The sequence below is a fragment of the Geobacillus stearothermophilus ATCC 12980 genome (genome assembly GCF_030369615.1).
GTDB lineage: Bacteria > Bacillota > Bacilli > Bacillales > Anoxybacillaceae > Geobacillus > Geobacillus stearothermophilus.
Genome location: NZ_CP128494.1, coordinates 2,334,487 through 2,443,472 on the forward strand (window position 1 = coordinate 2,334,487; position 108,986 = coordinate 2,443,472).

At 52.5% G+C, this 108,986-nt stretch carries 120 protein-coding genes, 16 tRNA genes, 2 rRNA genes, 17 pseudogenes and 1 riboswitch (1 of these 156 running past the window's edge); of the genes and pseudogenes, 31 read left to right on the plus strand and 124 right to left on the minus strand.

From position 1 onward, the window contains the following. The 10 genes from QSJ10_RS12615 to QSJ10_RS12660 form a co-directional block, all read right to left on the minus strand. Positions 1-51, minus strand: partial view of a replicative helicase loader/inhibitor gene (locus tag QSJ10_RS12615; RefSeq protein WP_053532647.1) — the 5' end (the start) only. Its footprint begins 213 nt before the window's first position; the window shows 51 of its 264 coding nt (coding positions 1-51); its start codon is at positions 49-51; its stop codon lies beyond the left edge, outside the window. A gap of 18 nt (positions 52-69) precedes the next feature. Continuing rightward, complete coding sequence (locus tag QSJ10_RS12620; protein ID WP_053532646.1) at positions 70-915, minus strand: DnaD domain protein; 846 nt, start codon at positions 913-915, stop codon at positions 70-72. Then, positions 912-1,145, minus strand: a complete 234-nt coding sequence (locus QSJ10_RS12625) for a hypothetical protein (RefSeq protein WP_044743747.1) — start codon at positions 1,143-1,145, stop codon at positions 912-914. The genes QSJ10_RS12620 and QSJ10_RS12625 overlap by 4 nt, the downstream gene beginning before the upstream one ends. Before the next feature lie 19 nt (positions 1,146-1,164). Beyond that, positions 1,165-1,320: a hypothetical protein gene (locus QSJ10_RS12630; protein WP_162839620.1), complete on the minus strand. Its 156-nt coding sequence runs from the start codon at positions 1,318-1,320 to the stop codon at positions 1,165-1,167. Then, a complete protein-coding gene (locus QSJ10_RS12635; protein ID WP_044743748.1) occupies positions 1,317-2,015 on the minus strand; it encodes an ERF family protein in 699 nt (232 codons plus the stop codon). The genes QSJ10_RS12630 and QSJ10_RS12635 overlap by 4 nt, the downstream gene beginning before the upstream one ends. Continuing rightward, a complete protein-coding gene (locus tag QSJ10_RS12640) occupies positions 2,012-2,488 on the minus strand; it encodes a siphovirus Gp157 family protein (protein WP_044743749.1) in 477 nt (158 codons plus the stop codon). Before QSJ10_RS12640 ends, QSJ10_RS12635 begins: the two co-directional genes overlap by 4 nt. Positions 2,489-2,501: 13 nt before the next feature. Beyond that, positions 2,502-2,702 (minus strand): hypothetical protein, encoded by a 201-nt coding sequence (locus QSJ10_RS12645; protein ID WP_053532645.1) that lies wholly within the window; start codon positions 2,700-2,702, stop codon positions 2,502-2,504. 514 nt (positions 2,703-3,216) lie between these two features. After that, a complete protein-coding gene (locus QSJ10_RS12650; RefSeq protein ID WP_053532693.1) occupies positions 3,217-3,492 on the minus strand; it encodes a hypothetical protein in 276 nt (91 codons plus the stop codon). Beyond that, positions 3,464-3,730, minus strand: a complete 267-nt coding sequence (locus tag QSJ10_RS12655) for a DUF771 domain-containing protein (RefSeq protein WP_053532643.1) — start codon at positions 3,728-3,730, stop codon at positions 3,464-3,466. The genes QSJ10_RS12650 and QSJ10_RS12655 overlap by 29 nt, the downstream gene beginning before the upstream one ends. Next, on the minus strand, positions 3,727-3,978 hold the full coding sequence (locus QSJ10_RS12660) for a helix-turn-helix transcriptional regulator (RefSeq protein ID WP_230847135.1): 252 nt from the start codon (positions 3,976-3,978) through the stop codon (positions 3,727-3,729). The genes QSJ10_RS12655 and QSJ10_RS12660 overlap by 4 nt, the downstream gene beginning before the upstream one ends. Before the next feature lie 152 nt (positions 3,979-4,130). Here QSJ10_RS12660 and QSJ10_RS12665 point away from each other — a divergent pair, with 152 nt between their 5' ends. From QSJ10_RS12665 to QSJ10_RS12675, 3 genes are read left to right on the plus strand one after another with little or no spacing between them, the layout of a single operon-like run. Then, positions 4,131-4,598 carry a helix-turn-helix domain-containing protein gene (locus tag QSJ10_RS12665; RefSeq protein ID WP_053532641.1) on the plus strand — a complete coding sequence of 156 codons (468 nt, stop codon included), beginning with the start codon at positions 4,131-4,133 and terminating at the stop codon, positions 4,596-4,598. A gap of 22 nt (positions 4,599-4,620) precedes the next feature. Then, positions 4,621-5,058, plus strand: coding sequence for an ImmA/IrrE family metallo-endopeptidase (locus QSJ10_RS12670; protein WP_053532639.1), 438 nt, complete (start codon positions 4,621-4,623; stop codon positions 5,056-5,058). 34 nt (positions 5,059-5,092) lie between these two features. Further along, positions 5,093-6,229 (plus strand): tyrosine-type recombinase/integrase, encoded by a 1,137-nt coding sequence (locus QSJ10_RS12675; protein ID WP_053532637.1) that lies wholly within the window; start codon positions 5,093-5,095, stop codon positions 6,227-6,229. Positions 6,230-6,364: 135 nt separating this feature from the next. Here the strand turns inward: QSJ10_RS12675 and QSJ10_RS12680 are convergent. The 18 genes from QSJ10_RS12680 to QSJ10_RS12765 form a co-directional block, all read right to left on the minus strand. After that, positions 6,365-6,447 (minus strand) — tRNA-Leu (locus tag QSJ10_RS12680). 61 nt (positions 6,448-6,508) lie between these two features. Continuing rightward, positions 6,509-6,582 (minus strand) — tRNA-Cys (locus QSJ10_RS12685). Between the two features lie 9 nt (positions 6,583-6,591). Beyond that, a tRNA-Gly gene (locus QSJ10_RS12690) sits at positions 6,592-6,663 on the minus strand. 5 nt (positions 6,664-6,668) lie between these two features. Then, positions 6,669-6,743, minus strand: a tRNA-Gln gene (locus QSJ10_RS12695). Positions 6,744-6,759: 16 nt separating this feature from the next. Beyond that, positions 6,760-6,832: transfer RNA gene (locus QSJ10_RS12700), tRNA-His, on the minus strand. 17 nt (positions 6,833-6,849) lie between these two features. Next, positions 6,850-6,923 (minus strand) — tRNA-Trp (locus QSJ10_RS12705). A 7-nt stretch (positions 6,924-6,930) separates the two neighbouring features. After that, positions 6,931-7,015, minus strand: a tRNA-Tyr gene (locus QSJ10_RS12710). A 6-nt stretch (positions 7,016-7,021) separates the two neighbouring features. Then, positions 7,022-7,097: transfer RNA gene (locus tag QSJ10_RS12715), tRNA-Thr, on the minus strand. A 172-nt stretch (positions 7,098-7,269) separates the two neighbouring features. Further along, positions 7,270-7,345, minus strand: a tRNA-Phe gene (locus tag QSJ10_RS12720). A gap of 142 nt (positions 7,346-7,487) precedes the next feature. Then, positions 7,488-7,563: transfer RNA gene (locus QSJ10_RS12725), tRNA-Asp, on the minus strand. Positions 7,564-7,567: 4 nt separating this feature from the next. Continuing rightward, positions 7,568-7,644, minus strand: a tRNA-Met gene (locus QSJ10_RS12730). 158 nt (positions 7,645-7,802) lie between these two features. Next, positions 7,803-7,878, minus strand: a tRNA-Val gene (locus QSJ10_RS12735). A gap of 9 nt (positions 7,879-7,887) precedes the next feature. Then, a tRNA-Glu gene (locus QSJ10_RS12740) sits at positions 7,888-7,959 on the minus strand. 14 nt (positions 7,960-7,973) lie between these two features. Next, positions 7,974-8,064: transfer RNA gene (locus QSJ10_RS12745), tRNA-Ser, on the minus strand. Positions 8,065-8,068: 4 nt separating this feature from the next. After that, a tRNA-Asn gene (locus QSJ10_RS12750) sits at positions 8,069-8,143 on the minus strand. 130 nt (positions 8,144-8,273) lie between these two features. Next, positions 8,274-11,201, minus strand: a 23S ribosomal RNA gene (locus QSJ10_RS12755). Next, a complete protein-coding gene (locus tag QSJ10_RS12760) occupies positions 11,196-11,324 on the minus strand; it encodes a hypothetical protein (protein ID WP_268760377.1) in 129 nt (42 codons plus the stop codon). Before QSJ10_RS12760 ends, QSJ10_RS12755 begins: the two co-directional genes overlap by 6 nt. A 270-nt stretch (positions 11,325-11,594) precedes the next feature. Beyond that, positions 11,595-13,153 (minus strand): 16S ribosomal RNA (locus tag QSJ10_RS12765). Together the 16S and 23S rRNA genes with 15 tRNA genes alongside form the textbook arrangement of a ribosomal RNA operon. A 576-nt stretch (positions 13,154-13,729) precedes the next feature. On the opposite strand from QSJ10_RS12765, the gene QSJ10_RS12770 reads away from it, so the two are divergent. After that, on the plus strand, positions 13,730-14,551 hold the full coding sequence (locus tag QSJ10_RS12770) for a protein-glutamine gamma-glutamyltransferase (RefSeq protein ID WP_033016352.1): 822 nt from the start codon (positions 13,730-13,732) through the stop codon (positions 14,549-14,551). Here the strand turns inward: QSJ10_RS12770 and QSJ10_RS12775 are convergent. Further along, on the minus strand, positions 14,522-15,430 hold the full coding sequence (locus QSJ10_RS12775) for a DMT family transporter (protein ID WP_033016276.1): 909 nt from the start codon (positions 15,428-15,430) through the stop codon (positions 14,522-14,524). The genes QSJ10_RS12770 and QSJ10_RS12775 overlap by 30 nt on opposite strands. A 61-nt stretch (positions 15,431-15,491) precedes the next feature. Here QSJ10_RS12775 and QSJ10_RS12780 point away from each other — a divergent pair, with 61 nt between their 5' ends. The 3 genes from QSJ10_RS12780 to QSJ10_RS12790 all read left to right on the plus strand — a co-directional run bounded on the left by QSJ10_RS12780 (position 15,492) and on the right by QSJ10_RS12790 (position 17,282). After that, a complete protein-coding gene (locus QSJ10_RS12780; protein WP_033016277.1) occupies positions 15,492-16,169 on the plus strand; it encodes an MgtC/SapB family protein in 678 nt (225 codons plus the stop codon). A 69-nt stretch (positions 16,170-16,238) separates the two neighbouring features. Further along, a tRNA-Ala gene (locus tag QSJ10_RS12785) sits at positions 16,239-16,311 on the plus strand. Between the two features lie 62 nt (positions 16,312-16,373). After that, entirely contained in the window at positions 16,374-17,282 is a 909-nt protein-coding gene (locus tag QSJ10_RS12790) for a thermonuclease family protein (RefSeq protein WP_049624798.1), read from the plus strand. Positions 17,283-17,405: 123 nt separating this feature from the next. Here QSJ10_RS12790 and QSJ10_RS12795 read toward each other — a convergent pair whose 3' ends face one another. The 3 genes from QSJ10_RS12795 to QSJ10_RS12805 form a co-directional block, all read right to left on the minus strand. After that, complete coding sequence (locus QSJ10_RS12795) at positions 17,406-17,657, minus strand: hypothetical protein (protein WP_033016279.1); 252 nt, start codon at positions 17,655-17,657, stop codon at positions 17,406-17,408. Between the two features lie 56 nt (positions 17,658-17,713). Beyond that, positions 17,714-18,214: a GNAT family N-acetyltransferase gene (locus tag QSJ10_RS12800; protein WP_033010730.1), complete on the minus strand. Its 501-nt coding sequence runs from the start codon at positions 18,212-18,214 to the stop codon at positions 17,714-17,716. Between the two features lie 768 nt (positions 18,215-18,982). Then, entirely contained in the window at positions 18,983-19,171 is a 189-nt protein-coding gene (locus QSJ10_RS12805) for an H-type small acid-soluble spore protein (protein ID WP_053532262.1), read from the minus strand. Positions 19,172-19,283: 112 nt separating this feature from the next. Between QSJ10_RS12805 and QSJ10_RS12810 the strand changes: the two genes are divergently transcribed. Next, on the plus strand, positions 19,284-20,279 hold the full coding sequence (locus tag QSJ10_RS12810; protein WP_053532263.1) for a potassium channel family protein: 996 nt from the start codon (positions 19,284-19,286) through the stop codon (positions 20,277-20,279). On the opposite strand, the gene QSJ10_RS12815 is transcribed toward QSJ10_RS12810, so the two are convergent. From QSJ10_RS12815 to QSJ10_RS12825, 3 genes and pseudogenes are all read right to left on the minus strand, one after another. Continuing rightward, positions 20,276-20,680 carry a YugN-like family protein gene (locus QSJ10_RS12815; RefSeq protein ID WP_033016282.1) on the minus strand — a complete coding sequence of 135 codons (405 nt, stop codon included), beginning with the start codon at positions 20,678-20,680 and terminating at the stop codon, positions 20,276-20,278. The genes QSJ10_RS12810 and QSJ10_RS12815 overlap by 4 nt on opposite strands. A gap of 245 nt (positions 20,681-20,925) precedes the next feature. Beyond that, a pseudogene (locus tag QSJ10_RS12820) lies at positions 20,926-22,274 on the minus strand (glucose-6-phosphate isomerase). Between the two features lie 675 nt (positions 22,275-22,949). Continuing rightward, positions 22,950-24,113, minus strand: coding sequence for an iron-containing alcohol dehydrogenase (locus tag QSJ10_RS12825; protein WP_033016284.1), 1,164 nt, complete (start codon positions 24,111-24,113; stop codon positions 22,950-22,952). A 155-nt stretch (positions 24,114-24,268) separates the two neighbouring features. On the opposite strand from QSJ10_RS12825, the gene QSJ10_RS12830 reads away from it, so the two are divergent. Further along, positions 24,269-24,502 carry a DUF378 domain-containing protein gene (locus QSJ10_RS12830; RefSeq protein ID WP_033010722.1) on the plus strand — a complete coding sequence of 78 codons (234 nt, stop codon included), beginning with the start codon at positions 24,269-24,271 and terminating at the stop codon, positions 24,500-24,502. Positions 24,503-24,564: 62 nt separating this feature from the next. On the opposite strand, the gene yugI is transcribed toward QSJ10_RS12830, so the two are convergent. The 4 genes from yugI to QSJ10_RS12850 form a co-directional block, all read right to left on the minus strand. Next, positions 24,565-24,924, minus strand: a complete 360-nt coding sequence (gene yugI / locus QSJ10_RS12835; protein ID WP_053532264.1) for a S1 domain-containing post-transcriptional regulator GSP13 — start codon at positions 24,922-24,924, stop codon at positions 24,565-24,567. A 348-nt stretch (positions 24,925-25,272) separates the two neighbouring features. Further along, positions 25,273-26,445, minus strand: coding sequence for an aminotransferase (locus QSJ10_RS12840; protein WP_033016287.1), 1,173 nt, complete (start codon positions 26,443-26,445; stop codon positions 25,273-25,275). Further along, positions 26,442-26,942, minus strand: coding sequence for an Lrp/AsnC family transcriptional regulator (locus QSJ10_RS12845; protein ID WP_033010737.1), 501 nt, complete (start codon positions 26,940-26,942; stop codon positions 26,442-26,444). Before QSJ10_RS12845 ends, QSJ10_RS12840 begins: the two co-directional genes overlap by 4 nt. A gap of 50 nt (positions 26,943-26,992) precedes the next feature. Then, on the minus strand, positions 26,993-27,256 hold the full coding sequence (locus QSJ10_RS12850) for a DUF1871 family protein (protein ID WP_033016289.1): 264 nt from the start codon (positions 27,254-27,256) through the stop codon (positions 26,993-26,995). 83 nt (positions 27,257-27,339) lie between these two features. Between QSJ10_RS12850 and QSJ10_RS12855 the strand changes: the two genes are divergently transcribed. Continuing rightward, a complete protein-coding gene (locus QSJ10_RS12855) occupies positions 27,340-28,554 on the plus strand; it encodes a MalY/PatB family protein (RefSeq protein ID WP_080997628.1) in 1,215 nt (404 codons plus the stop codon). A gap of 245 nt (positions 28,555-28,799) precedes the next feature. Here QSJ10_RS12855 and QSJ10_RS12860 read toward each other — a convergent pair whose 3' ends face one another. The 11 genes and pseudogenes from QSJ10_RS12860 to QSJ10_RS12910 all read right to left on the minus strand — a co-directional run bounded on the left by QSJ10_RS12860 (position 28,800) and on the right by QSJ10_RS12910 (position 36,571). Then, positions 28,800-29,300: a superoxide dismutase family protein gene (locus QSJ10_RS12860; protein WP_412728504.1), complete on the minus strand. Its 501-nt coding sequence runs from the start codon at positions 29,298-29,300 to the stop codon at positions 28,800-28,802. 80 nt (positions 29,301-29,380) lie between these two features. Further along, the gene (locus tag QSJ10_RS12865) at positions 29,381-29,596 is read right to left on the minus strand and encodes a hypothetical protein (RefSeq protein WP_033010715.1); all 216 of its coding nucleotides are present in this window, start codon (positions 29,594-29,596) and stop codon (positions 29,381-29,383) included. A gap of 70 nt (positions 29,597-29,666) precedes the next feature. After that, positions 29,667-30,287 (minus strand): 3'-5' exonuclease KapD, encoded by a 621-nt coding sequence (gene kapD, locus QSJ10_RS12870; protein ID WP_053532265.1) that lies wholly within the window; start codon positions 30,285-30,287, stop codon positions 29,667-29,669. A gap of 167 nt (positions 30,288-30,454) precedes the next feature. Beyond that, the gene (mnhG, locus tag QSJ10_RS12875) at positions 30,455-30,790 is read right to left on the minus strand and encodes a monovalent cation/H(+) antiporter subunit G (RefSeq protein WP_049624271.1); all 336 of its coding nucleotides are present in this window, start codon (positions 30,788-30,790) and stop codon (positions 30,455-30,457) included. Positions 30,791-30,800: 10 nt separating this feature from the next. Continuing rightward, on the minus strand, positions 30,801-31,079 hold the full coding sequence (locus tag QSJ10_RS12880) for a Na(+)/H(+) antiporter subunit F1 (RefSeq protein WP_375153659.1): 279 nt from the start codon (positions 31,077-31,079) through the stop codon (positions 30,801-30,803). Then, positions 31,079-31,555, minus strand: coding sequence for a Na+/H+ antiporter subunit E (locus QSJ10_RS12885; RefSeq protein ID WP_033016295.1), 477 nt, complete (start codon positions 31,553-31,555; stop codon positions 31,079-31,081). The genes QSJ10_RS12880 and QSJ10_RS12885 overlap by 1 nt, the downstream gene beginning before the upstream one ends. A 6-nt stretch (positions 31,556-31,561) precedes the next feature. Further along, the gene (locus tag QSJ10_RS12890; RefSeq protein ID WP_053532266.1) at positions 31,562-33,034 is read right to left on the minus strand and encodes a Na+/H+ antiporter subunit D; all 1,473 of its coding nucleotides are present in this window, start codon (positions 33,032-33,034) and stop codon (positions 31,562-31,564) included. After that, the gene (locus tag QSJ10_RS12895; protein ID WP_033016299.1) at positions 33,027-33,368 is read right to left on the minus strand and encodes a Na(+)/H(+) antiporter subunit C; all 342 of its coding nucleotides are present in this window, start codon (positions 33,366-33,368) and stop codon (positions 33,027-33,029) included. The genes QSJ10_RS12890 and QSJ10_RS12895 overlap by 8 nt, the downstream gene beginning before the upstream one ends. After that, positions 33,369-33,785, minus strand: a complete 417-nt coding sequence (locus QSJ10_RS12900; protein WP_033016300.1) for a Na(+)/H(+) antiporter subunit B — start codon at positions 33,783-33,785, stop codon at positions 33,369-33,371. Then, positions 33,778-36,173: pseudogene (locus tag QSJ10_RS12905) on the minus strand (Na+/H+ antiporter subunit A). Before QSJ10_RS12905 ends, QSJ10_RS12900 begins: the two are co-directional and overlap by 8 nt. Before the next feature lie 146 nt (positions 36,174-36,319). Further along, on the minus strand, positions 36,320-36,571 hold the full coding sequence (locus QSJ10_RS12910; protein WP_044742683.1) for a hypothetical protein: 252 nt from the start codon (positions 36,569-36,571) through the stop codon (positions 36,320-36,322). On the opposite strand from QSJ10_RS12910, the gene QSJ10_RS12915 reads away from it, so the two are divergent. Then, positions 36,570-36,923, plus strand: coding sequence for a YuzC family spore coat inner layer protein (locus QSJ10_RS12915; RefSeq protein ID WP_053532268.1), 354 nt, complete (start codon positions 36,570-36,572; stop codon positions 36,921-36,923). The genes QSJ10_RS12910 and QSJ10_RS12915 overlap by 2 nt on opposite strands. Positions 36,924-37,518: 595 nt before the next feature. Here the strand turns inward: QSJ10_RS12915 and QSJ10_RS15595 are convergent. The 3 genes and pseudogenes from QSJ10_RS15595 to QSJ10_RS12925 all read right to left on the minus strand — a co-directional run. Then, positions 37,519-37,713, minus strand: a pseudogene (locus tag QSJ10_RS15595) (IS1634 family transposase N-terminal domain-related protein); the annotation flags it as partial. 366 nt (positions 37,714-38,079) lie between these two features. Next, positions 38,080-38,538, minus strand: coding sequence for a hypothetical protein (locus QSJ10_RS12920; RefSeq protein WP_230847100.1), 459 nt, complete (start codon positions 38,536-38,538; stop codon positions 38,080-38,082). A 415-nt stretch (positions 38,539-38,953) separates the two neighbouring features. Continuing rightward, positions 38,954-39,229, minus strand: a complete 276-nt coding sequence (locus QSJ10_RS12925) for a hypothetical protein (RefSeq protein ID WP_230847101.1) — start codon at positions 39,227-39,229, stop codon at positions 38,954-38,956. Between the two features lie 174 nt (positions 39,230-39,403). On the opposite strand from QSJ10_RS12925, the gene QSJ10_RS12930 reads away from it, so the two are divergent. Then, the gene (locus QSJ10_RS12930) at positions 39,404-40,009 is read left to right on the plus strand and encodes a biotin transporter BioY (RefSeq protein WP_049624328.1); all 606 of its coding nucleotides are present in this window, start codon (positions 39,404-39,406) and stop codon (positions 40,007-40,009) included. A gap of 109 nt (positions 40,010-40,118) precedes the next feature. Here QSJ10_RS12930 and QSJ10_RS12935 read toward each other — a convergent pair whose 3' ends face one another. The 3 genes from QSJ10_RS12935 to QSJ10_RS12945 all read right to left on the minus strand — a co-directional run bounded on the left by QSJ10_RS12935 (position 40,119) and on the right by QSJ10_RS12945 (position 43,519). Continuing rightward, entirely contained in the window at positions 40,119-41,117 is a 999-nt protein-coding gene (locus QSJ10_RS12935) for an inorganic phosphate transporter (RefSeq protein ID WP_015375716.1), read from the minus strand. A gap of 17 nt (positions 41,118-41,134) precedes the next feature. Next, positions 41,135-41,755 (minus strand): DUF47 domain-containing protein, encoded by a 621-nt coding sequence (locus QSJ10_RS12940; RefSeq protein ID WP_033016305.1) that lies wholly within the window; start codon positions 41,753-41,755, stop codon positions 41,135-41,137. A 270-nt stretch (positions 41,756-42,025) separates the two neighbouring features. Continuing rightward, entirely contained in the window at positions 42,026-43,519 is a 1,494-nt protein-coding gene (locus QSJ10_RS12945; RefSeq protein ID WP_053532270.1) for a leucyl aminopeptidase, read from the minus strand. Positions 43,520-43,697: 178 nt separating this feature from the next. Between QSJ10_RS12945 and QSJ10_RS12950 the strand changes: the two are divergent. Next, a pseudogene (locus tag QSJ10_RS12950) lies at positions 43,698-44,509 on the plus strand (cobalamin-binding protein). Between the two features lie 17 nt (positions 44,510-44,526). Here QSJ10_RS12950 and spsC read toward each other — a convergent pair. The 5 genes and pseudogenes from spsC to QSJ10_RS12975 form a co-directional block, all read right to left on the minus strand. Beyond that, positions 44,527-45,165, minus strand: a complete 639-nt coding sequence (gene spsC, locus QSJ10_RS12955) for a stationary phase survival protein SpsC (RefSeq protein WP_033016309.1) — start codon at positions 45,163-45,165, stop codon at positions 44,527-44,529. A gap of 275 nt (positions 45,166-45,440) precedes the next feature. Continuing rightward, the gene (locus QSJ10_RS12960) at positions 45,441-45,764 is read right to left on the minus strand and encodes a YuiB family protein (RefSeq protein ID WP_033016313.1); all 324 of its coding nucleotides are present in this window, start codon (positions 45,762-45,764) and stop codon (positions 45,441-45,443) included. A 55-nt stretch (positions 45,765-45,819) separates the two neighbouring features. Beyond that, positions 45,820-45,957 carry a YuiA family protein gene (locus QSJ10_RS12965; protein ID WP_160315650.1) on the minus strand — a complete coding sequence of 46 codons (138 nt, stop codon included), beginning with the start codon at positions 45,955-45,957 and terminating at the stop codon, positions 45,820-45,822. 126 nt (positions 45,958-46,083) lie between these two features. Continuing rightward, a pseudogene (locus QSJ10_RS12970) lies at positions 46,084-46,582 on the minus strand (NUDIX domain-containing protein). Positions 46,583-46,737: 155 nt separating this feature from the next. Further along, positions 46,738-47,961 (minus strand): NAD(P)/FAD-dependent oxidoreductase, encoded by a 1,224-nt coding sequence (locus QSJ10_RS12975; RefSeq protein WP_049626249.1) that lies wholly within the window; start codon positions 47,959-47,961, stop codon positions 46,738-46,740. 278 nt (positions 47,962-48,239) lie between these two features. Between QSJ10_RS12975 and QSJ10_RS12980 the strand changes: the two genes are divergently transcribed. Next, a complete protein-coding gene (locus QSJ10_RS12980; RefSeq protein ID WP_196332687.1) occupies positions 48,240-49,238 on the plus strand; it encodes an NAD(P)/FAD-dependent oxidoreductase in 999 nt (332 codons plus the stop codon). Between the two features lie 176 nt (positions 49,239-49,414). On the opposite strand, the gene QSJ10_RS12985 is transcribed toward QSJ10_RS12980, so the two are convergent. The 4 genes from QSJ10_RS12985 to QSJ10_RS13000 form a co-directional block, all read right to left on the minus strand. Then, positions 49,415-49,711 carry a LapA family protein gene (locus QSJ10_RS12985; protein ID WP_033010407.1) on the minus strand — a complete coding sequence of 99 codons (297 nt, stop codon included), beginning with the start codon at positions 49,709-49,711 and terminating at the stop codon, positions 49,415-49,417. A 133-nt stretch (positions 49,712-49,844) separates the two neighbouring features. Next, positions 49,845-50,210: a HesB/IscA family protein gene (locus tag QSJ10_RS12990; RefSeq protein WP_033010406.1), complete on the minus strand. Its 366-nt coding sequence runs from the start codon at positions 50,208-50,210 to the stop codon at positions 49,845-49,847. Positions 50,211-50,307: 97 nt separating this feature from the next. After that, complete coding sequence (dapF, locus tag QSJ10_RS12995; RefSeq protein WP_033016358.1) at positions 50,308-51,180, minus strand: diaminopimelate epimerase; 873 nt, start codon at positions 51,178-51,180, stop codon at positions 50,308-50,310. Positions 51,181-51,311: 131 nt separating this feature from the next. Next, a complete protein-coding gene (locus QSJ10_RS13000; RefSeq protein WP_033016359.1) occupies positions 51,312-51,551 on the minus strand; it encodes a YuzB family protein in 240 nt (79 codons plus the stop codon). 360 nt (positions 51,552-51,911) lie between these two features. On the opposite strand from QSJ10_RS13000, the pseudogene QSJ10_RS13005 reads away from it, so the two are divergent. Continuing rightward, positions 51,912-52,163 (plus strand): annotated as a pseudogene (locus tag QSJ10_RS13005) (NAD(P)/FAD-dependent oxidoreductase); the annotation flags it as partial. Between the two features lie 99 nt (positions 52,164-52,262). Here the strand turns inward: QSJ10_RS13005 and QSJ10_RS13010 are convergent. Next, positions 52,263-52,592, minus strand: a complete 330-nt coding sequence (locus QSJ10_RS13010; protein WP_033010402.1) for a DUF1462 family protein — start codon at positions 52,590-52,592, stop codon at positions 52,263-52,265. Between the two features lie 84 nt (positions 52,593-52,676). On the opposite strand from QSJ10_RS13010, the gene QSJ10_RS13015 reads away from it, so the two are divergent. Next, on the plus strand, positions 52,677-52,919 hold the full coding sequence (locus QSJ10_RS13015; protein WP_225995604.1) for a NifU family protein: 243 nt from the start codon (positions 52,677-52,679) through the stop codon (positions 52,917-52,919). A 101-nt stretch (positions 52,920-53,020) separates the two neighbouring features. Here the strand turns inward: QSJ10_RS13015 and thrB are convergent, their stop codons facing one another. The 5 genes from thrB to yutH form a co-directional block, all read right to left on the minus strand. Next, positions 53,021-53,935, minus strand: a complete 915-nt coding sequence (thrB, locus tag QSJ10_RS13020; protein WP_033016317.1) for a homoserine kinase — start codon at positions 53,933-53,935, stop codon at positions 53,021-53,023. Next, a complete protein-coding gene (gene thrC, locus QSJ10_RS13025; protein ID WP_033010398.1) occupies positions 53,932-54,993 on the minus strand; it encodes a threonine synthase in 1,062 nt (353 codons plus the stop codon). Before thrC ends, thrB begins: the two co-directional genes overlap by 4 nt. Beyond that, positions 54,993-56,291, minus strand: a complete 1,299-nt coding sequence (locus QSJ10_RS13030; protein ID WP_033016320.1) for a homoserine dehydrogenase — start codon at positions 56,289-56,291, stop codon at positions 54,993-54,995. Before QSJ10_RS13030 ends, thrC begins: the two co-directional genes overlap by 1 nt. Before the next feature lie 92 nt (positions 56,292-56,383). Then, positions 56,384-57,358, minus strand: a complete 975-nt coding sequence (locus QSJ10_RS13035; RefSeq protein WP_033010396.1) for a 2-hydroxyacid dehydrogenase — start codon at positions 57,356-57,358, stop codon at positions 56,384-56,386. Between the two features lie 251 nt (positions 57,359-57,609). After that, on the minus strand, positions 57,610-58,614 hold the full coding sequence (gene yutH, locus QSJ10_RS13040) for a spore coat putative kinase YutH (RefSeq protein ID WP_053532274.1): 1,005 nt from the start codon (positions 58,612-58,614) through the stop codon (positions 57,610-57,612). A 256-nt stretch (positions 58,615-58,870) separates the two neighbouring features. Between yutH and QSJ10_RS13045 the strand changes: the two genes are divergently transcribed. Further along, positions 58,871-59,368, plus strand: a complete 498-nt coding sequence (locus QSJ10_RS13045; RefSeq protein WP_033016322.1) for a phosphatidylglycerophosphatase A family protein — start codon at positions 58,871-58,873, stop codon at positions 59,366-59,368. 145 nt (positions 59,369-59,513) lie between these two features. Here QSJ10_RS13045 and QSJ10_RS13050 read toward each other — a convergent pair whose 3' ends face one another. Both QSJ10_RS13050 and QSJ10_RS13055 read right to left on the minus strand, forming a co-directional pair. Further along, the gene (locus QSJ10_RS13050; protein ID WP_033016323.1) at positions 59,514-60,284 is read right to left on the minus strand and encodes a TIGR01457 family HAD-type hydrolase; all 771 of its coding nucleotides are present in this window, start codon (positions 60,282-60,284) and stop codon (positions 59,514-59,516) included. Beyond that, entirely contained in the window at positions 60,281-60,769 is a 489-nt protein-coding gene (locus QSJ10_RS13055) for a DUF86 domain-containing protein (protein WP_053532275.1), read from the minus strand. The genes QSJ10_RS13050 and QSJ10_RS13055 overlap by 4 nt, the downstream gene beginning before the upstream one ends. Before the next feature lie 94 nt (positions 60,770-60,863). On the opposite strand from QSJ10_RS13055, the gene QSJ10_RS13060 reads away from it, so the two are divergent. Together QSJ10_RS13060 and QSJ10_RS13065 are read left to right on the plus strand one after the other, a co-directional pair. After that, positions 60,864-61,133 (plus strand): DUF3055 domain-containing protein, encoded by a 270-nt coding sequence (locus QSJ10_RS13060; protein ID WP_033016324.1) that lies wholly within the window; start codon positions 60,864-60,866, stop codon positions 61,131-61,133. 58 nt (positions 61,134-61,191) lie between these two features. Then, positions 61,192-61,476 (plus strand): hypothetical protein, encoded by a 285-nt coding sequence (locus tag QSJ10_RS13065; RefSeq protein WP_033010390.1) that lies wholly within the window; start codon positions 61,192-61,194, stop codon positions 61,474-61,476. A gap of 34 nt (positions 61,477-61,510) precedes the next feature. Here QSJ10_RS13065 and QSJ10_RS13070 read toward each other — a convergent pair whose 3' ends face one another. Further along, entirely contained in the window at positions 61,511-61,786 is a 276-nt protein-coding gene (locus QSJ10_RS13070; RefSeq protein ID WP_053532276.1) for a YutD family protein, read from the minus strand. A 111-nt stretch (positions 61,787-61,897) separates the two neighbouring features. Here QSJ10_RS13070 and QSJ10_RS13075 point away from each other — a divergent pair, with 111 nt between their 5' ends. Beyond that, positions 61,898-62,584: a YhcN/YlaJ family sporulation lipoprotein gene (locus tag QSJ10_RS13075; protein WP_033016325.1), complete on the plus strand. Its 687-nt coding sequence runs from the start codon at positions 61,898-61,900 to the stop codon at positions 62,582-62,584. 186 nt (positions 62,585-62,770) lie between these two features. On the opposite strand, the gene lipA is transcribed toward QSJ10_RS13075, so the two are convergent. Beyond that, the gene (gene lipA / locus QSJ10_RS13080; protein ID WP_033010386.1) at positions 62,771-63,667 is read right to left on the minus strand and encodes a lipoyl synthase; all 897 of its coding nucleotides are present in this window, start codon (positions 63,665-63,667) and stop codon (positions 62,771-62,773) included. 136 nt (positions 63,668-63,803) lie between these two features. Here lipA and QSJ10_RS13085 point away from each other — a divergent pair, with 136 nt between their 5' ends. Continuing rightward, positions 63,804-64,820 carry a M23 family metallopeptidase gene (locus QSJ10_RS13085; RefSeq protein WP_412729197.1) on the plus strand — a complete coding sequence of 339 codons (1,017 nt, stop codon included), beginning with the start codon at positions 63,804-63,806 and terminating at the stop codon, positions 64,818-64,820. Positions 64,821-64,879: 59 nt separating this feature from the next. Here the strand turns inward: QSJ10_RS13085 and QSJ10_RS13090 are convergent, their stop codons facing one another. The 17 genes and pseudogenes from QSJ10_RS13090 to QSJ10_RS13170 form a co-directional block, all read right to left on the minus strand. After that, the gene (locus QSJ10_RS13090) at positions 64,880-65,587 is read right to left on the minus strand and encodes an ABC transporter ATP-binding protein (RefSeq protein WP_033016329.1); all 708 of its coding nucleotides are present in this window, start codon (positions 65,585-65,587) and stop codon (positions 64,880-64,882) included. A 1-nt stretch (position 65,588) separates the two neighbouring features. Continuing rightward, positions 65,589-66,368 carry an ABC transporter ATP-binding protein gene (locus QSJ10_RS13095; RefSeq protein ID WP_033016330.1) on the minus strand — a complete coding sequence of 260 codons (780 nt, stop codon included), beginning with the start codon at positions 66,366-66,368 and terminating at the stop codon, positions 65,589-65,591. Further along, positions 66,343-67,317, minus strand: a complete 975-nt coding sequence (locus tag QSJ10_RS13100; protein WP_033016332.1) for a branched-chain amino acid ABC transporter permease — start codon at positions 67,315-67,317, stop codon at positions 66,343-66,345. The genes QSJ10_RS13095 and QSJ10_RS13100 overlap by 26 nt, the downstream gene beginning before the upstream one ends. A 16-nt stretch (positions 67,318-67,333) precedes the next feature. Beyond that, the gene (locus tag QSJ10_RS13105; RefSeq protein WP_033010381.1) at positions 67,334-68,212 is read right to left on the minus strand and encodes a branched-chain amino acid ABC transporter permease; all 879 of its coding nucleotides are present in this window, start codon (positions 68,210-68,212) and stop codon (positions 67,334-67,336) included. 105 nt (positions 68,213-68,317) lie between these two features. Next, entirely contained in the window at positions 68,318-69,514 is a 1,197-nt protein-coding gene (locus QSJ10_RS13110) for an ABC transporter substrate-binding protein (protein ID WP_049624161.1), read from the minus strand. A gap of 630 nt (positions 69,515-70,144) precedes the next feature. Continuing rightward, positions 70,145-70,891 (minus strand): sporulation protein YunB, encoded by a 747-nt coding sequence (gene yunB / locus QSJ10_RS13115; RefSeq protein WP_033016333.1) that lies wholly within the window; start codon positions 70,889-70,891, stop codon positions 70,145-70,147. Positions 70,892-70,943: 52 nt separating this feature from the next. Continuing rightward, entirely contained in the window at positions 70,944-71,246 is a 303-nt protein-coding gene (locus QSJ10_RS13120) for a YunC family protein (RefSeq protein ID WP_033010377.1), read from the minus strand. Positions 71,247-71,307: 61 nt separating this feature from the next. After that, positions 71,308-72,690 carry a bifunctional metallophosphatase/5'-nucleotidase gene (locus QSJ10_RS13125; RefSeq protein ID WP_049624160.1) on the minus strand — a complete coding sequence of 461 codons (1,383 nt, stop codon included), beginning with the start codon at positions 72,688-72,690 and terminating at the stop codon, positions 71,308-71,310. A gap of 20 nt (positions 72,691-72,710) precedes the next feature. Then, positions 72,711-73,598: a sulfite exporter TauE/SafE family protein gene (locus tag QSJ10_RS13130; RefSeq protein ID WP_033016335.1), complete on the minus strand. Its 888-nt coding sequence runs from the start codon at positions 73,596-73,598 to the stop codon at positions 72,711-72,713. A gap of 23 nt (positions 73,599-73,621) precedes the next feature. Next, a complete protein-coding gene (locus tag QSJ10_RS13135; RefSeq protein ID WP_033016364.1) occupies positions 73,622-74,470 on the minus strand; it encodes a DUF72 domain-containing protein in 849 nt (282 codons plus the stop codon). A 125-nt stretch (positions 74,471-74,595) separates the two neighbouring features. Next, on the minus strand, positions 74,596-75,045 hold the full coding sequence (locus tag QSJ10_RS13140; RefSeq protein ID WP_033016365.1) for a hypothetical protein: 450 nt from the start codon (positions 75,043-75,045) through the stop codon (positions 74,596-74,598). A 305-nt stretch (positions 75,046-75,350) separates the two neighbouring features. Further along, on the minus strand, positions 75,351-76,748 hold the full coding sequence (gene sufB / locus QSJ10_RS13145; protein ID WP_053532278.1) for a Fe-S cluster assembly protein SufB: 1,398 nt from the start codon (positions 76,746-76,748) through the stop codon (positions 75,351-75,353). A 22-nt stretch (positions 76,749-76,770) separates the two neighbouring features. After that, positions 76,771-77,205: a Fe-S cluster assembly sulfur transfer protein SufU gene (sufU, locus tag QSJ10_RS13150; protein WP_015375744.1), complete on the minus strand. Its 435-nt coding sequence runs from the start codon at positions 77,203-77,205 to the stop codon at positions 76,771-76,773. After that, entirely contained in the window at positions 77,195-78,415 is a 1,221-nt protein-coding gene (locus QSJ10_RS13155) for a cysteine desulfurase (protein ID WP_033016337.1), read from the minus strand. Before QSJ10_RS13155 ends, sufU begins: the two co-directional genes overlap by 11 nt. Further along, positions 78,412-79,722: a Fe-S cluster assembly protein SufD gene (gene sufD / locus QSJ10_RS13160; protein WP_033016338.1), complete on the minus strand. Its 1,311-nt coding sequence runs from the start codon at positions 79,720-79,722 to the stop codon at positions 78,412-78,414. The genes QSJ10_RS13155 and sufD overlap by 4 nt, the downstream gene beginning before the upstream one ends. Positions 79,723-79,739: 17 nt before the next feature. Then, positions 79,740-80,519: a Fe-S cluster assembly ATPase SufC gene (sufC, locus tag QSJ10_RS13165; RefSeq protein WP_011232465.1), complete on the minus strand. Its 780-nt coding sequence runs from the start codon at positions 80,517-80,519 to the stop codon at positions 79,740-79,742. A gap of 231 nt (positions 80,520-80,750) precedes the next feature. After that, positions 80,751-81,147 (minus strand): annotated as a pseudogene (locus QSJ10_RS13170) (carboxymuconolactone decarboxylase family protein). A 65-nt stretch (positions 81,148-81,212) separates the two neighbouring features. On the opposite strand from QSJ10_RS13170, the gene QSJ10_RS13175 reads away from it, so the two are divergent. After that, positions 81,213-81,404 (plus strand): hypothetical protein, encoded by a 192-nt coding sequence (locus tag QSJ10_RS13175; protein ID WP_033010372.1) that lies wholly within the window; start codon positions 81,213-81,215, stop codon positions 81,402-81,404. Positions 81,405-81,509: 105 nt separating this feature from the next. Here the strand turns inward: QSJ10_RS13175 and QSJ10_RS13180 are convergent, their stop codons facing one another. The 11 genes and pseudogenes from QSJ10_RS13180 to QSJ10_RS13225 all read right to left on the minus strand — a co-directional run. After that, positions 81,510-82,361, minus strand: coding sequence for a MetQ/NlpA family ABC transporter substrate-binding protein (locus QSJ10_RS13180; RefSeq protein ID WP_033016342.1), 852 nt, complete (start codon positions 82,359-82,361; stop codon positions 81,510-81,512). Between the two features lie 15 nt (positions 82,362-82,376). Beyond that, complete coding sequence (locus tag QSJ10_RS13185; protein WP_011232468.1) at positions 82,377-83,045, minus strand: methionine ABC transporter permease; 669 nt, start codon at positions 83,043-83,045, stop codon at positions 82,377-82,379. Then, positions 83,035-84,063 carry a methionine ABC transporter ATP-binding protein gene (locus QSJ10_RS13190; RefSeq protein WP_033016344.1) on the minus strand — a complete coding sequence of 343 codons (1,029 nt, stop codon included), beginning with the start codon at positions 84,061-84,063 and terminating at the stop codon, positions 83,035-83,037. The genes QSJ10_RS13185 and QSJ10_RS13190 overlap by 11 nt, the downstream gene beginning before the upstream one ends. 88 nt (positions 84,064-84,151) lie before the next feature. Beyond that, positions 84,152-84,261: riboswitch (SAM riboswitch) on the minus strand. A gap of 73 nt (positions 84,262-84,334) precedes the next feature. Then, positions 84,335-84,679: a hypothetical protein gene (locus QSJ10_RS13195; protein WP_033016346.1), complete on the minus strand. Its 345-nt coding sequence runs from the start codon at positions 84,677-84,679 to the stop codon at positions 84,335-84,337. A gap of 153 nt (positions 84,680-84,832) precedes the next feature. Beyond that, a complete protein-coding gene (locus QSJ10_RS13200) occupies positions 84,833-85,147 on the minus strand; it encodes a thioredoxin family protein (protein WP_094239171.1) in 315 nt (104 codons plus the stop codon). After that, entirely contained in the window at positions 85,144-85,503 is a 360-nt protein-coding gene (locus QSJ10_RS13205) for a ribonuclease M5 (RefSeq protein ID WP_033010412.1), read from the minus strand. Before QSJ10_RS13205 ends, QSJ10_RS13200 begins: the two co-directional genes overlap by 4 nt. A gap of 171 nt (positions 85,504-85,674) precedes the next feature. Beyond that, positions 85,675-85,815, minus strand: coding sequence for a DUF2553 family protein (locus QSJ10_RS13210; RefSeq protein WP_233205007.1), 141 nt, complete (start codon positions 85,813-85,815; stop codon positions 85,675-85,677). Positions 85,816-85,888: 73 nt separating this feature from the next. Next, positions 85,889-86,272 (minus strand): glycine cleavage system protein GcvH, encoded by a 384-nt coding sequence (gcvH, locus tag QSJ10_RS13215; RefSeq protein WP_033016348.1) that lies wholly within the window; start codon positions 86,270-86,272, stop codon positions 85,889-85,891. A gap of 93 nt (positions 86,273-86,365) precedes the next feature. Next, positions 86,366-86,743, minus strand: a complete 378-nt coding sequence (locus QSJ10_RS13220; protein WP_053532279.1) for an arsenate reductase family protein — start codon at positions 86,741-86,743, stop codon at positions 86,366-86,368. Between the two features lie 79 nt (positions 86,744-86,822). Further along, positions 86,823-86,993: pseudogene (locus QSJ10_RS15600) on the minus strand (hypothetical protein); the annotation flags it as partial. Next, a pseudogene (locus tag QSJ10_RS13225) lies at positions 86,987-87,553 on the minus strand (3-hydroxyacyl-CoA dehydrogenase family protein); the annotation flags it as partial. The pseudogenes QSJ10_RS15600 and QSJ10_RS13225, both read right to left, overlap by 7 nt. Positions 87,554-87,737: 184 nt before the next feature. Between QSJ10_RS13225 and QSJ10_RS13230 the strand changes: the two are divergent. Beyond that, positions 87,738-87,887 (plus strand): YuzL family protein, encoded by a 150-nt coding sequence (locus QSJ10_RS13230; RefSeq protein WP_011232479.1) that lies wholly within the window; start codon positions 87,738-87,740, stop codon positions 87,885-87,887. Between the two features lie 62 nt (positions 87,888-87,949). On the opposite strand, the gene QSJ10_RS13235 is transcribed toward QSJ10_RS13230, so the two are convergent. Then, complete coding sequence (locus QSJ10_RS13235; RefSeq protein ID WP_033010362.1) at positions 87,950-88,867, minus strand: proline dehydrogenase family protein; 918 nt, start codon at positions 88,865-88,867, stop codon at positions 87,950-87,952. Positions 88,868-89,031: 164 nt separating this feature from the next. Here QSJ10_RS13235 and QSJ10_RS13240 point away from each other — a divergent pair, with 164 nt between their 5' ends. Both QSJ10_RS13240 and QSJ10_RS13245 read left to right on the plus strand, forming a co-directional pair. After that, positions 89,032-89,289, plus strand: a complete 258-nt coding sequence (locus QSJ10_RS13240) for a hypothetical protein (protein ID WP_033010361.1) — start codon at positions 89,032-89,034, stop codon at positions 89,287-89,289. 30 nt (positions 89,290-89,319) lie between these two features. Further along, positions 89,320-89,655 carry a spore coat protein gene (locus tag QSJ10_RS13245; RefSeq protein WP_033010359.1) on the plus strand — a complete coding sequence of 112 codons (336 nt, stop codon included), beginning with the start codon at positions 89,320-89,322 and terminating at the stop codon, positions 89,653-89,655. Between the two features lie 215 nt (positions 89,656-89,870). Here QSJ10_RS13245 and ymaG (QSJ10_RS13250) read toward each other — a convergent pair whose 3' ends face one another. Further along, positions 89,871-90,032 (minus strand): inner spore coat protein YmaG, encoded by a 162-nt coding sequence (ymaG, locus tag QSJ10_RS13250; RefSeq protein ID WP_162839637.1) that lies wholly within the window; start codon positions 90,030-90,032, stop codon positions 89,871-89,873. A gap of 99 nt (positions 90,033-90,131) precedes the next feature. Next, positions 90,132-90,287 (minus strand): inner spore coat protein YmaG, encoded by a 156-nt coding sequence (gene ymaG, locus QSJ10_RS13255; protein WP_162839636.1) that lies wholly within the window; start codon positions 90,285-90,287, stop codon positions 90,132-90,134. A 523-nt stretch (positions 90,288-90,810) separates the two neighbouring features. On the opposite strand from ymaG (QSJ10_RS13255), the gene QSJ10_RS13260 reads away from it, so the two are divergent. After that, complete coding sequence (locus QSJ10_RS13260; protein ID WP_230581367.1) at positions 90,811-91,263, plus strand: DMT family transporter; 453 nt, start codon at positions 90,811-90,813, stop codon at positions 91,261-91,263. A gap of 40 nt (positions 91,264-91,303) precedes the next feature. Here QSJ10_RS13260 and QSJ10_RS13265 read toward each other — a convergent pair whose 3' ends face one another. Further along, positions 91,304-91,858, minus strand: coding sequence for a DJ-1/PfpI family protein (locus tag QSJ10_RS13265; RefSeq protein ID WP_033016350.1), 555 nt, complete (start codon positions 91,856-91,858; stop codon positions 91,304-91,306). Between the two features lie 148 nt (positions 91,859-92,006). Here QSJ10_RS13265 and QSJ10_RS13270 point away from each other — a divergent pair. After that, positions 92,007-92,231 (plus strand): annotated as a pseudogene (locus QSJ10_RS13270) (IS1634 family transposase); the annotation flags it as partial. A gap of 87 nt (positions 92,232-92,318) precedes the next feature. On the opposite strand, the pseudogene QSJ10_RS13275 reads toward QSJ10_RS13270, so the two are convergent. After that, positions 92,319-92,825 (minus strand): annotated as a pseudogene (locus QSJ10_RS13275) (DUF6444 domain-containing protein); the annotation flags it as partial. Between the two features lie 188 nt (positions 92,826-93,013). On the opposite strand from QSJ10_RS13275, the gene QSJ10_RS13280 reads away from it, so the two are divergent. Further along, positions 93,014-93,283 carry a hypothetical protein gene (locus QSJ10_RS13280; RefSeq protein WP_033015200.1) on the plus strand — a complete coding sequence of 90 codons (270 nt, stop codon included), beginning with the start codon at positions 93,014-93,016 and terminating at the stop codon, positions 93,281-93,283. 57 nt (positions 93,284-93,340) lie between these two features. On the opposite strand, the gene QSJ10_RS13285 is transcribed toward QSJ10_RS13280, so the two are convergent. From QSJ10_RS13285 to tnpC, 6 genes are all read right to left on the minus strand, one after another. Next, positions 93,341-94,066 carry an ABC transporter ATP-binding protein gene (locus QSJ10_RS13285; protein WP_033015202.1) on the minus strand — a complete coding sequence of 242 codons (726 nt, stop codon included), beginning with the start codon at positions 94,064-94,066 and terminating at the stop codon, positions 93,341-93,343. Between the two features lies 1 nt (position 94,067). Beyond that, a complete protein-coding gene (locus tag QSJ10_RS13290; protein WP_033015204.1) occupies positions 94,068-95,021 on the minus strand; it encodes an ABC transporter permease subunit in 954 nt (317 codons plus the stop codon). Positions 95,022-95,036: 15 nt separating this feature from the next. Next, positions 95,037-95,489: a nitrous oxide reductase accessory protein NosL gene (locus tag QSJ10_RS13295; RefSeq protein WP_033015206.1), complete on the minus strand. Its 453-nt coding sequence runs from the start codon at positions 95,487-95,489 to the stop codon at positions 95,037-95,039. Then, entirely contained in the window at positions 95,479-96,837 is a 1,359-nt protein-coding gene (gene nosD, locus QSJ10_RS13300; RefSeq protein ID WP_033015208.1) for a nitrous oxide reductase family maturation protein NosD, read from the minus strand. The genes QSJ10_RS13295 and nosD overlap by 11 nt, the downstream gene beginning before the upstream one ends. Positions 96,838-96,867: 30 nt before the next feature. Beyond that, positions 96,868-97,944 (minus strand): multicopper oxidase domain-containing protein, encoded by a 1,077-nt coding sequence (locus QSJ10_RS13305; RefSeq protein ID WP_049626491.1) that lies wholly within the window; start codon positions 97,942-97,944, stop codon positions 96,868-96,870. A 316-nt stretch (positions 97,945-98,260) separates the two neighbouring features. Next, a complete protein-coding gene (gene tnpC, locus QSJ10_RS13310) occupies positions 98,261-99,709 on the minus strand; it encodes an IS66 family transposase (RefSeq protein WP_289493436.1) in 1,449 nt (482 codons plus the stop codon). Between the two features lie 552 nt (positions 99,710-100,261). Here tnpC and QSJ10_RS13315 point away from each other — a divergent pair. Further along, positions 100,262-100,825: pseudogene (locus tag QSJ10_RS13315) on the plus strand (FAD-dependent oxidoreductase). A 138-nt stretch (positions 100,826-100,963) separates the two neighbouring features. Here the strand turns inward: QSJ10_RS13315 and QSJ10_RS13320 are convergent. From QSJ10_RS13320 to QSJ10_RS13335, 4 genes are all read right to left on the minus strand, one after another. Next, a complete protein-coding gene (locus QSJ10_RS13320) occupies positions 100,964-101,431 on the minus strand; it encodes a flavin reductase family protein (RefSeq protein ID WP_033015131.1) in 468 nt (155 codons plus the stop codon). 496 nt (positions 101,432-101,927) lie between these two features. Continuing rightward, positions 101,928-103,880, minus strand: a complete 1,953-nt coding sequence (locus QSJ10_RS13325) for a TRAP transporter permease (protein WP_033015129.1) — start codon at positions 103,878-103,880, stop codon at positions 101,928-101,930. Further along, complete coding sequence (locus QSJ10_RS13330) at positions 103,873-104,370, minus strand: DUF1850 domain-containing protein (protein WP_033015127.1); 498 nt, start codon at positions 104,368-104,370, stop codon at positions 103,873-103,875. Before QSJ10_RS13330 ends, QSJ10_RS13325 begins: the two co-directional genes overlap by 8 nt. Before the next feature lie 78 nt (positions 104,371-104,448). Then, entirely contained in the window at positions 104,449-105,450 is a 1,002-nt protein-coding gene (locus QSJ10_RS13335; RefSeq protein ID WP_053532727.1) for a TAXI family TRAP transporter solute-binding subunit, read from the minus strand. 159 nt (positions 105,451-105,609) lie between these two features. Between QSJ10_RS13335 and QSJ10_RS13340 the strand changes: the two are divergent. Next, positions 105,610-105,729: pseudogene (locus QSJ10_RS13340) on the plus strand (IS701 family transposase); the annotation flags it as partial. Between the two features lie 173 nt (positions 105,730-105,902). Here QSJ10_RS13340 and QSJ10_RS13345 read toward each other — a convergent pair. From QSJ10_RS13345 to QSJ10_RS13360, 4 genes and pseudogenes are all read right to left on the minus strand, one after another. Next, positions 105,903-106,112 (minus strand): hypothetical protein, encoded by a 210-nt coding sequence (locus QSJ10_RS13345; protein ID WP_080729557.1) that lies wholly within the window; start codon positions 106,110-106,112, stop codon positions 105,903-105,905. Positions 106,113-106,198: 86 nt separating this feature from the next. After that, a pseudogene (locus QSJ10_RS13350) lies at positions 106,199-106,714 on the minus strand (aldehyde dehydrogenase family protein); the annotation flags it as partial. A gap of 42 nt (positions 106,715-106,756) precedes the next feature. Then, positions 106,757-106,927: pseudogene (locus tag QSJ10_RS13355) on the minus strand (fumarylacetoacetate hydrolase family protein); the annotation flags it as partial. Positions 106,928-106,976: 49 nt separating this feature from the next. Then, positions 106,977-107,081 (minus strand): annotated as a pseudogene (locus tag QSJ10_RS13360) (hypothetical protein); the annotation flags it as partial. Between QSJ10_RS13360 and QSJ10_RS13365 the strand changes: the two are divergent. After that, positions 107,035-107,451: pseudogene (locus QSJ10_RS13365) on the plus strand (LysR family transcriptional regulator substrate-binding protein); the annotation flags it as partial. The pseudogenes QSJ10_RS13360 and QSJ10_RS13365 overlap by 47 nt on opposite strands. A gap of 129 nt (positions 107,452-107,580) precedes the next feature. On the opposite strand, the gene QSJ10_RS13370 reads toward QSJ10_RS13365, so the two are convergent. Then, a complete protein-coding gene (locus tag QSJ10_RS13370) occupies positions 107,581-108,480 on the minus strand; it encodes a manganese catalase family protein (protein ID WP_033015120.1) in 900 nt (299 codons plus the stop codon). Between the two features lie 21 nt (positions 108,481-108,501). Then, positions 108,502-108,738 (minus strand): YuzF family protein, encoded by a 237-nt coding sequence (locus QSJ10_RS13375; protein WP_033015119.1) that lies wholly within the window; start codon positions 108,736-108,738, stop codon positions 108,502-108,504. Positions 108,739-108,986 lie beyond the last annotated feature (248 nt).

The window sequence follows — 108,986 nt, forward strand, 5'->3', positions numbered from 1 at the left end:
GTAGACAAAGGAAATGAGCTTCATGACGTGTTTCACTTGCTCTCTTGTCATGCCGGTTCTCCCCTCTGGCTAGAGTTCGTCCCAGTTGATTTCGGTCGGCGATTGCCGGCGGCGCGGCGCCTGTTTCCTCTTTTGCTCGAACATCTCGTTATACTCTTTCACATCCTCAAGAGTGAACAACCCCATGAATTCGAAGTTTCGTAGAATGCTAGAAATGTATCGCGCTGGATTGCGCGGCATCTGTTTCCGCGCCAAACGGATCGCTTCGACGATGATCGCTTCCGGCTCTTGGAACTGTCCGCTTTCAATCATTTGTTCAAACTCCTGTTGCAAGATATGAGGCGGTAAGTAGCCAAACGCTTTCTCGAATTCGGCAACAGGATTGCATTTGATTTCTTGTTCTTTCTCTGTCGTTTCTTCCGATAGGTCACTAACTGCCTTGGCCTTATCATCATCTTTTATATCTGTTGTATTCTCTGTGTATTCTCTGGTTATTGGTGTGACCATTTTGGCCATATGGATGTGGCCATTTTGGCCATCTCGACTGGCCATTTTGGCCACATGGTCTGGCCGCATATCGTTTTCTTTCGAGACAATTTCTTCTAGCCGTTCATAATCAATTCGATACCATTTCGTTTTATCAATCTTCATCGAATTCAAATAGTCTGATATGATAATCCCCTGATTTTCCAGATTTTTGATCACTCTTCTAATTGTCCTAATCGACCAAAACGGAAATTGCTTCTGCCAATCTTCGTATGTGTTGTAAACCCATCTATGTCCATCGCGTTCGTTGTTGCTCTCTTGTAGCCAGTAATGCAACTGCTGTAAGATGATCGCCTCGTTTAGCCCGATTTCTTTAGCCAATGATGGCAATATCACGAGCGGCTTTTCGTCAAGAAGAAGTTTGCTCATTTCGAATCCCCCTCTGGCCTTTCTTTGATGCAAACGACCACTTGTTTTTCCTTATCTACTTCGATCACTTTGAATTCGGGATGAACGATTCGGATATATCCACTCGCATACGCTTCATATTCCTTTTCCGTTCTTGCCATCCACGTATAGCAAAACGGCAAGGCTACTCGATATTCGAGCCCCTCTTTAAATGCCTTTTGAACCTTCTCTTTCTTCTTTCTTGTGGCCAATCGGTCTCATCTCCGAGTTTCAATGATTCCCTATAAGAATCAAAGCGAGAATCGCGCCAGAAACGGCGTAGGGAACCCAACCCAGCTTTGTTTCTCTCAAAATCGCGTCTGTATCCTCATCGGTTTCAAGGAAGCGATAATACGCTTCCCCGAACCGCTTCAACCATGTTTTCATTCGAACCGCCCCGTTATGATCGAGATGGCTTTGCTCGCCTCTTCGACAGTCCATTCAGACGGTTCTTTGTCAACGCCCATCGTTTCTTTCAGCTTTTCGTACAGCCTTTCTTTCGTCCAATCAGCGGTTACCCTTCGGGAAATTAACGCGTCGATGTATTTCAATTGGTTTTCGCTCGCTTTTTTGTTTTTCCCGTTTTTGTCAAGTTGCCCATTTTGCTTTTCCTTCGTATCTCTCGCATCAGGATCATCCTCATCAGTCGGCACACTGAAAAACTTCATGAGAAAGTATCGTTCCGTGTACGTCAAAGCACTTCCAAATGCTTTTGAAATGTCGTCCTGTTGTCCCATGTACTGCCACGGGATTTCGACTCGATCGCTCGGATCGTCAGCGTTGATCCATACATATTTCATGTCGCCAGTGACAACAAAGTCTGTTTTTGGCCGTTCGCGTTTATTTTCTCTGTCCCATACGGTATAATTAAAAGTAGAGTGAGTTTGATTGAGGACGATTGGGACGAGCAACACGCCCAATTCGTCCATTTTTTCTCGAATCTTTTTCAGCACCTGCGTGCCGGATACATAGCGATAGCCGTAACCCTGCGAATCTTTTACGAACACATCGACCGTTTTTCGAATTTCAACGAGCTTCTGATAGATATTGAGCGGTTTCGGTTGTTCGGCTGCTTTCGTCATCGAATTCTCACTCCTTTTTCTCGTTTTAGTTCAACGCCTGGAATTTGTTCGCCGCTTTTGATCCGCTCCAAGATGCTTTTTTTGTCTACCTCGACTTTATGCTTCAAAAACTCCTCGGGGATCACTGACATATCCACAACATCCACAGATGGTGGATTGTCTTGAATGTATACCGTGATGGTCGGTCGCTTAATTCTTTGAATTCCCGCATGTTCCAACTGCTCGAATAGATACGCTTTTAGTCGTTTCACCTTATTTTCAATAGCCGTCCGCTTTTCATTCAGCCGTTTCTCTTCCTCCCGAATCGCTCGGGCATCCGCTTCGAGATTCCGAATCAGCTTCGCGATGTTCTCAGCTTTGAGTTCGATCTCATCGCGTATGGCCTCTAACGTATCCACTATTGCTTCTGAATCCATCTCGTCAGCCATATTCATCAGCTCAACATAGTTGGCTGCTAGTTCGTACAGCTTCATGATCGTCCCCCCTTTACAGGTCGTAATGCTTCAATTCGCCGTATTCTAAACAAAACGTCATCGCGCAAGAGCGGTCATAATGTACGAGAAGGCCGTCCGGGAACTCAATGTATCCTTCGCCCTCGACAATGTCAGATAAGCATCCAGCGCATTCTCCAATCACTCTCGGCTCTTCCCATTTCACGTTAAGTGTCATCGGATTTTCCACAGCCATTCATAACAGCCCCTTTCTTTTTAGACGTCCTATTTGGTTTCTAATTGCGAGTATCGTACGATTTAACATCATCGCGAGTTCTTTGTCTGTCAAATGAACATTTTCGATCAGTATCCTCAGCTCTTTATCTGTCCATCTCTTACTTAGATTTTTCGGGCGTCTATTAGCCTTAATGAGCCAATCCCCAAGCGCCCGCATTTCTTCGTAGACATCGCACGTTTCGCATTGTTGTACATATCGACTGCCGTTGCGATGGCCTCCATACGGACATTTGCGGCATATGTTCAGAAGCTCGCCTATGCGGATACGCGCTTTTGTTTTGTCATCATGCCGCAACAAATCACCTCCTTTCCCTTAATGCCCATATTCAGACGCAGGAGACAGGACAACCTTTGGCCAAAAACACGAGGCAATTCAGTAAAACAGGACAACATCCTGCGTCTGATGATAGACACTAAGCAAAAGGTTTGTTACAATGGGGGGCGATAGCAAAGAAGACGATCGACCCTCTTTGCTACCTTAGACTGAATCTTTCTGGATTCGCTTTGATCGCTTCGCGAACCGTATCCACTCCGATGCGGTTGACGTGTTCAACTCCCAGTTCGCTGACGCTCAGCTCTAGTATGAAGCTAGCGCTAATCGCGCCGATCTCGTAGTACACGCGCCCGTCACCAAAATCCAATTCAGTGACTCGAAAAACATTTCTGACTTTCCATTCCGCCATCGCCCGATCCGCTACTTCTCTGACGCCACTAGGCAATTTATCTAGCGAGATGTTTTTGATTTGCATGAGTATCCCCCTTTTTCAAAAAGATGTCTCGAAAATGCTTTTGAAGAAATTCCTCCATCTTCGATGCGATGAAGCACCAACGTTCTCCTTTCCGTTCCGGGTAGTACACAAACCCGCCGTTTTCAATGTCGAGCATTTCCCGATAGCGAGGATGCAGGAGAATGTTCTCCTTCAGCCAATCCTCGCTGTAGCCGGTGCGCTCTTTTAGATCCTGCATCGACCACCAGACCTTGCTCATTTCATTTCCCCGCCCCTTTGTTCCCTTTTGGTAACAACATCATCTAAATAAAAGAGCTCTTCGAAAGTAGCCCCTTTCAAAACATTTAACAGTTTCGCTATGAATTCGTTCCCCGGCTCCCTTTTCTTTCTAAGCACTCTGTATACTGTTACATAGGAGACACCCATTTTTTCAGCCAAATCTTTCTCGCTCCAATTATTCCGCCTCATATATTCCCTTAATTTTTCGTGCTTAATCTTTACTCGCACATTGACACCCCCCGTTCCGTTCCCTTTTGGTAATTATAATATACCACAAATATTACCTTTTGGCAATATTTATTTCAAAAAAGTCTTTATCTCTTCTTTGCCAAATGGTAATATTAATTTAGGTATTACCATTTGGCAAAGGTGGGTTGGTCATGACTAGAGCAAAACAGTTCGGGAGTTATATTAGACAATTGCGCGAGAAAAAAGGATATACCATTAACCAATTATCTTTATATTCGGGGGTAAGTTCTGCCCAAATATCACGTATTGAAAATGGATTAAGAGGGGTTCCTAAACCAGAGACAATCAAAAAATTGTCTGAAGCCCTAGGGCATTCCTATGAAGACCTTATGCAAGCCGCTGGATACATCTCTGACGATACTAAAGAACATCTCCCTAACTTGACGGAGAGGGACGAGCGCGATATACAAAAAGAATTAGAAAAGCTGATTAGGGGACTTAAAACAGGGAGCGGCTTTGCGTCTTTTGGAGGGATGGACATCGACGAACTTGACGAAGAAGATCGGGAACTGCTGATTGCATCTTTAGAGAACTCGCTCCGCCTCGCCAAGCGTATCGCAAAACAAAAATTCACACCTAAAAAATATCGTAAAGAGTAACCGTCTCTATGGGGGGTTTGCTATGGCGAAGATCAAACAGATTGTAGAGAAACTGATCCGAAAGCACAGCACGAACAACCCCTTTGAGATCGCATCGCAGAAAGGCATTGTGCTGTTGTTTGAGCCGCTAGGCAAAATCTACGGGTATCATCATACGTTCCGCCGGATTCAGATCATTCATATCAATGATGAGTTGGACGAGCCTATGAAACGCTTCGTTTGCGCACACGAGCTGGGACATGCGGTTCTGCATCCCGAACTCAGTACGTCATTTTTGCGAAAAAACACGCTTTTCTGCATGGACAAGGTGGAGCGAGAAGCGAATGAGTTTGCAGTGGAATTGCTTCTTCCAGATGATTGTCTTTATACATATCGAAATACCGATATGACCATTTATGAGGCCGCTAAAACGTACGGAATTCCCAAGGAGGTGGTGCATCTAAAAAATTTTGACCACTGAACCAAACATACATTCTCACAGGGAGGGAGATGACGTGGCAAGCATTCAAAAAATGAAAAACGGCCGCTGGCGTTATCGTGTGTCTTATAAGGAGAATGGGAAATACAAAACGAAAACGAAAGGCGGTTTTCGCACCAAAAAGGAGGCGGAGCTTGCGGCCGCTGAATTGGAGAAACAGCTACACAAAGGATACGACATCAATGCTGGGGATCAGCTTTTCCCTGAATATATGCGGAATTGGTTCGAGCTGTACAAAAAGGGGAAACACAGTCCAGAGCATGATAAAAATGTAGAATACTCCGTTCAGCTAGTCGAGGAATACTTTGCAGGCGTAAAGATGAAAGAACTCACAAGGGATATGTACCAAAAGTTTATTAATGAAATAGCGGAAACGAGAACGACTGAAACCGTCAAAAAACGTCATACTTACATCAAGGAATGCATTAAAGCTGCTATCGAAGAAGGAGTTATCATTCGCGACCCTACCTATAAAGTGGTGGTGAAAGGGAAGAAAAAAGGGAAAGACGAGGAACTGAAATATTTAAATTATCAAGAGGCGAAACAATTAATTGCTGAAATCAAAAAAGATATGCGCCCGAAATATATTTCGCGATATATCATTCTCTTTGCATTGGCGACTGGTGCACGTTTTTCGGAAATATTAGGGCTCACATGGGACTGCATTGATTTCAAAAACAGAATGGTGACGATCAACAAGACTTGGGATTATAAATTTACGAATGATTTTGCAGATACGAAAACCTATTCATCGAAGCGAACCATAAAGATCGATGAAGACACCTGCAAAATATTGAAAGAACTGCGGAAAGCACAGAATGAGGTGGCCATGAAAACCGGATTGAGGAACGAGAAAAATCTTGTTTTTGTGAACACGAAGATGGAGTTAGTGTCCAATAACGCTGTTAACAAAACACTAAAAACGCTGTGTAGAAAACTTGGTTTAAAAGAGGTGACGATGCATTCCTTGAGACATACGCACGCTTCGATGCTGTTATACCGGAAAGCGAACATCAAATATATCTCAAAGCGTCTTGGCCATAAGGATATAGGGATCACATTGCAGACCTACTCGCACATTTTGGACGAGCTGGAACAAGCGGAAAATATGCTCCTCGATCAAATCATGGATGATCTATATCATGCAAAATAGCCGTGCAAAATTCGTGCAAAATTTTTTCGGATTCTATCGTTTTTTTCGGGATTTCCTGAAAATGAAAAACGACCGCAAACGCGGTCGTATCAAGGCTTCCACGACTTTTGGCCGTGGGCTATCGAATTCCAAGGATGCCGATGGTGGGAGTCGAACCCACACGGGCAAAGCCCACACGATTTTGAGTCGTGCGCGTCTGCCAATTCCGCCACATCGGCGCGACATGCATTATTTTATCACATTACTTCATGTCTGTCAACACTTTTTATATTCATTAGATGGAGGCGGCACCCGGATTCGAACCGGGGGTAAAGGTTTTGCAGACCTCTGCCTTACCACTTGGCTATGCCGCCTTGATCGAGAGCGGAAGACGGGACTCGAACCCGCGACCCCCACCTTGGCAAGGTGGTGTTCTACCACTGAACTACTTCCGCGTCATTGGCTGGGGTAGCTGGATTCGAACCAACGCATCACGGAGTCAAAGTCCGTTGCCTTACCGCTTGGCTATACCCCAACGCCGAAAAGTGAAGGGCGACTAGTGGGAATCGAACCCACGCATGCCAGAGCCACAATCTGGTGCGTTAACCACTTCGCCATAGTCGCCATAATGATAATCAAAATGGCAGGGGCAGTAGGAATCGAACCCACACCGGAGGTTTTGGAGACCTCTGTTCTACCATTAAACTATGCCCCTTCAATCATGGTGGAGGGGGACGGATTCGAACCGCCGAACCCAAAGGGAGCGGATTTACAGTCCGCCGCGTTTAGCCACTTCGCTACCCCTCCAAGGAATGGTGCCGACTGCAGGACTTGAACCCGCAACCTACTGATTACGATTCAGTTGCTCTACCAATTGAGCTAAGTCGGCATAATTATGATATAAATCGCGGCTCATTGTTCATTTGTTGTGTCCCTTCCTCTACCAGCCAACTCGAAGAAGCTGGATGCGTCGGGACAACTCGCAGCCGATTCGATGAAGTGGATGCTCGTCTCTACCAATTGAGCTAAGTTGGCATACATATGATGCACATTATGTTATATGGTGGCTCGGGACGGAATCGAACCGCCGACACAAGGATTTTCAGTCCTTTGCTCTACCGACTGAGCTACCGAGCCGTATTAGGTTTTATGCTGTTTGCTTGTCCTGGATTGTGCCTCTTCCTCTTCGAGCTAATTCGAAGATGCTGGATGCGTCGAGGCAACTCGCCTCTGCCGAGTAGGCTGCCAAGCCATCATGATTTTCCTAATTTTTGAACAATGGCGGTCCCGACGGGACTCGAACCCGCGATCTCCTGCGTGACAGGCAGGCATGTTAACCACTACACTACGGGACCAATTTGGTTGCGGGGGCAGGATTTGAACCTGCGACCTTCGGGTTATGAGCCCGACGAGCTACCGGACTGCTCCACCCCGCGACGATAGGAAAGTAAATTAATTTGCACAATGTTCTTAGCGTTGTTATCCGTTACCTCTTCCTCTACAAGCTGATTCAAAGATGCCAGATGCGTCGAGGCAACTCGAAGTGAATTCGATGAAGCAAAGGCTCGTCGCTCCACTCCACAACGATTGAAAATGGTGGAGGATGACGGGATCGAACCGCCGACCCCTTGCTTGTAAGGCAAGTGCTCTCCCAGCTGAGCTAATCCTCCACGAAGAAGTGACCCGTACGGGATTCGAACCCGTGTTACCGCCGTGAAAGGGCGGTGTCTTAACCACTTGACCAACGGGCCATGTTGATGAATCATGGCGGAGAGCAAGGGATTCGAACCCTTGAGGCGCTATTCACGCCTACACGATTTCCAATCGTGCTCCTTCGACCACTCGGACAGCTCTCCACGATGGCTCCGCAGGCAGGATTCGAACCTGCGACCAATCGGTTAACAGCCGATTGCTCTACCACTGAGCTACTGCGGAATGACATCACTTTAGACATTTATTATTATAATGATTCGCGTTGAGCTGTCAAGGACTTTTTTTCATTCCTTCAAAACTAGATAACCGTTTTGGGAAGAAGCCGGGGGCGAACCGCTCGCCTCCGCTTTTCTTGGTTAAGCCCTCGATCGATTAGTATCCGTCAGCTCCACGTGTCGCCACGCTTCCACCTCGGACCTATCGACCTCGTCATCTTCGAGGGATCTTACCCGCCTGACGCGGTGGGAAATCTCATCTTGAGGGGGGCTTCACGCTTAGATGCTTTCAGCGCTTATCCCGTCCGCACATAGCTACCCAGCGGTGCCCCTGGCGGGACAACTGGTACACCAGCGGTGCGTCCATCCCGGTCCTCTCGTACTAAGGACAGCTCCTCTCAAATTTCCTGCGCCCGCGACGGATAGGGACCGAACTGTCTCACGACGTTCTGAACCCAGCTCGCGTACCGCTTTAATGGGCGAACAGCCCAACCCTTGGGACCGACTACAGCCCCAGGATGCGATGAGCCGACATCGAGGTGCCAAACCTCCCCGTCGATGTGGACTCTTGGGGGAGATCAGCCTGTTATCCCCGGGGTAGCTTTTATCCGTTGAGCGATGGCCCTTCCATGCGGAACCACCGGATCACTAAGCCCGACTTTCGTCCCTGCTCGACCTGTCCGTCTCGCAGTCAAGCTCCCTTGTGCCTTTGCACTCTCCGAATGATTTCCAACCATTCTGAGGGAACCTTTGGGCGCCTCCGTTACCTTTTGGGAGGCGACCGCCCCAGTCAAACTGCCCGCCTGACACTGTCTCCCACCCCGATAAGGGGTGCGGGTTAGAATTTCAATACCGCCAGGGTGGTATCCCACCGCCGCCTCCACCGAAGCTGGCGCTCCGGCTTCCCAGGCTCCCACCTATCCTGTACAAGCGATACCAAAATTCCATATCAGGCTGCAGTAAAGCTCCACGGGGTCTTTCCGTCCTGTCGCGGGTAACCTGCATCTTCACAGGTAGTATAATTTCACCGGGTCTCTCGTTGAGACAGCGCCCAAGTCGTTACACCTTTCGTGCGGGTCGGAACTTACCCGACAAGGAATTTCGCTACCTTAGGACCGTTATAGTTACGGCCGCCGTTTACTGGGGCTTCGGTTCGCACCTTCGCTTCCGCTAAGCGCTCCCCTTAACCTTCCAGCACCGGGCAGGTGTCAGCCCCTATACGTCGCCTTTCGGCTTCGCAGAGACCTGTGTTTTTGATAAACAGTCGCTTGGGCCTTTTCACTGCGGCTCGTTCGGGCTCTTCACCCAAACGAGCACCCCTTCTCCCGAAGTTACGGGGTCATTTTGCCGAGTTCCTTAACGAGAGTTCTCCCGCGCGCCTTAGGATTCTCTCCTCGCCTACCTGTGTCGGTTTGCGGTACGGGCACCTCTTCCCTCGCTAGAGGCTTTTCTTGGCAGTGTGAAATCGGGGACTTCCGGATGACTCCGTCGCCATCACCGCTTGGCCTTACAATCCGCGGATTTGCCTACGGATCAGCCTTGCGGCTTGGACAGGCTCTTCCAGCCGCCTGCTCGCCCTATCCTCCTGCGTCCCCCCATCGCTCAAACGGGAAGGAGGTGGTACAGGAATCTCAACCTGTTGTCCATCACCTACGCCTTTCGGCCTCGGCTTAGGTCCCGACTAACCCTGAGCGGACGAACCTTCCTCAGGAACCCTTAGGCTTTCGGCGCAGAGGATTCTCACCTCTGTTTTCGCTACTCATACCGGCATTCTCACTTCTAAGCGCTCCACCAGTCCTTCCGGTCTGGCTTCAACGCCCTTAGAACGCTCCCCTACCGATGACCAACGGTCATCCCGCAGCTTCGGCGGCACGTTTAGCCCCGGTACATTTTCGGCGCAGAGTCACTCGACCAGTGAGCTATTACGCACTCTTTAAATGGTGGCTGCTTCTAAGCCAACATCCTGGTTGTCTTTGCAACTCCACATCCTTTTCCACTGAACGTGCACTTTGGGGCCTTAGCTGGCGATCTGGGCTGTTTCCCTCTCGACCACGGATCTTATCACTCGCAGTCTGACTCCCGGGCATAAGTCGTTGGCATTCGGAGTTTGACTGGGTTCGGTAACCCGATGAGGGCCCCTAGCCCAATCAGTGCTCTACCTCCAACACTCTCCATCCCGAGGCTAGCCCTAAAGCTATTTCGGGGAGAACCAGCTATCTCCAAGTTCGATTGGCATTTCACCCCTACCCACACCTCATCCCCGCACTTTTCAACGTGCGTGGGTTCGGGCCTCCAGCCGGTGTTACCCGGCCTTCACCCTGGACATGGGTAGATCACCTGGTTTCGGGTCGACGACGACGTACTTTTCGCCCTGTTCAGACTCGCTTTCGCTGCGGCTCCGCCTCTTCGGCTTAACCTCGCACGCCATCGTCACTCGCCGGTTCATTCTACAAAAGGCACGCCATCACGCATGAACGCGCTCTGACTACTTGTAGGCACACGGTTTCAGGTTCTCTTTCACTCCCCTTCCGGGGTGCTTTTCACCTTTCCCTCACGGTACTGGTGCACTATCGGTCACTAGGGAGTATTTAGCCTTGGGAGATGGTCCTCCCTGCTTCCGACGGGATTTCCCGTGTCCCGCCGTACTCAGGATCCGCTCGGGAGGGAACGAAGTTTCGACTACAGGGCTGTCACCTTCTCTGGCCGGCCGTTCCAGACCGGTTCGTCTACCCCGTTCCTTTCTCACTCCCACAATGAGCGGTCCTACAACCCCAAGAGGCACGCCTCTTGGTTTGGGCTGTTCCCGTTTCGCTCGCCGCTACTCAGGGAATCGCGTTTGCTTTCTTCTCCTCCGGGTACTAAGATGTTTCAGTTCCCCGGGTGTGCCCTCCATGCCCTATGGATTCAGGCATGGATACTGCCCCATTACGGACAGTGGGTTCCCCCATTCGGACATCTCCGGATCAACGCTTGCTTACAGCTCCCCGGAGCGTTTCGGCGTTTGCCCCGTCCTTCATCGGCTCCTAGTGCCAAGGCATCCACCGTGCGCCCTTTCTAGCTTAACCTACAGCGCTCTCGGCTTCTTCCTTATTGTCTAGCGTCGGCTCGCCGCCGCTCGGGGTCAAATAACCTTCGCCTTCCGGGTGCAAGCACCCTTGCAGGCGAAGAGCATTTGCCCATCGCGGCAACCCGCGAGCCTCCGCTTTTCCGGTTATCTAGTTTTCAAGGAACGATTTTTGTCATTGAGAAAACATGACTCGTTCCCTCAAAACTGAACGAAACGAAAGCGCTGTGTATCGACAGTTGGCCATTGCGGCCTCCACTTTTCGTCTTGTCTAGCTCCAGCGCCTGGCTCTCTTCTGCCAAATAACCTTCCCCCTCGGGGTGCCAGCACCCCTCCGGGTGAAGAACATTTGGCTTCGAGAGCCGAACGCGGCGCTTCCGCTTTTCGTCCTTAGAAAGGAGGTGATCCAGCCGCACCTTCCGGTACGGCTACCTTGTTACGACTTCACCCCAATCACTTGCCCCACCTTCGGCGGCTGGCTCCCTTGCGGGTTACCTCACCGACTTCGGGTGTTGCAAGCTCTCGTGGTGTGACGGGCGGTGTGTACAAGGCCCGGGAACGTATTCACCGCGGCATGCTGATCCGCGATTACTAGCGATTCCGGCTTCATGCAGGCGAGTTGCAGCCTGCAATCCGAACTGAGAGCGGCTTTTTGGGATTCGCTCCCCCTCGCGGGTTCGCAGCCCTTTGTACCGCCCATTGTAGCACGTGTGTAGCCCAGGTCATAAGGGGCATGATGATTTGACGTCATCCCCACCTTCCTCCGACTTGTCGCCGGCAGTCCCTCTAGAGTGCCCAACTGAATGCTGGCAACTAGAGGCGAGGGTTGCGCTCGTTGCGGGACTTAACCCAACATCTCACGACACGAGCTGACGACAACCATGCACCACCTGTCACCCTGTCCCCCCGAAGGGGGAACGCCCAATCTCTTGGGTTGTCAGGGGATGTCAAGACCTGGTAAGGTTCTTCGCGTTGCTTCGAATTAAACCACATGCTCCACCGCTTGTGCGGGCCCCCGTCAATTCCTTTGAGTTTCAGCCTTGCGGCCGTACTCCCCAGGCGGAGTGCTTATCGCGTTAGCTGCAGCACTAAAGGGTGTGACCCCTCTAACACTTAGCACTCATCGTTTACGGCGTGGACTACCAGGGTATCTAATCCTGTTTGCTCCCCACGCTTTCGCGCCTCAGCGTCAGGTGCAGGCCAGAGAGCCGCCTTCGCCACTGGTGTTCCTCCACATCTCTACGCATTTCACCGCTACACGTGGAATTCCGCTCTCCTCTCCTGCCCTCAAGTCCCCCAGTTTCCAATGACCCTCCACGGTTGAGCCGTGGGCTTTCACATCAGACTTAAGAGACCGCCTGCGCGCGCTTTACGCCCAATAATTCCGGACAACGCTCGCCCCCTACGTATTACCGCGGCTGCTGGCACGTAGTTAGCCGGGGCTTTCTCGTGAGGTACCGTCACCGCGCCGCCCTCTTCGAACGGCGCTCCTTCGTCCCTCACAACAGAGCTTTACGACCCGAAGGCCTTCTTCGCTCACGCGGCGTCGCTCCGTCAGGCTTTCGCCCATTGCGGAAGATTCCCTACTGCTGCCTCCCGTAGGAGTCTGGGCCGTGTCTCAGTCCCAGTGTGGCCGGTCACCCTCTCAGGCCGGCTACGCATCGTCGCCTTGGTGAGCCGTTACCTCACCAACTAGCTAATGCGCCGCGGGCCCATCCGCAAGTGACAGCCCAAAGGCCGCCTTTCAACCGAAGACCATGCGGTCTTCGGTGTTATCCGGTATTAGCTCCGGTTTCCCGGAGTTATCCCGGTCTTGCGGGCAGGTTGCCCACGTGTTACTCACCCGTCCGCCGCTGACCAAACAAGAGCAAGCCCTCGTTCGGTCCGCTCGACTTGCATGTATTAGGCACGCCGCCAGCGTTCGTCCTGAGCCAGGATCAAACTCTCCAAAGAAAGTTGATTGACTTTTGCTTCGGCCCATGCGGACCTCCGCTTTTCGTATTGTCCAGCTTCGGTCCGCCGCCGCTCGGGGGTCAAATAACCTTCGCCTTCCGGGTGCAAGCACCCTTGCAAGCGAAGAACATTTGCCCGTCGCGGCGACCCGCGGACCTCCGCTTTTCGTCGCGCTTCGTTTCATTCAGTTTTCAAGGAACGATCGCGCTGCTTGGATGCAAGGAATTTCACTTCCTCATCAACTCATTGTCTCTCGCAAGCAGCTTCTTCATACTAACATAACATCTTTTCGTTGTCAACTGTTTTTCTTGTCCGTCGCGTCCGAACTGTTCGTTCTAGCAGCGACGCTATTTAATATATCACCTCAAAAACAAAAATGCAATACCTTTTTTTATTTTTTTTTGCGACGCTGCTGCCCCCTTCTTCCTTTATATCATATTGGAATACGACGCCCGCTGCCTTGGCAACTTGTCCGCCTAAGACGACGAATATGCGGAGCGGCGGGCGCATACATTTCAATAATATATCTATCATCACTTACTTGATTTTTACTTTCTTGAAGGAGGCATCTTGGCGTTGATTCGCATCTTGTCATCTCCGTCCGGTTTTCACGTTTCCGGCTCGTCCTCGCTTCCGCCGAATGAACAGCGCATTTTGCACGCCCTTGTGTCTTCCCCTGAACTATATACGTATCCGAACGAACAGCAACTGCTGTTTGAAATCAAGCTTCGCAGCCAGATCGTTCAAGCCTCGGTGGACTTGGCGAAAAGCCGGGCGCAGTTTGCCATTTTCCGTTTTTCGCGCTGCAACAGCCAGTTCTGGCTGCGGGATGAGCGCGGGGGGTTTCAGCTTCGGCCAGACGTTCTTCCATCGGACGCCATCAATGATATTTTTGTCAACAGCGAACTGTACGCCTTTGAGTGCGCGACGGCGATCGTCATCGTTTTTTATAAAGCGGTGCTTGAAGGGATTGACGTGTCGGCGTTCAATCGTTTGTTTGCCCATTTGCTGCTGTATGACTGGCATACGGACAAAGACCTCGGTATCGAAACGAAAAAGGGAGAACACTTTCTCCCCGGGGACTGCCTTTATTTTAAAAACCCGGACGTTGATCCGCTGACGCCGCAATGGCAAGGGGAGAACACGATCTATTTGGGCGATGGCTTGTTTTACGGACACGGCATCGGCATCGAGACAGCGGACAGCATCATCGCCGCCCTCAACCGGAGGCGGAAGCAGTGGGCGACGAAATCCGCCTATCTTCTTCCTCATATTACACAAATGAACTTCGCTTATTTATCCCAATTCGCCCGCCGCTTCGACGAACTCCGCCTGCCGCTCGGCCGTCTGCCATGGATCGCCGGGACGTTAGGGTCCGCTGCTTTCTTGTATCGTTAGCGGGCCTTTTTCGTTTTTCTCCCACAAATACAGCCCGATTCCTGTTAAAATAAAAATGCCGCCGATCCATTGAAACAGGTGGATCGGTTCATCGAGCAGCCAGTACGCCAACGCCGAAGCGCCGACCGGTTCAAACAAAATCGCCATCGACACCGTCGAGGCGCTCACCCATTTGACGGCCCAGTTCATCACCGAATGGCCGAGCAGCGTTGGAATGACGGCAAGGGCGAGAAAACAAAGCCAATCCGTCAGCTGATACGCCGCCAGCGAAAGGCGAAACAGCATCGCGTACAGCCACAACACCGCCGCACTAATGCCATAGACGATATATGTATACGTCATGAGCGACAACCGTTGGCGCACTTCTTGGCCGAACAGCCAGTACGCCGTCACCATCGCGCACGCCACCAACGCCAACATGTCCCCATAGAGCGCTTCGCCGCTGACGCGAAAATCGCCCCAGCTAATCAAGACGCTTCCCGCAATCGCCAAAACAGCGCTTGCGAGCGCGCCCGCCGTCAGCCGCTCACGGAAAAAGAGCGCCCCGCCCGCAAAGGCGAACAGCGGCTGCAGCGTCACAAGCACGACCGAGCTGGCGACGGAAGTATAGTCGAGCGATTCAAACCAAAGAATAAAATGAAACGCAAGCAGCACGCCGGAACAAATCGAAAACCACCAGTCGCGTCGGGAAATACGCTTCAGTTCGCGGATATGGCGAAGAAAAAACGGCGTCATGATGACGACCGCGAAAAAAAGCCGATAAAACGCGATAACGGCCGACGGCGCCTCCGACCATTTGACGAAAATGGCCGATGTCGACACAGCAAGCGCGCCGATCAATAACGCAGCATACGATTTCGCTATGCTTGGCGGCTTCATGTTTCCATCTCCTCACCAACATTTTTTTACATTCATTATACCATGAAAGAGGTGAGAAAAAATGATGTTTGATCCGTTCCTCAAATTAGGGATTTCCGCCATCCTCGGGCTGATTATCGGGTTGGAACGGGAATTGAAGCGAAAACCGGTCGGCTTGAAAACGTGCCTTGTCATTTCCATTTCCAGTTGCCTGCTTACGATCGTTTCGATCGAATCGGCGTACGTCTTTCCTCTTAAAGACCATATCACAATGGACCCGCTCCGCCTTGCCGCGCAAATCGTATCCGGGGTTGGGTTCCTGGGAGCGGGCGTCATTTTGCGCCGCGGCAACGACAGCATTACCGGGCTGACGACCGCCGCGATCATTTGGGGGGCGGCAGGGATTGGCGTGGCGGTTGGCGCGGGCTTTTATTGGGAATCGGCGTTCGGTGTGGCGCTGCTCATTGTCAGCGTCGAACTCATTCCATTTTTAATCAACTTTTTCGGACCGAAGCAGCTGCGCGAAAAAGAGGTGATGCTGCAAATTACGGTCGATGAGGCGAAAAACATCACCAAAGTGATTGACCATTTAAAACAGCAGCGCATCAATATTAAAACGATCCGCATTAAAGACGTTGAGGAACATGAGCATTTGCTGAAACTAAGAGCCGTCATTGACCAAAAGCGCTCGACCGCCGAGCTTTACTACATCATTCGCTCCATCGACGCCGTCGTCCATGTCGATATTGAAAGCGGCTGATGAAAAAAGGATTGCAAACAGCCGACAAACTATATATAATGGAACATGGGCAGATGATCCATACCGTTTGGGGCATTAGCTCAGTTGGGAGAGCGTCGTGCTGGCAGCGCGAAGGTCACCGGTTCGAGCCCGGTATGCTCCATCCGTCAAACCCTTGCGTGGCAAGGGTTTTTTGTTTTCTGATTTCGCGGAGAGGGGATCACGATGAAGCGAATGATGATCATGATCGTTTGTTTGGTGCTGATGGCCCCGATATATGCAGCCGCCCATCGTGGCGAACTAGATGAATTGGGCGGACATTTTCGCAACAGCGACTGCACGTACTTGCTGCATGAACCGACTGCGCTCGCGAAACAGGCGAAAACGAAAGAAGAGCTTGTCCAACTTATTCAGAAATACAACGGCAATGAACGATGCAAGCGAAACCTCACTCCTGACCGCATTGACCTCGACGGCCATGCGCTCGGGGGAAAAGAGGGCGATGCTTCGCTGCGGCTGGGCCGGACATACAAAGCGGCATTGGTAGGGTGCGTGGACGGTGACACGGCCAAATTCCGTGTGAACGGCCATGTGTATACAACCCGCTTTTTGTTCATTGACACCCCGGAAAGCACGATCGAAGTCGAGCCATATGGAAAAGAAGCGAGCCAGTTCACGTGCTCCCGCCTGCAAAAAGGGGACATTGTGCTTGAAACAGACGGGAATACGTTGTTCGACAAATACCAGCGGCTGCTCGCTTGGGTGTGGGTGGACGGTCGCCTGTTGCAAGAGGAGATTGCCAAAGCGGGATTGGTGGAAGACTTTTATGACTATGGCGATTACAAATACGAAGACCGTGTCCGCGCCGCGTTGAACGAGGCAAAACGGACGGGGACGGGCATGTACGGAAGGGGAGCGGCGGATGAAAAGCCAACGCCAAACGGGGCGGACCATCCGCCTGATGGCAACACGCCGTCAAACGAGAAGTCCGCTGGCAGCCCGGCCGCCGATCAACCGTCTGCTTCCGATCAAGAGGCGGCGCCGAAAGACCGCGCGGGTCATCCCGTTGTTTATGCGTTGCTTGGTTTGCTGGCGGCGGCCGCGCTCTATTGGTTCGTCCGCCGGGGGACATGACCGGTGCGGGCGGATGATGGCAGCTCGAAACGCCCGGCTGCCCGCATCTTGACGCCCTGCCAATGAAACAGCCTGTCCGGTGCGGACAGGCTGTTTTGGTGCGGGCTGCAGGACAACCCGCTGCTATTGTTTCGGGAGCAGTTCTTCAATGCCGCCTTCGTGGGCGGCCGTTCGCCCGGACGCCGCCTCGAGCCGGCGGAATCCGTATTCCTCCAAACGCGCAATTTGCCAGTCTGTGAGATCGGTGTACGCGATGACAGACGGCGTGCCGGACGATTTATAAATCAAATTGCCGGTCACCGGGCATTGAAAGGCGTCGGCGACAAATCCTTCGCCGTCTTGAATCGTAAACAGCCGAATCGGCATAACGTTCATGTCATTCCCTCTTTCTTGGCATTGTCATGATTATCCGTGCCCCATCGGACGCCATTCTATACAAGCCGTTTGCCGACGATGACCAAATCGCGTTCCACCCCATCCAGTTCCGCCACGCGCGGAAAATATCCCCACCGTTCAAATCCGAAGCGGGAGAAAAGCCGTAAACTTGGTTCATTATGCGCAAAAATAAAGCCGAGCAGCGTCTTTATTTCAAGCGCTGGCGCCTTGTCGACCGCTTGCTTCAGCAACTTCGTCCCCAATCCTTGACCGCGGTGCGATTCGGCAATATAAATGCTCACCTCCGCCGTATGGCGGTACGCCGGGCGGCCGTAAAACGATTGGAAACTGAGCCAGGCACAAATATCGCCGCCATCTTCCACCACCCAAAGCGGCCGATGGTGAGGATCATGCGCTTCAAACCACGCCTTTCGGCTTTCCACCGACACCGGTTCCAAATCCGCTGTCACCATTCGGCTTGGGATCGTTTCGTTGTAAATGCGGACGATGTGCGGCAAATCAGCCGCCGTCGCATCGCGGATCACCCATTGTTCCATCTGAAATCTCCCCTTTTCGATTTCTCTTTTGCGTCCAAAGCCGCTTTTTTTGCAGCGCATTTCGTTTCCAAAAACGAAACAAGCGGGGAGTATAATCAAAACGTATGTACAAACAAAGAAAGGGGAACAACGTCAACTACCCCCACTTCGCTAACGCTTGAAGTGGGGGCTTGCAACTCCCCAGAAGTGCAAACAGACTTCGTCCTCCTTCCTTGACTTGGGGTTGCATCAGGGCAGGTTGACAACTACCCAACGACGCAGGTCATGCCTGCATCGTTACCGATTCTCTCGGTGTGTCTGTTGGCAGTACTTGGCTTCCACACACAACAGACGGATCTACGCTCGATGTTTTACGGTTACAACGTTTCCTGTAACCAACTCCATACATCGAGTAGCAGTTATTGGAGTGCCTTTATTAAACGGTTTTCCCCACGCCTTTATTATATCATACACAAAAGAAAAGGGGAACGCGCATTCCTCTCCCACTTACTCCCTTTGGTCGTTGAAGTGGGAGTCTCCTGCGCGAAATAGGATGAAAATCGAATGACGTTCCCCACCCGTTCTCTCTCCTTTCGATATTTCCAACTGTTGACCAATTAGTCATGACTGTATGTTACCGACCGGACAGTCATATATCAAGAAATTAAAAAAACACCGGGGCAACCGCCGAACAGCGGGGCCAATAAAATAAGGTTACAGACATTTCGTCCGTAACCTTGCCGTTGCCAGCGAATTGGTTCGTCAGCGGTTTCGCGCCCGTCCTGTGGGTCATTCGCGCTCCTCAGTCAGCTCGGCGACCGGCACATCCAGGCGCTCATTGAGCCGGCCGTCGCGCAAATGGACGGTCGCCATTTGCCGTTCTTCGTCATACGCGTCGATCCAGACCGATACCCCGTTGTAATAGACCAGAATATCAGCGGGCGACGAAACGATTTGTTTGACGCGGTTCATCTCCATCGCCGCTTTCCCCCTTTCCGTCGTGCTCCGTTTCCTAGTATGCGAGGGAATAGGAATGATTATGCAAAAATGGTCCACACTAAAGGGAGAAAAATCCGAGAGAGGGAATGCGATGAAAACGAGGGATGTGTTGTTCGCATACTGGCGCTGGCCGGCCATCATCCGTTTGTTCGCCGCTGCGAGCGCCACGATTGTGCTGTTTGGCGCGCTCATGCGCCTCATTGAACCGGAGACGTTCCGCACCGTGTTTGACGGCATTTGGTGGGCGATTGTGACCGCGGCCACGATCGGCTACGGCGACATCGTGCCCAAAACAGTCGCTGGAAAGATAGCGGCCATCGTGCTCATCGCACTGGGCACCGGTATTCTCACCGCCTATTTCGCTTCCGTCTCCGCGGCGGCCGCCACCCAAGCAACGGCGCGCACAAGCGGGCGCTTTGAGTATCGGGACCAGGATCACGCCATCGTGGTCGGCTGGAACGAACGGGCGCGAGAAGTGCTGCTTCGCCTCGCCCGGCGCGAGCCGTCGCTCCGTTTTGTGCTGATCGACGCAACCGTGCCGTCCCACCCGCTCCCTGATGTTCCCGTTCATTTCATTAAAGGGTCGGCCGGCGATGATGCGGTGTTGGAGAAGGCAAACATTCAAAAAGCGCGGTTTTTGCTCATTACTGCGAATCCGCACAAAGCCGAGGCAGAAGCGGACAAAGACGCGATCGTGACGCTGCTGGCAGCCAAAAGCCTCAACCCGTCGGTGTACGCCATCGTCGAAATCTTAACGGCGCGCAACGTCGCAAACGCCTTCCGCGCCGGCGCCGACGAGGTGATTGAGACGAACTTGCTGGCGAGTTTCGCCATGGCCGCCAGCCTCCGCTCCCCGGGCGTCGCCGGCGCGCTTACGGCGATGCTCAGCCGCTCGGGCACGCAGACGCTCTCCTTGCTTGAGCCGGATGCCGAATGCATCGGACAGACGTTTCATGACGTGCAGCAACGGCTGCTTGGGCGCCACATCACCGCGCTTGCCGTCGTCTGCGCCGACAACCGGACCGTTTCCGTTTCGCCGCAGCGCCTCATTGAAGAAGGAGACCGCCTGTTCGCGATCGTTCCTTAATCGAGCAGGCGGCGCTCCAACTCTTGAACGAGCGCTTTACCGACGGAAATATACCGCTCGGGAACGGTCGCATCCGGGTCTTGCGGTTCGGCAAACTGGTTGAACGTCGCCCCCACATTGCCCACATCGGCGAAATCATCAATTCCTTGTTGATATTTATGCGCAAGCAAAAACGGCCGCCCAAGCTCCACCGTCGTGCCATGCGAATCAAGCTGCCCGTCGACTGCCCGAAACGGCACGCGCAAAAACTGGTAACCTAAGTCGTCGGCGATTTTGTAGTCAAAATACCCGTGATCGTAATCCCAGCCGCCGCCGATCACATAACCGAGTGGTTTTAATTGCTCTTCCAAATGGTACAGCTGAAATTGCTTCCCTTCCAAACGCGACGGAAGTTCAATCATAGACAACCCCTCCTTCTTTTTTATCGTTTCCCGTTTGATGGGGATTATTTGACCGCGGCGACTTCAGACGCCTGGTGAAAAACGGCAGGGGGCGATATAGCCGCGCCCGGGCGCTAAGCAGCCAAACGGCTGGTTCACAACGGGGTCAGGCCAAAAAAACGCCTCTTCCCTCGCAAAAGGGAAGAGGCGTTTTTTTGGCCGTTTGGGACGCGTCGCAGCATGGCGGACAGCGGTGAGCCGCGTTGTCATTTCAGCCGTTTTTCCAGCTCTTCTTTCAGCTGCTCATACCCCGGCTTGCCCAAGAGGGCGAACATGTTCTTTTTGTATGCTTCCACTCCCGGTTGGTCAAATGGATTCACCCCGAGCAAGTAGCCGCTCATAGCGCACGCTTTCTCAAAGAAGTAGACGAGATAGCCAAACGTGTACTCATCCAGTTTCGGCAAGGTGATGACCAAGTTCGGCACGCCGCCGTCCGTATGGGCGAGCAGCGTCCCTTCGAACGCTTTCGTGTTGACGAAATCGACCGTTTTTCCCGCCAAATAGTTGAGTCCGTCAAGGTCGCTGTCTTCCGCTTCGATGACTAATTCATGGCGCGGTTCTTCTAGCTTCAGCACCGTTTCAAACAAATCGCGGCGCCCTTCTTGAATGTATTGGCCGAGCGAATGCAAGTCGGTCGAAAAGTCGGCCGACGCCGGGTAAATCCCTTTTTGGTCTTTCCCTTCGCTTTCGCCAAACAATTGCTTCCACCATTCGGCGAAGTAGTGCAGCGCCGGTTCGTAGTTCACAAGCAGTTCGATCGTTTTCCCTTTGTTGTACAAAATGTTGCGGATGGCGGCGTATTGGTAGGCGGCGTTGTCCTCAAGCTCCGAGGAACTGAAATCGCTGCGCGCTTTCGCCGCGCCTTCCATCATCGCGTCGATGTCCGCGCCGCTGGCAGCAATCGGCAATAGCCCGACCGCGGTCAACACCGAATAGCGGCCGCCAATGTCATCCGGAATGACAAACGTTTCATACCCTTCCTCGTTGGCGAGCGTTCTTAACGCGCCGCGCTTGCTGTCCGTCGTCGCATAAATGCGGCGGCGCGCTTCCTCTTTGCCGTATTTATCCTCGAGCAGTTTGCGGAAAATACGGAACGCGATCGCCGGCTCGGTCGTCGTCCCCGATTTGGAAATGACGTTGATCGAGAAGTCTTTTCCTTCCAAGAAATCGATGACGTCTTTCATGTACGTCGAGCTGATGTTGTTGCCGACAAAAATGATTTGCGGCGTTTTCCGCTTCTCTTTCGGCAAGGCGTTGTAAAACGAATGATGCAGCATCTCAATCGCCGCGCGCGCGCCAAGATACGAGCCGCCGATGCCGATCACAAGAAGGACATCGGAGTCTGATTGAATCTTTTTCGCCGCCTCCTTGATGCGGGCGAATTCGTCTTTGTCATAGTCGACCGGCCAGTCAAGCCAGCCTAAAAAGTCGTTCCCGGTTCGGTTTTTTCGTGAAGAGAATGATGCGCGACTTTCACCGCATCGCGCAAGTATGTAAGCTCATGTTCGCCAAAAAAGGCGAGCGCTTTCGAATAATCGAACCGAATATGGGTCATCCATTCCGCCTCCCTTTCATGTTCATTTCCTTCTTTCACTTTAGCGGAATAGACGGGGGAAATCAAGCCGCAGTCCGCGTTTGCAAACGGATTCAATTCCGACAATTTTCGCTGCGTGTTTTCGGACGAAAGCCGACGAACAACGGCGGTTTCGCCCAATTGAGAATTCTGCCACAAACGAAGAGGCAATGGCAAAGGGAGCCGCTTGTGAAAGTGCGTTTTGGCTGCCTTTTCCGACCCTTTTCCGACTCCTAGAAAGCCGGGCAACACAGCCATGCCCGCCAAACCGACGATGCCGGAGCGGCGAGAAAAACAACATTTCCTGCTTTGAACACGGTCATGACGGCAGCTTTTCTCTTCCATCGCCAGCCTTGCCGGGGACGGACAGCAAACAGCCAGCTTTGGCCTAAAGCCGCCGGCTGGCTGTTGCAAAACCGCTTCATCTTGGAGAGCCCCCGCTTTTCCAGTAAACGACCCACCACCTACGCTTCGCTTAGAGGTGGGGGCTTCAAGCGACTTGTGCGTGTCCACCGAACAGCAAGCCACACACAAGAACCCTTTACGCTTCCCTTCGTTCCGAAGATGTCGGTTCGGACCATATTTTATCCTATTCGTTGGCTAACGCCAACCGACATTCATCTCCTACTTTCACTTCGTTTCGAAGTGAGAAAGATGTTAAAGCGACGCGCGCAAAATGGCGAGCACATCGTCACGGTTCAGCTTTTTGAAATGGCCGAACTCGCCGAACGCCATGGCTTTATCCGCCATCAGTTCGAGCTGCTCGTCGCCAATGCCGTAGTCCATCAACCGCGACGGCGCCCCAAGGCTTGACCAAAACGCCCGCAGCCGCTCGATGCCTTCAAGCGCCACATCGCGCTCCGCTTTTCCGGCCGGATCAACTCCGAAGACGCGCACCGCAAGCTGGGCGAAGCGGCTGACGTTTTCATCCAAAACATGCTTCATCCAGTTCGGAAACAAAATCGCCAATCCCCCGCCGTGCGGAATGTCATACACCGCGGAAACGGCGTGCTCAATGTTGTGCGTCGCCCAGTCGCCGCGCACGCCCATTTGCAGGAATCCGTTTAAGGCGATCGTGCCCGAGTACATGATCGTTTCGCGCAGCTCGTAGTTTTCCAGGTCATTGACCAGCTTCGGCGCCGCCTCAATGACCGTGTTGAGCACCGCTTCGCACATCCGGTCCTGAAGCGGCGTGTTCGGCGTGTGGTGGAAATATTGCTCAAACACGTGCGACATCATATCGACGATCCCGTACACCGTATGTTCTTTCGGGACCGTTATTGTATAGGTCGGATCCAAAATCGAAAACTGCGGAAACGTCACCGGGCTGCCCCAGCCGTATTTTTCTTTCGTCTCCCAGTTCGTAATGACCGAACCAGCATTCATCTCCGACCCTGTCGCTGCCAGCGTCAAAATCACGCCAAACGGCAACGCGTCGGTGACGACCGCTTTTTTTGTGATGAATTCCCACGGATCGCCGTCAAATTTCACCCCGGCCGCGATCGCCTTCGTGCAGTCAATCACGCTGCCGCCGCCGACAGCGAGCAAAAACTCAACCCCTTCCTTCCGGCAAAGATCAACCCCTTTCCGGACGGTCGAGACGCGGGGATTCGGTTCGACGCCCGGCAGCTCAACAACGTCGGCGCCAATGCCGGCCAAGATGGCCATCACTTCATCATACAATCCGTTTCGTTTGATGCTGCCGCCGCCGTAGACAAGCAGCACCTTTTTGCCGTAGCGCGGCACTTCCTGCCTCAGCTGTTCAATTTGCCCCTTCCCGAAAATGAGTTTCGTCGGGTTGCGGAATGTAAACGGTTTCATCTCGTTTCCCTCCTTTGGCTTCTATGGCTTCTATTATGGCGGCCGCGGCCATCGTTGTAAAGCCGATTGCTTTCCAAAGCAGCCGTGCATATTTTCAACCGCTATGATTCATTCTATAAGCGAATGAAAGATCTTGCCCAAAGGAGGTGGACACGATGGGAGCGTGGCAGCGGATCGCCTTGTTATTGACGATCATTGGCGCGATAAACTGGGGACTAATCGGGTTTTTTCAATTTGATTTGGTTGCCGCCATTTTCGGCGGCCAGGACGCCGTTTGGTCGCGCATCATTTACAGCCTTGTCGGCATCGCCGGCTTGATCAACCTGGCGTTGTTGTTCAAACCGGCCGAAGAGCTCGAGCGCACTGAACCGAAACCGACCCGCACCTGAACGGGGCGGGACACCGCAGTTTGCGGGCGAAACCGGACACTCACCGCTTGGCGGTGAGTGTTTTATTGTTTTGGCAAATCTTCCTTCTTCGACTGCTCGATCCATTCACGCAGCTTTTCTTTTAGCGAGCGGAATCCCGGCTCAAGCGGCATTTTGATGCGCGCCTGGCGCTTCTCCGCGCCTGGTTCAAGCGCCTTCAAGGACAAGCTCGCCCGCTTCATCTTCCAGTCGACACCAAGCACTTTGACGGTCACGTCATCGCCGACATTGACATAATCGCGCACATCTTTGACAAATCGGTGCGAAATCTCGGAAATATGGATGAGCCCCTGCATGCCGCCCTCAAGCTGGACGAACGCGCCGTACGGCTGAATACCTGTCACCTTCCCTTTCACAATGGATCCTCGTTTGATCGTTGGCAAGCAAAACACTCCTATTGGTGAATTTCATCGTTTCTGTATTATAACATAAGGGGAAGGCAAAACCCAAAAATGAGGGGATAGGCCCAAGCGATTGTTTTTCTTGCACGAATGTGCTTGCTCCGTGGCGCGCGGCTCGCCGCCAACTGCCGACCCGATGGATTTTTTCCTAAACCGGCCGCCCCCCGGTCGTGTCCTTGCCGCTCTTTCGCGCGTATAGGCGTCAAGAAAAAGCCGGCGCAAACAGCGGTTCCGAACCAAGCCGCCATTACCGCTCCGTATGGATGAGGGCGTGTGCATGCGAAAACGGAAAAAGGCGCCCCGCTTCCGCGTGGGCGCCTTGGCCGCCGGCTACAAACGCGCCAAAAACCGTTTTATTCGTTTGACGGCTTCCTGCAGCTGTTCAAGCGACGACGCGTACGAACAGCGAACATGTCCTTCTCCGCTTTGGCCAAAGACGCTGCCGGGGACGACCGCCACTTTTTCTTCGATGAGCAGCCGCTCGGCGAACTGCTCTGACGTCATGCCGGTATGCCGAATGGATGGAAACGCGTAAAACGCGCCACCTGGCATATGGCATGGCAAGCCGATTTCATTGAGCGACGACACGAAATAATTGCGCCGCCGCCGGTAGCTGCTGCGCATCTCGGCGACATCGCGCTCCCCGCTGCGAAGCGCCTCAAGCGCCCCGTATTGCGCCATCGTCGGCGCGCACATGATCGCATACTGATGGATTTTCAACATCGCCTGCAAAATGTCTTCCGGCGCCGCAGCAAATCCGAGCCGCCAGCCGGTCATCGCGAACCCTTTCGAAAACCCGGAAATCAAAATCGTCCGCTCGCGCATGCCGCTGACGGCGGCCATGCTCATATAGCCGCCGTCATACGTCAGTTCGGCGTAAATTTCGTCGGCGATGACAAGCAAATCGTGCTCTTTCGCCAGGCGGGCGAGCGCTTCAAGTTCAGCCGGACGGAGAACCGTACCGGTCGGGTTGTTCGGCGAGCAAATGATGATCGCTTTCGTCCGCGCGGTGAGCGCCTGCTCCAGCTGCGCCACATGGAGTTGAAACCCGTCTGCGCCCGTTGTCTGCACCGCCACCGGCGTCCCGCCGGCAAGCACGACAAGCGGCTCATACGCCACGAAGCTTGGCTCGACGACGATCACTTCATCGCCCGGGTCGAGAATCGCCCTCAGCGCCAAATCGATCGCCTGGCTCGCCCCGACCGTCACCAAAATTTCCGTCTCCGGCCGGTAGTCAACGTGAAACTTGCGGCGCAAATAGGCTGCGATCTCTTGGCGGAGCTCCAAAAGCCCGGCGTTTGGGGTATAGGACGTATAGCCTTGCTCAAGCGACAAAATGCTCGCTTCGCGGACGCTCCAGGACGTGACAAAATCCGGTTCGCCGACGCCGAGCGAAATGACACCCTCCATGCCGGAAGCGAGATCGAAAAAGCGGCGGATGCCGGACGGCTTCAAGGCGGCGACCGTCTTCGACACGTATGTGTTTCGCATTTGCGGCTTCATGGCGACACCACGATGCGGCGATCTTGATCTCCTTGACCAAAGACGATGCCGTCATGTTTGTATTTTTTCAAAATGAAATGGGTCGTCGTTGAAATGACAGAATCGAGCGTCGACAACTTTTCCGATACAAACTGGGCAATTTCTGACATCGACCGCCCTTCAATGACGACCGACAAGTCGTAGGCGCCGGACATCAAATAGACGGATGTCACTTCCGGAAAGCGGTAAATGCGCTCCGCCACCTCGTCAAAGCCGACACCGCGCTTCGGGGTCACTTTCACATCGATCATCGCCGTCACCCCTTCATGACCGTCCACCTTCCGCCAGTCGACGAGCGCGGTATATTGGACGATCACTTTCGCCTCTTCCAGCTTTTTGACGAGTGCCTCCGTTTCCGCAACTGGCAGGCCGACCATTTTCGCCAACATATCAAGCGGCGTACGCGCATCTTTTTCTAATATTTTTACAATTTCTAGTTCTTTTTCACTCAGTTTCACTTTGTCTTCCTCCCTTTCATCCATTTCCGCAAGCCGGCCGCTGGATGCCGTCACGGGAGCGAACAAGATGCGGCGTGTTTCAGTTTGAGAAGCCGGCGGGCGAGTTTTTGACAGTCGCGGGCAGGAATCGTTTTGTCAAACGCGAATTCATATATGGACTGAATACGGGCGGCCAGCGTGCGGGGATCATCCGTATCGTACACCGCCTGAAGAACGTCGACCGCTTCCACCTCGTAGGCGCCGTTTCCGAGGCCGAACGGGTCCCAGGCGCCGATGGTCTCAAGAAGCAGCCGGTTCAACTGCTGTCCGTCCATGCTGTCCATCCACCTTTCTTGCTGCTATGATATAACCAATTATAAGCCATCGATTCGAAAAAAAGAAGGGAGAAGATGCAACAATGTTTCCGTCCGATGAGGGAAAAAGCCATGCCCAAAACGGGGAAGGCACGGCCGCGTCCCTGTTCGACCGCGTGATTGACCGCCGGGGCACGCTGTCCGTGAAATGGGATGATACAAAGCGCGTATTCGGGCATGAAGACGTCTGGCCGATGTGGGTCGCCGATATGGATTTTCCGGCGCCGCCCGAAGTGCAGGAAGCGCTGCAGCGGCGGGTTGAACACGGCGTGTTTGGCTACACCGTCATTCCCGATTCACTCAAAGAAGCGGTGTGCCAATGGCTTGAACGCCGTCATGACTGGACGATCGATCCGTCTTGGCTCGTGTTTGCCCCTGGCGTTGTGCCGGCGGTCGCCGCTGCCATTGAGGCGTTTTCGGAGCCGGGGGATGGCGTCGTCGTGTTCTCGCCCGTCTATCGGCCGCTGTTTGATCTCGTCCGCCGCCACGGACGCACGCTCATATTCAGCCCGCTCCGGCTGGCGGAAGAGAACTACGTCATCGACTGGAACGACTTGGAAGCCAAACTACCCGGGGCAAAGCTGCTCATCCTTTGCCATCCGCACAATCCCGGAGGCAAATCGTGGACGGCCGCCGAGCTCGAGCGGCTCGGGGAGCTGTGCCTCAAACACGGCGTCTTCGTCTTATCGGACGAAATTCACGCCGATTTGACGCTTCCGCCGCACCAGCATGTGCCGTTCGCCGCGCTTCGTCCCGAGTTTGCGGCGCAAAGCGCCACATTCCGCGCGCCGACGAAAACGTTCAACCTGGCCGGCTTGCAGGCGGCCGAAGCGGTCATTCCCGACGATTCGCGGCGCCGGGCGTTCCGCCGCATCCAGCAGCGTCACGGCTTTTTTACGTTGAATGCGTTCGCCGTTGTCGGGGCGGAGGCCGCGTACCGATGCGGCGGGTCGTGGCTCGACGCCTTGCTTGCCTACTTGCAGGAAAACATCGAGGCGGCCGCCGCCTATTTGGCCGACCGTCTGCCGGCGCTTCACCTCATCCGGCCGCAGGCAACGTATCTCATCTGGATCGACTGCCGCGGCCTCGGCCTTTCCGAGGAGGAGCTGAAACGGCGGCTGTTGGAAAGTGGAAAACTGGCTGTTGAATTCGGCAGCAAATTCGGTCCCGAAGGCGCCGGCTTCATCCGCTTAAACGCCGCCTGCCCACGCCCGACGCTCGAAGAAGGGCTGCGGCGGCTGGGGGCGGCGCTAGGCTAGCTTTGCGCCAAAGAAGTGCGGCCAAGCGAATGGCGAAACGGAAACGAAACAGCACCAAATCCATTGCGAGATCCCTCTATCCATGTCAATCAAAAAGGAAAAGGAAGCCAAACGATCGTTCCTTCCCGTTCTCTGTTCTGCCAACCATGTGCCGCAGAGGCCGTGCAACCGTCGCTTTCGCGCATTTGCCATGCGAAGAGCTGTCCCGGCAACGTGAAACAGGGGCCCGCACGCGAGCCCCTGTTTCATGACGACTTGATTTCCCCGCAGGCGATCCGCCCGCCGGCGTCGCCGGCCGGCTGGGTCATGCCGTCGTCTTTCTTGGCGTGAATGACGATCGATGTTCCGTCTTTCGTCAAGAGCGTCCCTTTTTCCCCTCCCCGGAGCGTCACATTCGGCGCCATCAGCTCGACGTTGACCGTGCCGTCCTCCTTCACAATGATGTTCGGCAAATCGCCGGCGTGCGCCCCTTCCGGATGGAGAAGGCCGTGCTTTTTCCCGTCCGGGTTGTAATGCCCGCCCGCCGACTGAAAATCAGGCGGCTGGCAACTTCCTTTTTCATGAATATGAATGGCGTGCTCCCCCGGCGGGAGCCCTTCCAAATCGAGCTTCAACCGCACTCCTTCGGCTTGCTCCGTCAATTCCACCGTACCGATCCGATCGCCGTCCGCATTGATCATCTCCACCGTCCGGCTCGTTCCTTCATCTTGCCCGCAGCCGGACAACACGAGCAGCACGGCGGACATGATCGCATATGATCCACGCAACACAAACTCCCCCCAGCTTCACATCCGTTATCCGCCATTATTGCCGGGAAAGCGCCGGTTTATACATGCGGCGGCTGTTTTTGTCTGTCCTGTTTGCCGAGCAGCTGTTCTTCCAGCTGCTTCGCCTCCTTCTCCTGACGCCGGGAAATGACGACGATGAGCCGCATGGTAAACACCGCCATCAAGAAAAAGACGGCAAAGGAAATCGCCGCCGGAATGTATTCACGCTTGTCTTCCGGAAAGTACAAAAACAAGTTCAACACCCATGGCCACATCGCAAACAACCTTTCTGCCGTAAAATCATCTATCATTATAGCATAAAAAAGCCGCTGCCAACGCAGCCGGCTATAACGCAAACTTTTTCCTCAGCTGGGTGAAATCGATCCGCTCGCCGAGCGTCGGCGGCTTCGTCTTCGCCAAATACTTTTTGTCGTTTTCGATGAGCCGGAAGATCGTGTAGGCGGTAAACGCATCATCGAGCGCACAATGGGCTTTTCCAACTGCTTCGTTTCCATACTCTTGCACCGCTTTGCGCAAGGCGGTTTGGTTTTTGTTGCCGAAAAACCGTTTATACTCCAAAGCCAAATCGCGGTGTTCGCCGGTGAATGGAAATGCGACTTGCGCCGACTGACAGTTTTCCCGGAGCACTTTCATGTCCATGCCGCCCCATGTAATGACGGTCGTCAGGCGCTCTCGGTCATACCGCCGGAGCAAGGAAACGAGATCAAAAAAGCTCATGCCGCCATCAATTTGCGCTTGGGTGATGTTGAGGAACGATTTGCACCGGTCGGTGAGTTGCGGAAAACGGAGCGGTTTCACATAGGAGGAAAATTGGCTCACGATTTGCTCCTCAACAACCGCAACAAGGCCGACTTCGATAATTTCCGGGCAAAACCCGCTCGGATTCGTTTTCGTCTCCGGCATCGTAAATTCGAAATCGAGAAACAAATATTGCGGGTCATCCATCGCCGCTTCCCCCCTTTCTTCCATACAGCCGTAATGGGTCTTACTTATTATTATATCACGTAGAAGCCATTGTTTATTTCTTTTTTCAGAAAAGGGCGAAAAAGAGGCGGATGCCGTGAAAGCGGAGTGGTCTGGAGAAACCCAAAGGACATCCCGCTATTTCTTCTCTACTTTGCGCTTTTCGTTATACGTTCTCTCCGTTCGGCTAAATCATCGCGAACCGTCCCTTCCCACGGGCGAACGCCGGAGTAGTACGCCGCACGGCTAATCAAATGAGCTGACACCGGAGATGTTAAAAAAAGAAAGACAATAGCCAACAACAAACGGGAATTGAAATGATCGTGCTTCAACCAAAAGTAAAATAACGTCCCCATTAAGATAAAAATCATCCCTAGAGTAGTGCTTTTGCTAATGGCATGGCTTCTCGTATAGACGTCAGGGAGGCGGAGGGCGCCGATGGCCGAAATCAACGTTAACAGCGCGCCAACCATGACGAGCAACATGATCACCCCATCAATGATTTCCGTCACGTTCAATCACAACCCCCTTTTGCAAAAACTTAGCAAACGCCACCGTGCCAAGAAATGCCAAAATTCCAATCAGCAAAATAATTTCTAAAAACACGCTCGTCTCCAATATGATGGACAGCACCGCCACAATGCCTGCCAGACAAATCCCAATCGCATCAAGCGCAATGACCCGGTCCGCCACAGTCGGGCCCTTGACAACCCGATACAGAAAGCAGATGACAGCAAGCGACAACAACGTCAGCGCGACATTGAACACCACCATCACCGGCTCACCTCCAAAATCGTTTTTTCAAATGATGTCTTGATTTGTCGGATGACTTCATCCACATCCGGAGCATCAATCGTATGAATATAAATCTCTTTCTTATCATCAGAGACGTCGATCACAAACGTTCCGGGCGTCAATGTAATCAAGCTCGACAACAGCGTAATTTCCCAGTTCCTTCTCACCTCAAGAGGAAGAGCGAAAATGCAAGGTTTCATGTCCAGCGACGGGGAAAGAACAATCTTCAAAACAGCCCAGTTGGCCAACAACAACTCTTTGATGAAAATGAGCGCCAGCTTTCCAATCACAAACAACGGTACGGCATAAAACGTCGTCGAGAAATATCTTCGCAGCACAAAAATGATGCCGAAACCAAGAAGATATCCAATGACAAACGATGATCCGCTAAACGAATCAGCAAGAAACATCCAAACGAATGCCAATATCACATTGATCAGCAATTGTTGCGCCATTTGCCTCTACTCCTTCAGCACGGACTCAATATATATTGACGGATCCGCCAACGTCGCCGCCGCCTGAGCGATATATGGACGAACAAATTCGGCCCCGACGCCGTATAAAACGGCCAAGGAAAGAAGCGCGACAATCGGCACATACAGCGGGGCGACTCGTTTTTGCTCATACCCGCGCGCTTCTCCCCAACAAGATTGAATAAAAATTTTCATCACCGAATAAAGCACAAGCAAGCTGGATAATAACACAACCAGCGCAAACAGAAGCTGTCCTTTTTCAAACGCCGTCCGAATAATGAGCGCTTTTCCGATAAACCCGCTGAACGGAGGAATGCCGCTTAGCGCAAGAGCGGAAAGGAATACGGTCCAGCTAAGCAGTGGATACGAACCGAGCAGTCCGCTGAACCGCCCGAGTTGATTCGTTCCCGCGACATACGCAATCGCCCCGATAATGAAAAAGAGCGCCGTTTTCATGACCATGTCTTGCAGCAAGTAAAAGATCGTGCCTTCCATACTTTCTTCTGTCATTAAAGAAATGCCAAACGCCATCACACCGATGGCCGCCACAATGTTATAAATGGCGATTTGCCGCATATCGCGGTAAGCCACGGCGCCAATGACGCCAAATACAACGGTCGCGATCGCCAACCACGCTAAAATCGTATGCGTATAGCCGACATCTTGACGGAAAATGAGCGTGAAAGTGCGCAAGATCGAATACACACCGACTTTTGTCAACAAGCCGCCAAACAACGCAAGCACAGCTGACGGCGGAGCGGAATAAGCCCCCGGCATCCAAACATAAAACGGAAACAACGCCCCCTTTAACCCAAAGACAATGAGAAAAAGCAAGCAAATGACCGTCAATACAGCAGTGTTGTCTGCTTGAGAAATCCGTACAGCTAAGTGCGCCATATTCAATGTGCCGGTCACGGCGTACAAATAGCCGACGGCGATGACAAACAACGCTGATGAAAACACATTGATCACCATATATTTCATCGTTTCCTGAAGCTGGATTTTCGTGCCGCCATGAACGAGAAGCGCATACGATGACATAAGCATCACTTCATAAAACACGAATAAATTAAAAATATCCCCTGTGGTAAACGCCCCGTTCACTCCGACAATGAGAAACTGAAAAAAAACATAGTAGTACATAGACGCCTGTTTCGAATCAATCGTGAAAAATGAATACAGGAGGCAAGCGAACGCGATCATGCTCGTTGTCAACACCAGGAGCGCTGTAAGCATGTCAGAGACGAGCGTAATCCCAAACGGTGCCGGCCAGTTTCCAACGTCCAGCTTCTGCATCCCTTCATGGTCGACAAGGCGCACAAGCCAAGCGCCCGCAGCGATGAGCACCCCTGCTGACACGAGGGAAATCATTTTTTGCGCTTTCAATGATTTCACACAAAACATCAAGATGACCGCTGTCGTCAATGGAATCGCAATCGGAAAAATTACTGCATTAGTCATGGTCTTCCTTTCCCCTCATCTGTTCAATATTGTCCGTCCCGATCTCCTGATAAGAACGATACGCCAAAACGAGCAAAAACGCCGTGACACCAAAGCTAATGACAATCGCCGTCAAAATCAGCGCCTGCGGAACAGGATCGACATAGTGTTCCGCCTGCACGTCAAGCAGCGGCGGCGCTCCTTTTTTCAATCCTCCCATCGTCAATAACAGCAAGTGCGCTCCATGGCTTAACAATCCCGTGCCGATAATGATCCGAAGCAAACTTTTGCTTAACATTAAGTACGTAGCGCCGGCAAACAAACAGCCGATGACAATAATCATGACGACTTCCATTTATTCATCCTCTCCTATCGTTTCGATAATCGTCATGGTCACCCCGACAACGACCAAATAGACTCCTAAGTCAAACAAGACGGCCGTATGGAGCGAAACATCCCCAAGCAGCGGCAGCATGACATGGCCATGGGCGTGCGTTAAAAACGGGACATCGAATAATAAGCCGCCAAGACCTGTTCCTAAGGCAAACAGCAGCCCGACACCAATGAGCGTGCGATACGAAACCGAGATCATCGACCGGACGGTTTTGATGTCAAACGCCAGCAGCAGCAAAATGATGGCGCCGGCGGTAACGAGACCGGCAATGAATCCGCCGCCCGGGTAATAGTGGCCGGCGAAAAAAAGCTGAATCCCAAATAAAATGATCATAAACGTGACAACGGCCGTTACCGTCCGCAAAATGAGCTCATTCATATTTGCCGCTCTCCCCTTTCGGAGCTTTCAGCTTCACTAAAGCGTAAATGCCGAGTGCCGCGATCGCCAGCACACAAATTTCAAAAAGTGTATCAAATCCGCGGAAGTCAACTAAGATGACGTTGACAATATTTTTTCCAGCCGCTTTTTCATACGCGTTTTCAATATGGTATTGAGCGATCGATGCAAAGTTTTTCTCACTGTACGCCAACAAGGCGATCACGCTGACCAACGCGCCGACGCCAAGCGAAATAAGAGCGTTCCCAAGCCGGAATCGAACGCCTTTCTCATGGCGGCTGAGCTTCGGCAAATGATAAAAGCAAAGCAAAAACAGCGAAACAGAAATCGTTTCAATGACAAGCTGGGTCAATGCCAAGTCAGGCGCCCGGAACAACACAAAGAAAAGGGAAACCGTATAGCCGACCGAACCTAACGCGATAATCGCAACAAGACGTGATTTGGCCGCCACAGTCGTCGCTGTTCCGATCAAGGCGACCAACGCCAATATCAGTTCATGGATGCCCACTTCCGCTAAATGGCTTAGCGAGAGCCTTCCATCTACTTTCAAAACAATCGTTGCGACAAGCAGCACGATCATTACGGACAAAATATACAAGAAATACGTCCGAACATACCCGGTCATGTAACGGCTTGTCAGCGAATACGACTGCTCTTCCATCTGCCGCACGACCGTGTCATATAAGTGATTCAGTGAAAGCCGCTGCGAAAACGCGCCGTACACGCGCCTCCATGAATCAAACTTCCGATATAGCAACACGCCAAGGACAATCACTCCGATCGTCATCCACACTTCGGCCGTCCTCCGTGCCAATGACTAATGTGCACGGAAAGCCCTTCCCGACGGAACAAGCCGTTAACAACAGCATCCACCGCCGGAGCAATCACCGTGTTGGACAACACATTCGGAAACAGTCCAAAACCGATGACAAGGACGGCCAGCACCACCGGCGCCACAAGCATCCCCACCGGGGCTTCATGCGGCCGTTTCGGCCATTCCGAAGGCCTCGGAGCGCCAAGAAACGTTTTCCCAACAAAAAGAAGGCTGTACAAAAAGGTGAACACGCTCCCCACCCAAGCGAGCACCGGAAACAAGATCCCCCAGACATCAAGCGAAAACAAATGGGCGTTCGCCACCTGCACCATGGCCGCAAAAAACATTTCTTTGCTTAAAAATCCGTTAAACGGAGGCACACCTGCCATCGACAATGAACCGATGACCGCAACGGTAAACGTGACGGGCATAACGCTGAGCAGCCCGCCAAGACGCCGGATATCCCGCGTCCCGGTCTCATGATCGACAATGCCGGCAACCATAAACAAGCTTCCTTTAAACGTCGCATGGTTGATTAAGTGAAACACTGCTGCCACCACGGCCGCCATATATAAACGACGATCGCCCGGATCGCCATGAAAAGCCAGCGCTCCAGCGCCAAGCAGCGACATAATCAACCCGAGCTGGCTCACCGTCGAATAGGCGAGCAATCCTTTCAAATCTGTTTGGCGAGCGGCATGAAACGATGCCCAACAAAGCGTCGCCATTCCAATGCCCATCACCAACCAAACCCATAGCGAAGAAACAGCAAAAATCGGAGTGAAGCGAGCCACTAAATAAATGCCGGCTTTCACCATGGTGGCCGAATGCAAATACGCGCTGACCGGCGTCGGCGCTTCCATCGCGTCCGGAAGCCAAATGTAAAACGGAAACTGCGCGGATTTGGTAAACGCGCCAAGCAAAATCAAGAGCATCGCCGGAAAAAATAACGGATGTTGCGGCCACGCATCCGCCATAGCCATCCAATCGCGAATACTGTACGACCCTCCACTCATGACCGAAAGCAATAAAAATCCTCCAAGCAAAGACAACCCGCCAAGCACGGTGATGAGCATCGATTTTTGCGCCCCATACCGCGAGCGTTCACGCTCATTCCAGTAGCCAATCAATAAAAAGGATGAAAACGATGTCAATTCCCAAAATAGATAGAGCGCCATTGCGTTGTCCGAAAGAACGACGCCAAGCATCGCTCCCATAAACAAAAGCAAATACACGTAAAAGTGGCCGAGTTTTTCCTTTTCCTTTGGCAAATAGTAAGTCGAATACAGCACGACAAGAGAACCGATCCCTGTGATTAGCAACGAAAAGAGTAGCCCTAACCCATCCATATAGACTTGAAAATCCATTCCTAGAGACGGAATCCAAGGGATCGTTTGTCCGTAGGGGGTAAGAGGGAGATGTTGAATAAAATATAAAAACAATAAGACCGGTAGTGGGAGCACAAACCATCCGGTATGAATCGAACGCACATATTTATACAAAAACGGAACGAATAAAGCATAAATCAGTGGTGAGACAATTGCCAAGTTTAACATGAACCATCCTCCTTCCCTATTGTTTCCCCTCACATCGCCCCGCTTATCCTACTTCGTATTGTATCATAAACTCCCGCCTCTGTCGGCACAACGGTCTGCTGAAAATCAAGCCAGACTTTCGCCGCCTATCTGTATACGAAAAATTCCTAAAAAAGTTTCCCCTTACGCTGCCAATCGCCAATCGCATCGTTTCGATCGAGCAGGTGATTTAGTGAAACATGCTGCTGGTCCCAGCCGCTTTTTGCATTAAAAAGCATGGTGAATCCCGTTTTCTTTTTCGGTGAAATGCCGCTGATTGGGGCGCGACAGCCTTTTTCACCGGTCTTCCATGGCACCGGCTTACAGCGCAACGAGTATAAATAAGTAGTAATCACGCAGAAAAGGAGGAGCAAGCCCATGGTTTATTTCCTGCCCCCTGCGGCATGGGCAAGGCCGTACCCGTCGGTCAACCCCGCCATCTTCTCCCAATCGGCTGCCACCGCCCAGACGCTCATGAACGATGCTGGAGTCATTTTAAAAAGGCTGGCCGAATCGCGCTCGTTTGCCGCCACGATCATGTCCGCCGCCCAAGAAGGAAAAACGGAGGAAGTGAAGCGCCTCATCCGCTCGCTCGGCATCCGCTCGCAAACTGAAGTGTATTTTAATCCCGACGGCATCCGCCTGACGCTGTCGCCGCCGCCTGGATCGTTCCCGTGCTGCCAGCTTGCCATCGGCTTGCGTTGGAACGTGTTTCCTCCATTTCACGTATAGCCTTCGCCATCGCAACGCGCAATCAGCAAGCGGCGTTCGCTCTTCACATTCCCTGCTTTGGCGGCTGCCAACATCCGTTCACGTCGGCCGCACCTGATGCGATAGCGCCGTTTCCAGACGATGCACGGCGCTGGAAGCGGTGTTGTCGTTTGAGCCTTGCTGGGCCAGAAGCTCCTTTCACACCAAAACGGTTCTCGCCGCCGACCTTCGTGAACCAAAAAAAAAAGACAGCGATCGTCTCATCGCCGTCTGGCGCCTAAACAAACTTGCCGGGCACCCAACGCCCGGCGTCCCCTTCCATTCACTTTGCGCATCCGCTCACCCCGAGTTCGACAGTGACTAGGCAAACAAAATGCCTCTCAACCCTTGATACAAAAGGGACGGGAGGCATTTGAGCACACTTTGGGCGTGTATCTAGGCGCGAGGATGGATGCCTAGGATCTTCGGAGGAGGTTCCAACCCTAGAGCCGCAAAGAGTTGCGCTTGTTTGGCCGTCAGTTCGGCTCGCTGAGAAAGGCCGCCGTTTTTGGAAGAAAAATGTCCAAGCATAAGACGCTCACATTCGTCTCTTACGTTCGGCCACGATTCATGAGTTCGGAGAAAGGAATCGCGAAATGCTTTTGGCCAGACGTTCCAAGACGGCGCGATCCACTTCATCTTCGCGCCCGAACGAATCCATCACCTTCGCTTTCGCCTATTTGGCCTTTGGATCCCATTCATTGTGAGCAAGCTGGAGATAAGCAACGGTTGTTCCATCCTTGTTTTTGCGTGTGACTCGTCGTATATACATGCCTATATTACAACTTATAAACTTTATTTTTAAAAGAAAAAAATAATAAATCGTGTGCCTATGAAATTCAGCGTTTTTTTCTAGGATCCGCATTACGAAACCCTTGATATAACAGCATTTTGGTCATTTCCATTTGCCTAAAATGACCTCAAAGCTGTCGAACTCGGGCTCACCTAGGTCGATAAATGAGATCCCCGACAATGATCGTGATCAACGAAATCAACATCGTCATCTTGACCACCTTATAGTCTAAAAAGCGCAGCACTTGTTCTTCAAACATGTAGACGAAAAAGAATATGACCATCAGCACGGCGAGAGCTAAGACAAATCTTTTTTTCGATTCATGGACAATAGATTCTCCTTCTATCAGAATGTATCCAATACATTGCCCGTCGTTTTGATCATATCGTCGGAAATAAATACTTTTTTCAGATTGGTGCGCTTGCTGTCGCTATAGACAAAGTGATACGCGTCATATATATACTGATCATAATAATCACTGTAATATCGTATGATTTTCACTGTTGTCCAGTATGGTTTTAGATTAATATATTCCCCTGCCAATGTACAAATCGAAGCAATGGTTGTTGCCGCTCCAGGACCAAACGTATATCCAGCTAATGTAGCGATAGCAGTTAATCCTGTTTTTAATACACTGCTTACAAATTTAGCGGTATCGTTATCAAAAGAATAATATCTAGTTCCGATAACCGTTCCATCTCCTGGGTTAGGGATCACTTGAGGCTTCACTTGGTTGCTGTTTAAAATAAAAGCATGTGATGTATTCAATAATTCTGAATCAATCACTTTCTTCGCAATGATCATTTTTTCAGGTGTAATCATACTGTTAGAGGAATTAATAATAATTTCAACTCCTTAATCAATTCCATGAAGAAGAACCCGTTTTTGACTTTCTTTTGTATCATATCAACGTCTTTCTAGAAGGCTCGTGATTTAATAAAAAAGAAACCAAATCCAGTACTTTTTGATTCTAAAATAATTTAGTTTACCACCTTTTTTCACCACCCCCTCATTCTCAATCGTTTAACAAGAACATGTTATGGTAAAACAACTATATATTTACAATTAAAATTTTACTGTAAATAAAAAAAAGGAACTTTATTACCATATCAAAAATAGGCATTTATTCATAAAAATCAATCCATTCGTTTCCTGCTATTCCTTTCATGCCGAAAAAACACTGAAAAGCGAGTACAGCATTCGAGCCCGCAGCATTTTATCAGAACGACGAAACCACTCTAAGGGAACACGATGGGGAGACGGCCATCTTCCTCTTTTTTCGCTCGATCTTTCCGGACCAAGACGATTTTCTTATCCGTCCATCCGCGCCCCTTCTTTCACGCATTGCCGTTTTCATCCGTCGGCTGCCGAGCCCCGATTTCCGCCGGGTGCGCAAATCGTAGCCCTCGTCATTTTTGCTCGTATGAATGATGTCTTCGTTCGCTCCGATTTTGCTCGCCCGTTTCAGCTCCTCATCCGGCACGAACCGATCCATTGACAAGACCTCTTTTCACGCTCCTCGCCGCGTTGTCCACATGAAGCGCTCGAGGAGTCGTTTTTTCTTTATCATCCCCCCAAGCCGCTTTATCATCCGCCGAAAAAAGAGAATTGACAGCCTAGCGATTGTTCGGTACGATTTTGTTAACGAACAAAAAAAGGAGGTTTACATATGGAGCGACGGACTTCGCTTCGACCGATTGACATGACGCTCGCCGCCATGTTCGTCGCCTTGATGGCGATCGGGGCGAACATTACGTCGTGGGCGCCGTTTCTTGTCGTCGGCGGTGTTCCCATTACGCTGCAGACGTTTTTCTGCGTCTTGGCCGGAGCGGTGCTCGGGCGGCGGCTCGGTGCGGTGGCGATGATTGTGTACATGCTCGTCGGCCTCGCCGGTGTGCCGGTGTTTGCTAAATTCAACGGCGGACTGTCGATGATTTTCCAACCGACATTTGGCTTCATTCTTTCGTTTATCGTTGCCGCTTATGCGACCGGATGGGTCATCAACCGCGGCCCGCAGCCGGCGTCAAAAGCTCGTTTCGTCACCGCCGCACTCGTTGGCATGGTCATCAACTATGTCATCGGCACGAACTGGATGTACATGGCGTACAAACTATGGGCGGAAGCGCCGGAAGGGCTTTCGTACGGCATGGTGTGGGGCTGGATGCTTGCCCCGCTGCCGAAAGACATTTTGTTGTCGATCGTCGCCGGCTTGATCGCCCCAAGGATTTGCCGGGCGATCGGACGCTCCTCCGCCGCGGACCGTTCGGCGGCCTAAACACGAAAAGAGTCTGACCCAAAAGGGAAATTTTCCTTAAACAAAACACAACATAGGAAAAACAATAAGAAAGGGTGTCCCGATCTGTTGGGACACCCTCTTTCATTCGTTAGAAAAATAAACGGAGAACCTGGTACACAAACCCAGCAATCAACGCTGACACTGGCAAGGTGATGATCCATGTCAGCACAATGCGGCGGGCGACGCCCCATTTGACGCCTTTCACCCGTTGGGCGGCGCCGACCCCCATGATGGCCGAGGAAATGACGTGCGTCGTACTGACTGGCAAATGCAACAACGTGGCGGAAAAAATGACGAGCGCCGAGGATAAGTCCGCTGCCGCCCCATTGACAGGGCGGATTTTCATAATTTTTCCACCGACCGTTTTGATGATCTTCCATCCGCCGACAGCCGTCCCCAATCCCATGGCTAAGGCGGCAGAAATGCGCACCCATTCCGGCACGACATCTGAGTGGTGCATTTCGGCAGCGATCAGCGCCATCGTAATGATGCCCATCGTTTTTTGGGCGTCATTCGTTCCATGCGTATACGCCTGCAATGCAGCCGTTACAACTTGAAATAGACGAAACCCTTTGGTTGTTCTTGTTAAATTGGCGTCTTTAAATAAGAAACGAAACAAACTCATAATGACAAACCCAACACCCATCGCCAAAAATGGAGAAATAATCAATGATTCCAAAATTTTAAGAAAACCTTGGTAGTGGATTACATCCCAGCCAGCGGCGGAAATGGCTGCCCCAGCGACCGAACCGATGAGTGCATGCGACGAGCTGCTCGGAATGCCATAATACCACGTAATTAAGTTCCAGGCAATGGCAGCAACCAGCGCTGCCAAAATGACGAGAGAACCGTTCTCAAGGGTGAATGGATCGACAATGTCTTTCGTAATCGTTTTCGCGACACCGGTGAAGGTGAGCGCGCCGATAAAGTTCATCGTTGCAGCCAAAATAATGGCTTGGCGCGGCGTGAGCGCTCTCGTCGACACCGACGTCGCAATGGCGTTCGCGGTATCGTGGAACCCGTTAATAAAGTCAAACGCCAACGCGAAAACCACAATGAATATCGTCAAGACTAAAATCATATCCATAAAAACAACGTCCCCTTTTACGCGTTGCGCATAATGATCGTCTCGAGCGTATTCGCGACATCTTCACAGCTGTCAGCAATCTCTTCCAACATTTCGTAAAGCTCTTTGTATTGGATGAGCTTAATCGGGTCTTTTTGCGTCACAAACAAGTTTTTGATCGAAGCGCGCAAAATTTCGTCGCATTTCGTTTCGTAATCCTTGATTTTAATGGCGTGCTGGCGCATGTCAAGCAACTTTTTGTGCGACAGCAGTTCGAGCGCATGAACGATTTCGATCGTGCTTTGGTAAATATAGTCGAAGAACTTCACCATATGTTCGTCAATGTCCGTGAATGAGAACATTTCAAACCGGGCGGAGCATTGTTCAAGCCCGTCAAGCACATCATCCATTTTCATCGCCAGCTGATGGATGTCCTCCCGTTCAATCGGCGTAATGAACGTTTTGTTCAATTGGACGACAAGCTCATGGATGAACGAATCGCCTTTCCGTTCATACTCTTTCATGACGCGGGCGAATTCTTTCAAGTCGCTCACGCCTCGGATTTTATACTCAACAAAGTATTGGGCTGCTTCCTTGACATTTTCCGAAATCTTAAACAACATGTCGAAGAAAACGTCCTTTTTTGGGGAAAAGATCATTGAGACCACCCTCCATCTCAGAAATCGAAAATCACCGCTACTTATTGTAGTAATTTACACAGCATTTACAATAAGACAATCAAAAATTTTACACAAAATTTACATTACCTTTACATTTTGTTCGCTTTTCCTGCCCATATATTATGTAGCGTGCCAAACAAAAGCCGAAGCTATGCACATTTGCTTCGGCTTTCCCATTCGACATCGCGCGGCCGCCGGCTCAGCCCGTCCTGCTTGAATTAGGCGATCGCAGCGCCGCTTGCGTCTTGCTTATTCAAACCGTTCAACAAACGCGGTGAGCGTCCGCACCATGACACCCGTCGCCCCAACCGGGCCGAGGTCGCCATCTTTCTTTGCAGTCGCCGTGCCGGCAATGTCCAAATGCACCCACGGGGTGTCTTCGGCAAACTCGCCAATAAACGCCCCGCCCATAATGGCGTGCCCTTCGCGCCCCGGAGAGTTGTTCAAATCGGCGATTTTGCTGCTTCGCACCCGCTCGCGGTCGTGTTCGGTGATCGGCAGCCGCCAAATGAACTCCCCGGTTTCCATCGATGCTTCCAGCAGCTGCTCAAACAGCGCCTCGTTGTTCGTCATCGCTCCTGTTTTGTCCGTGCCAAGGGCGACGATCACTCCGCCTGTCAGCGTGGCGACATCGATGATATAGCTGGCGCCGTGCTGTTTCGCATAAGTCACCGCATCGGCCAAAATGAGCCGTCCTTCAGCGTCCGTGTTGCGGACTTCGATCGTTTTTCCGGACAGCGATGTGATGACATCATCCGGTTTGAACGCCTCGCCGCTGATCATATTGTCAGTCGCCGGGATGACGGCGAGCACGTTTTGTTCCGGCCGCAGTTCGCCGATCGCTTCCATCGCCCCGAGCACCGCCGCCGCGCCGGCCATATCCGTTTTCATATCAACCATGCTGTCGCGCGGCTTCAGGCAGTAGCCGCCTGTGTCGAACGTCACCCCTTTGCCGACGAGGGCGATCACGTCTTCCCATTTTTCTTTCCCTTGATATTTCAACATGATCAATTTCGGCGGCTGCTTCGACCCTTGGTTGACCGCGAGCAGCGCTCCCATGCCGAGCCGCTCCATGTCTTCTTTCTCCAAAATTTCATAGTCAAAATCGTATCGGTCAGCGAGCTTTACGGCATAATCCGCCAAATCGGACGCCGTCAGCAAATTCCCCGGCGTGTTGACGAGCGTGCGCGCCGAGTTCGTCGCCTTCCCGTATACCGAACCGACGAACAAGCTCGCCTCGATGTCCGCTGCGTCCGCCCCCGTATAAACGGTGAGCGATTTCATCTCATAGTCCCGCTCTCGCCTGTTTTGCTTGTATCCCGGGAACTCATACGTCGCCAAATAATACGCTTCAGCAAGCGCATGCGCGGCTTCGTTTTCGTCGACGTCCCCGGCCGTAAACGTGTCAAGCGCGACCGCCGCTTTCGTCCGCTTCGCCTGCTTCAACGCGCGAAACAGCTTGCCGAACACCTCGCGCAGCCGCGCAAACGTCAGCTCCTCTTTTTTGCCGAGCCCGACAAAATAGAGTCGTTTCGCCCCGGCCGGCAAAAGCGGGTGAATCACGGCGATGCTCCCCCGTTTCGCGGAAATGTCGCCTTCCTTCCACAGTCCGGACAGCTGTCCGCCAAGGCGGGCGTCATACTCGCCGGCAAGGCCGGCAAACGGCTGCCCCCCTTCAAACAAGCCGATGACCAACGCTTCCTCGTTCGTTTCGACAGACGGCAATGGCTTTACCGTAAACATCGTCTCATCCTTTCTATGATTATGCCTTCCCGTCTTCATTATAGCGAAACAAGCCAATTATTTCGATCATCTAATGGATGAATTCCCCATATTTAAAAACAAGGGGGGGCGAAAGAGGGAAAAAGGCGGGATGGGGCGAATGGATAACCATACTCCGATGCAGAAAGGACCGATGCCGTTGAAAATCGTTTCCTTATGTCCAAGCAACACCGAACTGCTCGCCTATCTCGGCCGCCTTGACGATGTCGCCGCCGTCGACGATTCGTCCGACTGGCCGCCCGAGGTGAAGCAGCTGCCAAACGTCGGGCCGGATTTGCACATTGATATGGACCGCGTCGAGGCGCTCAAGCCTGACCTGGTCGTCGCCTCTTTAAGCGTGCCCGGCATGGAGCGCAACGTCGAGGAACTCAAACGGCGCGGGCTCCCGCATCTCGTGCTGGCGTCGAATTCGCTTGAGGACATCGCCAACGATCTCCTTCAGCTCGGCGAGGCGCTTGGCGAAACGAAAAAAGCGGCCGACCTCGTCCGCCGCTACCGCGCATTTCTCAGCGAATACCGCGAGCGGGCCGCAACGGTGGCGGAGCCGGCTCGCCTCTATTGGGAATGGTGGCCGCGGCCGATTTTCACGCCGGGCGGGGCAAACTGGCTGAGCGAACTAAGCGAACTCGCCGGCGGGCACAACGTGTTCGCCGACCTTCCAGAAGCGAGCGTCCAGACGGAATGGGAAGACGTCGTCGCCCGCAACCCGTCGCACGTCCTGCTCGTTTGGGTCGGCGTGCAGACGAAAAACATGAACGCCAACGCCGTTATCGCGCGCCCGCACGCCGACAAGACTGAGGCGGTCCGTGCCGGGCGCATCCACGTGTTGGAAGAAGCGCTCTATTGCCGTCCGTCTCCGCGCCTCTTGGTCGGATTAAAAAATTGTCGCCGCTTTTGCATCCGGCGCTGTTTCCTCCCGCTGACGACAGCGATCCGCTCCTTGGCGGCTGACGGGCGGGAGCCCTCCTTTAACTTTTCGATTCCAAATATTGCTGCCGGAACACTTGCATCGTTTCATCCTCGTTCAACCGCGTCAATTCTTCCTCCGACAGCTTGCCGTCCCCTTTTTGGATAATGTAAACTTGCACTTTCCTTTTTCCCCAATATTTATAGACATCTTCGACCGTTTCATAATATAAATCAAGATGATGGCCTTTGATCGCCCCGCCTTTGTCGGCGACGACGCCGAACCCGTATCCGGGGATGAACAAAATCGTGCCGATCGGAAAGATCGATAAATCGGCAGCAATCGTCGAATAAAGGTCGCGCTTCACGCGGACGCCGGAGTACGTGATGCCATACTCAGGGTGATCAGGCGTTTTCCCGGTCGATTCAATGCCGGCTGTATAGCCGGTGGCGACCACTTCAACGGAAGGATATTTTGACCAGTCAAAATGATCCTCAAGCCGCGGGGCGGAGCGACTGCCGCTTTTCGGGCGGCCGTTTGTCCCGCCACTCGGCTCATGCTCGACCAATAATGCGCTCGACAAGGAGCGGAGAACCGTTTCCGCCTCGACTCCGGAAACAGACTGGAACGTCGCGGTGAGCGCCAGGAAAAACAACACCGTCATCGCGGTCCGGCGTGCAAACTGCCTGAACCTATCCAATGATCTCAACTCCTCTCACACCTCTATTTATCTCCAACCAAAATCGAAATATTCATTGCAACGGCGGGCCAATCGAAAAAACGCATGACACCGGACTCCAAGCGCCTGTTCCGCGGCGCCCTCCGGCATCGCCGCAACATGAAAAAACGCCGCCGCAGACACGGTGGCGCGCAAAAATAAAAAACGCCCCCGCTTGCGCGGAGACGCCTGAACACCTTTGATACCCTTTTGCGAAAAATACAACCGATCGGGCAGCATGATCGATCCGAAATGTCTTAGAACATTTGATAGCCTTTCGCCCGCAGCGTGCGGATCGCCCATCCGGCGCAAAGGGCGCCGGCAAAGCCGCTCGCCAAAATCAACAAATCAGCCGTTTCCAGCGAGGCGATTTTCCGGCCGAGCGCCGAAAACGAGGCGGCCGGATCGGTCCAATACTGCTTCCATGGCACATCGTCAATAATGAACACCGCAATGACCGGAAAGCAAACAGCCATGATCCATGTCATGCGCAACAACATATTTAACAAAAATCCGATGCCGAAAAATAAGACGAAAAATAAAAGCATCGAAATGAGTACAACCGGCAAACTCATTTGCATCCGCCCTTCCCTACCTTACACCCTTTTTCAGTGTACTGGATGGGCGGATGACAAGTCAATGCTCATCGTCGTCTTCCGTCTCGCTTCCCGTCCCTTGGCAGCCGCAGCACGTTTCCGATCCGCCGAGCAAAAGCTGGACGTATCCGTGGCCACCGCAGTACACGCAATCGGTCGTCGTCGCCGTTTGTGCCATTCTTCTTCCCCTCCACTTCTTTTTTGTTAATATATCAAAATTTTCTGTAAAAAACGGCGATTCTTCTCTGTTTTCGTTCATGTAATCGAATACATCGGCGCCTCGCTTTCATTTTCTCCATTATTCTTATGATTTTGACGATTTTAAGTAAAGGCGGTACTTCGTGTACCCAAACCGGATCACCCGGGTTCAGCCCGTTATGCGGGGGAAGGGAGACGAGCGGCTCAAGCGCCAATAAATAGCGAAGCAGCCCGGACGTGTTCGGGTCGTCGCGGAACGCCGCCTTGCTTAAAAAAGCAGCGGCCGACAATTCGCCCGCCTGCACGGTAATGGCGGCCGACAATGGGCGGAGAAGAAACATCGCCAAATTGTCGCTGATCTCTCCGTCGATGACCCCGGTGCGCAAACCGAGAAACACGACCGGCTCGGCGTCGATTCCCGTCTCCTCTTTCACTTCGCGGACGGCCGCCTCGTCAAGCATCTCCCCCGGCTTGACGAATCCAGCCGGCAACGACCATTTGCCTTTCAGCCCGCTGTAGGCTTTCTTGACGACAAGCCATTCGCCCGCTTCGTTGATCACAAGCCCGGCCGAGGCAATCCATACGTTTCCGCGTTTGTGGTCCATCATCCTCATCCTTTTCCCATCGTTGTTCCTGTTTGTATTTCGACAAGAAAGCAGCCGTTCCCTGTCAGCCGCCATATAAAAAAGAGCCGGCCCGAACGGAAACATCCATGAGAAAAGGCGCCCCTGGCGATGGGAGCGCCCTCTTTTGGCCTTCATCAGAAAAACTTGAATTTCCCTTTTTTCATGACGAGCGATGCACCGCCGATCAAATACAAAGCGCGGTTGTCGACGACTTTTTTCATGAAGCTCGCTTTCGTTCCCCACAACTTTTTGCCGAACACAACGCCGATCGCATCGTCATGGCCGAGCGAGCAAACCGTCCCTTTAATATCCGGCTTAAACGGCTCCAGCTCCCCTTGTCCACGGATGAGCACCGCCAAGTTTTTCGCGCACAGCTGGCCTTCTTGCATGGCGATTTGCGCCGTCGGCGGATACGGGCGGTTCGTTTCTTCATCAATGACGAGCGAACAGTCGCCGACGACGAAAATGTCTTCATGCCCCGGGACACGCAAGTACGGGTCCACTTTAATGCGCGCCCGCGCCGCTTCAAACCCAGATTCCTCGATGACGCGGCTGCCGCGCACGCCGGCCGCCCAAATGACCGTGCCGGCTTTAATTTCCTCGACATCATCACCTTTCGCGACAATGATGCCATCCGGCGTGCACTCTTTAATGGCGGTGCCGATTTTAAACTCCACTCCTTTGCGCTCGAGCTGGCTCACCGCGTATTCGACAAGCTCCGGATCGAAGCCCGGCAGCGCGGTCGGCGCCGCTTCGACGCAAATGATGCGCACTTTGTGCGGATCGACGTCATATTCGCGGCACAGCTCCGGAATGCGGTTGACGAGCTCGCCCAAAAACTCGATGCCGGTGAACCCGGCCCCGCCGACCACGATCGTCAGCCGCTCGTCTTTCTTTTCCTCTTCCGTGTTGTACGTCGCAAACTGGTACTCGATATGCTCGCGGATTTGCCGCGCCGCGTTGATGTTGGCGATCGAGAACGCGTACTCTTTCAGCCCTTTGATGCCGAACGTCTCCGATTCGAATCCGAGGGCGATGACGAGATAATCGTACGTCAGCTCGCCATTTTCAAGCAGCACTTTCTTTTCGCCCGGCACGATTTTCGTCACCGTATCTTGGACGAATTTCACCTTGCTGCGATCAATGACGTCGCGGATCGGATAGCGGACGCGGTCATGGTGCAACGTGCCGGCCGACGCTTCATGGAGCCATGTCGTTTCATAATGGTAGTCGTGTTTGTTGACAAGCGTAATGTTCGCCTCGTTCACCCCGACAAGTTTTTGCAGGCGGACGGTCGTCATGAGCCCGCCATAGCCAGCCCCTAAAATGACAACGTTTGGTTTTCTCACTTGAATCACTTCCACCCTTTTTAATTTTTTTCCACACGTTTCTGATAGCTTTTGCTTCGGCCCCCATTTTTATTGAGCGAAGTTTGTGAAAGTATTCACGTTAACCTTCAAAAAAATGTCGACAGATTGTCACAAAAAATTAACAATCTATCCACAACCATATTAGTTCTTTTTTTGCCTCTTTTCAAGCCCTTTTTTTCCGCCGGCCCGGCAAAAATTCGCCGTTATAACAGCGCGCATTTATGGTAAGATAAACTTGTAAGGCCATTATTTATATGAGGGGAGGAATGTCGGTGAAAGAGGATCGGAATCTTTATGACGTCACGATCATCGGCGGCGGGCCGACCGGGATGTTTGCCGCGTTTTACGGCGGCTTGCGGCAAATGAAAGTGAAAATTATCGAAAGCCTTCCGCAGCTTGGAGGGCAGCTGGCTGCGTTGTATCCGGAAAAATACATATACGATGTCGCCGGGTTTCCGAAAGTGCGCGCCCAAGAGCTTGTCAACCAGCTGAAAGAGCAGATGGACCTATTTTCGCCGACCGTCTGCCTGAACGAGTCGGTCGACACGCTCGAAAAGCAGGGGGACGGAACGTTTAAACTCGTCACCAATCAACAAATCCATTATTCGAAAACGATCATCATCACCGCCGGAAACGGCGCCTTTCAGCCGCGTCGGCTCGAAATCGAAAGCGCTCCCCGCTATGAAGGAGAAAACTTACATTACTTCATCAACGACTTAGGGCAGTTTTCCGGAAAGCGCGTGCTCGTCTGCGGCGGCGGCGATTCGGCCGTCGACTGGTCGCTCATGCTCGAACCGATCGCCGAAAGCGTCATGATTGTGCATCGCCGTGACAAATTCCGCGCCCATGAACATAGCGTCGAACAGTTGATGAAGTCAAGCGTGCACGTGAAAACGCCGTTTGTGCCGGTCGAGCTCATCGGCGATGACCAAGGCATCCGCCAGGTCGTCCTCGAGCATGTGAAAGAAGGCGCGAAAGAAACGATCGATGTCGACGCCGTCGTGGTCAACTACGGCTTTATTTCGTCGCTCGGCCCGATCAAAAACTGGGGGCTTGACATCGAAAAAAATGCGATCAAAGTCAACTCGCGCATGGAAACGAACATCCCCGGCGTGTATGCGGCCGGCGACATTTGCACATACGACGGCAAAATCAAGCTGATCGCCTGCGGCTTCGGTGAAGCGCCGATCGCCATCAGCAGCGCGAAAACGTACATCGACCCGACGGCGCGGATGCAGCCGGCGCACTCCACGTCGCTCTTTTAAGCGGCAAAAAAGCGGCGACCGCCGAAACGGATTCGCCTATAACACGAACGAAAAACAGTACTTGCCAAAACAACAGCCCGACGGAACCAGAATGTTTGACGCAAAAAAAAAAACGCGCCCTGCCAAATCGGGCGGAAACCGCCGCCCGGTCGCAGCAGGGCTCGTTTTTCATTGCGCTATTCTTTCGCGGCCGCCGTATCCAGCCGCTCTGTTTGCTCCAAAAGCGCTGCCAGTTCCTCATTTTTCTTTTCCGCCGCCTTCAACCGCCGCTGCAAGCTGAACAAGCGCACCCAACCAAGCATGCCGACAACGAGACCGCCAACAATCGCCGATCCGAAAATGACGACAATGAGCGGCAGGCGGGTTTCACCGGCCAAATAATGGATCGTCACTTGCTCGACATTGGCCACTGCCATAAGAGCGATGACAAGCGCCAACACGAGCGCCAGCAACAAATTCAACTGCCCTTTCATCGGCGCTCCCCCTTCCTTTGACGGCCGTCTGGAAACGGCCTCCGGCGACGGGCGGCTTCAGCCGTTCACTCGGCATTGCCCCGGTGCGCCGGGGACGATTGATACGTTGAACAGCGCATTTCATGCCATTCGGCTAACATTGCTCCGGCGTGCCGGCGTTCGTTGCGGTGCGGAACGACGAGCCGCAGCCGCATGTTGCGATGGCGTTCGGGTTGTTGATCGTAAACCCGCCACCAAGCAAAGACTGCTTGTAGTCGATGACCGTGCCGCGCAAAATCGGGGCACTGTCGCGGTCGACCAAAATTTTAATCCCGTGCTGTTCGAATTCAATATCATCATCGCGCCGCTCGTGCTCAAAGCCCATGCCGTACGACAGCCCGCTGCAGCCGCCGCCATGGACGCCGACGCGCAGGTAAGCGTGCTCTTCTTCCTGCTCCTTCATCATGTCCTTAATTTGAAACGCCGCCGCTTCGGTCAGCGTCACGATCGCTTCCGCCATTGGACTCTCTCCTTTCCATGTTCTCGTCTTTCCAACCGGTCTCGTTTTGCCTCTTTTTTCTCTTTGCTTATAGTATACCGCTTTCCCATCCGGGTGCTCAACCGTTCTGCCCGCTTTCGTAAAAATACACGCCAGTGCACACCGTCTCCGCCGGCCCGGTCATGCGTACACGCCCGTCATGCCCCCAGACGATGCGCAAATCGCCGCCGGCCAAATGGACGACCGTTTCCACTCCGCGCGCCGTTTTGCCGTTCAACACCGAAGCGACGACGGCCGCGCACGCTCCGGTTCCACACGCCTGCGTCACGCCGGAGCCGCGCTCCCAGACGCGGAAATGAAGCTCGCGTTCATTGACGACTTCGACAAACTCGACGTTCACCCCTTCCGGAAAGCGCGGATCTTTCTCGACAAGCGGGCCGAGCGTCGTCACCGGCGCTTCGTCAATGTCCTCGACATAAAAAATGACGTGCGGGTTTCCCATCGAAACGGCGGTAATCGTATATTCGCGCCCGTTTACCACAAACGGCTCGGCGACCACCTGCGCCGCTTCCGGCCCGGCCATCGGAATAGCGCTCCGCGCGAGGCGCGGTTCGCCCATATCGACGGTCACGCTCGCTACCTTGCCGTTTTGGACAGCGACTTCCGCCTCGACAAGCCCGGAGAGCGTTTCAATCAAAAACGAGCGGCCGCGGACGAGGCCGTGCTCATACGCATATTTTGCCACGCAGCGCAAGCCGTTCCCGCAGTTTTTCCCTTCCGAGCCGTCGCTGTTAAAGATGCGCATTTTCACCGGCGCCTCATCGGACGGGCAAATGAGGATCAAGCCATCCGAACCGATGCCAGTGTTGACATCCGACACGCGGCGGGCGATCGCCGGCAACTCGTCTTCCGGCAACGTTTCCCGAAACAAATCGACGTAAATATAACTATTTCCTAACCCATGCATTTTCGCAAACGAAAACGATCGCACGATATGCCCTCCCAAAAAATTTTTCACCTTTTGCGTATATTGAATCCTTTGTGTGGACAAAATGGGAATATCCCCCGTTTTTTCATATACATTGAAGAGGATGCCGCTTGTAGGCATCCTCCTTTTTTCAGTCAAAACATCGGATTTTCTTCCAAATGTTTATAAATATTTTCCACCAGCTGCTCCGGCGTCTCACCGCTGACAAATTCGCCGTTGACGAGCGCAAACAACGTTTCCGCACAACGCGTGCAATAGCTTAAGCAGCTGTATTCGATGATGTCCAAATTCGGGTCTTTTTCAAGCATTTCCATTGCTTTGTACGACCCGCTCGCCAAGTTGCTGATGCAAAATTCTATGACCGGCAAAATCATCGCCTGTTCACCTTCCTGCTTCCCATCGTAGCCGTTTTGCGGCGCGGCGTCAACGGACATGCTCACGAGAAGGGCGCGGAAAAAGAGCGTCCCTCCAGTTTGAGAAAATCAAAAGCGCTGGCGCAAGGTTTCTCAAGTTGAGAAAAGGCGCAAGCGACGGCATGACGCTGAACGCACGACGCCGACCGCCGACAGGGAAGCCGCCATGCCGCTTCGGTTGAGCGCTCTCAGCGCCAAACGATGCGGTTTGTCAGCTTATGCGCCTCCAAGGCGGCCGTCCAGAAAAATTGTTGTTCTTTTGTCACAATTTCGCTATACTTTTTTATGTTTTGGCATTGGCGGCTTACGAAACTGGACACAAGCCTGCCGCATTCGCCAAGCGCCCAGCTCGCCGAAGCGCAGGCGGAGCAAATCGTCCAAGTGCTGCAAAAACGGTGGAACGGCGAAGAGCCGCCGAGCGAATTCCCGCCGATCAAGCTGAAAGGCATTCTCGGCTCACTCGGCAAAAAACACGGCTTCGGCCTCGTCGCGGACCGCCCGCTCACCGGACGCGTGCCGCGCCTGTTAAAGTCAGGCATTTTGTGGATGTACAAGTACCATCATGGGTATTAACCTGCTGAGCAGGCGGCCGCTTTGGCTTCCTGTTCATTCACGCCAACAAAAGCGGCGGAGGACTCCCCGCCTCCTCTTTAGATGGCGTTCACCTGCCGCTTACGATGAGCGGTAGCCGTATTTCTCCATTTCCGCATAAATCGACTTCAGCCGCGGATTGCCTTCGGCCACGACTTCCCCTTCCACGACCACGACAGGGTACACCCAATCTTCCTCAACGATCGTCTGCGCCAGTTTCCGCTTTGCCTCATCGTCAGCGGGCGGCGCGAAAATGTCGACGTACGTCATCACAAACGGCTGGTCGGGATATTTGCGGCGCAACGCAGCCTCGAGCCACTCATACGTTTCCTTCGACGACGGCAGCTGCACGCACGACGGACAAATGATGTCGGCCCCGTACACACAAATTTCAACCGGCTTGAATGTCATCGTTGTCATCCTTTGCGAAAACAAAATTTATCATTAGATTTTTTCCGCTACCATGATTATAATAAAAAATAGGGAAAGGAGTCGATGAAAATGACGGATCAAGAAATCAAAGAACAAGTACAAGAAGTTTTAGATAAACTCCGTCCGTTCCTGCTTCGCGACGGCGGCGACTGCGAACTTGTCGATGTCGAAGACGGCGTTGTCAAACTCCGTCTCCTTGGCGCATGCGGCAGCTGCCCGAGCTCGACGATCACGCTGAAAGCGGGGATCGAACGCGCCTTGTTTGAAGAAGTGCCGGGCGTCGTTGAAGTGGAACAAGTGTTTTAATGAAAAATCCGAACAGCGACCGCTGTTCGGATTTTTTTGTCGCCGGCGGGCGGACACCGTCCGCTTCCGGACGACCCCGAAAACCGGACTGCCGCTGGCGGTCAAGCTTCAAGCGCCAGCTTGTAGACGCGGCTGCCGCGCGGCTCGACGGAAAGACGCGCGATGTCGCACGTCGGAAAATGCGGGCGCAGCTGGTGCGCCAACCGCTCTCCTTGACCCGGTTCGGCAAAGACGAGCACTGTCGGCCCCGCCCCGCTCAGCGCCGCGCCGATCGCTCCGTATTCCTCGGCAAGCGTCTCGGCCCGCGCCAGCTCCGGAACGAGCGGTTTCCGGTACGGCTGGTGGAACAAATCGGCCGCCATCATCCGGCCGGCGAGCTTCCAGTTTTTCGTGAGCAAGGCGGCGACAAGGACGTTGCTGACGGCGCTTGCCTCGACGGCGCGCGCCCGCGGCCATTGGGCCGGCAGCTGTCCGCGCGCTTTTTTCGTTTCCAGTTCATAACCGGGGATAATGGCGACGATCTCCACATCAAATTCCGGCACACGGACGACATCCACCCCCGCTTCGCGGCAGCAGCCGATGACCAGCCCCCCGTACAGCGAGGCGCCGACATTGTCGGGATGCCCTTCATAGCGGGCCGCCCATTCCATCTTTTGTTCGCGCGACAGGCCTAGCTCGAGCAGCGCATCGGCGAGCTCCACGCCGGCGACGACCGCCGCTGCGCTGCTACCTAGCCCGCGCGTAAACGGAATGTCGCTGTACACATCGACCGCGCAGCTCGGCAGCCGCCGGCCGTGCGCGTCCGCCACCTTGTCCGCCACCTCGTACACCAAATTGTCCGTCCCGCGCGGAATGCCGCTGACTTCCGGTGTTTTGGGCGCAAACGACCACGCTTCCGCCAAGCGAACATCAAGCGTCAAGTAACGGTTGACGGCGAGCCCGATCGAGTCAAAGCCGGGCCCTAAGTTCGCCGTGCTGCCCGGCACGATGATTTTCAACATCTCGTCTTCTTTCATGTGCGGACAACCCCTTGCAAACGCTCCAAGACAGCTCGTTCATCATTCGGCAGCACGACCGGCTCAATCGCCGCCGTCTCCAAGGCGATGGCCGGGTCTTTCAAGCCGTTGCCGGTCAAAACCGCTACGACGAGGCTGCCGCGTTCGATTTCGTTCCGTTCGCGCTGTTTGATGACCCCGGCGATGGCCGCGCATGATGCCGGCTCGGCAAAAATGCCTTCCGTCCGGGCGAGCCGCTTGTAGGCGGCCAAAATTTCGGCATCGCTCACCTCATCGATTTTTCCGCGCGATTCGTTGGCGGCCTCGACCGCTTTTTCCCAGCTCGCCGGATTGCCGATGCGGATCGCCGTCGCCACCGTTTCCGGCTGTTCAATCACCCGGTTGCGGACGATCGCTGCCGCTCCTTCCGCTTCAAAGCCGCGCATTTGCGGCAACCCGGTCCCTTTGGCCGCATGGTACTCCTTAAACCCTTTCCAATAGGCGGTGATGTTGCCGGCGTTGCCGACCGGAATGGCGAGCACGTCCGGGGCGCGGCCAAGCTGGTCGCACACTTCGAACGCCGCCGTTTTCTGTCCTTCGATCCGGTGCGGATTGACCGAGTTGACAAGCGTAATCGGCGCCGTTTCGCTCAGGCGGCGCACCATTTTCAGCGCCTCGTCAAAGTTGCCGTCAATCGCGAAAATCTCCGCGCCGTACATCGCCGCTTGCGCCAGTTTGCCAAGCGCGATTTTCCCGTTCGGCACAACGACGAGGCAACGCATGCCGGCGCGCGCCGCATAGGCGGCCGCCGACGCCGACGTGTTGCCAGTTGACGCGCAAATGATCGTATGGCTTCCTTCCTCTTTCGCTTTCGCCACCGCCATCACCATGCCGCGGTCTTTAAACGAACCGGTTGGGTTCGCCCCTTCAACCTTGACATACAAGGTGATCCCAAGCTCTTCCGACAGACGCGGCAGCGGAATGAGCGGCGTGTTCCCTTCGCAAAGTGACAGCCTCGGCGTCGCCGCCGTAAGCGGCAAAAACTCGCCATAGGCGTCAAGCAGGCCGTTCCATGCCATTACCGTTTCTCCCCTTCCACCCGATACGAACTTTGGACGCGCTCGACGATTTCCAAATCGCCCAGCTGCTGCAAAATGTCTTCGTAGTCTTGCTGCGAGGCGTCATGCGTCACGATCACGATTTCCGCCAGACCGTTTTCTTTCAGCGGCAGCTGCAAAATTTTCTCAAAGCTCACCCCGCGCTGCGAAAACAGCGTCGTAATTTTCGTAAATGCACCGACTTGGTCTTTCACATGAATGCGCAAAAAGTATTTTGAGAAAATTTCCGCTGGCGCTTTCAATTGCTTTTCATATTGCGGGGCGACCGCGGAATGGCCGTTGACGCCAAGGCGCATGTTTTTCATCACCGCGACCAGATCGGAGACAACGGCTGTCGCCGTCGGCAGGCTGCCCGCCCCCGGCCCGTAAAACATCGTCTCCCCGACCGCTTCGCCATACACATAGACGGCGTTGTATTCGTTATGCACCGACGCAAGCGGGTGCGAATCCGGCAAAAACGTCGGCTGGACGCTCACTTCGACCTTCTGCCCGTCGCGCTGGGCGATGCCGATCAATTTCATCGTGTAGCCAAGCCGCTTCCCGTAGTTCAAGTCTTCCTCGGTCACTTCGGTGATTCCCTTCACTTGCACATCGTCCAAGTCGATGTCCATCGAAAAGCCGAGGCGGGCCAAAATCGCCATTTTTCGCGCCGCATCGAGCCCTTCCACGTCTGACGTCGGATCGGCCTCGGCGAACCCGAGCGCCTGCGCTTCCGCCAGCACGGCTTCATACGAAGCGCCGTTTTGCGACATTTTCGTCAAAATGTAGTTCGTCGTTCCGTTCACGATGCCCATGAGCTTGGTGATCCGGTCGGACGCCAAGCCGTCGACCAGGCTGCGCAAAATCGGAATGCCGCCGGCGACGCTCGCTTCATAAAACAAATCGCAACGGTGCTCCGCCGCCACCCGAAGCAGCTCTGAACCGTAGACAGCCATTAAATCTTTGTTCGCGGTCACCACGTGCTTCCCTTGGCGGAGCGCCCGCAACAGCCACTCTTTCGTCTCCTCGACGCCGCCCATCACCTCGATGATGACATTGATGTCCGGATCGTCGATCACGTCGGCGGCGCTTGTCGTCAATAATGCGGGGTCGACGGCGACATCGCGCGGCTTATGTACGTCCCGGACGAGGATTTTTTTCACCTTCACCGGACAGCCGACTTGGTGCATCAATTTTTCCTGGTGGTTTTCGATAATTTTCACCACGCCGCTCCCGACCGTTCCTAGTCCTAACAATCCGACCAAAATTGGTTTTTCCATGATTCCCGCTCCTTCTGTTTACGTACAGTAGACATTTGTATTTTTATAGTAGACATTATAAAAGACGATCAGCCATTTGGCAATGAAAAGTTTTACGACAGCTCGTTCACCGGGGTCAACGGCGACCGGCCTTCCAAGACAGCGATGATGTTGTCGCGCGCCAACGTCATCATCGCTCGCCGCGTTTCGTATGTGGCGCTGCCGATATGCGGCAACGCCACAACGTTCGGAAGCGACAGAAGCGGATGATCGGCGGCGACCGGCTCTTTCTCAAACACATCGAGCCCGGCAGCGGCGATCTCCCCTGCGACAAGCGCCTCATAAAGCGCCTGTTCATCAACGACCGCGCCGCGCGCCGCATTAATGAAAATCGCCGATGTTTTCATTTGCCGAAACGCCTCGCGGTTGAACAAATGGCGCGTCTCGCGGGTCAGCGGCGTCAAGCAGACGACAAAATCGCTCTCGGCAAGCAAATCGGCGAACGGGCGGTAGACGGCGCCCAGCTTCTCTTCCGCCTCCGGACGGCGCGAGCGGTTGTAATACAACACATCCATGTCAAACCCTTTCGCCCGCTTCGCCACCGCCTGCCCGATGTTGCCCATGCCGACGATGCCGATCGTTTTATGATGGACATCGGCGCCCGCCAGCAAAAACGGGCTCCAGCTTTTCCATTTTCCTTCTTTCAAAAATTCGGCTGCTTCGACAAGGCGGCGGGCAGTGGCGAGCAGCAAAGCAAACGTCAAATCAGCCGTCGTATCGGTCAGCACATCCGGCGTGTTGCACACAAGAACGCCGCGCTTCGTTGCCGCCGGCACGTCAATGTTGTCATAGCCGACGCCCATGTTGGCGACGACTTTAAGCCCTGAACCGGCCGCCAGCACGTCCTCGTCGATCGGGTCGGACACCATCGGCAAAAGGGCCGCCGCCTTTTTCGCCTCTTCCACCAACACCTCGTGCGGCACAGCCACGTCCTCATGCGGCCACATGCCGACCTCGGCGACGGCGGCGAGCGGGGCGATCACCTCCTCCGGCAGCTTTCGCGTCACAAAGACGTACGGTTTCGTCATGAAACAGCCCTCCATCTCATTTTTTCTAAATCTTATCACAACTCCAGCTGAAAAAAACGGGAAGTTGTCCGTTCCGGTGGTTCGGAAAAGTCGGCACTCGTTCGTTGCGGACAAAAACGAAGACCCCCTGTCACGGAAAGAAAACAGGCCCCCATTCGCTTCGGCTGAAAAAAAACAGGGTGTTTCCTTTCTATAAAAAGGAAAATCACCCAGACCTGCTTCAGCTGAAAAAACGGGAAGTTTCTTCCCCCTCATGGCGCCGGCGGCAGCCATTCAACGGCCGGCAGCCGGATATGGTTGGCGATGCCGGCGATCTCAGCAAATGACGCCAAAAACTGCTCATACTCGCGCGATGCGTCAAGCAACTGCCGCAGCGCCCGTTCCTGCCTCGCCTGCTCTTCGCGGTCCGCCGTCGTATAATACGCCTCGATGCATTCAAAATACGGAAGCGGAAACAGCAGGCGCGCATAAACCAGCCGCCAGGCAAACGACGACAGCGGCGCCAAATGACCGTAATCTTGGAAGAACTGCCGCACTGCCCGTTGACAGCCTAGCCCACGCTTGTTGTACAAATGGCGCACCCATTCCGCCAAATCGCGGGCGCAATGGTCGTACACCCAATCGAGCGGCAGCTTCGCCTCCGTTCCTTCGACCCAGCCGGCTTGCGGCAGGCGCTCATGACAAAACGCCGCATAATCGACGCGCAGCGGTTCGTCGTCGAGCTCTGTGTCAGCCACATATTGCACGGCGTTTTCCGCCAATCCTAAATAGTACGGGAACGATTCAAGAAACAGGCGGTCAAACGGCGATGCCGGCCCCGCTGCCATCATGTTCGCCCAAAACGCCTCCATTTGGTCGATTCGCTTCGCCCACAGTTCGCGCCATTGGCCGATGCGCCGGCAGGATGTGATCGGCAGCGGGCAAGAGCGCCCGTATTCATGCATGAGCGCCAGTTCGCGGCCGAGCGAACGAAGGCGGGCGGCCGGAAGCGGCGCGCGGAGGAGGACGAACGGCTGGCCTTGGCAGGGGGCAATATACGTCCCATGTTTCGTTTTGACCAGCTCCCCGACGCCGTCCACCCCTTTCGCCCGCAAATAGCGGCTCATTTGCTGACGCTCTTCCAGCTCCGCCTCGCTCCGCCCATCCGCCGGCACGATGAGAAACCGCTCTTGTTTATGCCAAACGACCGTAGACGCTCCCCGCTGTTCCATCCGTCCGACGCGCATGTCATATTGCTCATATACCCATGTTTCCATGGCCGCTCCTCCTTTGTCTTTTTGGCTTGCATTCTTCCTCCCTCCATGTCGTCGCCGCCCCGATGCCGCCCGGACGGGAACGGACTTTTGCGCGCTGATTCCCGGGCCCATAGCCGCGGCAAGGGCAGCTATTGTTTATATATGACAGCAGGCGTCAAAAAAACCGATGAGCATTTTTCTTTATACGAAGGATACATTCATGGCATGATAACGTATATATAACAAACGACTTTTTCAAAAGAATGGGTGACAAACCATGACCAAACCGGATATGAACAACCTTGAACAAACCGCCCGCCGATGGCTCGAGGAGCGGGGGGTGACGGTGGAAAAAATTGCGGAGCTTGTTTATTATTTGCAATCGAAATACCATCCGGATTTAACGATGGACGAATGCATTGAAAACGTCAACCGCGTCATCTCGAAACGCGAAGTGCAAAACGCGATTTTGACCGGCATCCAGCTCGACAAGCTCGCCGAGGACGGTCGGCTTGACGAGCCGCTGCAATCCATCATCCGCCGCGATGAAGGGTTGTACGGGGTGGACGAAATTTTGGCCCTTTCGATCGTCAACGTGTACGGATCGATCGGGTTTACGAACTACGGTTATATCGACAAACAAAAACCGGGCATTTTGCAATATTTAAATGACAAATCAACCGGCAAATGCAACACGTTTTTGGACGACATCGTCGGCGCCATCGCCGCGGCGGCATCCAGCCGCCTCGCGCATCGAGCCGCCAACACCGAGTGAGCGGCGGCGCGAAGCATCCATGCAAAAGACGAAATAGCAGCACCCCTCAAGCCAAACACGATTTGTTGGTTCGCATCGATGGCTTTGTTGCTGCACCCGGTCATGAGAAAGGGTGCCCCGAGCCTTTCGGGACACCCCTCTTGCTTTACAGGCGCTCCATCCATTCGCGGAGCGAATCAGCCGTATAGGTCGGCTGCCGTTCGTAGCGGGCGAGCATCTCTTTCGTCGTGACGCCCGTATGGACGAGCAGCGTATCGATGCCCGCGTTCATGCCGGCTAAAATATCCGTCTCGTAATAGTCGCCGATCATCAACACATCTTCCTTTGGAACACCAAGCACTTTAAGCGCCTGCTCCATAATGATGTTTTCCGGCTTGCCGATAAACGTTGGCTTCACTTGCGTCGAAACGGCGACGACGGACGTGATGGCGCCGTTGCCCGGCAGCAGCCCGCGCTCGGTCGGCAAGGCGATGTCGCCGTTTGTCGAAATGAACATCGCCCCGTTACGGACGGCAAGGCACGCGATGGCAAGCTTTTCGTACGTCAGCTGGCGGTCGATGCCGATGACCACCACGTCTGCGTCCTCCCCAGCGAAGCGGAACCCTTTTTCCGCCAACGCGGTGCGGATCCCTTCCTCGCCGATGACATAAACGGACGCGTCCGGCTTTCGCTCAAAAATGTAGTTCGCCGTCGCCTGGCTTGTTGTGAAGACATGCCTCTCTTCCGCCGGCACGCCGAATGAGCGCAATTTTTCCGCCACTTGCGCCGGCGTGCGCGACGAGTTGTTCGTGACAAACAAATACGGAAGGCTGCGGCGGTGCAGCTCGTTCACAAACTCGCGCGCCTCGGCGATGCATTCTGTGCCGCGGTACATTGTCCCGTCCAAGTCAAGCAAATAGCCTTTGTATCGTTTCAACGGTTGTCAGTCTCCTTTCCATCCATCGATTCGCTGCCAAACGCCGATTCGCTGCCAAACGCCGACACCGAGCCGAGCTCGCTTTCCAAGTAATGGCGCACCGCCTTCGGGTACGCCTCAAGCGCCGGCAGCTGTTCGTTCAAATCCGCGAGCAGTTTCGCGTGATCGACGTTCGTATAGTTTTGGACGAGCGCTTTCCGGTGGGCGATGAACGCTTTCAGCCGCTCGCCGTCCTCAGCCGAAATCACCTGCTCGTCAGTCAAAATGTCAATAATGTCGTTATAGCTCCCCGGGTCGCGCATAATAAAGCCGTCAATCATCGCGTTGCCGACATCGAGCACCGCCTCGATGAGGACATGAGCGATCCGCTCGAGCGCCAGCTGCTCAAGCGCGCCGTCCCAGTGGCGCTGCGCTTTGTAGTGCGCCATCAGTTGCTCCATGCAGCGAAGCCGCTCTTCCAATTTGTTTCGGTCGACAAAATACATGGCTCGTCCTCCTTTTTTCTTCCCCGCCTTCCTCCCTTTTTCGCCGTTCGTCTGCTATGATGGACATAGGCGAAAAATAGAGGGGGGAATGGAGATGAGTGAACGGTTTTACTTATACGATGATACGATCGAGGCAGCGGTCCGGTTCGTCAGCTTTGTCGGCGAGCGGCAGCGGTTCGATTTGGCGTTAATTGAAAATGACCGCTTTTATGGGAAATATTTGGTGCTGGATTTGCAAAGCAACCGGTTTGCCATTCTTGGCCGCGACGATTTGGAGGAGCCGGGCTATATCGAACGCGCCTATGCACTCAGCGAACAAGACGCCGATGAGCTGCGCGCCTTTTTGGACGAATGCCTTTCATAACCTTCCTCGGTTTTGGACATCTTATGAAACACCCCCGACAGCAAGGAAGGTGAGACGAATGGCGGAACGAGAACAATATGCCGACTTTTCCGTCGTCGAAAAACAGCGCAACTTTTTAACCGCCGAAGAATTCCCGGAAGGTCCGTACGGCTCGCCGCGCCGCGATGACGCCCTGGTCGAGAACAAAAGCACGCCGTGGAAGGAAGGGCAGCGCCATTACAGCGCCTTCAACTATGAGTTCAAATCGTTTCACCAAAACATTCCAAGGCGCGATCCGGCCTCCCATCCGCCGCACGACGACCCGCGCCAAAGCGAGCAGTTTCCATACAACGAAGGCGAATGACGTGCGACCGCCCGGCAGCGGGCGGCTGCCGCCTTTACCGCTTCACCTTGCGCAACACAAAATAGGCGCACCCAAAATTGCAATATTCATACAAATACTCGGACAGCGTGCTGATTTTCGTATCATACGTCGCCTTTTGGTTATGGTCATCGAAAAACCCGCGCAGGCGAAGCTGATTGTATCCCCAATCGCCGACAATGTAGTCGTACTTCCCTAAAATATCGGCGTATCGGGCGCGAAACGCCTCTTCGTTAAACGCGTTTTTGACGTTTTCAACCAGTTCATAACAATAGTTGTTAACGCAAATCACCGCTCTCACCTCGCCTTTCCACTTTCATCATAAACGATGAACCGCACCCAATCAATTACTATTATCAAACAGCGAACCGCGTGCCACCCTAAAAGCGAGGGGGGGCTGACGATGAACCGATGTTGGATCGCCGCCGCGTTCGGAACGGCGATCGCCCTGGCCGGCTGCGCGCAGACGGCGCAGGACGAAAACACCGACGTCTACAAACGGAGCGGCAATACGATCAATGTGACCGACCGCAATGAGCTGTACAACGAAAATGGGGTGCCAAACGGCGATGACACGCCGATGAACAACTTCGGCTACGTCCGCCATCAAAAAAGCCCGATCCTCGGCGATGCAAACGGCTATAACGACATGCCGTCGTTCAACCGCGAGCAAGCCGCCGATTTAATCAGCAAACTGTGCACGCAGCTACCGGGCGTCAACGATGTCGCCACGCTCGTCACCGATGAAGAGGTGCTTGTCGTCTATGACGCCGACACAAAAAATCGGCAGCAAACCGCCGACCAAGTGAAAAAGACAGCGCTGTCCGTCGTTCCCCGCTACTACCATGTGTATATCGCCGACAATCCACAGCTGATGAAAGACATTGAGCGCTTCGGGCTCCTTGATTCGAACGCGCGCAATATCGACCAACTTCTCGATGCCACGATTCAGCGGATGTTGAAATATCCGCAAGGGAAAAAGCTGAGCGACGGGGAAAATGAAAACGGCGAAATGATCAACGAGACAAACGACCACCTCGACCGTGACTTCCGCGACGGCACGCCGCGGCCGACGCCGGCCGGACGGTAGCGAAAGAAAACGGTCTGCCTGTTTCTTAAAGAGGCTCGACCGTTTCTTTTTTCCGGCAACAAAAGCCGCCAGTCAAAGTGTTTGCCGCCTGGGCGCGATGCCCGCATCTCCCCTCGCAGGCTGTTTGGCGGCAGCGAGGGGGGCGGACGCCGGCTTTGACTCCGCAAGCCCGGGCGCCTGCCATCTTCACGCCTTCAGCTGCCGCGCTTTCGCCGCTTCGTTCACCTGCTCGTCGGCATGGTACGACGAACGGACGAGCGGACCGGCCTCGCAATGGCTGAACCCTTTGCTCAGCGCGATTTCTTTCAGCTCTTGGAATTCGTCCGGATGGTAATATTTGACGACTTTCAAATGTTTTTTCGTCGGCTGCAAATATTGGCCGATCGTCAAAATGTCGACATGGTTGGCGCGCAAATCGTCCATCGCTTCGATAATTTCCTCTTTCGTTTCCCCAAGGCCGACCATGATGCTCGATTTCGTCGGAATGTCCGGCTGCAGTTCTTTCGCGCGCCGCAAAAACTCAAGCGAGCGTTCATATGTCGCCCGGGCGCGCACTCTCGGCGTCAGACGGCGCACCGTTTCGATGTTATGGTTTAAAATATCGGGACGGGCGTCCATCAGCGTTTTTAAGTTTTCATACACGCCGCCCATATCCGATGGCAGCACTTCAATCGTCGTAAACGGATTTTTCCGGCGGATGGCACGCACCGTTTCCGCAAACACCGCCGCCCCGCCGTCTTTGAGGTCATCGCGGGCGACGGCCGTAACGACGACGTGTTTTAAATTCATGATGCGCACCGACTCAGCGACGCGTTCCGGCTCTTGCCAGTCAAGCTCGGTCGGGAGCCCGGTTTTGACAGCGCAAAAGCGGCAGGCGCGCGTGCAGACGCTGCCCAAAATCATAAACGTCGCCGTCCGCCTTACCGCCCAGCACTCATGAATATTCGGGCACTTCGCCTCTTCGCACACAGTATGTAAACGATTTTCCCGCATCAGCTTCTTCAATCCGATATAATGTTCATTCGTGTTCAGTTTAATCTTCAGCCAGTCCGGCTTGCGGACATGTTCTTCGTTTGTTGCCATCGTTCTCACTCCACTTGTCGAGGATTGTTCCATTTTCATTATAAATGAAAAACGCGAAAAAACACAAAAAAATAAGCCTCTTTCCTCTTTTTAACATTTATGAATCGCCTGTTTCTCCCCAAACTAAACATATGAAATGGGCGAAAAGGGGGGATTCCACGTGCACCGATGGTTTGTCGCCCTATGGGTGGCGACGGTGTTGTTCATAGCGGCCAGCGCGGCTTCCGCGGCGGAAAACGACGACGCAGTATACGAACAGCGCATGGAGCTGTATAAAAAAGCGGAGGCGGTTTCGCTCATTCCATGGTATTACTTTGCCGCCATCGACCAGTATGAACGGAACATCCGGCAAGCGCGCCGCGACTTGCCAAAACCAACCGGCGTCCTCGGCATTTATATGAAACCGGACGTATGGGCCGGACCGCTGAACAAAAATCCGCACGATACGAACCCGTTTACGATTTCCCAGTTTGGCGGGCTCGGTGTGGACGGAGACGGGGACGGCAAGGCGCGGGCGGATGACGACGACGACGTCATCATGGCCATGGCACGCTATTTGCAGACATACGGTATCGATCATCGCCATATTAAAATCGCGCTTTGGAACTATTACCAGCGTTCCAAAACGGTGGATTTGATTTTAGGAAAAGTGAAGATTTACAAAAAATACAAGACATTGAAACTGGATGACCATGTCTTTCCGCTCCCGTTGCGGGCGAATTACAGCTACCGCGACACGTGGGGCGATGCGCGCGGCTGGGGCGGGCGCCGCATTCATGAAGGAACCGACATTTTCGCCGGCTACGGCGTGCCGGTCCGCTCGACGTGCTATGGCATTGTCGAACTGAAAGGATGGAATAAATACGGCGGCTGGCGCGTCGGCATCCGCGACATCAACAACACGTACCATTATTTTGCCCATTTGAACGGCTTTGCCGCCGGGCTTCGCGAAGGGCAAATCGTCGAGCCGGGCACGATCATCGGCTCGGTCGGCAGCTCCGGCTACGGACCGCCGGGCACCGCTGGAAAGTTCCCGCCCCACCTCCATTACGGCATGTACAAAGACAACGGCTATACGGAGTGGGCGTTTGACCCGTATCCGCACTTGAAAGCGTGGGAGCGGGCCGAGCAGCAGCAACAGCGGCGCCGCTAGCAGCGGCGGCTGGACAAAAAAGAGGCCGATGTCGGCCTCTTTTCGTCTTTCTGCTTTCGTTAATGCCCGCCCAAATACGCCTGTTTCACTTGCTCGCTCGCCTGCAGCTCGCTCGCCGCCCCCGACAGGACGACGCGCCCGGATTCGATGACGTAGGCGCGGTCGGCGATGGAGAGCGCCATGTGGGCGTTTTGTTCGACAAGCAAAATCGTCGTTCCCGATTCGTTGATTTCCTGAATGATGCGGAAAATCGTCTTCACCAGCAGCGGCGCGAGCCCCATCGACGGTTCGTCAAGCAAGAGCAGCTTCGGGCGCGCCATGAGCGCACGGCCGATGGCGAGCATCTGCTGCTCGCCGCCCGAAAGCGTGCCGGCCAGCTGCTTGCGCCGCTCCTCGAGGCGCGGGAACAGCTGAAAGACTTTGGCAAAGTCTTGTTGAATGCCGTCTTTGTCTTTGCGCAAAAACGCGCCAAGCTCCAAGTTTTCCTCGACCGTCATATTGGCGAACACGCGCCGCCCTTCCGGCACGTGGGAAATGCCTTGCTTGACGATCGTTTGCGCCGCCTTGCCGGCGATCGAAGCCCCTTCGTAGACGATGTCGCCACTTTTCGGCTTCAACAAGCCGGAGATCGTTTTTAGCAGCGTCGTTTTGCCGGCGCCGTTTGCGCCGATCAGCGTGACGATCTCGCCTTTGTTCACCTCAAGCGATACGCCTTTTAAGGCATGAATGTTGCCGTAAAACACATCGATTGCCTCCACTTTCAACACGTCACGACACCTCCTCGCCAAGGTAAGCCTCGATCACTTTCGGGTTGCTGCGCACTTGTTCCGGCGTGCCGTGGGCGATCAATTGGCCGTGGTCCAACACGTAAATGCGCTCGCATATGCCCATCACAAGCGACATATCATGCTCAATCAACAAAATCGTCAACGCAAACCGTTCGCGGATAAACGCGATCAAGTTCATCAATTCTTTCGTTTCTTGCGGGTTCATGCCGGCGGCCGGCTCGTCAAGCAAAAGCACTTTTGGCTGCGCCGCCAGCGCCCGGGCGATCTCAAGCCGGCGCTGCTGGCCGTACGGCAAGTTTTTCGCTTTCTCGTGCATGACGCCGTCAAGCTGAAAAATGTTCAAAAACTCGATCGCCTTTTCTTCTATTTCCTTTTCCCCGCGGAAATGGGACGGGAGGCGGAGAATGGAGCTCGCGATCGAATGGCGGGCATGCGCATGGTAGGCGACTTTCACATTGTCGAGCACCGACAGCTCGCCGAACAGGCGAATGTTTTGAAACGTCCGGCTGATCCCTTTGCGCGTAATTTTATACGGCGGCAGTCCGTTCAACGTCTCGCCGTCAAGCATAATCCGCCCGTCAGTCGGCACATACACGCCCGTCAACAAGTTAAACAGCGTCGTTTTCCCCGCGCCGTTCGGGCCGATGAGCCCGACAAGCTCCCCTTGATATAGCTCCATCGTCACACCGGAGAGCGCCTTCAGCCCGCCAAACTGGATGCCGACGTTTTCTGCTTTAAGCAACGGTGTTTTTGCCGCCATGATTCATTCCTCCCTGCGCTGCCTTCCGCCATTTGAAGAGCGAAGATAGTTCTTTCGTCCCCATCAACCCGGTTGGACGGTACAGCATCACCAAAATCAAGACGATGCTGTAAATGATCATCCGCGTTTCCGGATAGTTTTGCAAGAACGTCGAAACGATCGTCAGCAACACCGCGGCCACCACCGCGCCGGATAGGCTGCCGAGCCCACCGAGGACGACGAAAATCAAAATGTCGAACGATTTCAGGAAGCCAAAGTTCGATGGCTGAATAATGTAAAAGTGGTGCGCATACAGCGCTCCGGCGATGCCGGCGAAAAACGAACCGATCACAAACGCCGCCACTTTGTAATACGTCGTGTTGATCCCCATGGCATCGGCGGCGATTTCATCTTCGCGGATCGAGATGCACGCCCGTCCGTGCGTCGAGTTCGTGAAGTTGGCGATCACCAAAATGGTGGCAAACAGGCAGGCGAACACCCACGGCCATGTCGTCATATGCGTCACCGTCATGCCGCTCGCCCCGCCGACGTAATCGATGTTCAAGAGCGCGATGCGGACAATTTCGCCAAAGCCGAGCGTGGCGATCGCCAAATAATCGCCTTTTAAACGCAAGCTCGGCACGCCGATGATGAGGCCGGCGAGCGCCGCCGCCACCCCGGCAGCCAAAACGCCGGCCGCAAACGGCAGCTGCAGCTTCATCGTCATAATCGCGGAGGCATAGGCGCCAACGGCGAAAAAACCGGCATGGCCAATGGAAAATTGTCCGGTGATCCCGATAATTAAATGAAGGCTGACGGCCAAAATGACATTAATCGCCATAAAAAAGAGGGTATTCACATAAAAGATGTTTAACGTTCCGCTTGCAATCAGCCACTCGACAACAACGAAAAAGGAGAAGGCCAGTATGACGGAAACCCAAAATCCACTCGTCCGCTTCCAAGTTGCCATTGTTCCCTACCATCCTTTACACTTTTTCTCGTACGTTCTTGCCAAACAATCCGGCCGGCCGGAAAATGAGGATGAGAATTAAAATGACAAACGCCACTCCGTCGCGCCAAAGCGAGTAGCCGAGCCCGCTGACGAGCGATTCGATGACGCCAAGCAAAAGCCCCCCGACCATCGCTCCCGGAATGATGCCGATTCCGCCCAACACGGCGGCGACAAACGCTTTTAATCCGGGAAGAATGCCCATCAATGGCTCGATTTTTGTATAATAAATGCCGAAAATAACGCCTGCCGCCCCCGCAAGCGCCGAACCGATGGCGAACGTGGCCGAAATCGTATTGTCGACGTTGATTCCCATTAACCGGGCCGCTTCCGCATCATGAGAGACGGCGCGCATCGCTTTCCCGATTTTTGTCCGGTGAACAATGAACTGAAGAAGGACCATCAAAACGAGGGACGTGCCGAGGATGAACAGCGACTGGCTGCTGATGACAACGCCAAACAGCTCCAAGTTCCGATCTGACAGCAACGTGCTCGGATACGCTTCCGGCTGCGCCCCACGCAAATAAATGATGACGTACTCAATGAGCAGCGATACGCCGATCGCTGTAATGAGCACAGCAATGCGCGTCGCGTTGCGCAGCGGCTTGTACGCAATCCGCTCAATGACTACCCCGAGCACGGCACAGGCGGCCATCGCCAACAACAGCGCTGGGAAAAAACCGACGCCGAGCATCGTCACAGCGTAAAAGCCGACGAATGAACCAATCATAAAGACGTCGCCATGGGCGAAGTTAATGAGCCGGACGATGCCATACACCATCGTATAGCCAAGCGCGATGAGCGCATAAATGCTGCCTAGCGAAATGCCGTTGACCAGCTGTTGAATGAGTTCCATGATTGCACGCTCCTTAACGAAAACTCGTCGTTGGCCAAAAGAAATGCCGGATGGGAGGGCGCCCCTTAGGGGCCTCCTCTGTCCACGCATCCATCCAGCCTTTTATTACGGATTCACTTTTGTTTTAAATTGCTGCTGCCCGTCTTTGTATTCCAAAATAATGGCCGATTTGACAGGATTGTGGTTTTGATCGACCGTAAATGTTCCCGTGACAAGCTGCAAATCTTTCGTTTGCGCCAGCGCGTCTTTAATTTTCACCGGATCGGCGCTGCCAGCCCGTTTGATGGCATCCGCCAAGAAGTATGCCGTATCGTAACCAAGGGCGTTAAAGGCGTCCGGCGCTTTATTGTATTTCGCTTGGAACGCTTTGACAAATTCTTGAATTTTCGGATCCGGGTCGCCCGACGAATAATGGTTCGTAATGTACGTATTGTTCAACGCGTCTTTGCCAGCAAGCTCAATCAGTTTTGGCGAATCCCAGCCGTCGCCGCCCATGATCGGGATGTTCAACCCAAGCTCTCGCGCTTGTTTGACGATCAAACCGACTTCTTCATAGTAGCCCGGCAAGAATAAAAATTCCGGATTGGCCGATTTAATGCTCGTCAGCGTGGCGCGGAAGTCGGTGTCTTTCGCCACATACGCTTCTTCGGCAACAATTTGGCCGCCGCCGGCTGTAAATGTTTCTTTAAATGACGCCGCCAGCCCTTTCGAATAGTCGCTCGCGCTGTCGATCAAAACAGCCGCCTTTTTTACTTTCAAGTCGTTCAGCGCAAATTTGGCCGCCACCGTTCCCTGGAACGGGTCGATAAAGCACGTCCGGAAGACGAACTCGTTCACTTTGCCATCTTTGACGGTCACCGTTTCGCTCGTCCCAGACGGTGTAATAATCGGAACTTTATTGTCATTGGCAATTTGCACTTGAGCGAGCGTGTTCGTGCTCGTCGCCGAGCCAATGATGGCGACGACTTTATCCTGGCTGATCAACTTGATCGCGCCGTTCGTCGCTTCGGCCGCTTCCGATTTGTTGTCGACTTTCACCAACTCCAGCTTTTTGCCGTTGATTCCTTCTTTGTTGATTTCCTCAAGCGCCAAGTCGAGCCCTTCCGCAATCGACTGGCCGTATGACGCGGCCCCGCCGGACAGCTCAAGGTTGGCGCCGATTTTAATCACATCGCCGCCCCCGCCTCCGCCGCTGTTTCCGCCTGAAGAACTGCCTCCTTGCTGGTTGCCGCCGCAGCCGGCCAAAAGACCCGCCGTCAGCATCAATGAGAAAAAGACACCTGCTGCTCTTTTTTTCTTCATTTCTTGTTCCCCCATTGTTCAAAATGTTCTGTCACCAGAGCGCACACCTTTTTCTGCATACTATATCGATAGAGTCCGTATGCCTTGTGCGCTCGTGCGCCGCGCCGGATGGCGCCGCAAACTGATGCATGCCTTCCGATGCCGGCCGTTCATCCCCCCTCTCAAACTGATATATAAATAATAAAATTATTTTCAATTTAATATAATATTACAAAATTCGAACCAACTCGTCTAGTTGTTTTCTATTTAAAAAACAAAAAAGCTGTTTCCTCTTGACAAACGCCAGAGAAACAGCCAAAGCCCCTTCGCCGAGAAGAACACTTTTTTTGCATAACATTTCCATGTTTCTGTAAAAACCATTCCCAACGGCTGACGGGCACCCGTCAACCTAACGGAACTATATAGATGCAATTTGAAGCTTTGCCATTTGCAGCTTTTACCCGAGTATTTGATCGACTGTCGGGCGACCGAACAACGCCGCTTAAAGACCCATATATGGGTCTGTGAAGCAGGCGGTTGTTCGATCCTCCGTCACGCCTTGGCTTGCCTTCGACAGTCGAACGAGAACGATCGATTTAGGAAGATGACAGTCGCCGGCCTTTTAGAGGCGCACATTGACAGCCTTTCCCACTACCGCTTCGGAAGCTGGATGGACGGGCCGACTTGACCGCCGTTTTTGTTGTAAAATTGCGGCACTTCTCCCGGAATAAAGCGCATCACAACTGGAATATCTGTTGTCACATTGGAAATTTTCGATGCAAAAGGAATGACGACCTGGATGTCGACCGATACATGAATATCAATTTCAATAAAAAAACTGTTAATATCATACGCTCGAATTTCTTTCGTCACTTCCGATTCGACATTGCCAACGATCTGAAACTGCACCGGAATGCGCGGGCCGAGGTTGGCGAGCAGCACGTTGTTCGTCACTTGGCCGAGCGGGATATAGTAAATGATCCCGCGGCTGTCCCCTTGGCCGGATTCGACCTCAGGCAGCACCATCCGTTCGATCCGTCCTTCTGTCGCCGCCTTTAAGCTTTCCATCACATGATCATCCGTCTCCGATAAGATGCGATTGATCACCGCAGTGTCAAAATCGACCGACACAATTTTGCCGCTTTCGTCCTTTTGAACCGTGACCAGCTGCCGAAATTCAGGGTTGTCTTTTTGAAACTGCTGCTCAATGGCGTTATTGATCACCAAGTTGGCAATCCGCTTCGTTTCCGTTTCCGCAATTTCCATCAGCATCGGCTCAATGCCTTTATTCACGATCCAAAGCCCGGCCGCTGTGGAAAACATAAAAAAAACGAATGTCAATAAAAACACGTAGCGGAACGGAAGCGGCCCTCTCCGCACAAATCGGGGGCGCAGCAAAATGAAATCCCTCCTTTACAAGCTATATGTATGCTTGCAAGGAGGGATTTTTTCACCGCATTTTCAACAGCGCGTCTTTTCCTTTCATTCCCCGTTTGATGCCAAGCTCCTCGGCGGCGACTGTCACCGATTCGAGCGGCGCCTCAAGCAACTGCTCGACCGTGCGCACCCCGACCGCCCGTCCGGCGACAATGCCGCGGTCGCGCAGCTTTTCGTTCAATAACGCCACATCGAGCGCCCCGCACATGATGTACCCTTTTTCACTCGCCACCGCCAGCAAGTTCGTTTTCGGCAGCTGGACGGACACCGCGACAAACGGATGTCCCTCAATGATAATCGGCTTGACTTCCACCATCGCCGCAGTCACTCTCCTTTCCATACTCCAATGTATGAAGCATGGAAAAAGAAGTGCCTGCCTATTGGGCCAATTTCCAGGCGAGAAGATCGCGCAAAAACTCCGGCATATAGTACGTTTTCTCCGCTGCCCGCTGAATTTGCGGATAAAAATGACCAATGGCAAACATGTCGGTCGTCGCCACGTCATAGGTGCGCTCCGGCTCGAGCGGCTCGCCGTTGATTCGAATGGCGCGGATATGCCAGGCGCCGTCTTCTTCCAGCTCCGTTTCGATCTCGACGCCGTCGTACACCATTTCCCCCATCACTTCGCCGCGGAAGCCAAACCCTTTAAAACGAAAATGCTTCATCCGTTCCGTATTGGCCTCAAGGATAATCTCTTTGAGCTCCGCGCCGCGCAGCTTCACCTTGCACGGGTTGAGCGGATGCGGGCAAATGCGATGCAAATCTTTTTTCGTCACCGGTCCTCTCGCAAGCGGTTCAAGCAGCACCCCGGCGTTCACCATCCCGATGTCCGCCTGGCACCATTCGCGCAGCGCAGACGCAAGCAAACGGGCAAGCGGCGACGGAGCGAACCAGTCAAGCGGCAAGTCATCATGGAGCACGGCGACTTGTTCCGCTTCAAGCCGCGCCAAACTTTTCTGTTCAAGGGAGCGAAGGCGGCACGCCACTTCTTCGGAAAACGGCATCACACCAGCATCCAACACCTTCGCAGACGCCCGCCCAAGACGTCGCCCTTCCACTTCCAGCTTAACGACACCGACATATTGTCCGTATTTCCCAGCCGCGCAAAGAAGCGCACCGTTTACTTCCTTACCTTCTGGAAACACATGGTGGGTGTGAGCGCCCAACACAATATCCACGCCCGGAATCGTTGCAGCGATTTTTTCATCTTCATTCACCCCAAGATGAGACAGCACAACGACGCAATCGGCCTTTTGCCTCACTTCCTCCACCGCCGCTGCCAACATGTCAAACGGCGGAACGATCTTCCAGCCGAGCAGCTCGTAAAAGTGAGAAAACGGAGCGGTGGCGCCAACCACCCCAATGCGAAACGTCTCCGTCGCCGGGATGACGACATACGGAAGCGCCCAATGCGGCCGCACGCCATCGCGGCGAAACAAATTGGCGACAACGACCGGAAACCGAGCCTGTTCGTACAACGTATCCAGTTCATCATGATCAAGGGTGATCCCTTCGTTGTTGCCGATCGTCACCGCATCATAGTGAAGATCGTTCAATAAGTCCACATTCGCTTTTCCACGCGTCGCCTCGGTAATCGGGTGCACGCGATCGAGAAAATCGCCGACGTCAAACAACAGCATCGCCTCGTTGCGAGCGCGATGTTCCCGTCTCCGTTCCGACAAAAAGCGGACGATTTGCGGCCAATGTTCAAAATGGCTGTGCACGTCGTTCGTATGATAAATGTAGATAGTTTGCTTCAAAACGCGCGCCCCTCCTTCCATTACGCCAAACTTTCCCATACAAGCCGGGCCCCGAGCAGTACAAGCACTAGCCGCAGCACGACGACAAGCATCCGGCTTGGCATCCGCTTATTGATCCACGCCCCGGTTTTCGCGCCGATCCATACGCCGGGAATGAGGGCAAGGGCAAACGACCATTGCACATTTCCCATCGCGACATGGGTGAGTGAACCGACGAGCGAGGACAAAAAAATCATCAACATCGACGTCGCCACCGCCACATGGGGCGGAAAGCGAAACAGCACGATCATCGCCGGCACCATGAGCGAGCCGCCGCCAATGCCAAACAACCCGCCGAAAAAGCCGACCACAAACGCGATGGCGACCGCCATGAGCGGTTGATAGCCGTATGTGAACACCTCGCCGTTTCGGTCCGTGTACATTCGCACAACACGCCGTCGCCACCATGGCGCCGGCCGCGCCTGCTCCGCCGCTGTTCGTTCGGCCCCGTTTTCTTTCGCCGCCGCCGTCTCGTCAGCCGAACGCTTCGTTTTCTTTTGACTCAGCGACAAAAAGAGCGACATGGCGATTAAAAACAGCCCAAAATACAATGAAAAATGAGCGGCGCTCAGCGTATTGTTCACCCAAGCGCCGATGACCGCCCCGGGAACGCTGCCAAGGCAAAAGAGCAAGCCGCTTTGATAGTCGACCATTTTGTCTTTCATATACGACAATGTGGACGATAAGCCATTGAAAATAATGACGACAAGCGACGTGCCGACCGCCACTTGCGGCGTCACCGCCGACAGCCAGCCGAGCGCGCCGAAAAACAGAAGCGACGGCACGATGATCACCCCGCCGCCAAGGCCGGCCAAACTGCCGACCGTCCCCGCGATAAAGCCGATCAAGACAAGCAACGCATACGCCATCCTCCATCCCCCTCTTTCTCGCTTCAAAACAAACCAAGCTGCCGCGGCGCAAGGCCCGTGTACTCAATGCCAAGCAAATCGATCAATTGTTTGGCGTTGTCGGCGGCATCGCCGCCGGAGTTGTTGTTAAACAGCACGTAAATCTGTTTCGTTTTTTGTTTTAATGCCTCTATATGGCGCACCCACTCGCGCAGCTCGCGCTCATTGTACCGGTATAAATAGCGGACCACCCTCCAGTTCTCGCCGGCCGTCGCCTTGTTCCAGCCGTGAACATTCCGTCCGTGCAGGCGGATGAGCGTCTTTTCCCGGTCGGTCGGATGCAAAACGGTCGGCACCGACCCTTCCCCCGCCTGCGGCTCGTCGCAAATTGTGTGAATCCACCCTTCCTCTTCCATAAAGTGAAGCGTTTTTTCATAAAAGCGCGGCGAAAACCACGATTGGTGCCGAAATTCGAGCGCCGCCGGCACCTCCCCCATCCGCGCTTTTGTCCAGCGCAAGTACGCCACATGCTCGCGCCGACAGTCAAACCACGGCGGAAACTGAAACAGCACCATCGCCAATTTCCCCGCTTCCTGAAACGGCGCGATCGATTCCAGAAACGCGGCAAACATCGCTTCCTTGCTTTCATACGGAATCGGGCCGCGCTCATGCCCGGTCATTCCTTGGTATGCCTTCACGATAAACTGAAACGACGGCGGCGTTTCCCGAATCCATTTTTCCACATTCGCCCGCGGTTGAATGGCGTAAAAGTACGAATCGACCTCGACCGTCGGAAAATGGGCCGCATATTCCGGCAGTTTGTCCTTCGCAGCAAGGCCCGGCGGATACAAACTGTCATGATCGCCCCAGCCGGTCAGTCCAATATAAATCATGGCCATCACCAGTTTATTCAGCTTTCAGATATTTTAACTATACCATAAGCAGGTCGGCCATGAAATCAAAACGACTATTGGCACGTTGCTCTAAGGGGGAATGGCCTGCGACGCGGCAAGCAACGTTATTCTTGCGTCAAGTAATTGAAATGTTTATCCGTGATATAGGTGAGATCAATATCAAAATTCATCTTATCTAAGATCGGTTGAATGTACTCGATTAAATGTGTGCCAACCCCAAAATAATCAGGGAACTTCGTAATATAAAACGAATGATTATTATCACAATCGGGCTTATGTTCAACTAACCCTTCGATGACCTCAATGATTCGGTCCACCATATGTTGTTCTAATGTTTTCTCTGAAATGATGACCGTGTGGATATAATTCTCCGCGCCTTCAAATGAATCCTCATCCTCGATTCCCTTTAAAATGGGAAAATCATCGAGAACACTAGGTCTCCTGTAATCCAAAATCAATAACATACAAACCGTTTCACCATCTTGGTCATCTAAACGAAACAACTCCAGATCTCGCAACTTCAACATTCTGATCAATTTCCACATTCCTATCATCTCTTTCACGTTCCACTCTCTTTTTCATCGTTATATTTTCAAAATAATGAAACATCACCAATCCGATTATAGATCATAACAAAATATTCATAAATAACCATTCCTTCACAAATCTGAAATGGACGATCATCGTTATGGACGCTTTTAGCACGGATAGAGCATGCCAGCATAACAATGACCGCTGACACCCACTCCATGTGACTCAAAACATTGAGGATGAGACACTGAAGTGGGATCAGCGGCACTTGAAAAAAATGATGGGTGCAGCGCTTCGTTTGAACGCTGTACCCTTGATATGATCAAGATTATCCAATGCTTCCTTCCATCTCGAACTTGATCAAGCGGTTCATCTCGACCGCGTATTCCATCGGCAGCTCTCTTGTAAACGGCTCAATGAAGCCCATGACGATCATTTCCGTCGCTTCCTGCTCGGAAATGCCGCGGCTCATCAAGTAGAACAGCTGCTCTTCCGACACTTTCGACACTTTCGCTTCGTGCTCAAGCGAGATGTTGTCGTTTAAAATTTCGTTGTACGGAATCGTGTCCGATGTCGACTGATTGTCGAGAATGAGCGTATCGCATTCGATGTTCGAGCGCGAGCCGGACGCTTTGCGGCCGAAATGGACCATGCCGCGATACGTCACCTTGCCGCCTTGTTTGGAGATCGACTTCGAGACGATCGTCGATGACGTATTCGGGGCCAAATGGATCATTTTCGCCCCGGCGTCTTGATGTTGCCCTTTGCCTGCGATGGCGATCGACAGCGTCAAGCCGCGCGCCCCTTCGCCTTTTAAGATGACGGCCGGGTATTTCATCGTCAGCTTCGAGCCGATGTTGCCGTCGATCCATTCCATCGTCGCGTTTTCTTCGCAGACGGCGCGCTTCGTCACCAAGTTGAAGACGTTGTTCGCCCAGTTTTGGATCGTCGTGTAGCGGCAGTAGGCGCCTTTTTTGACGATGATCTCAACAACCGCGCTATGAAGCGAGTTCGTCGTGTAAATCGGCGCTGTACAGCCTTCGACGTAATGGACGTGCGCCCCTTCGTCCACGATGATGAGCGTCCGTTCAAACTGCCCCATGTTTTCCGAGTTGATGCGGAAGTACGCCTGAAGCGGCGTATCGACTTTGACGCCTTTCGGGACGTAGATGAACGAACCGCCCGACCAGACGGCCGAGTTCAAGGCCGCAAATTTGTTGTCTGTCGGCGGCACGACTTTGGCGAAATACTCGCGGAACAAGTCTTCGTTCTCCTTCAGCGCCGAGTCGGTGTCTTTAAAGATGACACCGAGTTTTTCGAGGTCTTCTTTCATGTTGTGGTAGACGACTTCCGATTCGTATTGCGCCGAGACGCCGGCCAAATATTTTTGTTCCGCCTCTGGAATCCCTAATTTATCGAACGTCTCTTTGATCTCCGCCGGCACCTCATCCCACGAACGGCCCGATTTTTCCGTCGGTTTGACGTAGTACGTAATTTCATCGAAATCGAGGCTTGATAAGTCGCCGCCCCATTGCGGCATCGGTTTGCTGTAGAAGATGTCGAGCGCTTTTAAGCGGAACTCGAGCATCCATTGCGGCTCGTTTTTCATCCGCGAAATTTCTTCGACGACTTCACGCGTCAGGCCGCGCTGGGCGCGGAAGACGGAGACGTCTTTATCGACGAAGCCGTACTTGTATTCACCAATTTCCGGGGCTTTTTTCGCCATCTCGGTTCACCTTCCTTTAGACTTAGTGGTGATGCAGTCCTTTTTCGAGCGCTTTCCACGCGAGCGTCGCACATTTGATGCGGGCCGGAAACTTGGAAACGCCTTGGAGCGCCTCGATGTCGCCAAGGTCGACGGAATCGTCGTACTCTTTCCCTTGGATCATATCGGAAAAAATGTGGGCGAGCCGAAGCGCTTCCTCCACCGTTTTTCCTTTGATCGCCTGCGTCATCATCGACGCCGACGACATTGAAATCGAACAGCCTTCGCCTTCAAATTTGACGTCGGCGACTTTTCCGTCTTCGACTTTCATCGTCAAGTGGATGCGGTCGCCGCACGTCGGGTTGTTCATGTTGACATCGACGTTCGTTCCTTCAAGCACCCCGCGGTTTCGCGGGTTTTTATAATGATCCATAATGACTTGGCGGTAAAGCTGATCCAACGGATGGTTAGAAGACATGGCTGAAGTACTCCTTCGCTTTCTGTAATGCGGCGATGAACCGGTCGATTTCCTCTTTCGTATTGTAAAGGTAAAAGCTCGCCCGGGCGGTCGCCGTCACGCCGAGCCATTTCATGAGCGGCTGGGCGCAATGGTGGCCGGCGCGGATGGCGATCCCTTCGGCGTCAAGAACCGTCGCCACATCGTGCGGATGCACCCCGTCGATGTTAAACGTCACAAGCCCCGCCCGTTCTTTCGGGCCATATACCGTGACGCCGTCGATGCCAGCCAGCCGTTCGAGTGCGTATTGCGCCAGCTCGTGCTCATGGGCGGCGATGGCGTCCAAGCCGACTTGTTCAAGGAAATCGATCGCCGCCCCAAGGCCAATCGCCCCGGCGATGATCGGCGTGCCTCCTTCAAACTTCCACGGCAGCTCTTTCCACGTCGAGTCGTACAGCTCAACAAAATCGATCATTTCGCCGCCGAACTCGACCGGCTCCATCTGCTCAAGCCATTTCTTTTTGCCATATAATACGCCGATTCCCGTCGGCCCGCACATTTTATGGCCGGAAAGGGCGAGAAAATCGCAATCAAGTTCCTGAACATCGACCTTCATATGCGGAGCGCTTTGCGCCGCATCGACGACGACGACCGCGCCGCGCTTATGGGCGATGCGGGCGATCTCCCGCACCGGGTTGATCGTCCCAAGCACGTTCGATACATGAGCAATGGCGACAATCTTCGCTGCTTCGGTGACGGTCGCCTCGACATCGCGCAGATCGATCGTGCCGTCTTCCTGCATTGGAATGTATTTTAACGTCGCCCCCGTTTGCTTCGCCAGCTGCTGCCACGGAATCAAGTTGCTGTGATGCTCCATGTACGTGATGACGATCTCATCGCCTTCTTTGACGTTGGCGCGCCCGTAGCTGGAGGCGACCAAATTAAGCGATGCCGTCGTGCCACGCGTAAAGATGATTTCCTGCGCCGATTGGGCGTTTAAAAACCGCCGCACTTTTTCGCGCGCGCCTTCGTACGCATCGGTCGCCTTCGTCCCGAGCGTATGGACGCCGCGGTGGACGTTCGAGTTGTACTCGCGGTAATAGCGGTCAAGCGCCTCAATCACCGGCAGCGGCTTTTGCGATGTCGCCGCGCTGTCGAAATAAACGAGCGGATGGCCGTTCACTTGCTGATGCAAAATCGGAAACAACGCGCGAATGTCGTTCACATTCATGATTGAACTTTCCTTTCAATCACTTCAATTAATTGGTTTTTCACGCCTTCAAGGGGAATCGCCTCGACAACCGGCGCCAAAAAGCCGTGGATGATGAGCCGTTCCGCGTCGCGTCTCGGAATGCCGCGGCTCATTAAGTAATACAATTGGATCGGGTCAACGCGCCCGACAGAAGCGGCGTGGCCGGCCATGACGTCGTCCTCGTCAATCAACAAAATCGGGTTCGCATCGCCGCGCGCTTTTTCGCTCAACATCAAGACGCGCGACTCCTGCTCGGCGTTTGATTTTGACGCACCGTGCTCAATTTTCCCGATGCCGTTGAAAATCGAGGTCGCGCTGTCGCGGACGACGCCGTGTTTTAAAATGTGGCCTTCTGTATGCTTTCCGTAATGAATGACGCTCGTCGTAAAGTTTTGCACTTGCTCGCCGCGGCTGACCGCGACCGTTTTCGTATCGCCGAACGAGCCGTCGCCGACAAGGCGGGTGATGTTCTCGGAGACCGTATTGCCGTCATTCATCAGCCCGAGCGCCCATTCGATCCGTCCATCGCGCCCGGCGATGCCGCGCCGATTGACATACGTCGTGGTGCCTTTGGCCAAATGGTCGACAGCGGCGAAAAAGACGCTTGCGTTCGCTTGAGCAAACACCTCGGCGACCACATTAACGACCGCGTTTCCTTCGCGGCTTGTTGATATATAATTTTCGACAAACACGACGCGGCTGTTGTCTTCCGCCACGACGATGACATGGTTAAACAAGGCGATGTCGTCTTCGTCTTGAATATAGACCGCCTGAAGCGGCGTTTCAATCTCCACATTTTTCGGGACATAGACAAACACACCGCCGTTGAGCAGCGCCGCATGGAGCGCGGCAAGGCGGTGCTCATCCGGCTTGACCGCCGTCATCAAATAGTTTTTCAGCAAGTCGCCATGCTCGCGCGCTGCGGTGAAGATGTCGGTGAAAATGACGCCCTTCTCCTTCAACTCATCGGACAGCGACACATACGCCGGCGTATGGTTGCGCTGCACGTACAAATTTTTCGTTCCTTCGCCGGCTTGCATGAGCGCCTTGACCGCTTCAGGCAAGTCATCGAGGCCGGCATATGGCGCACTGTCAACGGCATGGCGTGAGAAGCCAGTGAAGTTCCAATTGTCGATTTTCGTTTTCTCCGGTTTCGGAAGCGGCAGCCGCTCCGCCAACCGAAGCGCCTCAAGGCGCCGCTCGGTCAGCCAGCCCGGTTCGCCGCGTCCGCTTGAGAACGTGCGGATGTAGGTTTCATCGAATGGGATTTTCGTTTCTGTCGCCATAGTCCTCCTCCTAACGCTTACGCTTCTTGTCCGACCGTTTCGTCTTCGATGCCGAGTTCTTTTTTGATCCAGTCGTACCCTTCCGCCTCAAGCCGCTGCGCCAGCTCCGGACCGCCGGACTTGACGATGCGCCCTTGCATCATGACATGCACATAATCCGGGGTGATGTAGTTGAGCAGCCGCTGGTAGTGGGTGATGATCAAACAGCCGAACTCGCTGCTGCGCATTTCGTTGACACCTTTGGCGACGATTTTGAGCGCGTCGATATCGAGGCCGGAGTCGATCTCGTCTAAAATGGCGATTTTCGGCTCAAGCATCATCAGCTGCAAAATTTCATTTCGCTTTTTCTCCCCGCCCGAGAATCCTTCGTTCAAGTAACGGTGCGCCATATCCGGGTTCATTTCGAGAAACGCCATTTTTTCATCGAGCTTGCGGATGAATTTCATGAGCGAAATTTCGTTGCCTTCGCCAAGCCGGGCGTTGATCGCCGCGCGCAAAAAGTCGGCGTTCGTCACTCCACTGATTTCGCTTGGGTATTGCATCGCCAAAAACAGGCCGGCGCGCGCCCGTTCGTCGACTTCCATCTCAAGGACATCCTGGCCGTCGAGCGTCACCGATCCTTCTGTCACTTCATATTTTGGATGGCCCATAATGGCCGATGCCAGCGTCGACTTCCCCGTTCCGTTCGGACCCATGATGGCGTGGATTTCCCCGCCTTTGACTTCCAAGTCCACTCCTTTTAAAATTTCTTTTCCCTCCACGGCGACGTGGAGATTGCGAATCGTCAATACCGCCATGCAGCATACCTCCAATTCTCAATTGAAAGTCAATTCACTCGCTTGTCTTCTAGCGATCGTTCATTCTCATTTTATTCTCATTATCATTTTATAACAAATGAAAACTACGTGCAACTTTCCCGCTCTGTTTTCACTGTGACCGTGTGAAAAAACAGCGCCTTTTACTATTTTACACGAAAACCGCAAGCTTGTACGAGTTTTTGCAAAAAAAGACCCCGTTTTTTCCGGAGTCTAGTGAGCCGCCCGCAGCTCGCGGAGGCATTCTTGCACAAGCGTCACCGCTTGGCTCATCGCCGCCCCGCCGCCAAACGCGGCCGCCACCGCGTATACTTCCAAAATTTCCTGTTCCGACGCTCCTTCATCAAGGCAGCCTTTCGCATGGTAAATCGTGCAATACTCATCTTGCGTCGCCAGGCTGATGCCAAGGGCGATCAATTGTTTTTCTTTTTTCGACAGCGCTCCCTCGGCAAAGCACGCTTCCGTAAACGCGTTAAACCGCTCGGCTACGTTCGGAAGTTTTTTGGGTGAACGCCCCTATCCCTTCTTTGTAGCGGTGAAGGGAGGATTCGACCGATGCATAAACGAATGGTATTGAAAGGGTGTGGAAACACCACCGTTTCGCCAACATCGACGGAATGTCATGATGAAAACGAATGGTTCTGTTCCACTCCCATCATCATAGGAAAGGGGGCAATGCCATTGATTCGTTGGGTTGTCTTTGCCTTAACCGCCGCTTTCGCTTCGTTTTTGGCATGGATCATCATCGGCAGCATTCTCGGTGAACACGGGGACGTCATCTTCAGTTTAACGACAGTGGTCGCCCTGCAAAACTGCGTCATCATCGTCATGCTCGCCGCCGTACTGGCGCGTTTGAACAACCGATGAAGCGCGGGAAAACAGACCGGCCGCGGCGTCTCTCCATCCAAAACGGTTTTGAACTTTCGGGCGGCTCTTTTTTGTGCAAAAAATAACGGAAGCGATTCGCTTCCGTTATTGATTGTTTGTCGCCGCTGGAATGACGGCGCCGTGGTATTTTTCTTTGATGAAATCTTGGATTTCTTTCGATTGCAGCACTTCGACAAGCGTTTTGATTTCTTTCCGGTTTTCATCGCCTTTGCGCACCGCCACAATGTTCACATACGGATTGTTTTTCGGCGACTCCACGGCGATCGGGTCTTTCGCCGGGTCCAAACCGGCGTCAAGCGCATAGTTGGCGTTGATCAAAACCGCATCGCCTTCGCCGTTTTTGTAAATTTGCGGCAGAAGTCCAGCATCGACGTCCGCTTTAAATTTCAAATGTTTCGGGTTTTCGACGATGTCGTTGACCGTCGCTTTCGTTTTATCGATGCCCGGTTTCAGCTTAATGAGCCCCTTTTCTTGCAGCATCGACAAAATGCGTCCATGGTCGGCGACCGAGTTGCTCATGATGATCGTCGCGCCGTCCGGCAGTTCTTCAATGCTTTTGTATTTTTTCGAGTATAAGCCGATCGGCTCGATATGAATGCCGCCGGCGTTGACGAAATCATAGCCGTACTCTTTCTTTTGCGATTCCAAATACGGAATGTGTTGGAAATAGTTGGCGTCGATTTGCTTCTCAGCCAGCGCTTTGTTCGGCAAGATGTAATCTTGGAACGTAATGATCTCCAAGTCGATGCCTTTTTTCTTCAAAATCGGTTTCGCTTTTTCCAAAATTTCCGCATGCGGCACGTTCGACGCACCGACTTTCAACTTCACCAATTTGCCGTCTTTGCCGCCTTCCGCGTTGTCGTTATTGTTGCCGCCGCATGCCGCCAAAGCGAGCACGAGAATGGCGGCGAGCAACATACCCAACCATTTCTTCATCAGTTGTTTCCCCCTTTATCGTTTATCGATTTTCGAAGTGACAAAGTCACCGATCAGCTGAATGATAAATACAATGACCAACACCAATACGGTTGCGACAAATGTCACATCGTTATGGTTGCGCTGGAACCCTTCCAAATACGCCAAGTTCCCAAGCCCGCCGGCGCCGATGGCTCCAGCCATCGCTGTATAGCTGACGAGCGACACCGCCGTCACCGTAATGCCGGAGACAAGCGCCGGCAATGACTCCGGCAGCAGCACTTTCCAAATGATCGTCCACGTTGAGGCGCCCATCGCTTGGGCTGCTTCGATGACGCCTTTATCAATTTCGCGAAGGGCAATCTCCACCATGCGGGCGTAAAACGGCGCGGCCCCAATGACCAAAGCCGGCAGCGCCGCATTGGCGCCAAGCATCGTCCCAACAAGCCAGGTGGTAAACGGAATGAGCAAAATGATCAAAATAATAAACGGAATGGAGCGGAAAATGTTCACAAACGCCGCAATCACGGTATTGACAAACCGGTTTTCCCATAGGTTGCCCTTCGCTGTCAAAAATAGAAGCAAGCCAAGAACGATTCCGAGAACGAAAGTGGCCGCCACCGCCACTCCCGTCATATACAGCGTCTCGACCGTCGCCGCCCACATCGTCTCCCATTGGACGTTCGGCAGGAGGTTAGCGAGCATCGTGAATCACCTCCACCGCCACCTGCTGGCTTTGAATGTAGCCAAGCGCCCGGTCAATTTCATCCGCCGCCCCATTGATGTGCACAAACAGCACCCCATAAGCGCCTTGATGGGTTTGCGAAATTTTCCCTTGCAAAATATTCATATCGACGGCAAATTGCCGCACGACCTGGCTGATGAGCGGCTGGCCGGCCGCCGCGCCGACAAACGTCAGCTGCGCGATCAGCCCGCTCGGGTATTGGCCAAACAAATGGGAAATCGCCTCTTCCGTCTCTTCCGGCTCGACGAGCTGCTTGACGAACCGCTTCGTGATCGGCTGCTGCGGGTTGCGGAACACGTGCAACACGTCGCCTTGCTCAACGATTTTGCCGTTTTCCATCACGGCGACGCGGTCGCAAATTTTGCGGATGACGTGCATTTCATGGGTGATCAGCACGATCGTCAGCCCGAGCCGCTTGTTGATGTCAACGAGCAAGTCCAAAATCGCATCGGTCGTCTGCGGGTCCAACGCCGATGTCGCCTCGTCGCAAAGCAGCACTTTCGGGTTGTTGGCGAGCGCCCGGGCAATGCCGACACGCTGCTTTTGCCCGCCGCTCAACTGCGACGGATACGCCTCTTCCCGCCCCGTGAGCCCGACGAGCTCGATCAATTCATCGACCCGTTTTTGCCGCTCCGCTTTCGGAACACCCGCAATCTCGAGCGGAAACGCAATGTTTTCCCGCACTGTGCGCGACCAAAGCAAGTTGAAATGTTGGAAAATCATCCCGATCTCTTGACGCGCCTTGCGCAGCTCCCGCCCTTTGATGCGCCCCATGTCGCGGCCGGCGACGACCACCCGGCCGCCCGTCGGCTTCTCGAGCCCATTGAGCAAGCGGATGAGCGTACTTTTCCCCGCGCCGCTGTAGCCGATAATGCCGAAAATTTCCCCTTCGCGAATCTCAAGCGACACATTGTCGACGGCCGTGACTGAGCCGTTAGCCGCTTGATAGATCTTTGTCACATGTTCGAGTGTAATCATCGTTTCACCTTCCTCCCCAAGGCGGCGGAGCGCAAAAAGAAAACCTTTCTGCCCGCAGAGAACAGAAAGGTATTGTGCACCATTCCGTCTCTTATCTCTCAAAGCAGGCCGCTTTGTGTGAATTGGCACCTTTTCAGCGCACGCGCTGACGGTTGCCGGGCTTCATTGGGCACATCCCTCCACCTCTCTTGATAAGAGCGCAACAATCGCCTATTCGATTGACTACAACTGTGATTGTATCACCTTGTGTCGAACATTGTCAATAAAAATTTCACCCAACATGCCGATATGGCTTAGCCAAATGGAGGAGCGACTCAAGCAGCAACAGATGACGAAAGCTTCCCGATACATGCACTTCGCGCAGCCGGACGAGCTGCTGCAGCTTCAGCTCGCCGTCTAAAAGCGAGCAAAGTGCTTTTTTGGAGCCGTGCACCGTCAAGACGTTCCGTTCATCAGGTTCCCTTCCGGCAGTAAGCTCCTTGCCGAGCGCCACCATGGCGGTCTCTTCCTCGCTTTCAAAGCGAACATACAGCTGCTCATCCGGCAAAATCGGCAACAAATGGCGCAACGTTTGCATCCGTTCCATAAACTGTCCTACCAACTCGCACATTTCCATTGAGCATCCTCCCCCCATCTCCTTTGTCCTTTTATTTCCATGCCGAAGGGGGAGAATCCTTTACAAAAATCTCGACAGCCGCCGTGGCGAACCAACGCCGTTTTTGTCATTTCCCATGAAATGTGTCAAACGGCGTCAAAAAATGGCGGATCGTCAACGCGGCAAACGGGCGCGGATTGCTTCGTACAAATAAGGGACCGAATGGAACGCATACCATTTGCCGATGATCTCTCCGCCGGCGAAAAGAAGCAAGCACGGAACGCTTTCAATTTTCCACGCCGCCGCCTGCTCGGGGATGTAGTTGATGTCCGTTTCGCAAAACGGTATGTCCGGAAACAATTGTTCTAGGACAACAAGCATGCGCCTCGCCAACTGGCACGTGCCGCACAGTGGGGTATACAACGAAAGAGCGAGAAGCGGCTCCCCTTCCACCATTCGCTTAATATCGTTTCGACCGATTGTGTTCACTCGCCTCTTCCTCTCATGAACGATTCGATACGGACGTCAAAATGGGCGCGCAGCAGCACATGCGCCAAATGCCAGATCGGGGCGGCGGCCACTTCGCGATACGCCCGGTCAATGTAAATATGCCCTGCTTCCGGAAACACCCGGCGGAACTGCCGGCGCAATTTTTCCCCCGCCTCGTCGGCATCGGCGAGCACGTACACATCCCGCCCTTCGAGTTCATCGGCCAGCTCCTCAAGGCGCGCATCGCTGATCGTGCCGTTCGTGCAAATGATGACAACCGGCTCGTTCAGCACGGCCGCCACTTTTTCCTTATCTGACCGCCCTTCCACAATAATCACTTTTTCCACCTGTCGCATGTCCGACCCACCTAACGTGAATGAGGATACAATATTGTATGGCAACAGAAAAGCAACGGCCATCCGCCGTTGCCTCCTAACACCAGCCCGCCTCCCCGTCGCAGTCGACATATTTTTGATCCGGTTCAACGGTAGCGGTGACCCATTTTCAAATTTTCCCATTTGTTCGCTTTATCCGTTTTTCCACGCTACAGCCGCAGGAAGCGGAAGGCGGCCGATGAGCTCGCCTCCCTCGTACAGTTCGATCGTGCGGCCGTTCCATTTGCCGGTGACCCGGTCCGTGACATCCAGTTGCTTCGTTTGCAACACCATCACGAGCACCCCTTTTTCATCACATTCCGGTATGTATAGGGGGCCCGGTTCGAAGCGAACTTTGCAGGAACGTTTATCCTTCGTTGATCATCGCTTCGTATTGTTCGGCCGTCAACAAGTTGTCCACTTCACTTAAGTCTTTCGGCTCAATAACGATCATCCATGCTTTTTCATACGGTGATTCGTTCACATATTCCGGATTGTCGTTCAACGCTTCGTTCACTTCGACGACCGTGCCGCTGATCGGCGCATACAATTCCGAGACGGTTTTCACCGACTCAACGCTGCCGAACGGCTCGTTCGCTGTCAGTTCCGCGCCGACTTCCGGCAGCTCGACAAACACGATGTCGCCCAGCTCCGATTGGGCGAAATCGGTGATGCCGATGCGCACTTTATCCCCTTCGACGCGCACCCACTCATGCTCTTTCGAATAACGGAGTTCTTTCGGCGTGTTCATTAAATCCCTCCAGTGCGGCAAGTTGTGTTCTTTTTCATCATAACCGATTTTTCGCCAAAACTCACTGAATTCATTTCATTTCGGCCAAATTTTTTATGTTTCCGTCGAAACGCGCCCGGCAAAACACGATTCGTAGTCTTGTTCGCGGAATCCGACCACGACCCGCTCGCCGTCCGTTAAAATCGGCCGCTTGACGAGCATGCCGTCCGAGGCGAGCCACGTGAGCATCTCGTCTTCCGAGGCGCCATCGAGCTTGTCTTTCAATCCGAGTTCGCGGTATTTCATGCCGCTTGTATTGAAAAATTTTTTGAGCGGCAGCCCGCTTTTTCGATGCAAGTCGGCGAGCTGTTCTTTCGTCAGCGGCTCGTCGACCAAATGCACCGTTTGCACCTCAATGCCGTGTTCATCGAGCCAACGCTTCGCCCTCCGGCACGTTCCGCATTTTGGATACCAGTAGAGCGTCAGCGCCATCCGCATTCCTCCCTTTCATTCGACGGCTTGGAATTCATGGAAAAAGAAGCACCAGGCAAACGCCTGGCACTTCCCATTATCACACAATATACCGTTCCGCTTCAATGAGGGCGGCAGCCGCCTCGCGTTTTTTCGCGATCACATTGATCGGCGTATGGCGCGTCAACCGGCGGAGAGCGGCGAGCATCATCCGCAGCGTGTCACCTTGTTCGACGGCGACAAGCGTTTCTTTCGCATGCGCCTCAATTTCATATAGGCGACCACATCCGGATCGGTATGCTCCGTCGGGATGATTTCAAGCAGCTTCAAATAGCGCGGCGGATTGAAGAAATGCGTGCCTAAAAAGTGTTTTTTGAAATCATCCGAACGCCCCTCCGCCATCGCGGCGATCGAGATGCCGGATGTGTTCGAGCTGACGATCGTCCCCGGCGTCCGCACCTCGTCAACGCGGGCGAAAACGCTTCGTTTGACATCCAAGTTTTCGACGACGACTTCAATGATCCAATCAACATCCGCCAGCCGATGGAAATCGTCTTCAAAGTTGCCGGTTTCAATGAGCGCCAGATTGTCTTGAGCCATCAGCGGCGCCGGCTTTTGCTTTTTCATCCGCTCCAGCGCCTGATTGGCGAGGCGGTTGCGCACTTGTTTATGCTCGAGCGTCCAACCTTTTGCTTCTTCCTCTTTCGTCAATTCCCGCGGCATGATATCCAACAGCAGCGTCGGAATGCCGACGTTCGCCAAATGGGCGGCAATGCCCGAACCCATGACGCCGAACCCAAGCACCGCAGCGCGCCGAATGCGTTTTGCCATTTCGGTTCCCCCTCACATCACTGAATGAATCATCATTCATTTTTTGGTAAAAAAATAGCCATGAAAACGTTATCTATATTCAATATATAGTATGTTGGTAATTTTTTTCAATATATTTGCGCACATTTTTTTTCACATCGCCGCCGTTCTTTCAATCCATACTAACAACCAGGAGGTGAAGACGATGGCCCGGCTGAAAAAAAATCCGTCTGAACGCGGCGTCAGCGCGGCGAGCGTGAAAGGAAACGCCGGCCCGACGGTCGAAGCCGACGGCGGCGGCAAGCGGACGAGCCAAAATCAGCAGTACAAAAAGCACAACATGCAAGGGGACTGAACGCCTAAGGGCGTCCGTCCCCTTTTTGCCTGCTTGACTTTCGCGCTGCCGGGCGATGGGCGTCACTTACGGAACATGCCTTTGACGACGAACGCCACGTTGGCCGGGCGCTCGGCGAGCCGGCGCATAAAATAGCCGTACCAATCGGTACCGTACGGCACGTACACGCGCATCGTATACCCTTCGCGCGCCAGCTCGACCTGGCGCTCCGGACGAATGCCGTACAACATTTGAAATTCAAACTGACTGTTCGGGATATTGTATTCCTTGACGAGCTGCTTCGTATATTCAATGATGGCGTCGTCATGCGTCGCCACCGCCGTGTAGTTGCCGTTTAGCATATGCTGCTTGATGATCTTTTTAAAGTTTTCGTCCACATCTTTTTTGTCTGGAAACGCCACTTCCGGCGGCTCTTTGTACGCCCCTTTGACGAGCCGCAAGTTCGGGCGGTACGGCTTCAGATCTTCAATGTCTTGCTCCGTCCGGTACAAATACGCCTGCAGGACCGTTCCGACGTTATCGTACTCTTTTTTCAACGTTTTAAAAATGTCGAGCGTCTTTTGGCAGCGTGAATAGTCTTCCATGTCGATCGTCACGAACACGCCGCGCTCTTTCGCCGCATCCAAAATGCGGCGCATGTTGCGCATGACAAGATCATCGGAAATGTCAAGCCCCATCGACGTCATTTTCAGCGACAGTTGCGAATTCAGCTTCTCGCGGCTGATCGCGTCGATCGCCTCTAGGCAATGGTTCGCCATCTCGTTCGCTTCTTGCTCGTTATCGACAAACTCTCCCAAGTAGTCGACCGTCACGGCCAGCCCTTTTTCGTTCAGCCGGCGGATGACATGCACCGCTTCCTCAATCGTTTCGCCGGCGACAAACCTTGACGCGCCGAAGCGGAGGCCGTATCGCTTCGCCAACCGGGTCAACGTCTTATTTTTGGACAAGAACAAAAAAAAGTCGCGCATCAGCTGTTCCACTGTTGCAAGCCTCCTTGTACGGAAACGCATTCATCATCCTTATTGTACCATGTTTCCGCCCGATTGAATATGTTTTTTCCGCACGGTTTATCTTTTATATGTGAATAATTTTCCACTCACTGCACAATCTACAAGCGAACAAACCATGAAAGGAGCGAAACGCGATGCAGCAACAACCGCAAATGAACCCGCAGACCGCGATGCCCGAGCCGCCGCAAATGGTGTCATCAAAAGACGCCATGTATTTTTCCGATATGATGTCGTGGAACTTGCTCGCGGCGAAAAAGGCGCACTTTTTCGCCGCGCAATGCCGGGACCCCGAGGTGGTGCAGGCGATCGAGCGCGCCGGGCAAATGCATCAGCGCCATTACAACATGATTTTGCGTCATTTGCAAAACCCGCCGCAGCCGCCGGTGATGTGAAAGGAACATTTCTAGAGGGAGGGACGCCCGATGAACCAAAAACAAGTGCAAAATCCAGAGACGCAAGTGCCGAAAACGCCGCAAATGAACGAACGCGATTTTTTGAACGACATGTTGACAACAGAAAAATACATGACGTCGGCATACAGCGTGTACTTGCATGAGGCGAGCAACCAACCGTTATATCAAGAAATGATGAACATTTTCACAGAAACACAAAACTGCCAGCGCGAACTGTATAACTTGATGTTCAAAAAAGGCTGGTACAAACTTGAAGCCGCCGATCCGCAAAAGCTTCAGCAAATGTACCAGCAGTTCCAAGGGTATACGAATCAGCTCCCTTATCAAGGGAATGTCATGCAATAACAAAGCAAGAGGATGTCCGAACAGCAAAAGGACATCCTCTTTCTCAATCCGTTAAGAAGACCGGGTGCAGAAAGGGGAGAAAGGGATGGCAGCGCCATCCGAATCCGTGTGGAACATGCTGCAAACAGCCGACGTCCGCATCCGCGACACCGAGATCATTGAATAAGCACCCCTTCTTGTTCCACAGGGATGCTTATTCTTTCATGAATAGACGATCAATCCCACCAGTCTGGATACGGCGGATACGGCGGATACAGCAGATACGGCGGATACGGCGGATACGGGTAAAACGGACGCGGAGCTAACGCGCCGCCGAGCAGTCCGCCCAAGAAGCCGCCGACAAATGGGGCGCCAAACAACAATCCTGGAAATGGCATCGTTCCTTCTCCTTTCCCCAAAGCTAGAATGCTACACTGTATTCATATGCAACAAACAAGAAAAGAGGGTGGGTCGTCCGCCCAACCCTTGCCGGTTTCTCACCACCAAATGGGGACATACCACAACGGATAGAAAAACAGCGGAACTAATGCGCTCCCGAGCAAACCGCCTAAAAAGCCGCCAAAAAACGGAGCGCCGAAGAAAAACGGGTGCGGCCGCCAAATGCGTTCATCCGCTGCTTGGAGATGGCTCATCTTGCTTCCCTCCTTCCACTTGCTTTAGTCCCACTGTATGCAGAAAAAACGCCCGTTGCTTAGGCCAGTACCTATATAAGTTGCAATAAAGATTTTCCGATTGTTCGATTCTGTTTTCCTTCATAACAAGTCATTTTGATAGAATGCGGTGGACGCTCTACTGGATGTAAAACAAAATTTCAACTTATACAGAAGGCTGGTGAAAAAAGGCGATTTCTCCCAAATCATCGATCCGTGAATGCAAGGGAAAGCTTCTTTCCAAAAGATATTCCCATTAAAGGAAATTATTTTCTTTTATTTCTAATATATCCCAAAAAGGTTCATCGCCAAATTTTGTGATTTAGTGACAAAAAAGAGAAAGTACTGACGAGATCCTGGCAATAATGTTAGCGGTGAAATAAACATTAAGGAGGATATTACACACATCACGAAGTATATTTAAGTAAAATAATGGATATTAGCAGACGAGACAGGAGAGAAATTAGATGAAAAAGAAAATCTTTTTAGTGTTGGCCAACTTATTTTGGGCTGGCAATTACTTAATCGGAAATACGTCGTCGCAGAAATTGGTCCTTTATGGCTCACATTCATTCGTTGGAGTGTCGCGTTCTTATTCCTTCTTCCCATCTCCTATTTTTTGGAACGGCCGCGCTACGGAGAAATCATGAAGCAATTTTGGCTGCCATTAAGCATTACCGGTATTCTTGGCATTATTGGCTATAACCTGCTTCTTTACGGAGCATTGGAATATACATCACCGATGAATGCGGCGATTGTGAACGCGTTGAATCCGGCCGTTATCGTGATCTTGTCGTATTTTCTGTTAAAAGAACGCATGACGTTTGTCAATGTGGTTGGCTTTATCCTTTCGCTCGTCAGCGTATTGTTTATTTTAACCAACGGACATCTGCAGTGGATTTTCCAAACGAGCTATAACCGCGGCGATTTGATGATGTTAATCGCCGGTGTGGTGTGAAATAAAAATCCCCTCAAGTTGCCTTGAGGGGATTTGATCATTATTTTTGAAGCAAGCGAATGAATTCGCGCATGAAACCAGGCAAGTCCGGCCAAGCATGTGCAGAAACGAGGTTTTGGTCGACATGTACTGTGCTGTCAGACACATACGTTGCCCCTAGTGCTTCCACGCCTGGCTTGCAAGCGATGTAAGCAGTCAAGCTGCGGCCTTTCAACAAATCTGGCATTGTTTCGAAAATGAGGGACGCATGGCAAATCGCAGCGATCGGTTTATTCGCTTCAAAGAAATGTCTAACAATGCGTTGAAGGTCCGCATCAAGACGAATGTATTCTGGTGCGCGTCCTCCTGGAATGACGATTGCGTCGTATTGCGTTGGATCGATATCGGCAAACGCCGCATGCGCCTCAATCAGGTATGCTTGTTTTTCCTCATATGTATCCCAGCCAGTAAAGTCATGCACAACCGTCTGTAATTTCTTTTTCTTCGGCGCCGCAATCGTTACATCATATCCTTCTTCTAATAAACGATAATATGGATAATACACTTCTAGCGCTTCTACCGCATCTCCCGTTACAATCAATACTTTTTTGCTCATGATCTTGCCTCCTTACCTACTTTTTACTTACATTTCTATCATACCGAAAGATGAAAAAAGCAAAAGAAAAATGCTTATCACTCACATTTCGCACCCTCTCGACGAAAATCGGGAGGATTTTTTCGTTCCGATGTCGAATGAATCCTTGAGAGTGCGTCAGTTTATTACTCCAGAACACCCGTTGAAGGGTCCTGGAGGCCGCAAGCTGACCCGGCCGACGGGACAGGCGATTTTTCAGCTGTTTCAATATGTGAACGTCGTCCTGTTCAAGCTGCCGGATGGGCGCATCCAACGCTCACTGGATCGCTCCCTTACCCCTGATCAGCGAAGGATTCTGCAGGGATTGGGCATGGATGAGAGCATCTACGTGTAACGTGATACGGAACGACCAGTGATGGTAAAAAAAGGATTGCCATCGCTCGTTGTGTTGATCAAAAAGTTATTCTGAAAAACTAAATAAAAAATCCTTTGTTTTGACCTTGTTAGGGTGCGAAATGTGAGTCACTTCACGTTCATGTTGTGTCACCTCGATCGTCACAGGAGGGACATCAAACACTTGACGGATATCGACTTTGAACGGTTTGACTTCACGCAAAGAAGCCCCACATCCTTGACACGTATGCACATGGTGGACGATGCGATGATGTGGATGTTCCACTTGACGGAGCGTCGTTCCTTGATGTCCTTCTTGTCCGCCTGGCTTGTTGCCAGATGGTTGACGAGAAGAACGTGTGTTGGCAAAACGGTCAGAAGATGGGGGCCAATGGCTATTGGAGCTGTTTTTTTTCGTGCGTGCTTCCAGCTCTTGAACACGGTACTTCAGTTGTTCATTTTCTTTGCGTAGTTGTTTGTTTTCGTGACGCAAATGTTCATTTTCTTGAACGAGTTGATGAATGAGCTGTTTTTGTTGTTGAACTTTGCCGATTAAGCTCTCAACTGTAAATACAGCTTGTTGTACCGTCAACATGCGATTCACCTCCTTGTCTATCAATATCCACATCATAGACAGGAAATACAAAAAATATTCAGCTCACTTTATGATGTGGCTGAATAGTTACAATTAACCGTCAAGTAGCTGTATCGACGAACGAGCTATCGTCTGGTGCTCAAAATATTTCCGAAGAATTGCAACAAGCCGTACTATTAATAGAAAAAATGGATGAAACGTTTGCGCAAACGGCAGACCGAACCGCGCAAACAGCCCAGTATAGCCATATGGCGGTAGAAGCGATTCGTCATGGGCAAAAGGCGATTGAACAACAAGAAAAATTTATTCGTGATAACGCAGAGGCAACGGCATTAATTGAAAAAGAGACGAACGAGTTTACGGCGTATGCGTTAAATATCGAGCAAATGGCGAAAGCGGTATCGGACATTGCCGAACAGACGAATTTACTTGCGTTAAATGCGGCAATTGACCGATGAACTACAAGCGGTGATGGAGAAGTTTCAGACAAACCATCGCTAAAAGAACCCCCTTTGTTACACATGCGTAACAAAGGGTGCGTTTTTTGGGTTTACGTGAAGGGAGAGAAAGACGTCCTCGAGAGTGCGGCATCGATACGTTCGGTAAATGTCGGGCAACGTGCCGAACGCTTTCACTTCTCCTTGGAACATAATTGCTATCCGGTCGGCGATTTCGACAACATCACGCATAATATGACTGCTAAGAAGAATTGTTTTTCCGTTGTTTCGTAACTCACGAATAAGTTGCTTAAACTGAATCACCCAATACGGATCTAATCCGTTCGTTGGCTCATCGAAAATATAAAGATCAACGTCGGAAAGTAAACATTGTGCGAGATTTAAGCGTTGGCACATCCCTTTAGAGAAAGAGCCAACTTTTTGATGTCGTTCTTCCCATAACCCAACTTTTTTCAACGTTGCTTCAATCGTTACCATACTTGTATTTAAAAACTTTCCGTAATAGCTGATAATTTCAAGCGGGGTCAATTCCTTTGGAAAGTTCATATGATCAGGCATATAAGCAAATCGTTTTTTCTTTTCCGTTGCAAAAGTAATCGTTCCAGCAGTAGGTTGTTCAATCCCAGTAATTAATTTAATGAGTGTGCTTTTCCCTGCTCCGTTTGCTCCGCATAGCACCACGCATTCTCCGCGAGCGATATGAAGATAAACAGGATGCAGCACGCAGCGGTTTTTATATGACTTGGAAACACCATCGATCGTTAAAATAGTGGAGCCGCCCATTTTATCCTTCCCTTCTTTTCAATAAATGCGTAGATAGCAAAATCGCGACCACTGCCATTGCAAATAAGGCGGTCATTGCTGCAATGTTGAGCGTTCCTGTTTTGGTAAACGTTTTTAACACTAAATACTCCGGGCCGAAAATATAGTTGGCATTTAGCTGCTCGATTGCCCATACTCGTAACGTTTCGACAGGGTTCAGCAAGAGAAAAAATAACAAACTTTTTAGCTTCAGAGAATATGGAATAAAATCGATGACCGAAAAAATGACGAATTCGTAAATAAAGACGAGAAAGCTCCATGTCAATAACGTCAGCGATAGTCCTTGCATTCTCGTTACACTCATCGCGCCGATGAGTAGCGAAAGAGCAGAAAAAACAACTATTAGCAATACATTAAGCAAAAGGAACGTTTGAAAAATCGACGTTCCGCGCCAATGACCACTTGCTGCTAAAACAAGCCCAAATACTCCATACGATAAGCCAAGAGCGATGGTGAGTGAACAAACAAGCGCGAGAAATTTGCTGAGCATATAGTAAACGTAAGGAGCGTCATATGTTTTGTATAAAGCAAACCGACCGCTTTCTTTATCCACAAGAATAGAATTTGTGCCAAGAATTAAACATATGGCCGGTAAAAGCCATAAAGACAAGTTCATTAACATCGCAATTGCTCGTGTATATGAAGAGGTTTCGATTTCAGCGGTCGATCTTGTATCGACTACGGTTTTTTTCAGCCCAAAATATTCTGGATTGACGCCGGACGTATTCATATTTTGGTTCACAGAGTCCAGCCCATATTGAACATCCACAGGGTCGGACTGGACGGATTGAATGCCGTAAGCATAAAGAAGCCCAGAAAGAACGAGAAATAAAACAATCATATTGAACAGCCATTTGTTTCGCAATAACATACGTAACTCATAGCGAATCATTGAATAGATGAGCGGAATGTTCATCGCTTTTTCCCCCGTTTAATGGCTATGCATCTTGAATTCCATCATGTTTTGCTTGAGAAGTTCGTCCGCGGAAAACACTTGCCCACCGTGTTCGTTCGCAAATTTTTCTGCTGCTTGTTTCGTTAAAAAGGCGGCGATGCCGTATCCCATTGGGCTTTCGATGGATGAGTCGTGAACAAAATAACTCTTTTGAAAATCAATCCATTCTTTCGAATCATGTGCATGGACGAAGGCAGCGTCGATGTTTTTATGTTGCTGTAGATAAGTTACCATACAGCCGATATCGTCAAACTTCATCGGTTTTCCATCAATTAATACTTCCGCTGCTAACGATGCGTCACGAATCCCCATATGGCATGTATCACAGCTATCGACATTTTCGTTAATTTCTACAGTCTTAGCTGCTTGGGCAGAGCATCCTGCTGTCATCGAAAGGGCAAGCAAAAAAGTGAGTAGTTTACGTTTCATGATACTTCCTCCTCGTCACTAAAAAAGTAGCGCCACTCCATAAAGTCAGTAAGAGAAAAAAACTCAGTTGTGGAATAGGGAAAGGAGCAGCTTCGTTTTTCTTTTCATTGGTATTAGTGTGAGTGTGAATAGTTACAGGTGTTGCCAATGCATGCCGATCAACGATAAACTGATCGGATGGAATTGGTGTATATTGTTCAATCATGTTCCATAATCGGATAGCAGGGCTTTCATAAAAAATTTGCAAAAGCGGTTCTTTTGTCATGAGGTAGTAAGAAGCATCGCCGCTTTTATAGGCATAGTCTACAATATTGTCACGGTTAAGATCCATCGTCTGCCAATCATCGTAATAATTCCCTAACCCTTCCCAACTAAAGGTGTTTTTGTTATTTTTCGCAGAGATGATTTGCCGTATGTTTTTTAAAAAGTTGTTTAAATAAATGGTGTTTTCTTTAGAAGATTTGCCGATGTCTAGTCCGGTGTCGTTTTGCTCAAATATGTTATAGCAAATCGAGCTTTTTTGGACGTTTTCGACATACATCCCTTTTTTGTTTCCGCGCATGATGTTGTTAGTAATTTCAGAGTAAAACGTATCAAACATAAAAATACCGACACCGTCGATTGTTGTGTTCCATTGCAGCACATTTCCAGTCATTAGTACGTAGTCACTTTGCATAATCATAAATCCATTGCGGCTTTCGCTTACCTCATTTTGTGCGATGGCAATATTTTTCGAGTCCATCGTATGAACGCCATATCTTACGTTCCATATTTTATTTTTTTGCACTTCGCAAAAATTAGAGTACGAGATGTAAATGCCGTCTTGTAAGCGAAAAATATTGTTTTCTATTATTTTTGTTTGCGGTGCTTCGGTAAGGTAAATCCCAAAGCCTTTAAACGCTTTTTTTTCGGCAAAACTTGTGATTTGGTTATGCCTGATTTCAGTGCCATATCCGTTCCGAACGACGATTCCGTGGAACACGTCGTGAATAATATTGTTCAACATTTTTGTGCGATTGGCAGTAATATAAATACCAGCATCTTGCGACCCGCTTTGTTGAATGTCTAAGTTGTCAATTACGACATCATCAGCGGCAACGGTTATGACGTTCCCTTCACCTGTTCCGATAATTATTGCTCCATCTTCGCCGCGAATCGTGACCGAGCGGTTGATGACGAGATTTCCACGATAAGTTCCTTTTTTTAGAGTAATGACATCGCCTTGATGGGCGAGCTGTAATGCGCGATGGAGATCGTTTTCATTATGAACAGCAATTTCTTTTGCCATTGCTTTTGGCGCAGCAAGCGATAAAAGCAAAAGGAGAAAAAAGAGAATTTTTTTATGCATGCACTCACCCCTAATGGTATGTTAGGTGCTTTAATGGCCCATCGTGGCCTTGCCGTCGTCTTCGCCGGTTTCGGTGACTTTTAAAATGGCGACGGCTCCTTTTTGTGCATCGTTAAACTGGTGCGTGACAATCGGATAGTTTCCAGGACGAGTGACGGTAAATTCCACGACCGCACCACCGCTCGCTGGAAGCATGACCGTTTGCAATCCTTTCAGATGGTTTGCAGGGTTTCCGTCTAAGTAAACGTCATCGAATACCGTTCCGACAACGTGGAAGGAGCTCACGTGATTTGGACCGACGTTATTGACGTAAATTCTAATACGATCCCCTACTTTTGCCACTAGTGGATGTTCTTTTAATGTAAACGTATCCCCATTTGTATTTCGGTCTCCTTCTTTTAACGCTTTTGTTGAAAAGACGACATGGCTTGGAACGCCATTCGCAAAGTCGTTCATGTCGTTGTATTTGTACCATTCGTTTTGAATAAGTACAAATTCGCGGTCGATGCTTTTATCTGTTGGATAGCCGTTTTTCGGTTTGACGATAATGGTGCCGTGCATGCCGTTAGCGATATGCGCTAAAACAGGCGATGTGCCGCAGTGGTACATAAAGACGCCCGGATTGTTTGCTGGATAGGAAAATGTTCCGGTTTCGTTTGGCTGTACGTTTGCAAAATCTTTTGATGGCGCAGCGTGAACGGCATGGAAGTCCATACTATGTGGAATGGCTGGATCCATGTTTTTTAGTGTGAAATGAATGGTGTCCCCTTCGTTTACGACAACTAATGGACCTGGTGCCTGCCCGTTAAACGTCCACGCTTTGTATATTTTCCCTTTGTCAATTTCAATGTCGGTAATTTGTGCTGTCATTTCCACGTTGACGTCGTGTGGGCCGGTTCGTTCTATTTTGATCGGGACTGGAGGTTGGTTTAGCCCTTTATGAGGTTCAATGACTTGTGATGTTTGCGTCGTCCCTTGCGTAGAAGCGGTGTTAGCGCTCTCTTTTTTGGATGTGCTCGTCGCCACCGAATCGTTGCCGCTACAGCCTGCTAAAAGCGAAACACTTAACGCAGCAGCCGTCCACATCATTTTTGTTTTTCGTTTCATTTTTGTTCCCCCTTCATCAAAATAACGTTGTTTCACCATTACTATAGCGGGTGCAATAGCTTGGTACGTGTGATAATTTTCACGGAGGAAATATTATTTGTGAATAATTTTTGAAATGTTCAATGAATGACTCAACGGTAAAAATAGTAGTTTTGTTAATTATGAGGGAGAGGTGATTTTATTATATGAATATATTGTTTGTAACGTAATTAACGGAAAAACATGTAAAAGAGCTTGCGAAAGGTAACTATTCACCCCAATAGTGGTATGTAAAGAAGCGCAACACAAATAGGGCATCCCCGTGGTGGAAAATGCCCTAAGTGGTAGAAAGCACACGATCGAGCGTGTCGCCTGCCAACAGAAGACATAACGAATCCCACACGTTTTTTTCGTGTTTCGTCAGTGTGGAAACGATGCTTCTTGTGATGCAAAAAGACTGGGCGAATGTTTCTTCGCGAAACGTACCCGAAATGTTCTCTTTGACTTTAACCATGCGAAGATCGCGTTCGGCTTGGTTGTTGTCAAAGGGAACATGTACTTCACGTAAGAAACGCAGCGCTTCTTCCTTTCGTTTTTGAAGGCGTCGAACAAAAGCGAGTGCTTTTTTCGGAAGAGGCGTCATCGTTTCTAATCGGTGTTGTGCTCTTTCTAGGATGCGATCATACACTCGTTCCCACCGTCTCGCTTCTTCTTCGGAAAGTGCACCGTGATGGGCTTCGACGGCTTGCTTGGCGGCTAACAGAAACGTGGTCATGCGCATCGCCCACGTATGCCCCTGTTCGATGAATCCTTTTAACTCACGCAAATGGTGGGCATGACAAAGGGCATGGGTGGCATGTGTGTATTTCGGATACGTACCGAACGCATCGTGCATCATCGTCCCTTCATATCGGGGAAGAATCCCGATATCATCGGTCGCTTTTTTTCCACGAGAAGCGTGAGGAGCCAAGTATGTATATCTCGATGTACACGCGACATGCACCCATGCGAGTTTCCCATTGATGCGCAAACTCGTTTCATCGACATGCAGGATGTTGGATTCAAGTAAGGCGTCTTCGATGATGTCCATATTTGATTCCAGCGCTTTGCGTCCTCGTTTCACCATATTGGCAAGAGTTCCCGTACTAATCGAGTGTTGATATAACGCTTCGATTGTATCACTTAAACGCTTGTACGGGATCAATTGGATATGATGTAAATAAACAACGAGCGCCGTGAGCCGTGGACCGTATTGCACATGATTCGTGACATGGGCTGGGAATTCGGCTTGTTGAACACATCGACAATGTGGACACGATTTCACTTCACGTTCATGTTGTGTCACCTCGATCGCCACAGGAGGGACATCAAACACTTGACGGATATCGACTTTGAACGGTTTGACTTCACGCAAAGAAGCCCCACATCCTTGACACGTATGCACATGGTGGACGATGCGATGATGTGGATGTTCCACTTGACGGAGCGTCGTTCCTTGATGTCCTTCTTGTCCGCCTGGCTTGTTGCCAGATGGTTGACGAGAAGAACGTGTGTTGGCAAAACGGTCAGAAGATGGGGGCCAATGGCTATTGGAGCTGTTTTTTTTCGTGCGTGCTTCCAGCTCTTGAACACGGTACTTCAGTTGTTCATTTTCTTTGCGTAGTTGTTTGTTTTCGTGACGCAAATGTTCATTTTCTTGAACGAGTTGATGAATGAGCTGTTTTTGTTGTTGAACTTTGCCGATTAAGCTCTCAACTGTAAATACAGCTTGTTGTACCATCAACATGCGATTCACCTCCTTGTCTATCAATATCCACATCATAGACAGGAAATACAAAAAATATTCAGCTCACTTTATGATGTGGCTGAATAGTTACCTCTCGGTAAAAAGCGGCCAAGCGGGCTCCCAAATCTCGTTTGTCGTGCATCAGCGGCACCAACCCTTGTGAAAAATGCGGTTTTACTTTTATATATTCGCCGCTTTCGTAAATGAAAAGATAAAAAAACCGGTGCCATTCGCCGGTTGAATGCGACAGAAACAGGAAGCCGCTTTTCGCTGTATTATTTTTGCACAACCATTTTCATCCCGCACTGGCAAAGCAATGAATGTTTCAGCCGCCGAATAGGCTGGCGGCATTGTTCACAAATCATCGGCTTGTTCATCGATCTTTCTCCCCTTTGCACTCCTTCTACATTCTATTATACACACTTTTCGTTTATAGTAAATATAAATTAAAAATTATTATCAAATGATAGTGCGGGTGATTTGGTTCCTCTTCCCATTTGTGCTACACTAATAGTGTTAATATTCTAACAAATAACAAAGGGAGGATGCACGATGTACGACATCGCCATCATCGGCGCCGGGCCTGCAGGGGCAAGCGCCGCCATTTTCGCCGTCAAAGCCGGGAAGAGAACGGTCTTGTTTGACAGCGACAAAGGCATGACAAAGCGCGCTTGGGTGGAAAACCATTACGGCGTTCCGCAAATCAGCGGCCCGGAATTGGTGGAAACCGGGAAAAAGCAAGCCGCAAAATTCGGAGCAGAATTGGTGGAAGCACAAGTGACGGATGTGCAAAAAACAGACGGGGGATTCCGTCTCGAAACAGAAGCTGGATCCTATGAAGCGAAACACGTTATCTTCGCCACCGGTTTGGCGACCGATTTAGCGGAAAAAATCGGCCTGCGCACCAAACCGGGTACGGAGCCGCGCATTAAAACGGTGCTTGACGTCGACGCCAACGGCAAGACGAACATCGACGGCATTTAGGCGGCCGGGACGGTCGCTGGCGTCAGCGTCCATACGATCATCACAGCAGGCGACGGTGCGAAAGTCGCCATCAACGTCATCAGCGAGCTGAACGGCGAACGGTACGTCGATCACGATGTATTGAAAAAATAACAACGAAGGTGTCCCAAACAGCGGGACACCTTTTCTAAATAGCGCCATGGAAACGGCCGAGATGCAAGATGACGGGCCTGAAACGTCTGTCGCGTCGTCCCCGCATGACAATAGCGGCCCCGATTCATCCAAGGACGCTTATTGTCCAATGCTCCAGTACTTCCCTTCAAAAAACAAGAGCGGGTCGCCCGGTTCGTCTTTCATCAAAATATCAGTCACTTCCCCAAAGTAAAGCGTATGATCGCCGGCCACGTACGTGCTGTGGACGTTGCATAAAATATTCGCCAACGCCTCCGGCAAAATCGGATGGCCGTTCACCCAATCGAACGAAACAGGGCGTTCTTCTTTCAGCTGGCCAGCAAACAAGCGCGACAACTCCTCTTGATCACGCCGCAAAATGTTGACGGCAAATTTCCCCGTTTGCTTGACAATGTCATGCATTCGCGCTTTATGGCCAATGGAGACGACCACCAGCTTTGGGTCGAGCGAAACGGACATAAACGCGTTCGCCGTCATCCCTTTCGCTTCCCCTTGAAATTCGGTCGTCACGACCGTCACGCCGGTTGCGAATTTCCCCATCGCGTTGCGGAATGTGCGGTCATCCATACGTTTCTCCCATCCTTCCCTTTTCGTCATCTATATAGATGCAACAAAGAAGTTTAACATATCCTTGACAGAAAAGTGGTTTGCCCATTTTCGACTGTCGAAGGCAAGCGTGTGGCTTGCCTCCGTCACGCCTTAGCGTGACGGAAGACCGAACAACGACTCGCTTCACAGACCCATTCATGGGTCTTTAAGCGGCGTTGTTCGGTCACTCGACAGTCGGATGCAATGACCGGCAAAGACGAAAAATGTTAAAGCTTTAAATTGCATCTATATAGCCATATTCTATCCTATTCGTTGGCTAACGCCAACCGACATTCATCTCCCACCTACTCACTGGGTTACACCCTTCGCGTTCCTTGAGGTGGGAGACTTCTTTCGGAAATCCGTTAAAATCAGCTCTTCTCTCACAACAGAAAACACCGATTGAGCGAAAATCATGGTTTTTCACCAGCCTTCTAGATGAGCGCCTGCCTTTCGGTTTGTTCAAATCAGACTTTTATGACGCCGTTTTCTGCGTCCGTTCCCGTCTTCCGGCTACATATTGAATGGCAAACATGGCAGCAAATAAGACCAATCCAACGATATCGCTGATTTTTTCTGGATAAATCAGCAGCAATCCTGTCACAACCGCCATGGCGCGTTCAAGAATGTTGAGTTTCCGGTACCAAAAGCCGATCATTCCCGCGCTGATGGCGAGCATGCCGATAAATGCCGAGAATACGACCCAAATCAAATACGGAACGGTCGTGTCAATCATGAGCAAGGCCGGTGAAAGCACGAACATGTACGGGATGATAAACGCCGAAATGGCGAGTTTCGTGGCGATGAACCCGGTCCGCAGCGGGCTTCCTCCGGAAATGCCGGCGGCCGCAAACGCCGCCAACGCCACCGGCGGTGTAATGTCGGCGACAATGCCAAAGTAAAACACGAACAAATGCGCAGCCAGCTCCGGCACGCCGGATGCGATGATCGCCGGCGCCGCGATCGTCGAAGTGATGACGTAGTTGGCCGTTGTTGGCGAACCCATGCCGAGAATGAGCGAAGTCAGCATCGTGAAAAAGAGCGTCAACAGCAAAACGCCGTTTGACAAATCGATCAAGCCGTTTGCCATTTTCAATCCAAGGCCGGTTTTCGTCACGACTCCGACGATGATGCCGGCTGCGGCGGTCGCCGCCGCCACGGACAGCGCGCTTCTCGCCCCGTCGACTAGCGCGTCAATGATGTCGCGCCACCCCAGCCGCGTTTCCTTTTTTAAGCCGCTGACGACAATGATCGCCACGATCGACCAGAGCGCCGCCCGCATCACGCTCATCCCGCTCATCAGCAGCAAAATGACAACGATGATCGGAACGAGCAAGTAGATTTTTCCGAGCACTTCTTTCCGGTTCGGCATTTCTTCCTCTGTCAACCCGCGCAGCCCGATTCGCTTCGCTTCAAAGTGCGTCATCATCCAAATGCCGGCAAAATATAGAATCGCTGGAATCGCCGCTGCTTTTGCGATCTCCCAATACGAAATGCCGCCGATAAACTCCACCATCAAAAACGCCGCCGCTCCCATGACCGGGGGCATGAGCTGGCCGCCGGTGGACGATGTCGCCTCCACAGCGCCGGCAAACTCTTTTCCATATCCGAGACGTTTCATCATCGGAATCGTAAACGCCCCGGACGTCACGACGTTCGCCACCGAGCTGCCGCTGATCGTTCCTTGCAGCGCGCTTGAGAACACCGCCACCTTCGCCGGACCGCCGATTCGCTTCCCGGCGACAACGAGCGCCAAGTCATTAAAATACTCCCCGACACCCGTTTTCACTAAGAAGGCGCCAAACAACAAGAAGACGAAAATGTATGTCGCTGACACGTACAGCGGCGTGCCGAAAATGCCTTCCGTCGTAAAAAACATCGTTTTGACGAGCCCTTCCAAATCAACGCCCCGATGAGCCAAAAATCCCGGCATATACGGCCCGAAATACGCATATAGCAAAAATAGCGAGGCGATGATCGTAATCGGCAGCCCGACCGCCCGCCTCGTCGCCTCAAGCACAAGCAGCACGGCGACCAAACCGACCGTAAAGTCAAGCGGCGTCATAATGCCGATGCGTTGGACGATGTCATCGAGCATCAGCGGCAAATATGCACCGACCCCGATCGACAACAGCGACAAAAGGATATTCACGATGCCGACGTCGGCGCGATGAAGATGTTTTTTCCGCGCCGGAAACAATAAAAAGATAAGCGACAAGGCAAACCCTAAATGGATCGACAATAAAATTTGTTTTGGAATCGTTTGAAAAATCGAAGCATATAACTGAAAGAGTGAAAATGAAAGCAGCCCGAAAAAGGCAATCCAGCCAAGCGGCCCTTTCAATTTGCGCGTCGCTGCTTCCGGATCATATTTTTCCAGCAATTGTTGCTGCTCCTCTGCGGATAGCTGTTCAAACTTCTCAGTCAAACAAGTTCACTCCCTTCCAGCATTGAACCAATGATAGTCGTGTCACCTTGATGCGGACAATGGAGCCGGGAGGGATGACTGTTTTTAATGTCACCATCTTCCCTTCATAAACGACGCGATGGTTGGCGACAACCCTCCCAATGCTCAACAAGATGGATGGAAATTTGCGCTCCATGCCGGTAATATAGTATTTTCCATTCCGAAGCGTAAATATCTCCCCTGGCGCCGCGTTCGCCGGCATCCCGACCGCCGTATCCTCATAGGTGAGAGCGATTTGTTCAATCGTCCCGTCAGCCAACACCTTATACGTTTCCTCGACATCTGAACGGTGGATCGAATGCGTATAGCGAATCGCGAACGTATCCCCTTGAGAAATCGGGATATACGCAGCGACCCGGCCATCCTTTTCAAACGCCAGCACCTGGCGGAAAGGAAGGAAGAAGACTGCAACCGCCAGAAGTGCACTGACCGCTGCGAACCATTTTCGCATCAGCCGCCCCCCTTCGTGGCCGGCGAAAATAAGGAAGGGCTGGCGCCATGAACCCGGCCAGTCCTTCCCGTGACACCGTTATTCCGCTTTAACTCCTTTTTCATCAAAGTATTTCTTCGCCCCCGGGTGAAGCTCGATCGACATGCCATCCAGCGCATTTTCCAGCTTGATTTGCTGGGCTTTGGCATGTTTGACCTTATCCAAGTTTTCAAAAATCGCTTTCGTCACGTTGTAGACCGTGTCTTCCGGCAAATCCGCCCGAGCGACGAGCATCGCGCGCACGGCGACCGTCGGAACGGTTTCCGCTAGCTTATACGTCCCTTGAGGCACTTCATCTTTCGCATAGTACGGGTATTTTTCAATCAGCGCATTGATTTTGTCTTCAGCGATCGGCACAATCACAACGTCTTCCGTCGCTGACAAGCCTTCCACCGCTCCCGTCGGCGTTCCCGCCGTAATAAAGGCGGCATCAATCGTGCCATCTTGGATGCCGGAGACGGAATCATCAAACGACAAGTTGCGCACTTCAATATCATCAAACGTAATGCCGTGAACTTCCAAAATTTGCTCCGCATTTGCCCGCGTCCCCGAGCCCGCTTCCCCGACAGAAACGACTTTCCCTTTTAAATCCTCAACGGACTTAATGCCCGATTTTTTCGTGGTGACAATTTGAATCGTTTCCGGGTAAAGGGTCGCGATCCCTTTCACGCTTTCAATTTTCTCTTTAAACATTAATTTTCCTTCCGTCGCGTATGTCGCGATGTCAGTTTGCGCAAATGCAATTTCCGCATCGCCCGCATCCAAAATCGCCATGTTTTCCGCCGATGCCCCCGAAGTGATGGCATTGGCGTCGATGCCCGTTTCATCTTTGATAATATCGGCAAAGGCCCCGCCAAGCGGATAATACGTTCCGCCTGTCCCGCCAGTGGCAATGCTGAGGAATTTCACGTCGCCGCCTTGCTTCCCGTCGGCCCCTTCTTGCTCTGTCCCTCCATTGCCGTTACCGTTTCCACAAGCACCAAGCAACAGCGACAGAGAAAGAACAGTCATTGCGCGCGCAAACCACTTTCGCTTCTTCATCGTCATCATCTCCTTTGCTATTTTCGATTTCCCTTTATGACTGTAGATGAGCAAAATCACTAACATAAATTTACATCGAAACAAAAAAGGAGACATGAACCCGATTCCTTGGTTAGAATAGATGTGCTACCAAACCATTCACAAGGAGGTTCATGTCTAATGAATAGATTAGCACATCATCAAGGAATTCACAAGTTTTTCACGATGTTGGGGTTGGCCCTTTATTTTTCAAAACCTGTTATGAAGCATCTCGTTCATATCGTGGATGTGATGATCACGTAGGGCTTTTCGGGAAAACAGCTCCATGTGGCATAAAGGGTACCCTGTTTGTTTCTTTTTACATGGTAATTATTGTTATGAAAATTGCTCATCTACAGTTTATGATTTATGATTATATTGCACCGAACATATTTTCACAACCATCATATTATTTCCTTAGTTCTGTTTTTCTATTAATCATGCAGAACGGCAGGGAAAACCCCACACTTTCCGACCAAACCGTGGTTGCAGAAGGAAGCAAAGTTCAAGTTTTGCAAAGCTTCCCTATTTGACAAAATCCGGATTTCACCCCGCATTCCCTCATAAATCATCAGTTCGTTATCACTAAACAACAGATAACCGGCCGGCTGTCCGCCGGCCATCACGACTGTCTCATCATGCATGATCAACACTCCTGTACTTCCCTTCAAAAAAATTGTTGCTCACAACGGCGCCCGTATACGGTTTGAACTCGACAAGCCCTTCCGCTTCAAGCTGGCGGATCGCCGACCGCGACGTGGACAACTTGCACTTCCGTATAGAAATCAAAGCTGTAATGCCCGCCTTCGCGGCCGATGCCGCTGTATTTCGTCCCACCAAACGGGATGCGCAAATTGCGGACGTTCGGTGAATTGACCCACGCCATCCCGCTTTCGATCGCTTGGGCGACGCGGTGGCCGCGCTTCATGTCGTTCGTCCAGACGTACGCCGCCAATCCGTACTTCACATCGTTCGCCAACCGAATGGCCTCTTCTTCACTCGTGAAAGACATGACGGCCATGACCGGTCCGAAAATTTCTTCCTGCGCCACTTTCATATCGTTGCGGCAGTTAAGCAATAATGTCGGGGGCACAAAGTTGCCGCGCTCCAGCCCTTTCGGAACGCCCGGGGCATAGACGTCCGCCCCTTCCTGTTTGGCGTTCTCAATATAGCGGTTCACCAGCTCCCAATGATCGCGATGAATGAGCGGTCCCAGTTCGGTCGCGGGGTTCATCGGATCGCCGACTTCGTCATGGCTGACGATCCATGGGCTGAGCGGCATCGCCTGGTCGCGGTTTTTGACGCGGAAATTCGGCCGGTAATAATTTTCTAAGTAATCGCGGACTGCGTAATCGTTGGCAATGGTGTAGCCGGAAATGTAGTCGTACGCCTGTTCCGCCCTCACCCGGCGGGCCGAGCGGCCGATCACCACCGCAAGCTCGCATTCGTAATGCATCATGTTCACCCCCTCCGGGCGTGACGGAAATGCCGTGCGTGCCGCTTTCAATATGCCAATCGATGAGCGCGGCAAGCGCCGCAAAATCCACGTTTCCTTCCTCATCAAACGGCGTGTTGCCGGCGCAATGGAAGACCGGCCAAACCGCGTTATACATGCGCGATTTTGCGGATTGGCCGCTTCTCCTTCTCCACCGGGTGCACGGCGCCGGACAGTACGAGCGGGTCATCGAGGAATGCCGCCGCCATGGCTTTGAACCGAACGTTCTATGCGAATGCCCGGACGCGACCATATTGCTCTCCCTTGTCGCCCAAGGCCTCGGGGCCACCATTGTGCCGCAATCCACTGTAGCCTTGTTTCGCCTCCCCGGCATCAAGGTGCTGGAGATCATCGACTCTTCGATGACAGCGGAAGCCGCCGCCATCCTCGACCGACAACGGTATTTACCAAAAAGCGCCTGAACATTCCTCGACGTGCTCCAAACCGCTGCGGCCCGCGCCGCCGGCGGACAACATGAAGAAAGATAGCGATTCCTCCAATCATGGACGCTCAAGTGAAGGGAAAAAACAACATTGGCGTCATCTCTTCGTTGCGCCGCCCTTTTTGTTCAACGACCGGCTTTCCAAAAAAAAAATCAGGCGCCGTTGGGCGCCTCATCACAACCCTGCCGACCGCTGCAGCCGCTTGGCGATTTCCAAAAAATCTTCGGCCGAAATCCCGGGAGCGAATTCTTCCGGCACTTCGTCCAAATCGGGGATCGCCCCCCCTTGGGGCGCTCCTTCGACCACCTCGAGCGGCTGGCCGTCGCTTGGATGGGTTCCTTTCCAAATGCGGCCGATTTCTTTGTAATAGCGATCGCTGAACGTATAAAGTCGGCGGTGGACGCCTTGATCCTCATACTTTCTCGCCGCATCGAACACGCGGTTATCGAGGTTCGGGATTGGCAGAAGCTTCGTCACATCAACGCCCGTCGCCACTTCCAACGCCTTGGCGTACGCCAAAACATGAACTCCCCCGCGCACAAGCAAGTAGCCGATCATCTCGCGGGCGGTAGGGTGGTCCGTCATTTCATAGACGCGCATTTTATGCGTGCGCGCTCCGCATTCCAGGAAAAAGTTGTGAAGCAAATCCAAAATCAAGTTGCCGCTGTTGAACACGTACTCCCCCGTCCACGCCTTCCCCATCGAATCGCCGGGAAACGCCGTCTGCGCCGTCGCGATAAAATGATACGTATTGCGCTTGTCTTTCGCATCCTTCATCGGCGCTGTATCCGGATCACCTGGATGGGTGGAGCCGGTCAAGCAAAGGTTGATCGCATTGGACACGAGCTCGACATGGCCAAACTCTTCGGCGGTGATGCTCGCCACCAACTCGTAAAACGGGCGCAGCTTCTTTTTTTGCCGAAAATTGAATGACTGAAACAAATAATTGTTTAACGTCGACATTTCTCCGAAACGGCCGCCAAGCAGCTCCTGGACAGCGGCAGCCGCATTGGGGTCCGCGTATTTGGGCTCCGGCAATTCAATCGCCAGCCGGTCGATCCGCTGAAATACCACGATTCTCTTCCTCCTTTTCCATTAATCGCTGAGGCGAACAGACACCACTTGCGCCAAGCGGATGTAATAAACCGCCTGATGCGCTGAGATGACGATATGGTCCGGCTTCACATCCCTCACCGTTCCTTGGATCGAACCGCGGACGGTTTCCACTACCACTTCTTTGCCGTTCAAAGCTTGGAAAGCGTGGTACACATACGGGTCAACCAGGGCAATGAGCTGCGGTGACGAAGCATGGGACACGTAGGGCTGGTTCATTCTCATTTCCTCCCTTTTGATGCGTTGAAGAAGATTCCCTTTTATCCATATGCCGCCCCATGCAGAACAATGACAAAAAAACCCAACGTCGAGAAAAGAAAGCGGCCTGATGCTCAAGGACATTCAAGCCGCTTCCAAAGATGTTTACGCCGCTAGAAAGCGGCGAATGCTCGGAATCTTTTGCACCACAAAACGGTCAAACAGCCAAAAAACGGTGAGCAATCGGCGAAAATGGTGTGAAATGAAAC

What these genes read in the sequence shown, in the direction of transcription:
- QSJ10_RS12620 (WP_053532646.1), bottom strand. Translation starts at nt 915, where the DNA reads ATGAGCAAACTTCTTCTTGACGAAAAGCCGCTCGTGATATTGCCATCA.
- QSJ10_RS12630 (WP_162839620.1), bottom strand. Translation starts at nt 1,320, where the DNA reads ATGAAAACATGGTTGAAGCGGTTCGGGGAAGCGTATTATCGCTTCCTT.
- QSJ10_RS12635 (WP_044743748.1), bottom strand. Translation starts at nt 2,015, where the DNA reads ATGACGAAAGCAGCCGAACAACCGAAACCGCTCAATATCTATCAGAAG.
- QSJ10_RS12640 (WP_044743749.1), bottom strand. Translation starts at nt 2,488, where the DNA reads ATGAAGCTGTACGAACTAGCAGCCAACTATGTTGAGCTGATGAATATG.
- QSJ10_RS12645 (WP_053532645.1), bottom strand. Translation starts at nt 2,702, where the DNA reads ATGGCTGTGGAAAATCCGATGACACTTAACGTGAAATGGGAAGAGCCG.
- QSJ10_RS12650 (WP_053532693.1), bottom strand. Translation starts at nt 3,492, where the DNA reads ATGCAAATCAAAAACATCTCGCTAGATAAATTGCCTAGTGGCGTCAGA.
- QSJ10_RS12655 (WP_053532643.1), bottom strand. Translation starts at nt 3,730, where the DNA reads ATGAGCAAGGTCTGGTGGTCGATGCAGGATCTAAAAGAGCGCACCGGC.
- QSJ10_RS12665 (WP_053532641.1), top strand. Translation starts at nt 4,131, where the DNA reads ATGACTAGAGCAAAACAGTTCGGGAGTTATATTAGACAATTGCGCGAG.
- QSJ10_RS12670 (WP_053532639.1), top strand. Translation starts at nt 4,621, where the DNA reads ATGGCGAAGATCAAACAGATTGTAGAGAAACTGATCCGAAAGCACAGC.
- QSJ10_RS12775 (WP_033016276.1), bottom strand. Translation starts at nt 15,430, where the DNA reads ATGAAGCCGCCAAGCATAGCGAAATCGTATGCTGCGTTATTGATCGGC.
- QSJ10_RS12780 (WP_033016277.1), top strand. Translation starts at nt 15,492, where the DNA reads ATGATGTTTGATCCGTTCCTCAAATTAGGGATTTCCGCCATCCTCGGG.
- QSJ10_RS12790 (WP_049624798.1), top strand. Translation starts at nt 16,374, where the DNA reads ATGAAGCGAATGATGATCATGATCGTTTGTTTGGTGCTGATGGCCCCG.
- QSJ10_RS12795 (WP_033016279.1), bottom strand. Translation starts at nt 17,657, where the DNA reads ATGAACGTTATGCCGATTCGGCTGTTTACGATTCAAGACGGCGAAGGA.
- QSJ10_RS12800 (WP_033010730.1), bottom strand. Translation starts at nt 18,214, where the DNA reads ATGGAACAATGGGTGATCCGCGATGCGACGGCGGCTGATTTGCCGCAC.
- QSJ10_RS12805 (WP_053532262.1), bottom strand. Translation starts at nt 19,171, where the DNA reads ATGGAGATGAACCGCGTCAAACAAATCGTTTCGTCGCCCGCTGATATT.
- QSJ10_RS12810 (WP_053532263.1), top strand. Translation starts at nt 19,284, where the DNA reads ATGAAAACGAGGGATGTGTTGTTCGCATACTGGCGCTGGCCGGCCATC.
- QSJ10_RS12815 (WP_033016282.1), bottom strand. Translation starts at nt 20,680, where the DNA reads ATGATTGAACTTCCGTCGCGTTTGGAAGGGAAGCAATTTCAGCTGTAC.
- QSJ10_RS12825 (WP_033016284.1), bottom strand. Translation starts at nt 24,113, where the DNA reads ATGAAACCGTTTACATTCCGCAACCCGACGAAACTCATTTTCGGGAAG.
- QSJ10_RS12830 (WP_033010722.1), top strand. Translation starts at nt 24,269, where the DNA reads ATGGGAGCGTGGCAGCGGATCGCCTTGTTATTGACGATCATTGGCGCG.
- QSJ10_RS12840 (WP_033016287.1), bottom strand. Translation starts at nt 26,445, where the DNA reads ATGAAGCCGCAAATGCGAAACACATACGTGTCGAAGACGGTCGCCGCC.
- QSJ10_RS12850 (WP_033016289.1), bottom strand. Translation starts at nt 27,256, where the DNA reads ATGGACGGACAGCAGTTGAACCGGCTGCTTCTTGAGACCATCGGCGCC.
- QSJ10_RS12855 (WP_080997628.1), top strand. Translation starts at nt 27,340, where the DNA reads ATGTTTCCGTCCGATGAGGGAAAAAGCCATGCCCAAAACGGGGAAGGC.
- QSJ10_RS12860 (WP_412728504.1), bottom strand. Translation starts at nt 29,300, where the DNA reads ATGTCCGCCGTGCTGCTCGTGTTGTCCGGCTGCGGGCAAGATGAAGGA.
- QSJ10_RS12865 (WP_033010715.1), bottom strand. Translation starts at nt 29,596, where the DNA reads ATGTGGCCATGGGTGTTGAACTTGTTTTTGTACTTTCCGGAAGACAAG.
- kapD (WP_053532265.1), bottom strand. Translation starts at nt 30,287, where the DNA reads ATGGATGACCCGCAATATTTGTTTCTCGATTTCGAATTTACGATGCCG.
- mnhG (WP_049624271.1), bottom strand. Translation starts at nt 30,790, where the DNA reads ATGTTGCTCGTCATGGTTGGCGCGCTGTTAACGTTGATTTCGGCCATC.
- QSJ10_RS12880 (WP_375153659.1), bottom strand. Translation starts at nt 31,079, where the DNA reads ATGGTGGTGTTCAATGTCGCGCTGACGTTGTTGTCGCTTGCTGTCATC.
- QSJ10_RS12885 (WP_033016295.1), bottom strand. Translation starts at nt 31,555, where the DNA reads ATGGCGCAACAATTGCTGATCAATGTGATATTGGCATTCGTTTGGATG.
- QSJ10_RS12890 (WP_053532266.1), bottom strand. Translation starts at nt 33,034, where the DNA reads ATGACTAATGCAGTAATTTTTCCGATTGCGATTCCATTGACGACAGCG.
- QSJ10_RS12895 (WP_033016299.1), bottom strand. Translation starts at nt 33,368, where the DNA reads ATGGAAGTCGTCATGATTATTGTCATCGGCTGTTTGTTTGCCGGCGCT.
- QSJ10_RS12900 (WP_033016300.1), bottom strand. Translation starts at nt 33,785, where the DNA reads ATGAATGAGCTCATTTTGCGGACGGTAACGGCCGTTGTCACGTTTATG.
- QSJ10_RS12915 (WP_053532268.1), top strand. Translation starts at nt 36,570, where the DNA reads ATGGTTTATTTCCTGCCCCCTGCGGCATGGGCAAGGCCGTACCCGTCG.
- QSJ10_RS12910 (WP_044742683.1), bottom strand. Translation starts at nt 36,571, where the DNA reads ATGGGCTTGCTCCTCCTTTTCTGCGTGATTACTACTTATTTATACTCG.
- QSJ10_RS12920 (WP_230847100.1), bottom strand. Translation starts at nt 38,538, where the DNA reads ATGATCATTGCGAAGAAAGTGATTGATTCAGAATTATTGAATACATCA.
- QSJ10_RS12925 (WP_230847101.1), bottom strand. Translation starts at nt 39,229, where the DNA reads ATGGATCGGTTCGTGCCGGATGAGGAGCTGAAACGGGCGAGCAAAATC.
- QSJ10_RS12930 (WP_049624328.1), top strand. Translation starts at nt 39,404, where the DNA reads ATGGAGCGACGGACTTCGCTTCGACCGATTGACATGACGCTCGCCGCC.
- QSJ10_RS12935 (WP_015375716.1), bottom strand. Translation starts at nt 41,117, where the DNA reads ATGGATATGATTTTAGTCTTGACGATATTCATTGTGGTTTTCGCGTTG.
- QSJ10_RS12940 (WP_033016305.1), bottom strand. Translation starts at nt 41,755, where the DNA reads ATGATCTTTTCCCCAAAAAAGGACGTTTTCTTCGACATGTTGTTTAAG.
- QSJ10_RS12945 (WP_053532270.1), bottom strand. Translation starts at nt 43,519, where the DNA reads ATGTTTACGGTAAAGCCATTGCCGTCTGTCGAAACGAACGAGGAAGCG.
- QSJ10_RS12960 (WP_033016313.1), bottom strand. Translation starts at nt 45,764, where the DNA reads ATGCAAATGAGTTTGCCGGTTGTACTCATTTCGATGCTTTTATTTTTC.
- QSJ10_RS12965 (WP_160315650.1), bottom strand. Translation starts at nt 45,957, where the DNA reads ATGGCACAAACGGCGACGACGACCGATTGCGTGTACTGCGGTGGCCAC.
- QSJ10_RS12980 (WP_196332687.1), top strand. Translation starts at nt 48,240, where the DNA reads ATGTCGGTGAAAGAGGATCGGAATCTTTATGACGTCACGATCATCGGC.
- QSJ10_RS12985 (WP_033010407.1), bottom strand. Translation starts at nt 49,711, where the DNA reads ATGAAAGGGCAGTTGAATTTGTTGCTGGCGCTCGTGTTGGCGCTTGTC.
- QSJ10_RS12990 (WP_033010406.1), bottom strand. Translation starts at nt 50,210, where the DNA reads ATGGCGGAAGCGATCGTGACGCTGACCGAAGCGGCGGCGTTTCAAATT.
- QSJ10_RS13000 (WP_033016359.1), bottom strand. Translation starts at nt 51,551, where the DNA reads ATGATTTTGCCGGTCATAGAATTTTGCATCAGCAACTTGGCGAGCGGG.
- QSJ10_RS13010 (WP_033010402.1), bottom strand. Translation starts at nt 52,592, where the DNA reads ATGACATTCAAGCCGGTTGAAATTTGTGTGTACGGGGCCGACATCATT.
- QSJ10_RS13015 (WP_225995604.1), top strand. Translation starts at nt 52,677, where the DNA reads ATGAAAATGACGGATCAAGAAATCAAAGAACAAGTACAAGAAGTTTTA.
- thrB (WP_033016317.1), bottom strand. Translation starts at nt 53,935, where the DNA reads ATGAAAGAAGACGAGATGTTGAAAATCATCGTGCCGGGCAGCACGGCG.
- thrC (WP_033010398.1), bottom strand. Translation starts at nt 54,993, where the DNA reads ATGGCATGGAACGGCCTGCTTGACGCCTATGGCGAGTTTTTGCCGCTT.
- QSJ10_RS13030 (WP_033016320.1), bottom strand. Translation starts at nt 56,291, where the DNA reads ATGGAAAAACCAATTTTGGTCGGATTGTTAGGACTAGGAACGGTCGGG.
- QSJ10_RS13035 (WP_033010396.1), bottom strand. Translation starts at nt 57,358, where the DNA reads ATGACGAAACCGTACGTCTTTGTGACGCGAAAGCTGCCGGAGGAGGTG.
- yutH (WP_053532274.1), bottom strand. Translation starts at nt 58,614, where the DNA reads ATGGAAACATGGGTATATGAGCAATATGACATGCGCGTCGGACGGATG.
- QSJ10_RS13045 (WP_033016322.1), top strand. Translation starts at nt 58,871, where the DNA reads ATGACCAAACCGGATATGAACAACCTTGAACAAACCGCCCGCCGATGG.
- QSJ10_RS13055 (WP_053532275.1), bottom strand. Translation starts at nt 60,769, where the DNA reads ATGTATTTTGTCGACCGAAACAAATTGGAAGAGCGGCTTCGCTGCATG.
- QSJ10_RS13060 (WP_033016324.1), top strand. Translation starts at nt 60,864, where the DNA reads ATGAGTGAACGGTTTTACTTATACGATGATACGATCGAGGCAGCGGTC.
- QSJ10_RS13065 (WP_033010390.1), top strand. Translation starts at nt 61,192, where the DNA reads ATGGCGGAACGAGAACAATATGCCGACTTTTCCGTCGTCGAAAAACAG.
- QSJ10_RS13075 (WP_033016325.1), top strand. Translation starts at nt 61,898, where the DNA reads ATGAACCGATGTTGGATCGCCGCCGCGTTCGGAACGGCGATCGCCCTG.
- lipA (WP_033010386.1), bottom strand. Translation starts at nt 63,667, where the DNA reads ATGGCAACAAACGAAGAACATGTCCGCAAGCCGGACTGGCTGAAGATT.
- QSJ10_RS13085 (WP_412729197.1), top strand. Translation starts at nt 63,804, where the DNA reads ATGGGCGAAAAGGGGGGATTCCACGTGCACCGATGGTTTGTCGCCCTA.
- QSJ10_RS13095 (WP_033016330.1), bottom strand. Translation starts at nt 66,368, where the DNA reads ATGGCGGCAAAAACACCGTTGCTTAAAGCAGAAAACGTCGGCATCCAG.
- QSJ10_RS13100 (WP_033016332.1), bottom strand. Translation starts at nt 67,317, where the DNA reads ATGGCAACTTGGAAGCGGACGAGTGGATTTTGGGTTTCCGTCATACTG.
- QSJ10_RS13105 (WP_033010381.1), bottom strand. Translation starts at nt 68,212, where the DNA reads ATGGAACTCATTCAACAGCTGGTCAACGGCATTTCGCTAGGCAGCATT.
- QSJ10_RS13110 (WP_049624161.1), bottom strand. Translation starts at nt 69,514, where the DNA reads ATGAAGAAAAAAAGAGCAGCAGGTGTCTTTTTCTCATTGATGCTGACG.
- QSJ10_RS13120 (WP_033010377.1), bottom strand. Translation starts at nt 71,246, where the DNA reads ATGGTGGAAGTCAAGCCGATTATCATTGAGGGACATCCGTTTGTCGCG.
- QSJ10_RS13130 (WP_033016335.1), bottom strand. Translation starts at nt 73,598, where the DNA reads ATGGCGTATGCGTTGCTTGTCTTGATCGGCTTTATCGCGGGGACGGTC.
- QSJ10_RS13135 (WP_033016364.1), bottom strand. Translation starts at nt 74,470, where the DNA reads ATGATTTATATTGGACTGACCGGCTGGGGCGATCATGACAGTTTGTAT.
- QSJ10_RS13140 (WP_033016365.1), bottom strand. Translation starts at nt 75,045, where the DNA reads ATGATAGGAATGTGGAAATTGATCAGAATGTTGAAGTTGCGAGATCTG.
- sufB (WP_053532278.1), bottom strand. Translation starts at nt 76,748, where the DNA reads ATGGCGAAAAAAGCCCCGGAAATTGGTGAATACAAGTACGGCTTCGTC.
- sufU (WP_015375744.1), bottom strand. Translation starts at nt 77,205, where the DNA reads ATGTCTTCTAACCATCCGTTGGATCAGCTTTACCGCCAAGTCATTATG.
- QSJ10_RS13155 (WP_033016337.1), bottom strand. Translation starts at nt 78,415, where the DNA reads ATGAATGTGAACGACATTCGCGCGTTGTTTCCGATTTTGCATCAGCAA.
- sufD (WP_033016338.1), bottom strand. Translation starts at nt 79,722, where the DNA reads ATGGCGACAGAAACGAAAATCCCATTCGATGAAACCTACATCCGCACG.
- sufC (WP_011232465.1), bottom strand. Translation starts at nt 80,519, where the DNA reads ATGGCGGTATTGACGATTCGCAATCTCCACGTCGCCGTGGAGGGAAAA.
- QSJ10_RS13175 (WP_033010372.1), top strand. Translation starts at nt 81,213, where the DNA reads ATGCCATTGATTCGTTGGGTTGTCTTTGCCTTAACCGCCGCTTTCGCT.
- QSJ10_RS13180 (WP_033016342.1), bottom strand. Translation starts at nt 82,361, where the DNA reads ATGAAGAAATGGTTGGGTATGTTGCTCGCCGCCATTCTCGTGCTCGCT.
- QSJ10_RS13185 (WP_011232468.1), bottom strand. Translation starts at nt 83,045, where the DNA reads ATGCTCGCTAACCTCCTGCCGAACGTCCAATGGGAGACGATGTGGGCG.
- QSJ10_RS13190 (WP_033016344.1), bottom strand. Translation starts at nt 84,063, where the DNA reads ATGATTACACTCGAACATGTGACAAAGATCTATCAAGCGGCTAACGGC.
- QSJ10_RS13195 (WP_033016346.1), bottom strand. Translation starts at nt 84,679, where the DNA reads ATGGAAATGTGCGAGTTGGTAGGACAGTTTATGGAACGGATGCAAACG.
- QSJ10_RS13205 (WP_033010412.1), bottom strand. Translation starts at nt 85,503, where the DNA reads ATGCGACAGGTGGAAAAAGTGATTATTGTGGAAGGGCGGTCAGATAAG.
- QSJ10_RS13210 (WP_233205007.1), bottom strand. Translation starts at nt 85,815, where the DNA reads ATGGTGTTGCAAACGAAGCAACTGGATGTCACGGACCGGGTCACCGGC.
- gcvH (WP_033016348.1), bottom strand. Translation starts at nt 86,272, where the DNA reads ATGAACACGCCGAAAGAACTCCGTTATTCGAAAGAGCATGAGTGGGTG.
- QSJ10_RS13220 (WP_053532279.1), bottom strand. Translation starts at nt 86,743, where the DNA reads ATGGCGCTGACGCTCTACTGGTATCCAAAATGCGGAACGTGCCGGAGG.
- QSJ10_RS13230 (WP_011232479.1), top strand. Translation starts at nt 87,738, where the DNA reads ATGGCCCGGCTGAAAAAAAATCCGTCTGAACGCGGCGTCAGCGCGGCG.
- QSJ10_RS13240 (WP_033010361.1), top strand. Translation starts at nt 89,032, where the DNA reads ATGCAGCAACAACCGCAAATGAACCCGCAGACCGCGATGCCCGAGCCG.
- QSJ10_RS13245 (WP_033010359.1), top strand. Translation starts at nt 89,320, where the DNA reads ATGAACCAAAAACAAGTGCAAAATCCAGAGACGCAAGTGCCGAAAACG.
- ymaG (WP_162839637.1), bottom strand. Translation starts at nt 90,032, where the DNA reads ATGCCATTTCCAGGATTGTTGTTTGGCGCCCCATTTGTCGGCGGCTTC.
- ymaG (WP_162839636.1), bottom strand. Translation starts at nt 90,287, where the DNA reads ATGAGCCATCTCCAAGCAGCGGATGAACGCATTTGGCGGCCGCACCCG.
- QSJ10_RS13265 (WP_033016350.1), bottom strand. Translation starts at nt 91,858, where the DNA reads ATGAGCAAAAAAGTATTGATTGTAACGGGAGATGCGGTAGAAGCGCTA.
- QSJ10_RS13280 (WP_033015200.1), top strand. Translation starts at nt 93,014, where the DNA reads ATGGATGAAACGTTTGCGCAAACGGCAGACCGAACCGCGCAAACAGCC.
- QSJ10_RS13285 (WP_033015202.1), bottom strand. Translation starts at nt 94,066, where the DNA reads ATGGGCGGCTCCACTATTTTAACGATCGATGGTGTTTCCAAGTCATAT.
- QSJ10_RS13290 (WP_033015204.1), bottom strand. Translation starts at nt 95,021, where the DNA reads ATGAACATTCCGCTCATCTATTCAATGATTCGCTATGAGTTACGTATG.
- QSJ10_RS13295 (WP_033015206.1), bottom strand. Translation starts at nt 95,489, where the DNA reads ATGAAACGTAAACTACTCACTTTTTTGCTTGCCCTTTCGATGACAGCA.
- nosD (WP_033015208.1), bottom strand. Translation starts at nt 96,837, where the DNA reads ATGCATAAAAAAATTCTCTTTTTTCTCCTTTTGCTTTTATCGCTTGCT.
- QSJ10_RS13305 (WP_049626491.1), bottom strand. Translation starts at nt 97,944, where the DNA reads ATGAAACGAAAAACAAAAATGATGTGGACGGCTGCTGCGTTAAGTGTT.
- tnpC (WP_289493436.1), bottom strand. Translation starts at nt 99,709, where the DNA reads ATGTTGATGGTACAACAAGCTGTATTTACAGTTGAGAGCTTAATCGGC.
- QSJ10_RS13320 (WP_033015131.1), bottom strand. Translation starts at nt 101,431, where the DNA reads ATGGATGACCGCACATTCCGCAACGCGATGGGGAAATTCGCAACCGGC.
- QSJ10_RS13330 (WP_033015127.1), bottom strand. Translation starts at nt 104,370, where the DNA reads ATGCGAAAATGGTTCGCAGCGGTCAGTGCACTTCTGGCGGTTGCAGTC.
- QSJ10_RS13335 (WP_053532727.1), bottom strand. Translation starts at nt 105,450, where the DNA reads ATGAAGAAGCGAAAGTGGTTTGCGCGCGCAATGACTGTTCTTTCTCTG.
- QSJ10_RS13345 (WP_080729557.1), bottom strand. Translation starts at nt 106,112, where the DNA reads ATGCATGATGAGACAGTCGTGATGGCCGGCGGACAGCCGGCCGGTTAT.
- QSJ10_RS13375 (WP_033015119.1), bottom strand. Translation starts at nt 108,738, where the DNA reads ATGAACCAGCCCTACGTGTCCCATGCTTCGTCACCGCAGCTCATTGCC.